The sequence below is a fragment of the Pseudomonas sp. GCEP-101 genome, from assembly GCF_025133575.1.
Taxonomy (GTDB): Bacteria; Pseudomonadota; Gammaproteobacteria; order Pseudomonadales; family Pseudomonadaceae; genus Pseudomonas; species Pseudomonas nitroreducens_B.
The window spans coordinates 1,585,640-1,697,242 of record NZ_CP104011.1 but is presented as its reverse complement, the minus strand read 5'-3'; the positions used below and the strand labels follow the sequence as shown (position 1 = coordinate 1,697,242).

Genomic DNA, 111,603 nt, shown 5'->3' with positions numbered 1-111,603 from the left:
TCATGGTTTCCACGCCACGGCCGATCTCCACCACCTCGCCGGTGATCTCGTGGCCCAGCACCAGGCCTTCCGGCGCGGTGGTGCGGCCGCGGACCATGTGCTGGTCGGAGCCGCAGATGTTGGTGGAGACCACGCGCAGGATCACCCCGTGGTCGATCTGCTTGCCCTGCGGGTCCTGCATTTTCGGATAGGGGATGTTCTGAACTTCGACCTTGCCCGGGCCGAGATAAACCACACCACGATTGCCAGACATACGCATTCCTCATTGTGTTTGTGGGTACAAAGGCGGGCCTTGCGGCTCGCGGTTTTGCACTGGGATGTCGTGTGTTGCGCGACAGGGCCGGAAGTACTGCTGGCAGCCGGCGGGTCTGTCGGTGTTGCTCGGTGGTTGGGAGCGGGGGCTTTCAAGAGCCCCTCTCCCTAACCCTCTCCCGCAAGCGGGAGAGGGGATATCCGTGTGTGGAGGGAATACCGTGACATCCGGCGACTCCGCACTGCTCTTGCTCCCTCTCCCTTCAGGGAGAGGGCTGGGGAGAGGGTGCCCTTCGGCGAGCGCCCCACTCCTACCGGAACGTAGGGCGGATGAGCTCCATCCATCCGCCGTTCGGTGTGTCACGGCGGATAACGCCTGTGGCGTTATGCGCCCTACGGGAGCGGCGCCGTTACAGCACCACCGTCCGGTTGGCATTCAGGAACACGCGCTTCTCGATGTGGTAGCCCACGGCCTTGGCCAGGGTCAGGCATTCCACGTCGCGGCCCTTGGCGATCAGGTCCTCGGGGTAGTGGGAGTGGTCCACCGGCTCGACGCCCTGGGCGATGATCGGCCCCTCGTCGAGGTCGTTGTTGATGTAGTGGGCGGTGGCGCCGACCAGCTTCACGCCCTTCTGGTAGGCCTGGTGATAGGGCTTGGCGCCCTTGAAGCCGGGCAGCAGCGAGTGGTGGATGTTGATCGCCCAGCCGTCCAGGCGGCGGCACAGCTCGGGGGACAGCACCTGCATGTAGCGGGCGAGGATCACCAGCTCGGCGCCGGTCTGCTCGATCACCTGCCAGACCTTCGCCTCCTGCGCGCCCTTGTCGTTGGGGTCCAGGGCGAAGTGGTGGTAGGGGATGCCGTGCCAGCGCGCCAGGGGTTCCAGGTCCGGGTGGTTGGAGACCACCGCCACCACGTCCATCGGCAACTGGCCGATGCGCTGGCGGTAGAGCAGGTCGTTCAGGCAGTGGTCGGCCTTGGAGACCATGATCACCACCTTGCTGCGGTAGCCCGGCGGAGTCAGCTCGACGTTCATCTGGAAGGGCGAGACGCGGTCGGCGAGGCCGGCGCGGAAGGCCGCCTCGTCGAAGCCGTCGCCGGCGCGGAATTCGATGCGGATGAAGAAACGCTGCGCCAGGCGGTCGTCGAAGGAGTGGTGCTCGGTGACGTAGCAGCGCTGCTCGAACAGGTAGCGCGTCACCACGTCCACCGTGCCCAGCAGGCTCGGGCTGTCGGCGGTGAGGATCCAGGTATCGGGGGTGCGGCTCATGGTCTGGCTCCGGAGGTTTCCTCTTGTCCAAGAGGTTGGGGTGGGGCTTGCCTCACCCCGGCCCTCTCCCAGCGGGAGAGGGGGAGGAAGCACCGCTTACGCGGCGACCTGCAGGCCGTACTCGGCGCAGGCGTCCTGCAGCCACAGCCAGAAGTAATCGGAGAAGCTGCGGCGCACCACCAGTTCCCAGGTGTGCTCGCCGGTATGGCGGATCACCAGCTGGGACTTGGCGAAGTGGGTGCCCACCGCCTTGCCCACCGGGAAGTTGCTCGGGTGCACGTCGTAGCCGGTGGACTTCATCAGGACTTCGCGGACCTTGGCGCCTTCGAGCTGCAGCAGGGTCTGGCCGCCGCTGACGTTGACCACGGCATAGTGCAGGTCCTCGCCCAGCGCTTCGCGCAGGCGCTGCTCGACGGCGAACTCCTCGCCGCCGGGGACGATCAGCAGCCATTCGTCCGGGCCGAGCCATTGCAGCGAGGTCTCGCCCTTGGCCACCAGGCCCAGGGCCACCGGCAGCTCCAGGCCCAGCGCCCTGTGCACGCCGTCGGCGAAGGCCGGGTCGTGGGCGTCGCCGCGCAGGGTCAGGTGGCCGAGGAATTTCTTCTCGCGCAGGGTCACGCCGGCGTTGGCCACCTTGCGCGCGGCGAGCTTGTCCAGCTCGGCGTGGTGCAGGGGCGATTCGGCCTGGATGCCGTCTGCGGGGCGTTGCTGGTAGAGATTGGCTTTGCTCATGTTCTGTTCACCTTGGGGGCGCTTATCGCCTGTTTCCCCTCACCCCAGCCCTCTCCCGAGGGAGAGGGGGCCGAGCTGAGTGTGCTGTGAGTGTCGTGCTCGCCGACGGCTCCGACCTGTCCCCTCTCCCCCTGGGAGAGGGTTAGGGTGAGGGCAGCCGGCAGCTCCGAATCAATCCACGTTCTGCCGCTCGCCTTTCGGGTCGTAGAACACCGAGCTGCAGATCTCCGCCTCGATCACGCGGCCGTCCGCCAGCGGGGCGTAGACCTTCTCGCCCAGGCGCTTGATGCCGCCCTTCACCACCGCCAGGGCAAAGCTGTAGCCCAGGGTGCTGCTCATGTAGCTGGAGGTGACGTGGCCGACCATGGTCGCCGGGACCGTGTGCTGCGGGGTGAACAGCAGCTGCGCGCCCTCGGGCAGCACATCCATCGGGTTGGTGGGTTTCAGGCCGACCAGCTGCTTGCGGTCCTCGCGCTGGCAGTCGGCGCGGTTCATGCCGCGCCAGCCGATCCAGGAGAAGGGCTTGGTGCGACCCACCGCCCACCCCATGTTCAGGTCGTCCGGGGTGACCGAGGCGTCGGTGTCCTGGCCGACGATGATGAAGCCCTTCTCGGCGCGCAGGACGTGCATGGTCTCGGTGCCGTATGGCGTCAGGTTGTACTTGGCGCCGGCGGCGACGATGGCCTCCAGCACACCCATGGCGTAGTTGGCCTGGATGTTCACCTCGTACGACAGCTCGCCGGTGAAGGAGATGCGGAACACCCGCGCCGGTACGCCGGCGACCTTGCCTTCCTTCCAGGTCATGAAGGGGAAGGCGTCCTTGTCCAGGTCGATGTCGGTGACCTCGGCCAGCAGCTTGCGGCTGTTGGGGCCGGACAGGGTGAGGGTGGCCCAGTGGTCGGTGACCGAGGTGAAGTACACCTTCAGCTCCGGCCACTCGGTCTGGTGGTACAGCTCCAGCCACTCCATGACGCGGGCGGCGCCGCCGGTGGTGGTGGTCATGACGAAGTGGTTGTCCGCCAGGCACGCGGTCACGCCGTCGTCGAAGACCATGCCGTCTTCCTTGCACATCAGGCCGTAGCGGGCCTTGCCCACGTCCAGCTTGGTCCAGGCGTTGGTGTAGACGCGGTTGAGGAACTCGCGGGCGTCCGGGCCCTGGATGTCGATCTTGCCCAGGGTCGAGGCGTCCAGCAGGCCGACCGACTCACGCACGGCGCGGCACTCGCGGGCCACCGCGGCGTGCATGTCTTCGCCGCGCTTGGGGAAGTACCACGGGCGCTTCCACTGGCCGACGTCCTCGAACTCGGCGCCGTTCTTCACGTGCCAGGCGTGCAGGGCGGTGAAGCGCACCGGCTCGAACAGGTGGCCGCAGTGACGGCCGGCGACGGCGCCGAAGGTCACCGGGGTGTAGTTCGGGCGGAACATGGTGGTGCCGGTGTCGGCGATGCTCTTGCCCTGGGCGCGGGCGGCGATGGCCAGGCCGTTGATGTTGCCCAGCTTGCCCTGGTCGGTACCGAAGCCCAGCGCGGTGTAGCGCTTGACGTGCTCGATGGACTCGAAGCCCTCGCGGCAGGCCAGTTCGATGGCGGCGGCGGTGACGTCGTTCTGGGTGTCGACGAACTGCTTGGGCGCACGGGCGGTGGACTTCTCGTGGGGCACCTGGAACAGCGCCAGGGTGGCGTCCTCGGCGCGCTCGGCAACCACCGGCAGCTCGCCCTCGACAGCCTTGAAGCCGCCGTCGATCGCCGCCTGGGTGCCGGCCTTGTAGCCGTCGGCCAGGGCATCGGCGAGACGGAACACGCCGTTCACCGCGCCGGCGCAGATGCGCTTCTGGAACGCCAGGCCCGGTACGAAGGCGAGGATGTCCTCGCGCCATTCCGGCTTGCCACCCAGGTGGGAGGCCAGGTGCACCACCGGGCTGTAGCCGCCGGAGCTGGCGATGAGGTCGCAGTCCAGCCACTCGCCGGGCGCGGTCACCTTCAGGCGGAAGGTGTCGATGGGGGCGATCTTCGCGCCGCTCACGCGCTTGCTGCCGCGTGCCTCGATCACCGCGCTGCCGGTGATGACGCGCATACCGCGCTTGCGCGCTTCCTCGACCCATTCGCCGCGCGGATTGGGGCGGGCGTCGGCGATGGCGACCACCTGCAGACCGGCTTCCTGCCAATCCAGGGCGACGCGGTAGGCGTAGTCGTTGTTGGTGGACAGCACCAGCTTCTTGCCCGGCGCCACGCCGTAGCGGCGTACATAGGTGGAGACGGCGCCGGCGAGCATGTTGCCCGGCACGTCGTTGTTCGCATACACCAGCGGGCGCTCGTGGGCGCCGGCGGCGAGCACCACGCGGTTGGCGCGCACGCGGTGCACGCGCATGCGCACCTGGCCCAGCGGAGCGGTTTCGCCCAGGTGGTCGGTACGGCGCTCGTGAATGGTGAGGAAGTTGTGGTCGTGGTAGCCGTTGACCGTGGAGCGCGGCAGCAGGATCACGTCCGGGTTGCCTTGCAGCTCGGCGATGGCCTTGGCCACCCACTCCTCGGCCGGCTTGCCGTCGAGGGTCTCGCGGGTGTCGAGCAGGCTGCCGCCGAACTCTTCCTGCTCGTCGGCGAGGATCACCCGCGCACCGCTGCGCGAGGCGGCCAGGGCGGCGGCGAGGCCCGCGGGGCCGGCGCCGACGATCAGCACGTCGGCGTGGTGGTTCATCCAGTCGTAGCTGTCCGGGTCGACTTCGGTGGGCGCGCGGCCCAGGCCCGCGGCCTTGCGGATGTACTTCTCGTAGGTCAGCCACATGGACTGCGGGTACATGAAGGTCTTGTAGTAGAAGCCGGGCGGCATCATCTTGCCGCCGACCTTGCCGAAGATCCCCATGAGGTCGTTCTGCACGTTCGGCCAGCCGTTGGTGGCGCTGGCCACCAGGCCGTTGTACAGGGCCTGCTGGGTGGCGCGCACGTTGGGCACCTGGGTGGATTCGCGCGAGCCGATCTGCAGGATGGCGTTGGGCTCTTCGGCGCCGGCGGCGACGATGCCGCGCGGGCGCGAGTACTTGAAGCTGCGGCCGAGGATGTCGACGCCGTTAGCCAGCAGGGCAGCGGCCAGGGTGTCACCGGCGAAGCCCTGGTAGCTCTGGCCGTTGAAACTGAAGGTGAGCGGCTTGGTGCGGTCGATGCGACCGCCACGGGACAGGCGATTGATCTGGCTCATTAGGCCTTCTCCACGGCGGGCTGGACGGCGGGTTTCTTCTCGGAATCGGCGCTGATGCTCGGTTTTTCGCCGATCTTGTAGGTTTCCAGGATTTCGTAGGTCACGGTGTGGCGGGTGACGTTGAAGTACTGGCGGCAACCGGCGGCGTGCACCCACAGCTCGTGGTGGATGCCGCGCGGGTTGTCGCGGAAGAACATGTACTCGCCCCACTCGGCGTCGGTGCAGGCGGACGGGTCGAGCGGGCGCGGGATGTGCGCCTGGCCCTTGGCGTGGAATTCCTCTTCGGAACGCAGCTCGCCGCAATGGGGGCAGAAGATATTCAGCATTTTGTAGCCTCCGGAAACTGATCTTGCCGGCTGACCGGCCCCCTCTCCCTTCAGGGAGAGGGTTGGGGAGAGGGTCGCTCTCCCGTTGTTTCGTTTCAGTCGAGGGTTGGCTCGCGCCTTCAACACCCTCTCCCGCCCTTCGGGCACCCTCTCCCTGAAGGGAGAGGGTCATCAGATTTCGCCCTTCGGGCGGCTTTTAGTGCGCGACGGCGGCAGCGCCGTGTTCGTCGATCAGCGCGCCAGTGTGGAAGCGTTCGATGGAGAAGGGCGCGGCCAGCGGATGCGGCTCGCCCTTGGCGAGGGTGGCGGCGAAGACATTGCCCGAGCCGGGCGTTGCCTTGAAGCCGCCGGTGCCCCAGCCGCAGTTGAAGAACAGGTTCTTCACCGGGGTCTTGCCGATGATCGGGCAGGCGTCCGGGGTGGTGTCGACGATGCCGCCCCACTGGCGGTTCATGCGCACCCGCGAGAGCACCGGGAACATCTCGACGATCGCCTGCAGGGTGTGCTCGATCACCGGGTAGGAGCCGCGCTGGCCGTAGCCGTTATAGCCGTCGATGCCGGCGCCGATGACCAGGTCGCCCTTGTCCGATTGGCTGATGTAGCCGTGCACGGCGTTGGACATGATCACGCTGTCGATGATGGGTTTGAGCGGTTCGGAAACCAGCGCCTGCAGCGGGTGCGATTCCAGCGGCAGGCGGAAGCCGGCGAGCTTGGCCATGTGCCCGGAGTTGCCGGCGGTGACCACGCCGACGCGCTTGGCGCCGATGAAGCCGCGGTTGGTCTCGACGCCGATCACCGCGCCGTCCTGCTTGCGGAAGCCGATCACTTCGGTCTGCTGGATCAGGTCCACGCCCAGGGCATCGGCCGCGCGGGCGAAGCCCCAGGCCACGGCATCGTGACGGGCCACGCCGCCACGGCGCTGCACGGTGGAACCCATGATCGGGTAGCGGGCGCTCTTGGTGCAGTTCAGGTACGGAATCTCTTCGGCCACCTGCTGCGCGTTGAGCAGTTCGCCGTCCACGCCGTTCAGGCGGTTGGCGCTCACGCGGCGCTCGCCGTCACGCATGTCCTGCAGGGTGTGGCAGAGGTTGTAGACCCCGCGCTGGGAGAACATGACGTTGTAGTTCAGGTCCTGGGACAGGCCTTCCCACAGCTTCATGGCGTGTTCGTAGAGCAGCGCCGACTCGTCCCACAGGTAGTTGGAACGCACGATGGTGGTGTTGCGCGCGGTGTTGCCGCCGCCCAGCCAGCCCTTCTCGATCACCGCGACGTTGGTGATGCCGTGCTCCTTGGCCAGGTAGTAGGCAGTGGCCAGGCCATGCCCGCCGCCGCCGACGATGACCACGTCATACACCGGCTTGGGCGTGGGCGTGCGCCACATGCGCTGCCAGTTCTCGTGGTGGCTCAGGGAGTGCTTGAACAGGCCGAAGCCGGAGTAGCGTTGCATGGGGTGCTCCTGAATATCTCTTGTCGCGGTGTCGCTCTTCGTAGGAGCGAGCTTGCTCGCGAATGGCCTCGCGGCGGGGCTGGTTCGCGAGCAAGCTCGCTCCTACAAAAGCGTGGCCGGAAGACTTAGCGGTAGACCGGGAAGTCCGCGCACAGGCCCGCCACCTGGGTGGCCACCTTGGCTTCCACGTCGGCATCGCCCAGGTGGTCCAGCACGTCGCTGATCCAGCCGGCCAGCTCGCGGCACTGGGCTTCCTTCAGCCCGCGGGTGGTCACCGCCGGGGTGCCGATGCGGATGCCGGAGGTGACGAACGGGCTCTGCGGGTCGTTCGGCACGGCGTTCTTGTTCACGGTGATGCCGACGCGGCCCAGGGCGGCGTCCGCTTCCTTGCCGGTCAGGCCCTGCTTCACCAGGCTGATCAGCATCAGGTGGTTGTCGGTGCCGCCGGAGACCACGTCATAGCCGCGCTCGATGAACACCTGCGCCATGGCCTGGGCGTTCTTGATCACCTGGGCCTGGTAGTCCTTGAAGCCGGGCTCCAGCGCTTCCTTGAAGCACACCGCCTTGGCGGCGATCACGTGCATCAGCGGGCCGCCCTGGGCGCCGGGGAAGACTGCGGAGTTGAGCTTCTTCTCGATCTCTTCGTTGGACTTGGCCAGGATCAGACCGCCGCGCGGGCCGCGCAGGGTCTTGTGGGTGGTGGTGGTGACCACGTCGGCGTAGGGCAGCGGGTTCGGGTACAGGCCGGCGGCAACCAGGCCGGCCACGTGGGCCATGTCGACGAACAGCAGCGCCCCGACCTTGTCGGCGATGGCGCGGAAGCGCGGGAAGTCGAGGGTCTTGGAGTAGGCGGAGAAGCCGGCGACGATCATCTTCGGCTTGTGCTCCACGGCCAGGCGCTCGACCTCGTCGTAGTCGATCAGCCCGGTGTCGGTGTTCAGGCCGTACTGCACGGCGTTGTACAGCTTGCCCGAGGACGACACCTTGGCGCCGTGGGTCAGGTGGCCGCCGTGGGCCAGGCTCATGCCCAGGAGGGTGTCGCCGGCGTTGAGCAGGGCCAGGTAGACAGCGGCGTTGGCCGAGGAGCCCGAGTGCGGCTGGACGTTGGCGTAGTCGGCGCCGAACAGCTGCTTGGCGCGATCGATGGCCAGTTGCTCGACCTTGTCCACATGCTCGCAGCCGCCGTAGTAACGCTTGCCCGGATAGCCTTCGGCGTACTTGTTGGTCAGCCCGCTGCCCTGGGCCTGCATGACGCGCTTGCTGGTGTAGTTCTCCGAAGCGATCAGCTCGAGGTGGTCCTCTTGGCGCGCTTCCTCGGCATCCATCGCCGCGAGCAGTTCGTCGTCATAGCCCTGGATCTGGTCTTGCTTGCTGAACATCGCTGGTCTCCCTGCGGCGCGGTGGAGCGCCATGGCTGGTGCGGGACGCGAACTCGCCCCCTTGGAAGCGATGGTATGACTGGCCCCGTCTGACCAGATGCCTGCGCACGCCGCGGGTAGGTGCGTTTGCGACATGCCGCGATGGGCGTAAAAGCGACCGGGTGCGTGGAATTGCGCGTAACGGCTGGTCAGAATGCGACATGCCCGCGCCAGCACGGCGCGGCCGGTGGAGCGGTGCGATGAAGCGTTTCTTTGCATGGGGTTGCCTGGGCCTGGCCCTGCTGACGGCGCAGACGTCGGCCTGGGGCATGTCGCGCCTGTTCGATGGCGACGCCCGCGTCTGGGTGCAGGGCCGGACGCTGTGCTTCGGCGGCGCGGCGTTCAAGTCGCCCGGCCTGTTCTTCAACCGCACCCTGCAGGTGGATGAACGGCAGGTGGTGGTGTATTCCATCGACGTGGCGCGCGAACCCTACGAGCCGTTCTGGTCGGCGGTCAGCAACGAGCCGAACCGGGGCGTGTCGCTGCGCAGCGACACCTGCCTGGCCTACGGCCAGGCGATCTCCGGCTTCAGCGAGAAGACGCCGGCGCGGCCCTTGCAGCCTGGCCTGTACAGCGTGACGGTCGGCGGCCGCGACAGCGCAGGCGACGGTGCGCGGGCGACCTTCATGAAAACCTTCTGCCTGGAGGCCCGCGCCGGCGGGGTGGCGGTGGTCGAGGCCGTCTACGACGACAGACAAGGGCGCTGGGCCTGCAAACTGTCGCCATGAAGCTGCCGATAGGAAGCGTCTGGCCAAGGGACTAAACTGCGCCTCTCACGAAACGCGAGGACGCCATGAACCGCTCCCTGACTCTGCTTTCCGCCCTGCTGCTCAGCGCCACCCTGCAGGGCTGTGGTGACGACAGCAAACCCGCCAAGGCCGATGCGCCGGCCGCCGCCGCGAGCAGCGCCGCCGCCACGCCGGCCGGCGACAGCTGCACCGGCCACGAACTGGAACGCGCGCTGCCGCCGACCAAGGCCGTGTACGGCTATCCCTATCTCTCCCGCGAGTGCGGCTACGACAGCGCGACCATCGTCTACGGCAAGGCCGACGGCAGCCAGCAACTGGTCGTGACCCTGACCGACACCGGCCTGCCGGCGCCGGGCGCCGACCAGCAGGGCGAGGCCGCCAAGCAGTACCTGGCCGCCCAGGCCAAGTTGCGCGAGACCACCGCCAAGAACGTCTCGCTGCTCAACCAGGCCCGCCAGGCCGCGCTGCAGAACGGCACCGCCGCGCAATTCGGCGGCGAGCAGTACCTGCCGGTGATCGACAGCACGCGCATGGGCGACCCGCTGGCCATCAGCGTGCCGGGCCCGGACGACAAGGCCGGCGAGTCCAGCCTGACCGGCCTGATCAAGGGCCGCTACGTGCTCAACATGACCTCCCCGGACAAGCCCAACGGCGGCACCGCGCAATCCCTGCGCGAGCTGTTCGTGCCCATCTCCGAACAGATGGCGCTGACCAAGCTGCCCTGATCCATCCCGCGGCCTCCCGTCCGCGGGAGGCCTGCGCCCTCCGGCGGCGAGCGACTATCCGTTGCTACGCTGCTGCCTGACGTACAACGTTTTTCGAGGCCGCACCATGACCGACAACACCCAGCAGTTCGCCAGCGACAACTATTCCGGCATCTGCCCCGAAGCCTGGGCAGCCATGGCCGAAGCCAACCGCGGCCACGAACGCGCCTATGGCGACGACCAGTGGACCGCCCGCGCGTCCGACTACTTCCGCGAGCTGTTCGAGACCGACTGCGAAGTCTTCTTCGCCTTCAACGGCACCGCGGCCAACTCCCTGGCCCTGGCCGCGCTGTGCCAGAGCTACCACAGCGTGATCTGCGCCGAGACCGCCCACGTCGAGACCGACGAATGCGGCGCGCCGGAGTTCTTCTCCAACGGCTCCAAGCTGCTGCTGGCGCGCACCGACGCCCAGGGCAAGCTGACGCCCGATGCGATCCGCGAGATCGCCCTCAAGCGCCAGGACATCCACTATCCCAAGCCCCGCGTGGTCACCATCACCCAGGCCACCGAGGTCGGCACCTGCTACCGCCCGGATGAACTGCAGGCGCTGAGCGCCACCTGCCGCGAGCTGGGCCTGCACCTGCACATGGACGGCGCGCGCTTCTCCAATGCCTGCGCCTTCCTGGGCGCCACCCCGGCCGAGCTGACCTGGAAGGCCGGCGTCGAGGTGCTCTGCTTCGGCGGCACCAAGAACGGCATGGCGGTGGGCGAGGCCATCCTGTTCTTCAACCGCGAGCTGGCCGAAGGCTTCGACTACCGCTGCAAGCAGGCCGGCCAACTGGCGTCGAAGATGCGCTTCCTCGCCGCGCCCTGGGTCGGCGTGCTACAGGACGACGCCTGGCTGCATTACGCCAGCCACGCCAACCGCTGTGCACAGCTGCTGGCCGAGCGGGTCGCGGACATCCCCGGCGTGCAGCTGATGTTCCCGGTGGAGGCCAACGGCGTGTTCCTGCAGATGTCCGAACCCGCGCTGGAGGCCCTGCGCCAACTGGGCTGGCGCTTCTACACCTTCATCGGTGCCGGCGGCGCACGCTTCATGTGTTCGTGGGACACCGAGATCGCCCGCGTCGAGGCGCTGGCCGCCGACATTCGCCGGGTCATGGGCGCCTGAGTTGTCCCCAGGCGCTGGGGACGGTTGCTCGCGCAACCTGTCGCCAACCTGTGGATGAATGTACGCAGGCCACGGCTGGCGTGGCCTGCACGGGGTTGTTCAAACCTTGACCAACCCCGGCGCCTCACCCTCGATCGCGCGCATGGCGGGCTCCTGCAAGATCAGGGGCCCCTCACCCTAACCCTCTCCCGCAAGCGGGAGAGGCGACCGTTCGGTGCAGGATGAAGCTATGGCATCAGCCGGCGCGCTATGCCCCCTCTCCCTCCGGGAGAGGGTTGGGGTGAGGGGAGGGGCGGCACAGATTCCCCAGCGGGAAATAGGCGCTCCTACGCGTCAGATGCGCACCGCCGTGCCGCTCACGCTGACCATCAGCATGCTGCCGTTCTGCCCCACCACCTCGTAGTCCAGGTCGATGCCGACCACGGCGTTGGCGCCCAGCTCCTGGGCGCGTTCCTGCAATTCCTCGAAGGCGATCTCCCGCGCCCGGCCCAGCTCCTTCTCGTACGCGCCGGAGCGGCCGCCGATGATGTCGCGCAGCCCGGCGAACAGGTCGCGGAACACATTGGCGCCGAGGATCGCCTCGCCCACGACGATGCCGCGGTATTCCTGGATGGTCTTGCCCTCGATGGTGGGCGTGGTGGTGAGAATCATGGCGTGGCTCCTCTGTCAGGGAAATCCAGCATAGCCCGCACGCCCTCGACGTCCGCGGCGGCTGTGTTTCAGCATTTGGCGAAATCCGGGGGCAACCTTGTGATAAAGCTGTGGACAACCTGGTGGAAAATGACGCCGCCCTGACGGCTGCGTGAACCGCCTCCGGCCACGGGGTGTTTTCGCGCAATGCCCGTATCCCGTGGCTTTCAGGCATTTCGGCGGGGGTGCGGAAGATCTCCACAGGCGCTGTGGAGGCGCACGTGTCCAACCTGTGGAAAAACTGTTGGGAGGCGCCTGTACGCCTCATGGCGCGCGGCTTCGCTGAAGCTGGTCGTTTTCTGATCAATTAGGATTTTCAACCACTTGCGTGGCTGTGTACGGAATCGGGCCGATTTTCTGTGCACGATCTTTCCACCGCTATCCCCGGTTTATGTTGACCCGCCTGTGCGTCGCCTGTGGAAAACACTGCCCGCGCCACGGCTGGCGGGGCGTCCAGGGGGCTGCTCAAGGAATGACCAGCCTGGTGTGCAAGCGACTGATCCACAGCGACTTTTCCCCAACGGCAGGGGCTGCGGGAAACTTTCCACAATGCCTGTGGGGCGAACCTCGCAGAAGGTGTGGACAACCTGTATCCAGAGCGCTGCGGGCCGCGCCGGGCGTGCTTCCGGTCCTTCAGTACATTTTTTGACCAAATGCCGGAAGTCCCGCTGCGACTGGCCTGTAGCGAATTTGGCGGTGGGTTTTCCACATCGGCTGTGCAGCGTTCTGCCCGCAAGGTGTGGGTGGGTTGTGGATGGATCGCTGCACGCCGCAGAGCGCCTGGCGTGCGCCGGGCTGGTCAATATTTGTCCAGGGGTGCAGGTCGCGCTGCCTATACTTCAAGCACCCTGGGGGCGGGAGATTCAGCATGTCCAGTTACTCGGTGGAACAGATCCGCACCGTGGCCCTGGTCGGCCACGGCGACAGCGGCAAGACCCTGCTTGCCGAAGCGCTGCTGCAGCACAGCGGCGCCATTGCCAGCATGGGCTCGCTGGAGCGCGGCGACACCCTGTGCGACTCCGACCCCATGGAGCGCGACTACCATCACTCCCTGGCCGCTGCCCTGGTGCACTTCGAGCACGAGGGCGCCCATGTCCGCCTGATCGACACCCCCGGTTATCCCGACTTCATCGGCCACGCGCTGCCGGCGCTGGCGGCGGTGGAGACCGCGCTGGTGGTGGTGAATGCGCAGAACGGCATCGAGCTGAGCACCCGTCGCATGATGCGCTGGGCCGGCGAGCGCGGGCTGTGCCGCCTGCTGGTGGTGAACAAGATCGACGCCGAGCGCATCGACCTGCCGGCACTGCTGGCGCAGTTGCGCGAGTCGTTCGGCAAGGAGGTGTTGCCCATCAACCTGCCTGCCGGCGGTGGCGCCCGGGTGGTGGACTGTTTCTTCAATCCCGAGGGCGAGGCGGATTTCTCTTCCGTGGCCGAGGCGCACCAGGCCCTGGTGGACCAGGTGGTGGAGGTGGACGAGGCGCTGATGGCGCAGTACCTGGAGGAGGGCGAGGTAACCCCCGAGGCGCTGCACGAACCCTTCGAGCGTGCGCTGCGCGAAGGCCACCTGATTCCGCTGTGCTTCGTTTCCGCGCGCACCGGCGCCGGCGTGGCGGAACTGGCGGATGTCCTGGCGCGCCTGGCGCCGAACCCCGCCGAGGGCAATCCGCCGCTGTTCCTGCGCACCGACGAGAAAGGTGTCGAACACCCGGTGATGGCCCGTCCCGACCCGGCCGCCCACGTGCTGGCCCATGTGTTCAAGGTGGTGATCGACCCCTTCGTCGGCCGTCTGGCAGTGTTCCGCGTGCACCAGGGCACGATCCGCCGGGAGATGCAGCTGTTCGCCGGCGATGGGCGCAAGCCGTTCAAGGTGGGCCATCTGTTGCGTTTGCAGGGCAAGAAGCACGAAGAGGCGCCGTGGCTGATTCCCGGTGACTTCGGCGCGCTGAGCAAGGTCGACGAACTGGAGTACGGCGTGGTGCTGCACGACTCCCATGACGAGGACCACATCCGCCTCAAGCCTCTGGACTTTCCCACGCCCATGCAGGGCCTGGCCATCGAGGCGAGCCGGCGCGGCGACGAGCAGCGCCTGGCGGAAATCCTCCAGCGCCTGCAGGCCGAGGACCCGTGCGTGCGCCTGGACTACAACGCGTCCACCCAGGAAACCGTGCTGCGCGGCATGGGCGAGCTGCACCTGCGTTACCTGCTGGAGCGCATGGCCGGGCAGTACAAGCTGGAGGTGCAGACCCGCGCGCCCAGCGTGCCCTACCGCGAGACGGCAACCCGCAGCGCCGAAGGCCATAGCCGGCACAAGAAGCAGACCGGCGGGGCGGGGCAGTTCGGCGAAGTGTTCCTGCGTGTCGAGCCGTTGCCCCGCGGCGAGGGTTTTGCCTTCGTCGATGCGATCAAGGGCGGGGTGATTCCCGGCAACTTCATCCCCTCCGTGGAGAAGGGCGTGCGCTCGGCCCTGGCGGCCGGGCCGCTGGCCGGGTTCCCGGTGGAGGACGTGAAGGTCACGCTGTACGACGGCAAGAGCCACTCCGTGGACTCCAAGGACATCGCTTTCCAGGCCGCGGGGCGCAAGGCGATGCTCGATGCGCTGCGCAATGCCGGCGGCATCGTGCTGGAGCCGGTGATGCAGATCGAGGTGACGACGCCGGAATCCCACCTGGGCGATATCACCGCCGATCTCACCGGGCGCCGCGGCCAGGTGCTGGGCACCGAATCGCTGTCGGCCAGCGTCGCCCTGGTGCGGGGCCAGGTACCGCTGGCGGAGCTGGATGGCTATGCCAACCGGTTGAAATCCATCACCGCCGGCCAGGGCCTCTACAGCCTTTCTGCCAGTCATTACAGCGCTGTCCCACAGGACGTGCAGCAACGCCTGTCCAGCGGCTACAAAGCGGCCCCGGAGGAAGACTGAACGAATGTGGATAGTTGTCGCAGCCGGGCGCCGCGAAGCCCCATGGCTGCGCGCTCACGCGCGACAGAACGCGAGGCCGGGCGAAAGGCCGGAAGCCAGGTGGCATGCGGGTTGCAGACGGGATCGAGGCGGCCAGGCGGTGAGGCCGCAGGTGTCTCCGACGTCGCGCCGGGACACCCTCAGCCTGTGGATAACTTGGTGGGTAACGTGTGGGGCAGGTGGGGGCAGGCTGTGATCAGTACTCGATCACCACGTCGCCCTTGGGCACGCTGCAGCAGGACAGGATGTAGCCTTCGGCGACATCTTCGTCGGTGATCCCGCCGTTGTGCTCCATGTCCACCTCGCCGGAGCGCTTCATCACCTTGCAGGTGCCGCAGATGCCCATGCCGCAGGCCTTGGGAATGTGCAGGCCGAGCTTGGCGGCGGCGGCGTGGACGGTCTCGCCCGGCGCGACGCGGATGCTCTTGCCGGTGTCGCAGAATTCCACCAGGTTCTGCTCCGCCAGGGGCACGGCCGGCGCCTCGGCGGCTTCGGCGGCCAGCTCCTTCACGTCGGCGCGCACTTCCGGCGGGGTCGGGCCGAAGGCCTCCTCGTGGTAGCGCGACATGTCGTAGCCCTCGGCCTCCAGCAGGCGGCGGACGGCGTGCATGTAGGGCGTCGGGCCGCAGCAGAACACTTCGCGTTCGAGGAAGTCCGGCGCCATCAGCTGCAGCATGGCCTTGTTCAGGAAGCCCCGGTAGCCGGCCCAGGTCTCGCCCATCTCGTACTTCTCGCAGATCAGGTGCAGCTTGAAGTTGGCGATGCGCGAGGCCATGTGGTCCAGCTCGCGGTGGTAGATGATGTCCTTGGGCGTGCGCGCGCTGTGCACGAACACCATGTCGACGTTGCCATTGGTGTCGAAGAACCAGCGCGACATGGACATCACCGGGGTGATGCCCACGCCCCCGGAGAGGAACAGCACCTTCTCGGCGGGGAAGTCGATGGCGTTGAAGTTGCCCACCGGCCCGTGCACCGGGATCTGGTCGCCTTCCTTGAGGTTGTCGTGCAGCCAGTTCGAGACCTTGCCGCCGGGCACGCGCTTGATGGTGATGGAGAAGCTGTAGGGCACCGAGGGCGAGCTGGAGATGGTGTAGGAGCGCATGATCGGCTGGCCGTCGATCTCCAGCTCCAGGGTGACGAACTGCCCCGGCTTGAAGAAGAACATGATCGGTGCGTCGGCCATGAAGCAGAAGGTGCGCACATCCCAGGTTTCCTGGATGGCCTTCACGCAGCGCACCAGGTGGCGCCCGTTGGCCCAGGTCTGGGTGTTCACCGGATTGAGGAAATTGTTCGACATGCTGTCTCTCCGCGCACGCGGGCCGTGCTGGGCCTGATGGGGCAGCGCCGGGACCCGTGCGAGACGGGGCCTTCCGGCATGCCTGATGGAACCGATTGTGTGCACGAGGATGGCCGCTGCATTTACCTGCCAGCGACATTTGCATGCTTATCGCGACCTGCCGCCTGGCGCGCGCCGTTGCGCGTCGGGAAATGATGTGGCCGTGTCGCCCATGGATAAGGGTATTGCCGTGCTGCGGCCCCACACTCAGCTCCATGCCGAGCAACCCCTTCCGGTTGAACGAGGACGGCGGGAAAGCGCACTCGGCGCGCTGCGCACCTGCCGCCACTGCCCTGCGTGGCACACCGTATCAGCCACTTATTTCCGCCGGCAGCCGAGCGCGCTGCGGCATGAGGACCGAGCAATGGACGTCACCACTACCCTGAGTCTGGGCGACCCGCTGGAACCGGCCCGCAAGGCCACCGCCGAGATGCTGCGCAGCCGCGACCACAGCTTCTCGCTGCCGCAGCCCTTCTACAACGACGAGCGCCTGTTCCAGCTGGACATGCAGGAGATCTTCCACAAGGAGTGGCTGATCGCCGGCATGACCTGCGAGATCCCCGCCAAGGGCAACTTCCTCACCCTGCAGATCGGCGACAACCCGGTGATCGTCCTGCGCGGCGCCGAAGGCAAGATCCACGCCTTCCACAACGTCTGCCGTCACCGCGGCTCGCGCCTGTGCGTCAGCGACAAGGGCAAGGTCGCCAAGCTGGTCTGCCCCTACCACCAGTGGACCTACGAACTGGACGGCCGCCTGCTGTTCGCCGGCACCGAGATGGGCGCCGACTTCGACATGAAGGACTACAGCCTCAAACCAGTGAACGTGAAGACCGCCGGCGGCTACATCTTCATCTCGCTGGCAGAGAACCCGCCGGCCATCGACGACTTCCTGCGTACGCTCGAGCACTACATGGAGCCGTACGACATGGAGAACACCAAGGTCGCGGTGCAGACCACGCTGATGGAGAAGGCCAACTGGAAGCTGGTGCTGGAGAACAACCGCGAGTGCTACCACTGCAACGGTTCGCACCCGGAACTGCTGAACACCCTGCTGGAGTGGGACGACGTCACCGACCCGCGCGCCAGCCAGGCCTTCAAGGACCAGGTCGCGGCCTGCACCACCGCCTGGGATGCCGAGAAGATCCCCTACGCCCATGCCAGCTTCGGCCTGCGCAACCGCATCGTGCGCATGCCGCTGCTGCAGGGCACCGTGTCCATGACCATGGACGGCAAGCAGGGCAGCAAGAAACTCATGGGCCGCATCCAGAACCCGGACCTGGGCTCGATGCGCATCCTGCACCTGCCGCACTCGTGGAACCACTGCATGGGCGACCACATGATCGTGTTCACCGTGTGGCCGATCAGCGCTCAGGAAACCATGGTCACCACCAAGTGGCTGGTGCACAAGGACGCGGTGGAAGGCGTCGACTACGACGTGGCGCGCCTGCGTGAAGTCTGGGACGCCACCAACGACCAGGACCGTCGCCTGGCCGAAGAGAACCAGCGCGGCATCAACTCCACCGCCTACCAGCCGGGGCCGTACTCCAAGACCTACGAGTTCGGCGTGATCAACTTCCTCGACTGGTACAGCGAGCGCATGCTGAACAACCTGGGCGAGGAGTCCGCTCACGCCCGCCTGGTCGGCGAGAAGTAAGCCCCACCCACCCAGCGCCCCCGTTTCCGGGGGCGTTGTCGTTACCTGCTGTCGTTAGTGAGGACGCCACGTGGACGCGATGCTCTTCTACAGCAGCTCCGCCTTCGTCACCGGCCTGGTGGCGTGGAACCTCTTTGCCTGCTGGCGCAAGCGCTGACGCTTGCCGCGTGGCTTGCTCCTTGTAGGAGCGAGCTTGCTCGCGAACCTCTTTCCGGCGGCCTCCGTGCCGCCGCCGTATCACCCTCTCCCCAGCCCTCTCCCTTCAGGGAGAGGGAGTTGCTCGGAGTCGCCGGTTCGTTCGGAGTTTCGCTTGACGCTTTACAGTTCCCTCTCCCTTCAGGGAGAGGGTTAGGGAGAGGGCGCTTTCCACCCGCGCCGTGCCCCGCAGCGAAGACCGTTCGCGAGCAAGCTCGCTCCTACAAGTCCGCGCCAATCCTCGCCTCCAGCCCCCACATTGCCCCATGCGACGCAAACGCTGTCGCCCATGTCGTCGGTTTGACGCTTTCGGTTCGACCCTGGTCGTTTTCGAACCGGGTCGCCGCGGGGTGCAGGGATATCCTGCCTGCAAAGCGTCGGCACAAGTCCCGCCGCACCAGCCTTGCCTGAATAGAGAGACGCCAAGATGAGCCCAGCCGAACTTCACGCCGACAGCATCGTCATCGATGGCCTGATCATCGCCAAGTGGAACCGCGAGCTGTTCGAGGACATGCGCAAGGGCGGCCTGACTGCCGCCAACTGCACCGTCTCCGTCTGGGAAGGTTTCCAGGCCACGGTGAACAACATCGTCGCCAGCCAGAAGCTGATCCGCGAGAACAGCGACCTGGTCATCCCGGTGCGCACCACCGCCGACATCCGCAAGGCCAAGGAGCAGGGCAAGACCGGCATCCTCTTCGGCTTCCAGAACGCCCATGCGTTCGAGGACCAGATCGGCTACGTGGAGATCTTCAAGCAACTGGGCGTGGGCATCGTGCAGATGTGCTACAACACCCAGAACCTGGTCGGCACCGGCTGCTACGAGCGCGACGGCGGCCTCTCCGGCTTCGGCCGCGAGATCGTCGCGGAGATGAACCGCGTCGGCATCATGTGCGACCTGTCCCACGTCGGCTCCAAGACCTCCGAGGAAGTCATTCTCGAGTCGAAGAAGCCCGTCACCTATTCCCACTGCCTGCCGTCGGGCCTGAAAGAGCACCCGCGCAACAAGTCCGACGCCGAGCTGAAGTTCATCGCCGACCACGGCGGCTTCGTCGGCGTGACCATGTTCGCGCCGTTCCTGGCCAAGGGCATCGACTCGACCATCGACGACTACGCCGAAGCCATCGAGTACGTGATGAACATCGTCGGCGAGGACGCCATCGGCATCGGCACCGACTTCACCCAGGGCCACGGCCAGGACTTCTTCGAGTGGCTGACCCACGACAAGGGGTACGCCCGCCGCCTCACCAACTTCGGCAAGATCGTCAACCCGCTGGGCATCCGCACCGTGGGCGAATTCCCCAACCTCACCGAGACCCTGCTCAAGCGCGGCATGCCCGAGCGCGTGGTGCGCAAGGTCATGGGCGAGAACTGGGTGCGCGTCCTGAAAGACGTCTGGGGCGAATAACACCGACTTTCCATCGAACAGCGCCCTGTCCCCCAGCCCCTCTCCCGCCAGCGGGAGAGGGGAGCAGAGCCACCGGCATGCACCTGACCTTCCGCATGCACGGCCAGCTCCCTCTCCCTTCAGGGAGAGGGTTGGGGAGAGGGCAACCGCACACACGAATTCCGGAGTCTGCACACATGGCCAAACACGCCCCCGAACTGCCCATCGAAGTCGACAGCGAAACCGGCGTCTGGACCACCGACGCCCTGCCGATGCTCTACGTACCGCGGCACTTCTTCGTCAACAACCACATGGGTATCGAGGAAGAGCTGGGCGCCGAGCGCTATGCGCAGATCCTCTACAAGGCCGGCTACAAGTCCGCCTGGCACTGGTGCGAGAAGGAAGCCGAGTGCCACGGCCTGGTCGGCGTGGAAGTCTTCGAGCACTACATGAAGCGCCTGTCGCAGCGTGGCTGGGGCCTGTTCCAGATCGAACAGATCGACCTCGACGCGGGCACCGCCCAGGTACGCCTGAAGCATTCGGCCTTCGTGTACGTCTACGGCAAGGTCAACCGCAAGGTCGACTACATGTTCACCGGCTGGTTCGCCGGCGCCATGGACCAGATCCTCCAGGCGCGCGGCAGCGACATACGCACCGTCGCCGAGCAGGTCTACAGCGGCGCCGAGGAAGGCCACGACGACGGTCTGTTCGTCGTCAAACCGCTCTGATCATCCCAATCAATCGAGATCGAAAACGTAGCGAGCGAAGGGTAGGCGAGGCGGAGGTTGAAGCGAAAAGCGGAGTTTACGAGCAGTAAATGAGCATTTTCGATTCAGCCTCCAACGCTGCATAACCGAGCGCAGTAGTTTTCAGAGGATGCCGCAATGGCTTTCGAGTCCATGTTCCAGCCGATCCAGATCGGCAAACTGACCATCCGCAACCGCGTACTCTCCACCGCTCACGCCGAGGTGTATGCCACCGACGGCGGCATGACCACCGAGCGCTACGTGAAGTACTACGAGGAGAAGGCCAAGGGCGGCATCGGCCTGGCCATCTGCGGCGGTTCCTCCGTGGTCGCCATCGACAGCCCGCAGGAATGGTGGAGCTCGGTGAACCTCTCCACCGACCGCATCATCCCGCACTTCCAGAACCTGGCCGACGCCATGCACAAGCATGGGGCCAAGATCATGATCCAGATTACCCACATGGGCCGCCGCTCACGCTGGGACGGCTTCAACTGGCCGACCCTGATGTCGCCGTCGGGCATCCGCGAACCCGTGCACCGCGCCACCTGCAAGACCATCGAGCCGGAAGAGATCTGGCGTGTGATCGGCAACTACGCCCAGGCGGCGCGCCGGGCGAAGGAAGGCGGCCTGGACGGCGTCGAGCTGTCCGCCGTGCACCAGCACATGATCGACCAGTTCTGGAGCCCGCGCGTCAACAAGCGTACCGACGAGTGGGGCGGCACCTTCGAAGGCCGCATGAAGTTCGGCCTGGAAGTGCTCAAGGCCGTGCGCAAGGAAGTCGGCGACGACTTCTGCGTCGGCATGCGCATCTGCGGTGACGAGTTCCACCCGGACGGCCTCACCCACGACGACATGAAGCAGATCGCCAAGTACTACAGCGACACCGGCATGATCGACTTCATCGGCGTGGTCGGTTCGGGCTGCGACACCCACAACACCCTGGCCAACGTCATCCCGAACATGACCTACCCGCCGGAGCCGTTCCTGCACCTGGCGGCCGGCATCAAGGAAGTGGTCAACGTACCGGTGCTGCACGCGCAGAACATCAAGGACCCGAACCAGGCCACGCGCATCCTCGAAGGCGGCTACGTGGACATGGTCGGCATGACCCGCGCGCACATCGCCGACCCGCACCTGATCGCCAAGATCAAGATGGGCCAGGTCGACCAGATCAAGCAGTGCGTCGGCGCCAACTACTGCATCGACCGCCAGTACCAGGGCCTGGACGTGCTGTGCATCCAGAACGCCGCCACCTCCCGTGAATACATGGGCGTGCCGCACATCATCGAGAAGACCACCGGCGTGAAGCGCAAGGTTGTCGTTGTCGGTGGCGGCCCGGCCGGCATGGAAGCGGCGCGCGTCGCCGCCGAGCGTGGCCACGACGTGACCCTGTTCGAGAAGAAGGACCAGCTCGGCGGGCAGATCACCACCGCCTCGAAAGCCCCGCAGCGCGACCAGATCGCCGGCATCACCCGCTGGTACCAGCTGGAGCTGGCGCGGCTGAACGTCGACCTGCGCCTGGGCACCGGCGCGGACGCCGACACCATCCTGGACCTGCGTCCCGACGTGGTGGTGCTGGCCAACGGCGGCCATCCGTTCCTGGAGCAGAACGAGCACTGGGGCGCCGCCGAAGGGCTGGTGGTCAGCAGCTGGGACATCCTCGACGGCAAGGTCGCGCCGGGCAAGAACGTGCTGGTCTACGACACCATCTGCGAATTCAGCGGCATGTCGGTGGCGGACTTCCTCGCCGACAAGGGCGCCCAGGTCGAGATCGTCACCGACGACATCAAGCCGGGCGTGGCCATCGGCGGCACCACCTTCCCGACCTACTACCGCAGCATGTACCCCAAGGAAGTGATCATGACCGGCGACCTGATGCTGGAGAAGGTCTACCGCGAGGGCGACAAGCTGGTGGCCGTGCTGGAGAACGAATACACCGGCGCGAAGGAAGAGCGGGTGGTCGACCAGATCGTCGTGGAGAACGGCGTGCGTCCGGACGAGAGCCTGTACTACGCGCTCAAGCAGGGCTCGCGCAACAAGGGCCAGATCGACGTCGAGGCGCTGTTCGCGATCAAGCCGCAGCCGTGCCTCAGCGAGCCAGGCGACGGGTATCTGCTGTTCCGCATCGGCGACTGCGTGGCCCAGCGCAACACCCACGCGGCGATCTATGACGCACTGCGTCTGTGCAAGGACTTCTAAGACACGCCTTGTGATGTCCGGCAGGCACGGACAGCCCCCTCTCCCTTCAGGGAGAGGGTTGGGGAGAGGGCGGTAGGCCGAGTGACCGAGCCGACCGGGAAGACCCTCTCCCTCCGCCCTCTCCCGCAAGCGGGAGAGGGAGCTTGCCCAGTGCCCCCTGAGGTCCCGTAGGGAGACCAGAAATGCTCAACATCATCCTCCCCATCCTGCTCTTCGCCGCCCTCGGCCTTGCCGTGCTGGGCGCCGTGAAGCGCTTCGCGATGTGGCGTCGTGGCCGGCCCGCCCAGGTCGACTGGGTCGGCGGCCTGCTGAAAATGCCGCGCCGCTATCTGGTGGACCTGCACCACGTGGTCGAGCGCGACAAGTACATGTCCAAGACCCACGTGGCCACCGCCGGCGGCTTCGTCGCCGCCGCGCTGCTGGCGATCCTGGTGCACGGTTTCGGCCTGCACAACCGCATCCTCGGCTTCGCCCTGCTGGCGGCCACCGCGCTGATGTTCTGCGGCGCGCTGTTCGTCGCCAAGCGCCGCCTCGACCCGCCGTCGCGCCTGTCCAAAGGCCCGTGGATGCGCCTGCCGAAAAGCCTGCTGATGTTCTCGGCGAGCTTCTTCATCGCCACCCTGCCGGTGGCGGGCATCCTGCCGGAAGGTTTCGGCGGTTGGTTCCTCGCTGCCATCCTCGCCGTCGGCGTGGCCTGGGGCGTGTCCGAGCTGTTCTTCGGCATGACCTGGGGCGGGCCGATGAAGCACGCCTTCGCCGGCGCCCTGCACCTGGCCTGGCACCGCCGTTCCGAACGCTTCGGCGGCGGCCGCTCCACCGGCCTCAAGCCGCTGGACCTGAACGACCCCATGGCGCCGCTGGGCGTGGAAAAGCCCACCGATTTCACCTGGAACCAGCTGCTCGGCTTCGACGCCTGCGTGCAGTGCGGCAAGTGCGAGGCCATGTGCCCGGCCTTCGCCGCCGGCCAGCCGCTGAACCCGAAGAAGCTCATCCAGGACATGGTCATCGGCCTGGCGGGCGGCAATGACGCCAACTTCGCCGGCAGCCCCTACCCCGGCAAGCCCCTGGGCGAGCACAGCGGCGGCCCGCACCAGCCCATAGTCGCGCTGGGCGGCAAGGCCCTGGTGGACGCCGAGACCCTCTGGTCCTGCACCACCTGCCGCGCCTGCGTCGAGGAATGCCCGATGATGATCGAGCACGTCGACGCCATCGTCGACATGCGCCGCCACCTCACCCTGGAAAAGGGCGCGACCCCGAACAAGGGCGCCGAGGTGCTGGAAAACCTCATCGCCACCGACAACCCTGGCGGCTTCGCCCCCGGCGGCCGGCTGAACTGGGCGGCGGACCTGAACCTGCCGCTGCTGGCCGACAAGCAGCAGGCCGACGTGCTGTTCTGGGTTGGCGACGGCGCCTTCGACATGCGCAACCAGCGCACCCTGCGGTCCTTCGTGAAAATCCTCAAGGCCGCCCACGTCGACTTCGCCGTGCTCGGCCTGGAGGAGCGCGACAGCGGCGACGTGGCCCGTCGCCTGGGTGACGAAGCCACCTTCCAGACCCTGGCCAAACGCAACATCGCCACCCTGGCCAAGTACCGCTTCAAGCGCATCGTCAGCTGCGACCCGCACAGCTTCCATGTGCTGAAGAACGAATACGGCGCCCTCGGCGGCCACTACGAGGTGCTGCATCACACCACCTTCATCGACGAGCTGGTGCGCAAGGGCGCGCTGAACCTCGGCCAGAGCAAGGCCGACAGCGTGACCTACCACGACCCGTGCTACCTCGGCCGCTACAACGGCGAGTACGAAGCGCCGCGCAACGTGCTCAAGGCCATCGGCATCGAAGTGAAGGAAATGGCCCGCTCCGGCTTCCGTTCGCGCTGCTGCGGCGGTGGCGGCGGTGCGCCGATCACCGACATCCCCGGCAAGCAGCGGATACCCGACATGCGCATGGCGGACATCAAGGAAACCGGCGCCGAGCTGGTGGCCGTGGGCTGCCCGCAGTGCACCGCGATGCTCGAAGGCGTGGTCGCGCCGCGCCCGGAGATCAAGGACATTGCCGAACTGGTCGCCGAGGTCCTCATCGAGGCCACCGAGGTGCCGGCAAAAAAGCCCTCGCTGGTACGCCGTGAAGAAGCGGCGGAGGTGCATTGATGAACAGCCGTGAACCTGTAGGAGCGAGCTTGCTCGCGAACCGTCCAAACTTCGGTGCTGATCCGTTCGCGAGCAATAACGAGGGCGTCCCCCTCGCTCCTACGAAAAGCACCTTCGCGCTGGAGGCACGAGCATGAGCGACATCATCCGCCGCGACCCGCGCGCCGAGTGGATCGCCCGCAACCGCCTGCACCCGCTGCACGCGGCCATGCAGTCCGCCCAGGGTGGCGAGAGCCGCTGGATGGGCCCCCACGGCGTGGTGCGCAAGAACCCCCACGCGGTCGGCTTCATCGGCCCCAACGGCATCAAGCGTATCGACCGCTCCGGTGGCCAGCAGGGCACCGGCGGCAAGCGCAGCAGTGCGCCGGAGGTGGTGCAGCTGCCGCTGGTGATGATCGAGCAGCCGGCCTTCCTGATTGCCGTGGTGCCGGACATGGTCGGCGGCCGTCTTTCCAGCCACGACCGCGACCTGCTGGGCCTGGCCCGCAAGCTCGCCGGCAGCGACGGCGCCGTGCTGGCCGTGGTGTTCGGCGAGCACAAGGAAAGCACCTTCGATACCGCCGGCGTCGACCGCCTGCTGCAGATCGAAGGCAACGAATACGACGGCTACGCCCCGGAACAACGGGTGCTGGCGCTGCGCTCGGTCAACAGCCAGTTCGCCCCGCGGCACTGGCTGCTGCCCGACAGCCGCAGCGGTGGCGGTGAACTGGGCCGCCGCCTGGCCGCCAGCCTGGGCGAACGCCCGGCGACCCGCGTCTGGCAGGCCGAAAGCGAGCGCTGCGTCGGTCGCGCCGGCGCCGGCCAGCAGGACCTGCACCGCGAACTGCCGCGGCTGATCCTGGCCGCCGCCGAGTGCGCCGAGCCGGTCAGCGAGACCCGCCACGAAGCCCGCGTCGTCGAGCTGGAAACCAGCGTCGCGCGCAACCTGCCGCGTATCGAGGACCTCGGCCCGGTGGCCGTGGACCCGGCGCAGATTCCCATGGCCGAGGCGGAGTTCATCCTCTCCGGCGGCAACGGCGTGAAGGACTGGGACCTGTTCCACCGCGCCGCCGTCGCCCTGGGCGCCACCGAAGGCGCCTCCCGCGTGGCGGTGGACGATGGCCACATGCCGCGCGCCCGCCAGGTCGGCGCCACCGGCACCTGGGTCACCGCGCGGGTCTATCTGGCGGTCGGCATTTCCGGGGCCATCCAGCACCTGCAAGGCATCGGTTCCTGCGACAAGGTGGTGGCGATCAACCTGGACCCGGGTTGCGACATGATCAAACGCGCCGATCTCTCGGTGATCGGCGACTCCACCGCGATCCTCGAGGCGCTGATGGCCCTGGCCGACGCCCACCGCAACGGAGCGGCGCGCGATGCGGCCTGAGTCCGGAATGCCCTTCGTAGGAGCGAGCTTGCTCGCGAACCTGCCAAGCCCAAAGCTTCGCGAGCAAGCTCGCTCCTACACCGATTCTGAGGTGTCTGATGAATGACCTGAACATCGTCGCCCTGGTTTCCATCGGTGCCCACCCGGCTTCTGGTCGTGCGCGCCGCGCCGACCAGGACGCCCGCGCGGTGGAGCTGGGCATGAGCCTGGCCGGCAAGCGCCTGCGCGTGGTGCATGCCGGCGACGCCGGGGAAGAAGCGCTGCGCGGCTACCTGGGCATGGGCCTGGACGAACTGGCCGTGCTGGAACAGCCCGCGGGCGCCGACGCCCTGCCGGCACTGGCGGCCTACCTGGGCGACAGCGACGCGCAACTGGTGCTCACCGGCACCCAGGCGGAGACCGGCGAAGGTTCCGGCATGCTGCCGTTCCTGCTGGCCGAGCGCCTGGGCTGGCCGCTGGTAGTCGGCCTGGCGGAAGTGGAGAAGGTCGAAGGCGGCAGCGCCCAGGTGCTGCAAGCCCTGCCTCGCGGCCAGCGCCGCCGGCTGAAGGTGCGTCTGCCCTTCGTTGCCAGCGTCGACAATGCCGCGCCTGTGGCGCGCCAGAGTGCCTTCGGCCCGGCCCGCCGTGGCTACCTGGAGGCCCACGAGGTGGAGGTGGTGGACGACCCGCTGCTCGCCGACGGCAACCTGCAACCGGCGCGCCCGCGGCCCAAGCGGCTGAAGGTGATCAAGGCGAAGACCGGCGCCGAGCGCATGAAGGCCGCCACGGCCAAGGCCTCTGGTGGTACCGGGCAGGTGCTCAAGGACGTCACTCCCGAGGCGGGTGCTGAAGCGATCTTCAAGCTGCTGCGGGAAGAGGGCGTGATTCGCGTCTGACAGCTCTTTGTAGGAGCGAGCTTGCTCGCGAATGGATTTCCCGGCCGCTCCGGCGTCAAGTGGTTCGCGAGCAAGCTCGCTCCTACCGATTTGCTTCACCATCGGTGTGCTAGCGAACCTTGCGGCCGATTTTCTACACTGGCAGCCGGAAATAATTGAAATAACACGAGAATTGTCTCGTAAGCTATTGAATTGACAGCATACGGCTTGTCAGAAGATTCCCGTTTCTGCTGGCCCCGCCGCGCCCCTTTCTTTATCCTCCGCACCCTTTGAAAGGCTTTGCGGAGGCTCCCATGCTCGATTCCACCCTCGAACAACTTGAACAGCTGGTCGCCGAACTGCTGCAACAGAACGACGTGCTGGTGCAGGACAACGCCGCCGTGCGTGAAGAGCTGCTCAAGGCCCGTGAGGAAAACGACAGCCTGCAGCTGGCCCTGATGGAACAGGAAGAGAAGCACAACGCCACGGCCACCCGCCTGCAGGCGCTGATCCGCCGCGTCAGCGACAGCCGCGCCCACGCATGAGTGGCGACGGCGTCCGCGTCCTGCGCATTCTCGGGCGCGAATACAGCGTCCGGGCGCCGGCCGGTGAAGAACGCCGGTTGCAGGACGCGGCCGCGCTGTTGCAGGCGGAAATCACCGCCAGCAAGAAGAAATTCCCCTACGTCACCAGCAACGAACTGATGGTGCTCTCCGCGCTCAACCTCTGCGCCCGCCAGCTCGGCGCGCAGGGCGAGGAGTGCGACGAGGCGGACGCCGTGGAGCGTATCGCCGCTCTCAACCGCCGGATTCTCGATCACCTGCAACGGCAGGATTGATCCCCGCGCGTCTCTGCTTTTCGTAGGAGCGAGGGGGACGCCCTCGTTATTGCTCGCGAACCTCCCCTGCACCGGTATTGCCGCAGGCGATAGAGTTCGCGAGCAAGCTCGCTCCTACAGCTGGTTGCTGGCCTGAGTCGCTGTCGTCTTGTCGCCGGGGAGTCCGTGCCTGCGCTTCCCCTCACCCAAGCCCTCTCCCGGAGGGAGAGGGAGCCGATTGTGCCGGCTGACGCCATGGTTTCATCTGCGCCGAACGGTCCCCTCTCCCTCTGGGAGAGGGTTAGGGTGAGGGCCGATCCGAGCTCAGAAATATTCAGGGAGGACGTCCACTATCTGGACGTACCCAAATCCCAGGCAAAAAAAAGGGGACACCGGGGTAAGCGGTGTCCCTTCTAAAGGAGAGTGGGCCCAAGGGCCCCTCAACCGGTGAGACGTGGCGCTTCGGACAGGTCCGCCGCGCCGGGCATAAAAGAAGGGATCGGGGGTAACCAATCCCTGAAAGGTGAGGGAGGAATACTCCCCCTCAACCGGTGAGACGTGCCCGGCTCGCGCCGGGCGGATGATCAGGCGCGCAGCGGAATCAGGCGCGGGGCGATCATGTTTTCCGGCAGCAGGATGTCGGCCAGGGTGGCTTCGTCCAGCAGTTGTTCCTCGCGAACCAGTTCCAGTACGCCGCGGCCGGTTTCCAGCGCGATCTTGGCGATGCGGGTGGAGTTCTCGTAGCCGATGTACGGGTTCAGCGCGGTGACCAGGCCGATGCTGTGCTCCACCAGCTGGTGGCAGCGCTCGACGTTGGCGGTGATGCCGGTGATGCAATGCTCGCGCAGCATGTCCATGGCGCGCTGGAGCAGGCGGATCGAGTCGAAGATCTTGTAGGCGATCAGCGGCTCCATCACGTTGAGCTGCAGCTGGCCGCCTTCGGCCGCGATGGTCAGCGCCAGGTCGTTGCCCATGATTTCGAAGGCGCACATGTTCACCGCCTCCGGGATCACCGGGTTGACCTTGCCCGGCATGATCGAGCTGCCCGGCTGACGCGGCGGCAGGTTGATCTCGTTGATGCCGGTGCGCGGGCCGCTGGACAGCAGGCGCAGGTCGTTGCAGATCTTCGACAGCTTGACCGCGGTGCGCTTGAGCATGCCGGAGAACAGCACGAAGGCGCCCATGTCGGAGGTGGCTTCGATCAGGTCGGCGGCCGGGACGACCGGCTGGCCGCTGATTTCAGCCAGGCGCTCGACGGCCAGCTTCTGGTAGCCGGGGTCGGCGTTGATGCCGGTGCCGATCGCGGTGCCGCCCAGGTTCACTTCGGTCAGCAGTTCCGGCGCCAGGCGACGCAGGCGGTCGAGGTCTTCGCCCAGGGTGGTGGCGAAGGCGTGGAATTCCTGGCCGAGGGTCATCGGCACCGCGTCCTGCAGCTGGGTACGGCCCATCTTCAGTACGCCGGCGAACTCGACGCCCTTGGCGGCGAAGGCCTGGATCAGGCTGTCGAGGCTGGCCAGCAGGGTGTCGTGACCCAGCAGCAGGCCCAGGCGGATGGCGGTCGGGTAGGCGTCGTTGGTCGACTGCGCCATGTTCACGTCGTTGTTCGGGTGCAGGTACTTGTACTCACCCTTGGCGTGGCCCATGGCTTCGAGCGCGATGTTCGCGATGACTTCGTTCGCGTTCATGTTGGTCGAGGTGCCAGCGCCACCCTGGATCATGTCCACCACGAACTGGTCGTGGAAGTCGCCACGGATCAGACGGGCACAGGCTTCGCTGATGGCGGCGTGCTTGTCCGCCGGCAGGTGGCCGAGCTTGTGGTTGGCATCGGCAGCCGCCTGCTTGACCATCGCCAGGGCTACGACCAGTTTCGGGTAGTGCGACAGCGGCACGCCCGAGAGGCGGAAGTTGTTCACAGCGCGCAGGGTCTGAATGCCGTAGTAGGCGTCAGAAGGTACTTCGAGGGTGCCGAGGAGGTCTTTCTCGATGCGGAACGATGCAACAGGGGACATGACAGAGATTGTCTCAAAGGAACACGGCCAGTGCCGCGATGCCCGGTAGACTAAGGATTTCGCCTTTCGTCGGCCAATGCTGTTAAAGGCTGTCTCATGCACGAACGGCATAATGTACCCTGTGACGAATAGATGACGGCGAGCGTGTGACTGTGTTACGCGCGCCCGGCTCCTGACCAATCGATCAGCGCCTCGAGCGTTGGAGTGGATGTGAACCTCGAAACCAAATGGCTGGAAGACTTCAGCACCCTGGCCACCACCCGCAGTTTTTCCCAGGCCGCTGAAAAGCGCTTCGTCACCCAGCCCGCCTTCAGCCGGCGCATCCGCAGCCTGGAAGACGCCCTGGGTCTGACCCTGGTGAATCGCCAGCGCACGCCCATCGAGTTGACCGAGGCCGGCCAGCTGTTCCTGGTCACCGCCCGCGCGGTGGTCGAACAGCTCGGCCAGGTGGTGCGCCACCTGCATCACCTGGAGGGCGGGCAGGGCGAGGTGCTGCAGTTCGCCGCCGCGCACTCCCTGGCGCTGGGCTTCTTCCCGGCGTGGATCGCGCGCCTGCGCTCCGAGGGCCTGAACATTGCCAGCCGCCTGGTGGCGACCAACGTCGGCGAGGCGGTGCACCTGCTGCGCGAAGGCGGTTGCGACCTGATGATGGCCTTCTATGACCCGGACGCGGCCCTGCAGATGGACCCGGACGTCTTCCCCTCGCTGCACCTGGGCCGCACCGAGATGCTGCCGGTATGCGCGGTGAACTCCGCCGGCGTGCCGCTCTACGACCTCGACAGCGGCCAGAGCGTGCCGCTGCTGGCCTACAGCGCCGGCGCCTTCCTCGGTCGCGGGGTGAACCTGCTGCTGCGCCAGCGCAACCTGCGCTACACCACCGTCTATGAAACGGCGATGGCCGACAGCCTCAAGAGCATGGCGCTGCAGGGCATGGGCGTGGCCTGGGTGCCGCGCCTGAGCATGGAGTCCGAGCTGGCCCGCGGCGAGCTGGCGCTGTGCGGCGGCCCGCACTGGATCGTCCCGCAGGAAATCCGCCTGTACCGCTGCGCCCTGGTGCGCAAGGCGCAGATTCGGCTGCTGTGGCGCAAGCTCGAAGGCGGCCTGGGGCTGGACGAGACGCCCTGATCCGCTGCGGGCGGCGGACGATCGGGGCTGTTCCGTTTATTTGATAAGCATTATCATTTGCGGCTTTCCAGGGTCTTCCCCTCGCGCCGGCGTCGGCGCGGACCGCTGGCGAGCCTGCACCCGACCATGTCCCATCCCGAGCACCCGGCCGACTCCCGCTCGGCAGACGCCCCCGCGTCCGCCGAGGCGCTGCCGCGCGAGGATTTCCTGCGGGTGTTCCTCTCCCAGCGCCCGCGCATGGAAGCCCTGGTGCAGCGCCGCGTCGGCTGCCGCGCCACGGCGGCGGACCTGGTGCAGGAGCTGTTCCTGCGCTTCTGGAAGCGCCCCCAGGCGCCGGTGGAAGAACTCGGCAGCTACCTGCTGCGCAGCGCGCGCAACCTGGCCATCGACCACCTGCGCGGCGAGGATTCGCGCGGCCGCACCCTGAGCGCGCTGCTGCCCGATGACGACGCCGCGCAGCCGTCGCCGGAACAGGCGGTGCAGGCTGGCGCCGAGCTGGACCTGATCGAAGACGCCCTGCGCCAGTTGCCCGAGCGCACCCGTCATATCTTCCTGCTCAGCCGCGTGCACGGCCGCACCTACGGCGAAATCGCCACGGCCATGGGACTTTCCCGGAGCGCGGTGGAAAAACATATGATGCGCGCCCTCGATGCCTGCAAGGCGAGCCTGACGGCCGCCGCGCCGGCCACTCGCCGTGGAGCCGCCGACCGATGAAGCCCGACATCGCCCCCTCGCCCGAGGACGCCCAGCGTCAGGCACGCCAGTGGCTGCTGCGTTTGCAGGACCGTAACGGCGAAGCGTGGCTGGCGGCGTTCCAGGCGTGGCTGGCGGCAGACCCGCAACATGCTCGCGCCTATGCCGAGGTCGATGCGCTGTGGCAGGCCAGCGCCGCGCCGGCGCAACGCCTGGCCGCGCAGGAGGGCGATGCCTTGAACGCCTACCTGGCGCAGATGGATCGCCCCGCGACCCGCCGCGCCCAAAGCAATCACCGACGCTGGAGCTATCCGCTGGCCAGCGCCGCCTGCCTGCTGGTGACGCTCTGGGCCGGCGGCTGGTGGTCGCCGGGCCACTGGCTCACCGACCTGTCCGCCGACTACGTCAGTGCGCCGGGCGAAGTGCGGGAGATCGCCCTGGCCGACGGCTCGCGCCTGACGCTGGATGCCGACAGCGCCGTGGCCGTGTCCCTGGAGGGCGAGCAGCGCCGCGTCGATCTGCTGCGCGGGGCCGCGTTCTTCGCCGTGAAGCATCTGCCCACCCCTTTCGTCGTACGTGCCGGCGAGGCCGAAGCACGGGTGCTGGGCACCGAATTCGAAGTCCGCCGCCTGGGCGAGCAGACCCGCGTCACCGTCGCCGAAGGGCGCGTCGCGGTGCGCGGCAACCGCGCGGCCGGCGCGCCGGAAGTGGTGCTGGGCGCGGGCGAACGCGTCGGTATCGACGGCGCCCGGCTGGGCGACGCCCAACCCGCGGATGCACAGGCCACGCTGGCTTGGCGCCAGGGCTGGCTGACCTTCTACCGCGCGCCGCTGGGTGAAGTGCTGGAACGCCTGGGTACCTACTACCCCGGCCGCCTCGTATTGCTCGACAACGCACTGGCGCAGCGCCGGGTGACTGGCAGCTTCCGTAGCGCCGACCCGCAGGCGGCACTGGATTCGCTGCAGGCCGTGGTCGGTTTCCGTCAGCAGGCGTTGCTCGGGCGTTTCGTGCTGATCCGCTGAGCATTGAAAATATTTTCGAAAAAACCGTGAGGTATCGAGGCGGCTGCTCCGTGTAGTGGTCATGAATGCGATTTATTCGCATATGGAATCGACCTGTCGAGCAAGTGAGCCCCCGATGACCCCGTTGCGCCGCGCTGCCCCCGAACTGTCCCTGAAACCGCTTGCCGCCTTTGTTCTTGGCGCCGCCCTGGCTGCCGCGCAGGCGCCGGCCGTATTGGCGCAGGAGGCGGCCGCCCATTCCGCGCCGCAGGCGCAATTCGGCTTCGCCATCGCGGCGCAGCCGCTGCCCCAGGCGCTCAGCGCGTTCAGCCGGGTGACCGGCCTGAGCGTGGCCTACACCGACGAGGCGCCCTACGACCTTGCTAGCCCCGCGCTTTCCGGGCAGTTCAGCGCCAGCGATGCGCTGAACCGTCTGCTGGCCGGTTCCGGCTACCGGTTCCGCGTCCTCGACGGCCGCACCCTCACGCTGGAACGCCTGCCCGACGACACCCTGAGCCTCACCGACACCACGGTCACCGGCCAGGCCGAGCCCACCGGCTACCAGCCGGCGCCGGTCGCCTCCGTCGGCCGCACCGACACGCCGGTGCTGGAAACCCCGCAAAGCATCGTCACCGTCCCGGCCCAGGCGCTGCGCGACCAGATGCCGCGCAACCTCGACGACGCGCTGGGCAACATCAGCGGCGTGACCCAGGCCAACACCCTCGGCGGCACCCAGGACGCGGTGATGAAGCGCGGCTTCGGCGACAACCGCGACGGCTCGATCATGCGCGACGGCCTACCCTCGGTGCTGGGCCGCAACCTGACCGCCACCGCCGACCATGTCGAAGTGCTCAAGGGCCCGGCCTCGCTGCTCTACGGCATCCAGGACCCGGGCGGGGTGGTCAACGTGGTCAGCAAGAAGCCGCAGTTGCAGCAGTACAACGCGCTCACCCTGCGCGGCTCGACCTTCGCCCATGGCAAGCAGGGCAGCGGCGCGCAGATCGACAGCACCGGCGCGCTGGGCGAGAGCAACCTGGCCTACCGGCTGATCGTCGATCACCAGGACGAGAACTACTGGCGCAACTTCGGCCAGCAGCGCGAAACCCTCGTCGCGCCGTCCCTGGCCTGGTTCGGCGAGGACACCACGGTCAAACTCAGCTACGAGCATCGCGAGTTCAAGACGCCGTTCGACCGCGGCACCGCCATCGACCCGCGCACCAACAAGCCACTGGACATCCCGCGCACGCGCCGCCTGGACGAGCCGTTCAACATCACCGAAGGCCGCTCCGACCTCAGCCGCCTGGACATCGAGCATCGCCTCGACGATGCCTGGAGGGCGCACTTCGCCTACGGCTGGACCCGCGAAACCTACGACGACAACCAGGCGCGCATCACCAAGGTCAACAGCAATGGCACCCTGACCCGCCGCGTCGACGGCACCCACGGCGCGGTGAGCAGCGACAGCTTCGCCACCGCCGGCCTGAACGGCGACCTGCAGCTGGGCGGCTTCCGCCATGAGCTGGTGGTCGGCATCGACAGCGAGAAGCGCAAGATCTACCGCGCCGACCTGATCCGTGACACCAAGAACACCACCTTCAACTACCTCGATCCGGTCTACGGGCAGATTTCCCCGGCCACCCGCGTCAGCGCCGCCGACAGTGACCAGACCGACAAGCTGCGCAGCGACTCGCTGTTCCTGCAGGACTCCTGGCACCTGGACGAGCACTGGATCCTGGTGGCCGGCGGGCGCTACCAGATGTACGACCAGTACGCCGGGCGCGGCCGGCCGTTCAAGGCCAACACCGACATCAGCGGGCAGAAGTGGGTGCCGCGCGCGGGCGTGGTCTACAAGGTCAACGACGAGTTCTCGCTCTACGGCAGCTACACCCAGTCGTTCAAGCCCAACTCCACCATCGCGCCGCTCTCCACCGGCGAGGTGATCGACTCGGCGATCCAGCCTGAGCAGGCCTCGTCCTGGGAGATCGGCGGCAAGCTCGACATTCCCGGCCGCGTGACCGCCAACCTGGCGCTGTTCGACATCCGCAAGCGCAACGTGATGGTCACCCAGCTCGACGCCAACGGCGACAGCCGCGTCAGCACTGCCGGCAAGGTGCGCTCCTACGGCGCCGAGCTGGATGTCACCGGCCAACTGACCGACCGCTGGAGCCTGCTGGGCAGCTACGCCTGGCTGGATGCGCAAGTGACCGAGGACCCGGAGCTGGAAGGCAACCGCCTGCAGAACGTGGCCAAGGAAACTGCCTCGCTGACGGCGGTGTACGACGCCGGCTCGCTGCTCGGCGGCGACGACCTGCGCCTGGGCGGCGGCGCCCGCTACGTGGGCAAGCGCGCGGGCGACCCGGCCAACTCCTTCGAGCTGCCGTCCTACACCGTGGCCGACGCCTTCGCCAGCTATGACACCCAGCTGGGCGGGCACAAGGTCGGCTTCCAGTTCAACGTGAAGAACCTGTTCGACCGCACCTACTACCCGTCGGCGGCGAACAACCTCTACGTGGCCGTGGGCGAGCCGCGGCAGCTCGAGTTGTCCACCACGGTGGAGTTCTGATTGGTAGGAGCGGATTCATCCGCGATCCGGCCGGCAGGCCGGCATTCAGGCGTATCGCGGACGGAGTCCGCTCCTACAGGGCGGCCTTTGAAAGATGGGTGGAGCGAAGCGATACCCATGCAGCAGATAGCGGTGCGGGAGCGCCCGATGGGCGCGTTCGCGGGCATGGCCCGCTCCTACAGGAGATACCGGCTGACGCCAAGGTTTCACCCCGCACCGTACGGTCCCCTCTCCCGCTTGCGGGAGAGGGTTAGGGAGAGGGGCTGTTGATCGTCAGCGTGCCTCGATGAGTCCGCTTCGCGAGCAAGCTCGCTCCTACAGAAGCACCGGGGCTTGGCTTACATCTCCACCACCACCCGCCCTTCGATCTGCCCGGCGCGCATGCGGTCGAGGATGGCGTTGATGTCATCCAGCTTGCCGGAGGACACGGTGGCCTTCACCAGGCCCTCGCCGGCGAAGTCCAGGGCTTCCTGCAGATCGGCGCGGGTGCCGACGATGGAGCCGGTGATGTGCAGGCCCTTGAGCACCACGTCGAAGATCGGCGTGGGGAAGTCGCCCGGCGGCAGGCCGACCAGCGACACGGTGCCGCCGCGACGGGCCATGCCGATGCCCTGGCCGAAGGCGCTGTTGGATACCGCCGTGACCAGCACGCCGTGGGCCCCGCCGATATCGCGCTGCACCACCTCGACCGGGTCTTGCGTCTTCGCGTTGATGGTCAGGCTGGCGCCCAGGCGCCGGGCCAGCTCCAGCTTGGCGTCATCCACGTCCACCGCCACCACGTGCAGGCCCATGGCTTTGGCGTACTGCACCGCGACGTGGCCCAGGCCGCCGATGCCGGAGATCGCCACCCACTGGCCAGGGCGCGCGCCGGTTTCCTTCAGGCCCTTGTAGACGGTGACGCCCGCGCAGAGGATCGGCGCGATTTCCAGGAAGCCGACGTCCTTGGGCAATATCCCCACGTAGTTCGGGTCCGCCAGCACGTATTCGGCGTAGCCGCCGTTCACCGAGTAGCCGGTGTTCTGCTGGCTTTCGCAGAGGGTTTCCCAGCCGGTCAGGCAGTGCTCGCAGCAGCCGCAGGCGGTATACAGCCAGGGCACGCCGACGCGGTCGCCTTCCTTCACGCGGGTGACGCCGGCGCCGACGGCGGCGACGAAACCGACGCCCTCATGGCCGGGAATGAACGGCAGGCTCGGCTTCACCGGCCAGTCGCCTTCGGCGGCGTGCAGGTCGGTGTGGCAGACGCCGGAGGCTTCGATCTTCACCAGGATCTGCCCGGGGCCGGGCAGGGGGACTTTGACTTCCTCGATCCGCAGTGGCGCGCCAAAGGCGTGGACGACGGCGGCTTTCATGGTCGTGGGCAGGGTCGTGGACATTGCGCTCGCTCCTTGAAGGGTGAGGGACCTGCCCGTCCGGGCAGGTTCGTGTCAGACGAGTCTGAGCCTCTGAGCCTAGGCCATCTTGAGCTGAGGCAAGCTTTTCCGAGGTCGATTCCGAAGCCGTCGTCGGGCGTGTCGGTGCCGGAATGACGAATTCGGGACCAACGGTCATGCCCAGTGCACTGCGCCACGGTCTTTGCGGTATACTGCGCCGCCTTCAAGCCGGCACTGCCCGCCGGTTTGGCCACGTACAAGCCACGCCCTCACGGAGTCGTGGCTTGTTGGTTTCTGACGCGCCCAAGAGCGCACTTGAGAGAGGCACGACGATGAGCGCACTGGTTGGCGTGATCATGGGGTCGAAATCCGACTGGAGCACCCTGAGCCACACCGCAGACATGCTGGACAAGCTCGGCATTCCGTACGAAGTGAAGGTGGTGTCCGCCCACCGCACGCCGGATCTGCTCTTCCAGTACGCCGAAGAGGCCGATGGCCGTGGCATCGAAGTGATCATCGCCGGCGCCGGCGGTGCCGCCCACCTGCCGGGCATGTGCGCCGCCAAGACCCACCTGCCGGTGCTCGGCGTGCCGGTGCAGTCTTCCATGCTCTCGGGCGTCGATTCGCTGCTCTCCATCGTGCAGATGCCCGCGGGCGTGCCGGTCGCCACCCTGGCCATCGGCAAGGCCGGCGCGACCAACGCCGCCCTGCTGTCCGCCAGCATCCTGGGCGCCAAGTATCCCCAGTACCACGAGGCGCTGAAGCAATTCCGCGCCACCCAGACCGAGACGGTGCTGGACAATCCCGATCCGCGCGAGGCCTGAGTACGACCATGAAGATCGGTGTCATCGGTGGCGGCCAGCTGGGCCGCATGCTGTCCCTGGCGGGCACTCCGCTGGGCATGAACTTCGCCTTCCTCGACCCGGCGCCGGACGCCTGCGCGCAAGCCCTGGGCGAGCACATCCGCGCTGACTACAGCGACCAGGACCATCTGCGCCAGCTGGCCGATGAAGTCGACCTGGTGACCTTCGAATTCGAGAGCGTGCCGGCCGAGACCGTGGCCTTCCTCTCGCAGTTCGTGCCGGTCTACCCGAACGCCGAGTCGCTGCGCATCGCCCGCGACCGCTGGTTCGAGAAGTCCATGTTCAAGGACCTGGGCATCCCGACCCCGGCCTTCGCCGACGTGCAGTCCCAGGCCGACCTCGACGCCGCGGTGGCCAGCATCGGCCTGCCGGCGGTGATGAAGACCCGCACCCTGGGCTACGACGGCAAGGGCCAGAAGGTCCTGCGCAAGGCCGAGGACGTCAGCGGCGCCTTCGCCGAACTGGGCAGCGTGCCCTGCATCCTCGAAGGCTTCGTGCCCTTCACCGGCGAAGTGTCGCTGGTGGCGGTGCGCGCCCGCGATGGCGAGACGCGCTTCTACCCGCTGGTGCACAACACCCACGAGAACGGCATCCTGCGCCTTTCCGTGGCGAGCACCGACCACCCGTTGCAGGCGCTGGCCGAGGACTACGTCGGCCGCGTGCTGGACAAGCTGGACTATGTCGGCGTGCTGGCCTTCGAATTCTTCGAGGTCGACGGCGGCCTGAAGGCCAACGAGATCGCCCCGCGGGTGCACAACTCCGGTCACTGGACCATCGAAGGCGCCGAGTGCAGCCAGTTCGAGAACCACGTACGGGCCATCGCCGGCCTGCCGCTGGGCTCGACCGCCAAAGTCGGCGAGAGCGCCATGCTCAACTTCATCGGCGAAGTACCGCCGGTGGCCGAGGTGCTGAACGTCGCCGACTGCCACCTGCACCACTACGGCAAGGCCTTCAAGGCCGGGCGCAAGGTCGGTCATGCCACCCTGCGCAGCGCCGACCTGCCGACCCTGAAGGCGCGCATCGCCGAGGTCGAGGCACTGATCGCCAAGGCCTGACGGCGGGACGATCGAGGCGACCGATGAAAGCCGCGTCATTCACTGACGCGGCTTTTTTCATGGGCGCAGCAACGGCCCTGTAAGGCCCGCGAAACACGCCCGGTCGCTCTGGATCGCGGCGATACACGGAACGCTGGCGTTTCCTACACTGTCCCATGACAGGCGCGCACTTACCGCGCTCAACCCACAAGGAGGGACTGTCATGGGCTTCATCGGAACCATCGTCATTGGCCTGATCGTCGGACTCATCGCGCGCTTCATCAAGCCGGGCGATGACAGCATGGGCTGGATCATGACCATCCTGATCGGCATCGGCGGCTCGCTGCTGGCCACCTACGGCGGCCAGGCGCTGGGCATCTACGCGGCCGGGCAGGCGGCAGGTTTCATCGGCGCGGTGATCGGCGCCATCGTGCTGCTGGTCATTTACGGGCTGATCAAGAAGAATTGACGGTGATTTCCGCCCCTCTCCCGCCACGGGGGAGGGCGCAGGAAGCCCTTACCGCCTGTGCCCGACCGGGCCCTTCGAGTCCACGATGCGCCGACCACTGCTCGCCTGCTGTCTGATACTGCTGACTTCCCTGGCCTCCGCCGCCGAACTCCCCGAAACCGACTGGCTGTCCCTGATGCCGCCCAGCGACCGCAAGGCGCTGGAGGATATGCCGGAGATCAGCCACAACGGCCCCGAGGCCAACGGCACCTTCACCAACAAGGGCGGCCTGAAACAGACCGACAAGAAGCTGCCGCAGGTGATGTATTCCACCAAGACCGTCGCTGCGCTGAACGGCAAGGCGTTGCGCCTGGGCGGTTACCCGGTGCCGCTGGAAAATGACGCCAAGGGCCGCGTCACCGAATTCTTCCTGGTGCCTTACCCGGGCGCCTGCATCCACGTGCCGCCGCCGCCGCCGAACCAGATCGTGCTGGTGCGCTACCCCAAGGGCATCCGGATCGACGACATCTACAGCCCGATCTGGGTCAGCGGCACCCTGAAGGTCGAGAAGGTCAGCAACGACCTGGCCGACGCGGCCTACGCCATCGACGACGCCAAGGTGCGGCCGGTGGAGGAGAGCGACCTGTAAGAGCGGGCTTTCGTAGGAGCGGACTCCGTCCGCGATCCGTCGGCAATACCGGCACGGCATCAGGTTCGCGAGCAAGCTCGCTCCTACGCAAAGCGCACCGGTACCTCTCTGTCGGAGCGAGCTTGCTCGCGAACCGCGCTGGCACCCTTTCAATCGCGGACGGAGTCCTACCCGTAGCAGGCCTCGGAACGTAGGGAAAATAACCTGGAACAGGTTATGCGCCGGATCGTCCGCGGCGGATAACGCTGGCGCGTTTTGCGCCCTACGGGGCTGGCCGACGTCATTGACGATGCCAAAGCGCGCTCGGTGAAAGAGAGCGACCTGTAAGAGCGGGCTTTCGTGGGAGCGAACTCCGTCCCCGATCCGTCGCAAGGCCGGCACGGCATCAGGTTCGCGAGCAAGCTCGCTCCTACGCAAAGCGCACCAGTGCCACTCTGTAGGAGCGAGCTTGCTCGCGAACCGCCCTGGCACCTTTTCAATCGCGGACGGAGTCCGCTCCTACATCACCTGGGGCCGTCGAGTGTTTACTGGCTCAGCGGCTCACTCCAGATTTCCACGCTCATCGTCTCGCTGCGCCCCGGCGCCACGCTCATGGCGTCGTCCATCACCCGTGCGGTCTCGATGCAGAGCATCCCGGTCCAGGCGTCGTCGGGCATCTGCGACAGGCGCGCGGCCTTGTCGATCCACGGGTTCCACACCACCGCCGAGCGCGAGCCATCACCCTTGACGTGGATGCCGCGCTCCCACAGCGGATCGTGGATCACCAGGGTCTTGTCCACGTCCAGGTAGACGCGGTCGGTCTCGCCGGTGAAGCGGACCACGCCGTGCTGCTGGCGCTCTTCCCAGTTCTCCATGGCGTCCAGGTAGCGATTGCCCTGCAGGCCTTCGATGCTGGCCTGGCGGCAGTCGCTGACGGCGAAATAGGTGTGCAGCGCCTGGGTCAGCGGCAACGGTTTGTCGCCCAGGTTGTGGGTGGTCATCTCCAGGCGCAGGCGCTCGCCGAAGCGCATCACCAGCTCCAGCCGCGCCGAATGCGGCCAGCCGGGCAGGCCGTTGCTGGCATCGAAGCTGAAGTGCACGGCCAGTTGCCCCTGCTCGTCGGCGATATCGTCCAGTTGCCAGTCCACCGCGCGCACCAGGCCGTGGGCCGGGGGCTTGTCGCCGGTGTAGGCGGTACGGATGTCCACCGGGTTGCGTTCGAACACGCCGAACCAGGGCCAGCACACCGGTGCGCCGCCGCGCACGGATTGTCCGTGGCGGTATTCGGCCGTCTCGCTCAGCCACACCAGCGGCGGCTGCTCGTGGGGTTGGTAGCTCAGCAGTTGCGCGCCCTGCTGGGCGATCAGGGCTTCACCATGGGCGGTGTGGATGCGCCAGCAGGACAGTTGATCGATCTGTACCTGCTCGACGCGGGGAGTCTGGATATCGCTGCTCATGGTGGTCTCCGGGACTGCGATGCGAAAGTTTCAGTATCACCGATCCTTTGCGTCGCAGGCAGTTCCCGGAGAATGAAAAGATCAGCGCAGGCGCAGGTCTGCCAGCTGCGTCCGCTGTCGTCCCTGGCCATCGAAGTTGGAGGCGCCCAGCCAGGCCTCGAAGGCTTGCTCGCAGCGTGGCCACTCGCTGTCGATGATGGAGAACCAGGCGGTGTCGCGGTTGCGGTCCTTGACCACGGTGGCCTGGCGGAAGGTGCCCTCGTAGACGAAGCCCAGGCGCTCGGCGGCGCGCATGGAGCGGGCGTTGAGCGCGTTGCACTTCCATTCCAGGCGGCGGTAGCGCATCTCGAAGGCCCACCGGGCCAGCAGGTACACCGCCTCGGTGGAGGCCGGCGAGCGCTGCATCACGCGGCCATAGGCGATGTGGCCGATCTCGATGCTGCCGTCCCTGGGGAAGATCCGCAGGTAGCTGAGCAGGCCCACCGCGCGGCCGCTCTCGCGGTCGATAACGGCGAAGAACAGCGGGTCGTTGCTGGCCGCATTGCCCGCCAGCCAGGCGTCGAAGGGCGCGCGTTCGGGGAAGGGGCCATAGGGCAGGTAGTCCCACAGCGCGGGGTCGCAGTCCCGCCCTTGTAGCGCCTGCCACAGGTCGTCGCCGTGGAGGGCGGCGTCCAGCGGCACCAGGTTGATGTAGCGGCCGGTGAGGGTGCGGCGTTCCGGGCTGGCGGCGGGGTGCCAGTTCAGCAGGGGTTGCTCGTTCATGGGCGCTCCGGCTCAGAAGATCTTGCGGTACTGGACGAACCCGGAACGGTCGGCGATCCGGTCGTAGAGGAACATGGCGTCGGTATTGCTCTCGTGGGTCAGCCAGTGCACCCGCGAGGCGCCGTTGGCGCGGGCGTCGGCGTACACGTGCTCGATCAGTGCCGCGCCGATGCCGCCGCCGCGCTGGCCTTCGGCGACGTACAGGTCCTGCAGGTAGACGTAGTCGCCCTGGGTCCAGCAGGAGCGGTGGTAGATGAAGTGCACCAGGCCGATGGCGACGCCGTCGCGCCAGGCGAGGGCGGCGTGCATCGGTTCGGCGGCATCGAGGAACCGCTGCCAGGTGACGGCCGTGGTGGCCTCCTCGATGGTGGTCTTGTAGAAGCGCTGGTAGCCCTGCCAGAGCGGTAGCCAGGCGGCATGATCGGCAGCGGTGATCGGGCGGATCTCGACGGCGGAAGACATGGTGACGACCTTGTGTGCGTTGGAATGCCTCCAGCCTAGGTCGGGAATTGGTTCTGCTAAAGAGCCATTCATGGTGAAATCAAAGGAACCATTGTCGCTGTCCTGGAAGTTGACGCCATGAGCGTGCCGTTGCCCTTCAACCCGTCCGGTATCTGCCTCGACCCAGCGCGCCCGCTCGGGCTGCAGCTGTTCCAGGCATTGCGCGAGCGCATTCTCGATGGCCGCCTGGCGGCCCGTTCGCGCCTGCCGGCCAGCCGCGACCTGGCGGCGTCGCTGAATGTGTCCCGCAATACGGTGGTGCGCGCCTATGAGCAGCTCTATGCGGAGGGCTACATCGAGGGCCGTACCGGTGACGGCACCTACGTCGCGGAACGTGTCCAGCCGGCCGTGGACACACTGCGCGGTGCAGCGCGCAGCCCGGACGCGCCGTCCCTGGAACGCCTCGCGCGGCATCATCTGCCGATGCCGCCCACCGGCGCGCCACGGGCTTTCCGTGTGGGGGTGCCGGCGTTCGACCTGTTCCCCTTCGATACCTGGGCACGGCTACAGGCGCGCTTCTGGCGCGACCCGCCACTGGATTGCCTGGGCTACGGCGACCCGGCCGGTGAGCAGCGCCTGCGCGAGCTGGTCGCCGCCTATCTGCGCAGCTCCCGCGGCCTGCACTGCGACGCGGGCCAGGTCATCATCACCAGCGGCGCCCAGCAGGGCATCGCGCTGTGCGCCCAGGTGCTGCTGGCCGAGGGCGACGGTGCGGCCATCGAGAACCCTGGCTACCGCGCCGCCGGCCATGCCTTCGCCACGGCGGGCGCGCGCCTGCACGGCGTGCCGGTGGATGCCGACGGGCTGTGCACGGCGCGGCTGGCGCAGTTGCCGGACTGCCGGCTGGTCTACGTCACCCCGTCGCACCAGTACCCCACCGGCGTCACCCTGTCGCTGGCGCGGCGCCTGGAGCTGCTGGAGTGGGCCGAGCGCAACGGTGGCTGGATCGTCGAGGACGACTACGACGGCGAGTACCGCTACAGCGGGACGCCCCTGATGCCGCTGGCGGCGCTGGACCGGCATGACCGCGTGCTCTATGTCGGCACTTTCTGCAAGATCGCCTTCCCGGCGCTGCGCCTGGGCTACCTGGTCGTCCCGCCGGCGCTGGCGCAGGCCTTCGCCCGCCGCCGCGCGCTGGACGTGCGCCATTCCGAGGTGGGCACCCAGCGGGTGATGGCGGACTTCATTGCCGAAGGGCATTTCCAGCGCCACGTCCGCCGCATGCGCCGCGCCGCCCGCAGCCGTCGCGATGCGCTGCTGCGCGGCTGGCCGGAGATTGCCGGCTGCGCACCGATGCCGGCGGTGGAAGCAGGCTTGCACCTCTGCGTTCGCGTCGACAGCCGCGAAAGGGAACTGGAGTTGGTGCAACGCGCCTTGGCGGTTGGCGTGGAAGTGAATGCCCTGAGCGATTACTGGCTGCCGGAATCCGCCGAGCCGGCGGATGAACGCGCCGGATTGGTGCTGGGCTTCGCCGCCGTGCCGGAGGCGCGGATTGCCGAGGCGTTGAGGGCGTTGCGCAAGGCCTGGAGATGAAGAGCCCCTCTGCCTAACCCTCTCCCTGAAGGGAGAGGGGACTGCCCTCTGCAAGCGGGTCATTCTGACAACGTCCGCAAGCGCCGTAGTCACAGCTAAACACCGAACGGCTCCCTCTCCCTTCGGAGCGGGGCGCGTAGCCAGGGCCGGGGAGAGGGTAAGGAACTCAACCTTGGTCGCGGAGTCGGGACAAACTCGCTGTCGCTTGTAACCCAAAGCTATTTCCTTAGCTGCCTTACGAAGTTGGCGTCAGACACTAGGCTCCCTAAAATGTTGCCCCTCTCGAAAACACCCGGAGCCGCCATGAGCCTAGCCCTGTCCACCGTCCCCGAGCGCAAGTCCACCGCGCCCTGGGTTGCCTTCCTCCTGCTGCTGGCGGGGGCGCTGTTCCTCGCGCAGGCAGTGAGCGGCCGACAGGCCCTGCTGTTCCTGGTCGGCGGCGCGCTGGGGCTGACGCTCTATCACGCGGCCTTCGGCTTCACCTCCGCGTGGCGCGTGTTCCTCCGCGAGCGCCGTGGTGCCGGCCTGCGCGCGCAGATGGTGATGCTGGCGCTGGCGGTGCTGCTGTTCTTCCCGGCGCTGGCCGCCGGCACCCTGTTCGGCGAACCGGTGAAGGGGCTGGTGTCGCCGGCCGGCACCTCGGTCATCGTCGGCGCCTTCATTTTCGGCATCGGCATGCAGCTGGGCGGTGGCTGTGCCTCCGGCACGCTGTTCACCGTGGGCGGTGGCAACGCGCGGATGCTGGTGACGCTGCTGTTCTTCATCGTCGGCTCGGTCGTCGCCACGCACCACATCGGTTGGTGGTTCGCCCTGCCGTCCCTGCCGCCGACCTCCGTCGTGCAGTCCCTGGGCCTGTTCCCGGCGCTGGCGCTGAGCCTGGCGCTGTTCGCTGCCATCGCCGCGGTCAGCGTGGTGCTGGAGCGCCGCCGCCATGGCGTGCTGGAGCTGATCGCCAGCAACGGCGAGAAGGGCGTCGGCCGGTTCTTCCGCGGGCCCTGGCCGCTGGTCTGGGGCGCGGTGGCGCTGGCGCTGCTGAACTTCGCCACCCTGGCGTTGGCCGGGCGCCCGTGGGGCGTCACCTCGGCCTTCGCCCTGTGGGGCGCGAAGGCGGCGGAAACCCTCGGCATCGCCGTGCACAACTGGGCCTTCTGGCAGGCCGAGGCCAACGCCAAGGCGCTGGCCGCGCCGGTGTGGCAGGACGTCACCAGCGTCATGGACGTCGGCATCATGATCGGCGCGCTGCTGGCCGCCGGCCTTGCCGGGCGCTTCGCGCCGAGCCTGAAGATTCCCGCGCGCTCGCTGATCGCGGCGGTGATCGGTGGCCTGCTGCTGGGCTACGGCGCGCGCCTGGCCTACGGCTGCAACATCGGCGCGTACTTCAGCGGCATCGCGTCCGGCAGTCTGCACGGCTGGCTGTGGCTGGTGGCGGCGTTCTTCGGCAATGCGGTGGGCGTGCGCCTGCGACCGTTCTTCTTCCCCGCCGAGCGCGTGGAAGCGCGCCTGACCGGCTGCTGAATCAGGTCGGGCGGGGCGCTGCCCGCTCTGCCCAATACGTCTGCTTGTGGCCGCGGGCCTGGTAGTCCCGCGCCAGGGCCTCGGCCTCGGCGCGGGTCAGCTGGCGGCGCATGACGAAGCGGTTACCGTTGTCGTCCAGGCGCAGCAGGCACCAGTCGCGCTCCTCAGGCATCGAAGGTCGAGGTCTTGCGCAGGCGCAGCGCGAGGAGGATCAGCAGGATGCCGAAGAACACCGCGTAGGCGCCGATCACCCAGGCCACGGCGAGCGCGCCGGCTCCCGGGTTGGCGATCATCAGCACGCCGAACAGCACCGACACCGCGCCGGAAAGCCCCAGCCACCATTCGTTCTGCAGCGCCTTGCGCAGGCGGATCGCGGTGATGATCTGCAGCACACCGATCACCAGCGCCCAGCCGGCGATCAGCATCAACAGGCCCAGCGCGGTCAGTTGCGGCCAGAAGAAGGCCACCAGCCCGGCGGCGATCCCCAGCAGGCCCACCAGCACCAGTGGCCACAACGGCCTCCCGGATTCGCGCATCTGCGCGGCGGCGATCAGGGTGAACAGGCCGTCGACGAACGCGTAGGCGCCGAAGAACAGCACCATCACGGTCAGCACGATTCCCGGCCAGACCATGGCCAGGATGCCGAACAGCACGGCGGCGACGCCCCGCAGGGCGATCCATTTCCAGTGGCGGCCCAGGGCTTGCCAGAGCGGGTGTTGCGACATGGCGGCGGTCCTCGCGAAGGGGTATGGCTGCAACCATAGCCCCGCCTGCTCGTGGGTGCTTGAGCGAGATCATGCGCGTCTGCATCAGGCCGAGGGGCCGGCCCTGGCGGGTGAGCGTCCCCGCACCGGCGCGGGGCAAAAGAAAGCCCGGCACGAGAGCCGGGCTGAAGGGCCTGCCGGGGCAGGCTGACGGCGTCGGGCGACGCCGCCGGGGAGATCAGGCAGCAGGTGCCAGGGCTGGCGCCGGCGCATGGCCGTGCAGCGCTTCGTAATCGGTCTTCATGGCCTTGTAGAGGCCGAACATGAACAGGATCAGCACCGCCGAGAACGGCAGGCCGGCCAGCACCACGACGGTCTGCATGGCGGTGAAGTTGCCGGCGAACAGCAAGCCGATGGTCACCAGGGTGATCACCACCGACCAGAGGATGCGCAGCCAGTGCGGGGCGTCTTCGTCGAGGTCGCCGCCCTGGCGCGACAGGTTGGCCAGCATCACCGAGCCGGAGTCCGCCGGGGTGAGGAACAGCACGAAGCCGACGAAGATCGACATGCCGATCACGATCTTGGCGAAGGGGTAGTGCTCCAGCAGCAGGTAGATCGACATCGACGGCTGCTCCAGCGCGGCCTTGCCCAGGTCGACGGCACCCTGGTTCATCACCAGGTCCACCGCGCTGTTGCCGAACACCGAGAGCCAGGCGAGGGTGAAGCCCAGCGGGATCAGCAGCACGCCCATGACCAGTTCGCGCACCGTGCGGCCGCGGGAGATACGGGCGATGAACATGCCGACGAAGGGCGCCCAGGAAATCCACCAGGCCCAGTAGAACAGGGTCCACAGGCCCAGCCATTCTTCGTTCTTGCCGGCGCCGCCGCCGGTGTAGACGTAGAGGTCGAAGGTCTTGAGCACCAGGCCGTTGAGGTAATCGCCCAGGTTCTGCACGAAGCCGTTGAGCAGCTCCAGGGTGGAACCGCAGACCAGCACGAACAGCAGCAGCGAGCTGAACAGCACGATGTTCAGGTTGGACAGCCGGCGGATGCCTTTCTCGATGCCGGAAACCGCGGCCAGCGTCGCCACCAGGCTCATCACCAGCAGCACGACCAGCAGAGTGGTCTTCGAATGCTCCATGCCGGTCAGGTACTCGATGCCCGAGGACACCTGCAGCGCGCCGATGCCCAGGTTGGTCACCAGGCCCAGCAGGGTGACGAAGATGCCGAAGCAGTCCACCGCATGGCCGGCGCCGCCCTTCACCCAGCGCTCACCGAGGATCGGCAGCAGGGCCGAGCGCAGGGCCAGCGGCTGGCGGTGGCGGTAGGCGAAGTAGCCCACGGCCAGGCCCACCAGTGCGTAGATCGCCCAGCCGTGCACGCCCCAGTGCAGGAAGGTCAGCTGCAGTGCCTGGCGAGCCGCCTGCGGCGTGCCGGCCACGCCTTCGGGCGGGTGGTAGAGGTGGTCGATGGGCTCGGAGGCAGCGAAGTACAGCAACGAAATGCCGATGCCGGAGGAGAACAGCATGCCGGCCCAGGCGCCGTAGCTGAAGTCGGGCTTCTCGTGGTCGGCGCCGAGCTTCAGCTGGCCGTAGCGCGAGAAGGCGATCCACAGGACGAAGAACAGATAGCTCCCGATGGCCAGCATGTAGTACCAGCCGAAGCTGTGCGACAGCCACGCCTGCGTACGGTTCAGGACAGCCCCGGCGCTATCGGGGAAGAGAATGAGGGCGGCGGTCAGAACCAGGATCAGTACGGTGGAACCGTAGAACACGATCGGATTCAGACGTACCTGCTCGTTTGTTTTTATTGGCGAAGCAGTACTCATTTGGAGGATGACCCCATGACAGTGAACGCATGGCGGCCGCCGGCGAGCGCGACTAAGGCACGGCGACGGGCCGCAAACCACAGACACAGCATTGCCACCCGACACTTCCCAGCTGGATTCTGCGATCCTTGAAGGTTGGAAAATGGCGCGGCGATGAACGGCTCGGGCCAGCTTGCACACAAGGCTCGGAGAGGTTCACGGAGCGCAGCTTATTCTTACTTGATTGAACGTTCAATAAAAACAAAATAGACTGGCCCACAACTCGCCGGACGGCACAGGTACGTCCAGGCGAAGAGGAGAAACGAAATGCCCAAGGTCGGTATGCAGCCGATTCGCCGTTCCCAGTTGATCCACGCCACGTTGGAGGCGGTGGACCAGGTGGGCATGGGTGACGCCAGCATCGCCCTGATCGCCCGCCTGGCGGGGGTCTCCAACGGCATCATCAGCCATTACTTCCAGGACAAGAACGGGCTGCTGGACGCCACGATGCGACATTTGATGTCGGCCTTGAGCAAGGCCGTCGCCGAGCGTCGCGCTACCTTGCGCAACGACGAACCGCGCTCGCATCTGCGGGCCATCATCGCCGGCAACTTCGACAGCTCCCAGGTCAACGGCCCGGCCATGAAGACCTGGCTGGCGTTCTGGGCCAGCAGCATGCACCAGCCGCAGTTGCGCCGCCTGCAGCGGATCAACGACCACCGGCTGTATTCGAACCTGTGCAGCCAGTTCCGCCGTGAACTGCCGCTGGACCAGGCCCGCAGCGCCGCGCGCGGTCTGGCCGCGCTGATCGACGGACTCTGGCTGCGGGGCGCGCTTTCGGGCGACGCCTTCGACACCGAGCAGGCGTTGGCGATTGCCTACGACTATCTCGACCAACAACTGGCCAAGCGCCCCGGATAGCGGGCGCAGCCTTGCGCTGACACCTATAAGAGAGGACACCTGCACCATGGCTCGATTCGAAGTACAGAAGCTCTACATTGGCGGTCGCTACGTGGAAGCCACCAGTGGCGCCACCTTCGAGACCATCAATCCGGCCAACGGTGAAGTCCTCGCCCAGGTGCAGCGTGCCTCCAAGGACGACGTCGAGCGCGCCGTGCAGGCGGCGGTGCAAGGGCAGAAAGTCTGGGCGGCGATGACCGCCATGCAGCGTTCGCGCATCCTGCGTCGCGCCGTGGAGATCCTCCGCGAGCGCAATGACGAACTCGCCGAACTGGAAACCCTCGACACCGGAAAGCCGCTGGCCGAGACCCGCTTCGTCGACATCGTCACCGGCGCCGACGTGCTCGAGTACTACGCCGGCCTGGTGCCCGCCATCGAGGGCGAACAGATCCCGCTGCGCGAAACCAGCTTCGTCTACACCCGTCGCGAGCCGCTGGGCGTGGTTGCCGGCATCGGCGCCTGGAACTACCCGATCCAGATCGCCCTGTGGAAATCCGCCCCGGCCCTGGCCGCCGGCAACGCGATGATCTTCAAGCCCAGCGAAGTCACCCCGCTGACCGCCCTGAAGCTCGCCGAGATCTACACCGAGGCCGGCCTGCCCGATGGCGTGTTCAACGTGCTCACCGGCAGCGGCCGCGAAGTCGGCCAGTGGCTGACCGAGCACCCGGTCATCGAGAAGATCTCCTTCACCGGCGGCACCTCCACCGGCAAGAAGGTCATGGCCAGTGCGTCGAGCTCCTCGCTCAAGGACGTCACCATGGAGCTGGGCGGCAAATCGCCGCTGATCATCTTCGAGGACGCCAACCTCGACCGCGCCGCCGACATCGCCGTCATGGCCAACTTCTTCAGCTCCGGCCAGGTGTGCACCAACGGCACCCGCGTGTTCATCCCGCGCAACCTGCAGGCGCGCTTCGAGGCCAAGGTGCTCGAGCGCGTGAAGCGCATCCGCCTGGGCAACCCGCAGGATGAAACCACCAACTTCGGCCCGCTGGTGAGCTTCCCGCACCTGGAGAGCGTTCTCTCCTACATCGAGTCCGGCAAGGAGCAGAAGGCCCGCCTGCTGTGCGGCGGCGAGCGCGTCACCCACGGCGAGTTCGGAAACGGCGCGTACGTGGCGCCGACCGTGTTCACCGACTGCACGGACGACATGACCATCGTCCGCGAGGAAATCTTCGGGCCGGTCATGAGCATCCTCGTCTACGACACCGAAGACGAGGCTATCCGCCGCGCCAACGACACCGAGTACGGCCTCGCCGCCGGCGTCGTGACCCAGGACCTGGCCCGCGCGCACCGGGCGATCCACCGCCTGGAAGCGGGCATCTGCTGGATCAACACCTGGGGCGAGTCGCCGGCCGAGATGCCGGTTGGCGGATACAAGCAATCGGGTGTCGGTCGTGAGAACGGCCTGACCACCCTGGCTCACTACACTCGCATCAAATCCGTACAGGTAGAGCTGGGCGACTACACCTCGGTGTTCTGATCGCCGCGATCGAGCCATGAAAGGCCGGTCGCAGGCATGACTCCCTGACCACCGGCCATCCCCAACACGCAGACACCGGCGCGCACGCGTCGCGGGCGGTGTCGTGCCTGAAAAAGAGGAAGGCCTGCATGTCCCAGGAATACGACTACATCATCATCGGTGCCGGTTCCGCCGGTAACGTACTGGCTACCCGCCTGACCGAGGACGCCGACGTCAGCGTGCTGCTGCTCGAGGCCGGCGGCCCGGACTACCGCGCCGACTTCCGCACGCAGATGCCGGCGGCGCTGGCGTACCCGCTGCAGGGTCGCCGCTACAACTGGGCCTATGTGACCGACCCCGAGCCGCACATGAACAACCGCCGCATGGAGTGCGGGCGCGGCAAGGGCCTGGGCGGCTCCTCGCTGATCAACGGCATGTGTTACATCCGCGGCAACGCCATGGACTTCGACGGCTGGGCGCAGGAAAAGGGCCTGGAAGACTGGACCTACCTCGACTGCCTGCCGTACTTCCGCAAGGCCGAGACCCGCGACATCGGCCCCAACGACTACCACGGCGGCAACGGCCCGGTGAGCGTCACCACGCCCAAGGCCGGCAACAACCCCCTGTTCCACGCCATGGTCGAGGCCGGCGTGCAGGCGGGCTTCCCGCGTACCGAGGACCTCAACGGCTACCAGCAGGAAGGCTTCGGTCCGATGGACCGCACCGTCACCCCGCAGGGTCGCCGCGCCAGCACCGCCCGTGGCTACCTGGACCAGGCCCGCGAGCGGCCGAACCTGACCATCGTCACCCACGCGCTGACCGACCGCATCCTGTTCAGCGGCAAGCGCGCCATCGGGGCGACCTACCTGCATGGCAACGACAACGCCCTGAAGGAAGTCCGCGCCCGACGCGAAGTCCTGGTGTGCTCCGGCGCCATCGCCTCGCCGCAACTGCTGCAACGCTCCGGCGTCGGCCCGGCATCGCTGCTGCGCGACCTGGGCATCGACGTGGTCCATGACCTGCCCGGCGTCGGCCAGAACCTCCAGGACCACCTGGAGATGTACCTGCAGTACGCCTGCAAACAGCCGGTGTCGCTGTACCCGGCACTGCAATGGTGGAACCAGCCGCAGATCGGTGCTGAGTGGATGTTCCTCGGTACCGGCCTGGGCGCGAGCAACCAGTTCGAGGCGGGCGGTTTCATTCGCAGCCGTCCGGAGTTCGAGTGGCCGAACATTCAGTACCACTTCCTGCCGGTCGCCATTAACTACAACGGCAGCAACGCAGTCAGCGAGCACGGCTTCCAGGCCCACGTCGGCTCCATGCGCTCGCCCAGCCGCGGGCGGATCAACCTGACCTCCCGCGATCCGCGCAAGCATCCGAGCATCCTGTTCAACTACATGTCCTGCGAGCAGGACTGGCAGGAGTTCCGCGACGCCATCCGGATCACCCGCGAAATCATGAACCAGCCGGCGCTGGACCCTTACCGCGGCCGCGAGATCAGCCCGGGGTTGGACAAGCAGAGCGACGCCGAGCTCGACGCGTTCGTGCGGGAACATGCGGAAACCGCGTTCCACCCGTCCTGCTCCTGCAAGATGGGCGAGGACGACATGGCCGTGGTCGATGGCGAAGGCCGCGTGCACGGCATGCAAGGGCTGCGGGTGATCGATGCGTCGATCATGCCGCTGATCATCACCGGCAACCTCAACGCCACCACCATCATGATGGCCGAGAAGCTTGCCGATAAGGTGCGCGGTCGCCCGGCACTCCCACGCAGCACCGCGGCCTACTACAAGGCCGAAGGTGCGCCGGTGCGCGGAAAACCGCTGCGCTGATTCGCAAACGCGAAGACGAAAACGCCGGCAGGAGAGCCGGCGTTTTCATTTATCAGCCACGACGCGGAGGAACCGGGCGGGTTCGGCCGCTGCCGTCGATGGCCACGAAGACGAACACTGCCTCGGTGACCTTGCGCCATTCGCTGGAGAGCGGGTCGTCGCTCCAGACCTCGACCAGCATGCGGATCGAGCTGCGGCCGACTTCCAGGGTCTGGGTATAGAAGGAGAGCTGTGCGCCGACTGCGACCGGGACCAGGAAGGCCATGCGGTCGATGGCCACCGTGGCCACGCGGCCACCGGCAATGCGGCTGGCCATGGCGGTTCCGGCGAGATCCATCTGCGCCACCAGCCAGCCACCGAAGATGTCGCCAAAGCCGTTGGTCTCGCGCGGCAGGGCGGTGATCTGCAAGGCCAGGTCGCCCTGCGGGATAGGATCTTCTTGTTCGAGCTCGATCATAGGTAAGGGCCTCTTGCCCCCGGCGTACTCATGGTGAGGTGATGGAAAAACTCTCCCAAGACACCTGCCGGCGCAAGGCCTTGGGACAGCTTTTGATCGGCCTGCCCGCATTATATAGAGGGAGAACCGGCGCGACGACCGCCGAACTTCGAGAAATCCCCGCGGGCGCAGCCGCTGTGTCGCTTCTGCGCAATTTGCTATGGTGCGGCACCTGCGGCTGCCGGCCGCAGCCTCCTTGCCTGCAGAGAAAACAAGCACCATGCCTTCTGTGAACGCTCCTGCCGCGCCCGCGTCACGTCCGTTGACCCGCAGCGACTACAAGACTCTTTCGCTGTCCGCCTTGGGCGGCGCCCTGGAGTTCTACGACTTCATCATCTTCGTGTTCTTTGCCACCGTCGTCGGCAAGCTGTTCTTCCCTGCCGACATGCCCGACTGGCTGCGCCAGCTGCAGACCTTCGGCCTGTTCGCCGCCGGTTACCTGGCCCGTCCGCTGGGGGGCGTGGTGATGGCGCACTTTGGCGACCTGCTCGGCCGCAAGAAGATGTTCACCCTGAGCATCTTCCTGATGGCGGTGCCCACGCTGATCATGGGCCTCTTGCCCACCTACGCGCAGATCGGCATCTGGGCGCCGCTGGCGCTTCTGCTGCTGCGCGTCATCCAGGGCGCCGCCATCGGCGGTGAAGTGCCGGGCGCCTGGGTGTTCGTCGCCGAGCACGTTCCGCACCGCCACGTGGGCTATGCCTGTGGCACGCTCACGTCGGGTCTGACCGCGGGCATCCTGATCGGTTCGCTGGTGGCGACCCTGATCAACAGTGTTTACAGCGCCGAGGAAGTGCAGGGCTACGCCTGGCGTATCCCGTTCCTGCTGGGCGGCATCTTCGGCCTGTTCTCCGTCTACCTGCGCCGCTGGCTGCACGAGACGCCGGTGTTCGCCGAGCTGCAACTGCGCAAGCAACTGGCCGAGGAAGTGCCGCTGGGCGTGGTGGTTCGTGAGCATCGCCCGGCCGTTGTACTGTCGATGCTGCTGACCTGGGTGCTGTCCGCCGGCATCGTGGTGGTGATCCTCATGACCCCGTCGGTGCTGCAGACTGTCTACGGCTTCGATGCGGCGACCTCGCTGAAGGCCAACAGCGTGGCCATCGTCTGCCTGAGCGTCGGTTGCATCCTGGCCGGCCGCCTCGCCGACCGTTTCGGCGCGGGTCGCACCTTTATAGTGGGCAGCATCCTGCTCGGCATCGTGTCCTGGACCTTCTACACCAGCCTGAAGGCCCATCCGGACTGGCTGTTCCCGCTGTATGCGGTCACCGGCCTGTGTGTCGGCGTGATCGGCGCGGTGCCCTACGTGATGGTCAACGCCTTCCCGGCGGTGGTGCGTTTCACCGGCCTGTCCTTCTCCTACAACCTGGCCTACGCCATCTTCGGCGGCCTGACGCCCATGGTGGTTGCCCTGCTGATGAAGGAAGACCCGCTCGGCCCGGCCTACTACGTCGTGGCGCTGTGCGCGGTGGGCCTGTTGGTCGGCACCTACCTGCTGCGCCAGGAACGCCGGCTCGCAGGGCAGGGGATGGCCATAAACTGATCGGCCGGACAGTTTTTTGCAGAAAGTTTAAATTAGCCGTTGACGGCCAATTTAAACTCCCTATAATGCGCACCACTCCCAGCGACGAATTGCTGAAAGAACTTGAAAATCAAGTACTTACAGAGATTCGAAGTTGAGAGTGGTGGTCAGGCGGGTGATTCACTTGCTGCTCTTCACTGGCTGCTCCGGCAGCGAGCTGAAAAGAAGGTCGCCGAGGTGGTTGACAGCGACATTGATCGCTGTAGAATGCGCCTCCCGCTGATGAGAAGGTTTCCTTCGCTGAAGCACAAGCGATTGAGTAGAAAAGAAATTTTCGAAAAATAAAGCTTGACGAAAGATGAGGTTAGCGTAGAATGCGCGCCTCGGTTGAGACGAAAGCCTCAGCCAAACGCTCTTTAACAAGTTGAATCAAGCAATTCGTGTGGGTGCTTGTGATGTAAGACTGATGATCGACTGATTATCAGCAACGCAAGTAACACTCGTGAATTCGAGAGTTTTAGCTCATTAAATTGAGCATGCGATTGCTGAGCCAAGTTTAGGGTTTTCTCAAAACCCAAGCAGTATTGAACTGAAGAGTTTGATCATGGCTCAGATTGAACGCTGGCGGCAGGCCTAACACATGCAAGTCGAGCGGATGATGGGAGCTTGCTCCTGGATTCAGCGGCGGACGGGTGAGTAATGCCTAGGAATCTGCCTGGTAGTGGGGGACAACGTTTCGAAAGGAACGCTAATACCGCATACGTCCTACGGGAGAAAGCAGGGGACCTTCGGGCCTTGCGCTATCAGATGAGCCTAGGTCGGATTAGCTAGTTGGTGGGGTAAAGGCCTACCAAGGCGACGATCCGTAACTGGTCTGAGAGGATGATCAGTCACACTGGAACTGAGACACGGTCCAGACTCCTACGGGAGGCAGCAGTGGGGAATATTGGACAATGGGCGAAAGCCTGATCCAGCCATGCCGCGTGTGTGAAGAAGGTCTTCGGATTGTAAAGCACTTTAAGTTGGGAGGAAGGGCAGTAAGTTAATACCTTGCTGTTTTGACGTTACCAACAGAATAAGCACCGGCTAACTTCGTGCCAGCAGCCGCGGTAATACGAAGGGTGCAAGCGTTAATCGGAATTACTGGGCGTAAAGCGCGCGTAGGTGGTTTGGTAAGATGGATGTGAAATCCCCGGGCTCAACCTGGGAACTGCATCCATAACTGCCTGACTAGAGTACGGTAGAGGGTGGTGGAATTTCCTGTGTAGCGGTGAAATGCGTAGATATAGGAAGGAACACCAGTGGCGAAGGCGACCACCTGGACTGATACTGACACTGAGGTGCGAAAGCGTGGGGAGCAAACAGGATTAGATACCCTGGTAGTCCACGCCGTAAACGATGTCGACTAGCCGTTGGGATCCTTGAGATCTTAGTGGCGCAGCTAACGCGATAAGTCGACCGCCTGGGGAGTACGGCCGCAAGGTTAAAACTCAAATGAATTGACGGGGGCCCGCACAAGCGGTGGAGCATGTGGTTTAATTCGAAGCAACGCGAAGAACCTTACCTGGCCTTGACATGTCCGGAACCTTGCAGAGATGCGAGGGTGCCTTCGGGAATCGGAACACAGGTGCTGCATGGCTGTCGTCAGCTCGTGTCGTGAGATGTTGGGTTAAGTCCCGTAACGAGCGCAACCCTTGTCCTTAGTTACCAGCACCTCGGGTGGGCACTCTAAGGAGACTGCCGGTGACAAACCGGAGGAAGGTGGGGATGACGTCAAGTCATCATGGCCCTTACGGCCAGGGCTACACACGTGCTACAATGGTCGGTACAGAGGGTTGCCAAGCCGCGAGGTGGAGCTAATCCCATAAAACCGATCGTAGTCCGGATCGCAGTCTGCAACTCGACTGCGTGAAGTCGGAATCGCTAGTAATCGTGAATCAGAATGTCACGGTGAATACGTTCCCGGGCCTTGTACACACCGCCCGTCACACCATGGGAGTGGGTTGCTCCAGAAGTAGCTAGTCTAACCGCAAGGGGGACGGTTACCACGGAGTGATTCATGACTGGGGTGAAGTCGTAACAAGGTAGCCGTAGGGGAACCTGCGGCTGGATCACCTCCTTAATCGAAGATCTCAGCTTCTTCATAAGCTCCCACACGAATTGCTTGATTCACTGGTTAGACGATAGGTTTGCTGCTCGGTTGGTTTGAGCGCGCCCCCGGCTCTTGGATAGAGAGCGGGTGAGGTCGACAAGCTGCCAAAGCCCGAACGATTGGGTCTGTAGCTCAGTTGGTTAGAGCGCACCCCTGATAAGGGTGAGGTCGGCAGTTCGAATCTGCCCAGACCCACCAATTGTTGTGGTGTGCTGCTGATCCGATAAGGGGCCATAGCTCAGCTGGGAGAGCGCCTGCTTTGCACGCAGGAGGTCAGGAGTTCGATCCTCCTTGGCTCCACCATTAATCGTCGAAAGCTCAGACATGAATGTTCAGGTTGAACGAACATTGATGTCTGGTCTTTGTGCCAGAACCGTTCTTTAAAAATTTGGGTATGTGATAGAAGTAGACTGAATAATCTCTTTCACTGGTGATTATTCAAGTCAAGGTAAAATTTGCGAGTTCAAGCGCGAATTTTCGGCGAATGTCGTCTTCACGTTCGAGACAATAACCAGATTGCTTGGGGTTATATGGTCAAGTGAAGAAGCGCATACGGTGGATGCCTTGGCAGTCAGAGGCGATGAAAGACGTGGTAGCCTGCGATAAGCTTCGGGGAGTCGGCAAACAGACTTTGATCCGGAGATCTCTGAATGGGGAAACCCACCCGAGATAACTCGGGTATCTTGCACTGAATACATAGGTGTAAGAGGCGAACCAGGGGAACTGAAACATCTAAGTACCCTGAGGAAAAGAAATCAACCGAGATTCCCTTAGTAGTGGCGAGCGAACGGGGACTAGCCCTTAAGCTTCTTTGAATCTAACAGAACGCTCTGGAAAGTGCGGCCATAGTGGGTGATAGCCCCGTATGTGAAAGGTTCTTTGAAGTGAAATCGAGTAGGACGGAGCACGAGAAACTTTGTCTGAATATGGGGGGACCATCCTCCAAGGCTAAATACTACTGACTGACCGATAGTGAACCAGTACCGTGAGGGAAAGGCGAAAAGAACCCCGGAGAGGGGAGTGAAATAGAACCTGAAACCGTATGCGTACAAGCAGTGGGAGCCTACTTTGTTAGGTGACTGCGTACCTTTTGTATAATGGGTCAGCGACTTATATTCAGTGGCGAGCTTAACCGTATAGGGAAGGCGTAGCGAAAGCGAGTCTTAATAGGGCGATTTAGTCGCTGGGTATAGACCCGAAACCGGGCGATCTATCCATGAGCAGGTTGAAGGTTAGGTAACACTGACTGGAGGACCGAACCCACTCCCGTTGAAAAGGTAGGGGATGACTTGTGGATCGGAGTGAAAGGCTAATCAAGCTCGGAGATAGCTGGTTCTCCTCGAAAGCTATTTAGGTAGCGCCTCACGTATCACTCCAGGGGGTAGAGCACTGTTTCGGCTAGGGGGTCATCCCGACTTACCAAACCGATGCAAACTCCGAATACCTGGAAGTGTCAGCGTGGGAGACACACGGCGGGTGCTAACGTCCGTCGTGAAAAGGGAAACAACCCAGACCGTCAGCTAAGGTCCCAAAGTTGTGGTTAAGTGGTAAACGATGTGGGAAGGCTTAGACAGCTAGGAGGTTGGCTTAGAAGCAGCCACCCTTTAAAGAAAGCGTAATAGCTCACTAGTCGAGTCGGCCTGCGCGGAAGATGTAACGGGGCTCAAACCACACACCGAAGCTACGGGTGCATCGCAAGATGCGCGGTAGAGGAGCGTTCTGTAAGCCTGTGAAGGTGAGTTGAGAAGCTTGCTGGAGGTATCAGAAGTGCGAATGCTGACATGAGTAACGACAATGGGAGTGAAAAACTCCCACGCCGAAAGACCAAGGGTTCCTGCGCAACGTTAATCGACGCAGGGTTAGTCGGTCCCTAAGGCGAGGCTGAAGAGCGTAGTCGATGGGAAACAGGTTAATATTCCTGTACTTCTAGTTACTGCGATGGAGGGACGGAGAAGGCTAGGCCAGCTTGGCGTTGGTTGTCCAAGTTTAAGGTGGTAGGCAGAGATCTTAGGTAAATCCGGGGTCTTAATGCCGAGAGCTGATGACGAGTCGTCTTTTAGATGATGAAGTGGTTGATGCCATGCTTCCAGGAAAAGCTTCTAAGCTTCAGGTAACTAGGAACCGTACCCCAAACCGACACAGGTGGTTGGGTAGAGAATACCAAGGCGCTTGAGAGAACTCGGGTGAAGGAACTAGGCAAAATGGCACCGTAACTTCGGGAGAAGGTGCGCCGGCGAGGGTGAAGTATTTACTACGTAAGCCCATGCCGGTCGAAGATACCAGGCCGCTGCGACTGTTTATTAAAAACACAGCACTCTGCAAACACGAAAGTGGACGTATAGGGTGTGACGCCTGCCCGGTGCCGGAAGGTTAATTGATGGGGTTAGCGAAAGCGAAGCTCTTGATCGAAGCCCCGGTAAACGGCGGCCGTAACTATAACGGTCCTAAGGTAGCGAAATTCCTTGTCGGGTAAGTTCCGACCTGCACGAATGGCGTAACGATGGCGGCGCTGTCTCCACCCGAGACTCAGTGAAATTGAAATCGCTGTGAAGATGCAGTGTATCCGCGGCTAGACGGAAAGACCCCGTGAACCTTTACTGTAGCTTTGCACTGGACTTTGAGCCTGCTTGTGTAGGATAGGTGGGAGGCTTTGAAGCGTGGACGCCAGTCTGCGTGGAGCCATCCTTGAAATACCACCCTGGCATGCTTGAGGTTCTAACTCTGGTCCGTTATCCGGATCGAGGACAGTGTATGGTGGGCAGTTTGACTGGGGCGGTCTCCTCCTAAAGAGTAACGGAGGAGTACGAAGGTGCGCTCAGACCGGTCGGAAATCGGTCGTAGAGTATAAAGGCAAAAGCGCGCTTGACTGCGAGACAGACACGTCGAGCAGGTACGAAAGTAGGTCTTAGTGATCCGGTGGTTCTGTATGGAAGGGCCATCGCTCAACGGATAAAAGGTACTCCGGGGATAACAGGCTGATACCGCCCAAGAGTTCATATCGACGGCGGTGTTTGGCACCTCGATGTCGGCTCATCACATCCTGGGGCTGAAGCCGGTCCCAAGGGTATGGCTGTTCGCCATTTAAAGTGGTACGCGAGCTGGGTTTAGAACGTCGTGAGACAGTTCGGTCCCTATCTGCCGTGGACGTTTGAGATTTGAGAGGGGCTGCTCCTAGTACGAGAGGACCGGAGTGGACGAACCTCTGGTGTTCCGGTTGTCACGCCAGTGGCATTGCCGGGTAGCTATGTTCGGAATAGATAACCGCTGAAAGCATCTAAGCGGGAAACTAGCCTCAAGATGAGATCTCACTGGGAACTTGATTCCCCTGAAGGGCCGTCGAAGACTACGACGTTGATAGGTCGGGTGTGTAAGCGCTGTGAGGCGTTGAGCTAACCGATACTAATTGCCCGTGAGGCTTGACCATATAACACCCAAACAATTTGTGTGTTGTACGGTGAAGACGTAACGAACCGAAAGTTCGTGTGAACCGCAAATTACCTGTCACATACCCGAATTCGGATGAGCGTGTGCAACTGCCACGAGCGTCCTAAAGAATTGCTTGACGACCATAGAGCGTTGGAACCACCTGATCCCATCCCGAACTCAGTAGTGAAACGACGCATCGCCGATGGTAGTGTGGAGTTTCTCCATGTGAGAGTAGGTCATCGTCAAGCTCCTATCCCAAGACCCCTGGTCAGCATCGCTGGCCGGGGGTTTTGCTTTTGCGCGCGAAAAAGCTGGGTGTGCTGCTCAGGCTGCCCTTTGTAAATCTCGCTTCTGAAGCCCGCCTGGGGTGATGTGTGTTCGCCTGATTCGCGAGCAAGCTCGCTCCTACGAAGAGCATCAGCGCCCTTGGGAAGGCTCTGGAACGCCCTTTCCCGCCCTGCAGGCTACTCCGCTGGGCGTTGTTGCAACCGCTTGCCAACAGACTGATGGCATTTCATCCAACTGTCACATTCGCGTCATAGAGTCTTCATGCGGCCTGACGATACTGGCCCCCGTTCCATCCAACCCCATTCTCCTCAAGGAGCAAGGCATGAAACTCAAGCGTTTGATGGCGGCCCTGACTTTTGTCGCTGCAGGCGTAGGCACCGCCAGTGCGGTAGCCGCGATTGATCCGGCCCTGCCGGAATACCAGAAAGCCAGCGGTGTGTCGGGCAACCTGTCGAGCGTCGGTTCCGACACTCTGGCCAACCTGATGACCATGTGGGCGGAAGAGTACAAGCGCCTGTACCCGAACGTGAACGTGCAGATCCAGGCCGCCGGTTCCTCCACTGCGCCGCCGGCTCTGACCGAAGGCACCGCCAACCTGGGCCCCATGAGCCGCAAGATGAAGGACGTCGAACTGCAGGCCTTCGAGCAGAAGTACGGCTACAAGCCGACCGCTGTTCCGGTTGCCGTGGACGCCCTGGCGATCTTCGTGCACAAGGACAACCCCATCAAGGGCCTGACCATGCAGCAGGTCGACGCCATCTTCTCCTCCACCCGCCTGTGCGGCGGCAAGTCGGAAGTGAAGACCTGGGGCGATCTGGGCCTGACCGGCGACTGGGCCAACAAGCCCGTGCAACTGTTCGGTCGCAACTCCGTATCCGGCACCTACGGCTACTTCAAGGAAGAAGCCCTGTGCAAAGGCGACTACAAGCCGAACGTGAACGAGCAGCCGGGTTCGGCGTCCGTGGTTCAGTCGGTCAGCCAGTCCCTGAACGGCGTGGGCTACTCCGGCATCGGTTACAAGACCGCTAGCGTGAAGACCGTTGCCCTGGCCAAGAAGGAAGGCGGCGAATTCATCGAAGACAACGAGACGAATGCCCTGAACGGCACCTACCCGCTGTCGCGCTTCCTCTACGTCTACGTCAACAAGGCGCCGAACAAGCCGCTGAACCCGCTGGAAGCCCAGTTCCTGAAGATGGTGCTGTCCAAGACTGGCCAGCAGGTTGTCGTGAAAGACGGCTACATCCCGCTGCCGTCCAAAGTCGCCGAGAAAGCGATCAAGGATCTGGGTCTGTAATCAGTCCTCCAACCGGGCGGAAACCACCGCCCGGCATGGGCTGACGCATACTCGACCGGGCCCGCCAGCAAGGCTCTGCTGGTGGGCTTTGTCGCGTCACTTCCATGTCATCTTTCTGTCATACAGAGCCGCTAGGGTGTCACCCCATGAACGACATGGCCAACTCCCCGATGACTTCTTCTCTCCCCGAGCGGATCGATTTCAATACGCCTGCCCTGCAGCGCAAGCGCCGTATCCGGGCGCTCAAGGATCGACTGACCCGTTGGTACGTGCTGGTCGGCGGTCTCGCCGTGCTGGCTGCCATCACCCTGATTTTCTTCTACCTCGCCTACGTCGTGCTGCCGCTGTTCCGCGGCGCCGAACTGGAGACGCGTGACCCCCTGGCTCCGGCCTGGCTGAAGACGGCCCAGGCGCCGCTGCTGCTGAGCATCGAAGAGCAGAACATGGTGGGCATGCGCGTCGCCGCCAACGGCGAGGTCGTGTTCTTCGACGCCAAGAAAGGCGACGAGATGGACCGCGTTGCGCTGAAGCTGCCGGCCGGTAGCAGCGTCACCTCCATCGCCGAGGACCAGCCGGGCCACCCGACCGTGGCGCTGGGCCTGTCCAACGGCCAGGTGCTGGTGTTCAAGCACAGCTACCAGGTCACCTACCCGGACAACAAGAAGACCATCGCACCGCACATCGAATACCCCTACGGCGAAGCGCCGATGAACCTGGACCCCCAGGGTCGTCCGCTGGAGCACGTCGCCATCGTCTCGGGTGACGACAGCCTGCTGCTCGCCGCGTCCACCGGCAGCGAACTGCTGCTGCTGAGCCTGACCCAGCAGGAAAACATGCTCACCGGCGAGAGCACCCTGCAGGAAGAGCGCATCAACCTGCCGCAGATCGCCGAGCCGGTGAAGGCCATCTACATGGACCCGCGTAAGCAGTGGCTCTATGTGCTCAATGGCCGCGCCCAGGCCGACGTGTTCGACCTCAACAGCCACCAGCTCAACGGCCGCTACAAGCTGCTGGATGATGCCTCCGCCGAAGTGACTGCCAGCAGCCAGCTGCTGGGCGGCATCTCGCTGATGGTCGGCAACTCCAAGGGTGGCATCAGCCAGTGGTTCATGGCCCGTGGCGAGGACGGCGAACCGCGCCTGTCCCACGTGCGCGACTTCAAGCTGGGTGACCAGCCGATCTCCAGCATCGCGCCGGAGCAACGCCGCAAGGGCTTCCTGGCCCTCGACAAGCAAGGCAACCTGGGCATCTTCCACAGTACCGCGCACCGCACGCTGCTGGTGGAGAACGTCGCCCCGTCCGCCGGCCCGCTGGCCCTGTCGCCGCGCGCCAACCGCCTGATCCTCGAGCAGGGCGGCGAGCTGCGTCGCTTCAGCCTGAGCAACCCGCACCCCGAAGTGTCCTTCAGCGCGCTGTGGGGCAAGGTCTGGTACGAGAGCTACGACAAGCCGTCCTACGTCTGGCAGTCCACCGCCGCGACCACCGACTTCGAGCCCAAGCTGAGCCTGTCGCCGCTGACCTTCGGCACCCTGAAGGCCGCCTTCTACGCGATGATTCTCGCCGCGCCGCTGGCCATCGCCGCCGCCGTCTACACCGCCTACTTCATGGCCCCGGGCATGCGCCGCAAGGTCAAGCCGGTGATCGAGCTGATGGAAGCGCTGCCGACGGTGATCCTCGGCTTCTTCGCCGGCCTGTTCCTGGCACCGTACGTGGAAGGCCACCTGCCGGGCATCTTCAGCCTGCTGCTGCTCACGCCGCTGGGCATCCTCGCCGCCGGCCTGATCTGGAGCCGCCTGCCCGAGCGCATCCGCCTGAGCCTGCCGGCCGGCTGGGAAGCGGCGATCCTGATCCCCGTGGTCCTCGCCACCGGCGCCTTCGCCCTGTGGATGAGCCCGCACCTGGAGACCCTGTTCTTCGGCGGCGACATGCGCCTGTGGATCAGCCACGACCTGGGCATCACCTACGACCAGCGCAATGCCCTGGTGGTCGGCCTGGCCATGGGCTTCGCGGTGATCCCGAACATCTTCTCCATCGCCGAAGACGCCATCTTCAGCGTGCCCAAGAGCCTGACCTACGGCTCCCTCGCCCTGGGTGCCACGCCCTGGCAGACGCTGACCCGCGTGGTGATCCTGACCGCCAGCCCGGGCATCTTCTCGGCCCTGATGATCGGCCTCGGCCGCGCGGTGGGCGAGACCATGATCGTGCTGATGGCCACCGGCAACACCCCGGTGATGGACGTGAACATCTTCCAGGGCATGCGCACCCTCGCGGCGAACGTCGCGGTGGAAATGCCCGAGTCGGAGGTGGGCGGGACTCACTACCGCGTGCTGTTCCTTTCGGCACTGGTACTGCTGTCCTTCACCTTCGTGATGAACACCCTGGCAGAGCTGATCCGTCAGCGCCTGCGCAAGAAATACGCGTCGCTCTAAGCGACGCCTGACGAGGCTAGTTCCGTGAAACAGAAACAGGAATCCGTCAAAGCGTGGTTCGCCAGCGGTACTCCCTGGGTGTGGATGAACGCAGGGGCGGTGTCCATCGCCGTGATCATGACCATCGGCCTGCTCGCCGTGATCGCCGTGCGCGGCCTCGGCCACTTCTGGCCGGCGGATGTGATCGAGGCGACCTACAGCGTCCCGGGTGAAGCCGCCAAGACCCTGATCGGCGAAGAAGTCCAGGTCGAGCAGGTGCCGCGTGCCCGCCTGCGTGGCGCCGGCCTGCCGGTGCCGGACGACGGCCCGGAGTTCATGACCCGCGAGCTGCTCAAGCTGGGTAACCGCGACCTCTATGGCAGCGACTTCTCCTGGGTGATCGGCGAATGGCTGGGCGACAAGCGCCATCCGGCCGAGCTGGTGACCCTGGAGCGCCGCGAGTGGGGCAACTTCTACGGCTACCTGCTGAGCGTGAAGGAAAATGGCAAGGTGGTCGCCGAAGGCGCAGGCGCCATGGCCGAGCTGCAGACCCGCCTCAAGCGCGTCGATGAGCTCTACGCCAAGCTCTACCAGCTGGAGAAGAAGGACATCGGCGGCATCAACCACGGCCTGGAGCGTCTGCGCCTGAAGGAACGTGGCCTGCAGCTGAACAACAAGCTGGACGCCACTGCCGAGGCCGATATCGCCGCCGGCCGTGCCGAGCTGAACGCCCAGTACAAGGTACTGGAGGAACAGCTCAACGCCCTGCACGCGGAGTTCAACCGCGACAGCATCGTCATGCGCGACGCCTCCGGCCAGCAGACCGAGATCAGCGTCGGCAAGCTGGTGCATGCCTACCAGCCCAACCAGATGGGCGTGGGCGCCAAGCTGAGCTTCTACTTCAAGAAGCTGTGGGAATTCCTCAGCGACGATCCGCGTGAAGCCAACACCGAGGGCGGTATCTTCCCGGCCATCTTCGGCACCGTGATGATGACCCTGGTAATGGCGGTGATCGTCACCCCGTTCGGCGTGATCGCCGCGGTCTACCTGCGCGAATACGCTCGCCAGGGCCTGCTGACCCGGATCATCCGCATCGCGGTGAACAACCTCGCGGGCGTCCCGGCGATCGTCTACGGCGTGTTCGGCCTGGGCTTCTTCGTCTACGTGCTGGGCGGCTCGCTCGACCGCATGTTCTTCCCCGAAGCCCTGCCGGCGCCGACCTTCGGCACGCCGGGGCTGTTCTGGGCCTCGCTGACCCTGGCCATCCTCGCGGTGCCGGTGGTGATCGTCGCCACCGAGGAAGGCCTGGCGCGTATCCCGCGGGCCACCCGCGAAGGCTCCCTCGCCCTGGGCGCGACCAAGGCCGAGACCTTGTGGAAAGTGGTCCTGCCGATGGCCAGCCCGGCGATGATGACCGGCCTGATCCTCGCCGTGGCTCGCGCCGCCGGTGAAGTGGCGCCGCTGATGCTGGTGGGCGTGGTGAAGCTGGCCCCGGCGCTGCCGGTGGACGGCAACTATCCCTATGTGCACCTGGACCAGAAGATCATGCACCTGGGCTTCCACATCTATGACGTCGGCTTCCAGAGCCCGAATGTCGAGGCCGCGCGCCCGCTGGTGTACGCCACCGCGCTGCTGCTGGTGATGGTGATCGCCCTGCTGAACTTCTCGGCCATCGCCATCCGTAACCGCCTGCGCGAAAAGTACAAGGCGCTGGAAAACTGATTCTGCAGGCGGCGGGCCCGGCTCGCCGCCAAGCCTCCCAAGGAGACTGAACATGCAACACGAAACCGCAACCCACGGCATCGACATCGGCGCGCTCGGCCGCGGCGACCGCCAGGGCATGAACCTGGAAAGCGAAACCGTCGCCCTCGAAGTGCCCGGCCTGAGCCTGTTCTACGGCGAGAAGCAGGCGTTGTTCGACGTCAGCATGAACATTCCGAAGCAGCGCGTGACCGCCTTCATCGGCCCGTCCGGCTGCGGCAAGTCCACCCTGCTGCGCTGCTTCAACCGCATGAACGACCTGGTCGATGGCTGCCATGTGAAGGGCGAGATCCGCCTCGACGGGCACAACATCTTCGCCAAGAACGTCGACGTCGCCGAACTGCGCCGCCGCGTCGGCATGGTGTTCCAGAAGCCCAACCCGTTCCCCAAGAGCATCTACGAGAACGTGGTGTACGGCCTGCGCATCCAGGGCATCAACAAGAAGCGCGTGCTCGACGAAGCCGTCGAGTGGGCCCTCAAGGGCGCCGCGCTGTGGGACGAAGTGAAGGACCGCCTGCATGAGTCCGCCCTCGGCCTGTCCGGTGGCCAGCAGCAGCGCCTGGTCATCGCCCGCACCATCGCCGTGGAGCCGGAAGTCCTGCTGCTCGACGAACCCTGCTCGGCGCTGGACCCGATCTCCACCCTGAAGATCGAAGAGCTGATCTACGAGCTGAAATCCAAGTTCACCATCGTCATCGTCACCCACAACATGCAGCAGGCCGCGCGCGTTTCCGACTACACGGCGTTCATGTACATGGGCAAGCTGATCGAGTTCGGCGATACCGATACCCTGTTCACCAACCCGGCCAAGAAGCAGACGGAAGACTACATCACCGGTCGCTACGGTTGAGGCCATGAGAAATCTCCTCTGGCTTTGTCGGCGGAGCTTGCCGTACGGGATGTACTGTCGGCGCTCCGCCTTCGCGCCAGCGAAGATTTCTCAAGGGCCTCAATGCTCCGGATGAGACCGGAAAAAGACTGAGTTCTGAACTTCGCACCTTTCAAGGGTTTGCACATGATCAACAAAGAAAGCCTCACCCACCACATCTCCCAGCAGTTCAACGCTGAGCTGGAAGACGTGCGCAGCCATCTGCTGGCCATGGGCGGGCTGGTGGAGAAGCAGGTCAACGACGCCGTCAACGCGCTGATCGACGCCGACTCGGGCCTGGCGCAACAGGTGCGCGAGATCGACGACCAGATCAACCAGATGGAGCGCAACATCGACGAGGAGTGCCTGCGCATCCTCGCCCGCCGTCAGCCGGCCGCCTCCGACCTGCGCCTGATCATCAGCATCTCCAAGTCGGTGATCGACCTCGAGCGCATCGGCGACGAAGCCTCGAAGATCGCCCGCCGCGCCATCCAGCTGTGCGAGGAAGGCGAGTCGCCGCGCGGCTACGTCGAGGTCCGTCATATCGGCAACCAGGTGCGCAAGATGGTGCAGGAGGCGCTGGACGCCTTCGCCCGCTTCGACGCCGACCTGGCGCTGTCGGTGGCGCAGTACGACAAGACCGTCGACCGCGAGTACAAGACCGCCCTGCGCGAGCTGGTCACCTACATGATGGAAGACCCGCGCGCCATTTCCCGCGTGCTCAACGTCATCTGGGCCCTGCGCTCGCTGGAACGCATCGGCGACCACGCGCGCAACATCGCCGAACTGGTGATCTACCTGGTGCGCGGGACCGACGTCCGGCACATCGGCCTGACCCGCATGAAGGAAGAGGTTCAGGGCACCGCCGGCAAGGCCGACAAGTCCGAATAAGCCTGACGCCCGTACCAAAAAGGACCCGGCCGCGCGCCGGGTTCGTCATTTTATGGCCGAGCGGTCCTGCGCCAATGGCATGTAGCCACCCGGCAAGGCTATCCTTCGCCCTATCGTTTAGGGAGATGCCGATGGGCAAGGTCAGTGTGCTGGTCGTGGATGATGCTCCGTTCATCCGTGACCTGGTGAAGAAGGGGCTGCGGGACCATTTCCCCGGCCTGCAGATCGAAGAAGCGGTCAACGGCCGCAAGGCGCAGCAGTTCCTCGCCCGCCAGGCCGTGGACCTGATCCTCTGCGACTGGGAAATGCCCGAGATGTCGGGCATCGAGCTGCTTACCTGGTGCCGCGAGCAGGACAGCCTGAAGACCACGCCGTTCATCATGGTGACCAGTCGCGGTGACAAGGAAAACGTGGTGCAGGCCATCCAGGCCGGCGTTTCCGACTTCATCGGCAAACCGTTCTCCAACGACCAGCTGGTGAGCAAGGTGAAGAAGGCGCTGTCCCGCGCCGGCAAGCTGGAGGCGCTCGCCGCCCAGGCGCCGCAGCGCAGCCTGGTCGGCTCCATGCCCAACGACTCGCTGGCCGCGCTGACCGGCGGCAAGGCCGAGGTGGTGCGTCCGGCGGCCGCGCCTGCTGCGCCGCGCCCGGCTGCTCCGGCACCGGCCGCTGCCGCGCCGGCCGCCCGCAGCGGCGCCAAGGGCCAGCAGGGCCAGTTGCGCCTGCCGTCGGCGAGCCTGCCCTGCGTGATCAAGGCGCTCAGCCTCAAGGAGGCGCTGCTGGTGGTGAAGCGCGGCACGCCGCTGCCGCAGGTGCTGGAAAGCGCCGTGCTGGACCTGGAGGAAGACAGCGACGTCGCTCGCCTCAACGGCTACCTGCATGCCGTCGCCGCGCTGGAGCCCAAGCCCGACAGCGAGTGGCTGCAGCTGACCTTCCGCTTCGTCGATCGCGATCCGCAGAAGCTCGACTACCTGTCGCGCCTGATCGCCCGCGGCAGTTCGCAGAAGCACTACGTGCCCGGCGCCTGAGCCGCCGGGGCACGCGCCGACCGGTGGGCAGTACTGCTTCACACCCCGACCGGCGGCAGGTCGCGACGTACGGGCTACGCTGCTAGTCTTCGTTGCGTCGCAGTGACCTATAACCAGAGTCGACATGCTAGGGCGCAGTATCCTCCTGTGCGGTCTCTTGGCCGCATCCGGAACGGCTTCGGCCGTCACCATCTACAAGTACACCGACGCCAACGGCGTGGTCACCTACACGGACAAGGCCGTGCCGGGCGCGGCTGTGTTCGTTTTCCGTGATCGCATGGTCGAGCACCTGGAAGAGCAGGTGAAGCTGGAGACGAAGAAGCACGCCGGCGGCGAAACGCTGCAGGTGCGCAACGACCTCTACGCACCGGTGGAGGTGGAGCTGAGCGTGACGGGCGCGCAGAACGCCGTCGGCGCGCCGGCGAAACCGATTCGCTGGGTGCTGCCGCCGCGCAGTTCGATCCGCCTCGCTACCCTCGCCCCGCGGGACCCGAGCAAGCCGATGCGCTACAAGCCCAAGCTCACCTATGCCCTGGGTGACCCACGGCCCACACCGCAGTCCTACCAGTACGCCTTGCCCTGGGTGGGCGGCCCGTTCCGCCTGACCCAGGGCGCCAACGGCCGTTACAGCCATTTCACGCCCAAGGGGCGCTATGCCATGGACATCGCCATGCCGGTGGGCACGCCGATCATCGCCGCGCGCGGCGGTACCGTGGTGAAAGTCGAAAACAGCCAGAACGGGCGTGGCAAGAACCCCTCCGGCAACTTCGTGCGCATCCTCCACGACGACGGCACCATGGGGGTGTACCTGCACCTGATGCGCGGCTCGGTGCTGGTGCGTGAGGGCCAGCGCGTCGCCACCGGCTCGCCGCTGGCGAAGTCGGGCAACACCGGCAACAGCAGCGGCCCGCACCTGCACTTCGTGGTGCAGCGCAACGTCGGCCTGGACCTCGTCTCGATTCCCTACGACTTCGCCCAGCCGGTGGATACGCTGCCGAATTTCGCGGTGGTCCGGGAGCACTGACCTCAGCGGACTGCCTGTAGAAGCGAGCTTGCTCGCGAACAGTGCTAGCCGGCGACGTTGGAGCTGGGCGGGTTCGCGAGCAAGCTCGCTCCTGCAGAATGCAAAAAGGCTGCCCGAAGGCAGCCTTTTTCATTCAGGGGCGAGGCGCTCAGTCGAGCTTCACCACCTTGGCGAGGACGATCTTCGGGCCCTTCATCTTCTTCACGATGATGCGCAGGCCCTCGGTATCCAGCACTTCCTCTTCCTCCGGTACGCGCTTGAGCGTGTCGTAAACCAGGCCGGCGAGGGTATCCGCCTCGACGTGGTCCAGGTCGACGCTCAGCAGGCGCTCCAGCTTGAACAGTGGGGTGTCGCCGCGCACCAGCAGCTTGCCGGGCTGGTAGGCGACGATGCCGCGCTCGGCCTTGCGGTGTTCGTCCTGGATGTCGCCGACCAGCACCTCCAGCACGTCTTCCATGGTCAGGTAGCCGACGATCTTGTGGTCGGCTTCCTCCACCAGCGCGAAGTGCGAGCCGCCCTGGCGGAACTGCTCCAGCAGGCGCGCCAGCGGCAGGTGCTTGGTGACCTTCTCCAGCGGGTGGGTCAGCTCGTCGAGGTCGAAGGACTCCGGCAGGCTGTCCAGGGTGGCCAGCGCCAGCAGCAGGTCCTTGATGTGCAGCAGGCCGATGAACTCGCCTTTCTCGCTGTCGTACACCGGGTAGCGGCTGTACTTGTGACGGCGGATGGTGGCGAGGATGTCGTCCAGCGGCGCGTTGCGCTCCAGGTAGACCAGGTCCTCGCGGGAATTGGCCCAGTCCACCACTTCCAGCTCACCCAGCTCCACCGCCGAGGCCAGCACGCGCATGCCCTGGTCGCTGGGGTCGTGGGCGCGGCTGGAGTGCAGGATGAGCTTGAGCTCGTCACGGCTGTAGTGATGCTCGTGGTGCGGCCCCGGCTCGCCCTGGCCGGCGATCTTCAGGATGGCGTTGGCGCTGGCATTGAGCAGCCAGATGGCCGGGTACATCAGCCAGTAGAACAGGTACAGCGGCACCGCCGTCCACAGCGATAGCAGCTCCGGCTTGCGGATCGCCCAGGACTTGGGCGCCAGCTCGCCGACCACGATGTGCAGGTAGGAAATGATGAAGAAGGCGGTGAAGAACGACACGCCGCGGATGACTTCCTCGGAGTGCACGCCGACCGCGGCCAGCAGCGGTTCGAGCAGCTCGGCGAAGGCCGGCTCGCCGACCCAGCCCAGGCCCAGGGAGGCCAGGGTGATGCCCAGCTGGCAGGCGGAGAGGTAGGCGTCGAGCTGGTTGTGCACCTTGCGCAGGATGGTGCCGCGCCAGCCGTGCTGGTTGGCGATGGTCTCCACGCGGGTCGAGCGCAGCTTGACCATGGCGAACTCGGCGGCGACGAAGAAGCCGTTGAGCACGACGAGGAACAGGGCGAACAGGATCAGGCCGAAATCGGCGAAATAGGTGAGGAAGTTGCTACTAGGGGAAGGGTCCATGGTTCTGTTGGTTCAAGAATGGACGGACAAGAATGCGGTTCGCGGGGCCCGCCTGGCAAGCCCGTCTATACCAGAGTCGACCTCGGGCACGCTTATGCGCGGCTTTCCACCTGTTGCGGCGGAAAGTGGCAGGTGAAGCTGCTGCCCTTGCCCGGCACGCTGCTGATGTCCAGGGTGCCGCGGTGGCGCAGCAGCACGTGCTTGACGATGGCCAGGCCCAGCCCGGTGCCGCCGGTGCTGGCGTTGCGGCTGGAATCCACGCGGTAGAAGCGCTCGGTCAGGCGCGGCAGGTGCTTGGGGTCGATGCCGATGCCGCTGTCCTGCACGGCCAGGTGCGCGCCTTGCTCGTCCGCCCACCAGCGAATGCGGATCTCGCCCTCGTCGGGGGTGTACTTCACGGCGTTGAACACCAGGTTGGAGAAGGCGCTGCGCAGCTCGGCCTCGCTGCCCTTGAGTTTCACCTTCGCATCCGCCTCCAGGCTGATGCGGTGGTTGCGCGCCCCGGACAGCGCCTGGGCGTCGTTGCGGATCGACAACAGCATCAGGTCCACCGCCACCGGCTTGTTGTCCGCGGGGTAATCGGTGGCTTCCAGCTTGGCCAGCAGGAGCAGGTCGTTGAGCAGGTTCTGCATGCGCCCGGCCTGCTGCTGCATCTGCTGCAGCGCGCGGGTCCAGCGCGGGTTCACGTCCTCGACGTTGTCCAGCAGCGTCTCCAGGTAGCCGGCGATCACCGTCAGAGGCGTGCGCAGCTCGTGGGAGACGTTGGCGACGAAGTCCTTGCGCATCTGTTCCAGCTGGTGGACGCGGGTCACGTCTCGCACCAGCATCAGGTGCTCGCCGGCGCCATAGAGGGTGATGTGGAACTGCAAGCGCAGGTTGTCGTTGATCGGCGACGTGAGTTCCAGCGGCTCGCGGTAGTCCTCGGCCTCGAAATATTCCTTGAAGCGCGGATGGCGCACCAGGTTGGTCACCGGCTGGCCGCCGTCCTGCGGGCTCTTGAGCCCCAGCAGGCGCTCGGCGGACTGGTTCCACCACTCCAGGTTGCCGTCGCGGTCGAGCAGGATCATGCCGTCGCGCAGCGCCGCGGTGGATTCCTGCATGCGGTCGATCACCGCTTGCAGGCGCCCGCGGGCGCGCTGGTTGCGCCGCTGCAGGTGGTAGATGCTGTCGAACACCTCGCCCCACAGGCCGTAGCCATCGGGCGGGGCCTCGTCGGGCTGGTGGTTCTTCAGCCACTTGTGCAGGCGCAGCAGTTGCCAGGTCGACCAGCCGAGGTAGGCGCCCAGCGCCACGGCGATGGCCCAGCCGTACTGGCCGGTCACCAGCCCGAGCAATGCGCCGCCGGCGACGACGAGCAGCAGGTGGCGTATCAGCACGCCACTCCAGTTCTGGGTCACGACATTCCGTTCCTTGTGCCCGTCGAGTCGAGGACTCGGTCAGCTTTTGGTCGAGAAACGATACCCGGTGCCGCGCACGGTCTGAACCAGATTTTCGTAGACCTCGCCCAGGGCCTTGCGCAGCCGGCGGATGTGCACGTCGACGGTGCGCTCCTCGACGTAGACGTTGCCGCCCCAGACCTGGTCCAGCAGCTGGCCGCGGGTGTAGGCGCGCTCCTGGTGGGTCATGAAGAACTGCAGCAGGCGGTACTCGGTGGGGCCCATCTCGGCGGGCTTGCCGTCGATGGTCACGCGGTGGCTGATCGGGTCGAGCATCAGGCCGCCGACCTCGATGGGCGTCTCGCTGTCGCCGGCACCGGTGCGGCGCAGCACGGCCTTCAGGCGTGCGACCAGTTCGCGCGGGGAGAACGGCTTGGTGATGTAGTCGTCCGCGCCGACTTCCAGGCCCTGGATCTTGTTGTCCTCCTCACCCTTGGCGGTGAGCATGATGATCGGGATGGCCGAGGTCAGCTCGTCGCGCTTGAGGCGGCGGGCCAACTCGATGCCGGAGGTGCCCGGCAGCATCCAGTCGAGCAGGATCAGGTCCGGCTTGCGATCGACGATCACCGCGTGGGCCGTCTGCGCGCTGTCGGCCTCCAGGCACTCGTAGCCGGCCATCTCCAGGGCCACGGCGATCATTTCCCGGATCGGAGCTTCGTCATCGACGATGAGGATTGTCTTGCCAACCATGCTGAGGCCTCAGAATTTCTGTATTGCGCCGCATTAGATAACGGAAATATTTCATGAATGTGACACCCCGATGGTAGCCGAGCCTCGTTCCAGAGCGCTCGTCTATGCTCAGAGGGTCGCCGTGCATTCACCGTGCGGCGCAAACGGAACGCACCGGCCCGGTCGGCGGTGTGCCCGGCGCCCCGACGCCGGAGTGTTGCGATGACGGTAGTGAGTGCGTTGTCGACGTAGCCCGGCCGGCCCTGCCTGCAATCCCGCCCGCCCTTGCGCCGATGCTCGCGCCGTTTCCACCTCACCAGAGGAGAAGCGCTATGAAACTGCTATTCCCGGCCCTGGCACTGGGCCTGATGCTGCCGGCCGTGTCCGCCCTGGCCGGCGAGCCCGGCATGGAGAAGAACGGCATGCTGGTCGATGCCAAGGGCATGACGCTCTACACCTTCGACAAGGACAGCGGCGGCAAGTCGATGTGCAACGGCGGCTGCGCGCAGAACTGGCCGCCGCTGATGGCCTCGGCGGATGCCAAGGCCATGGGCGAGTGGACCCTGATCAAGCGCGATGACGGCACGGTGCAGTGGGCCTACAAGGGCAAGCCGCTGTACACCTTCGTGCAGGACAAGAAGGCCGGCGACATGGCCGGCGAAGGCAAGATGGGCGTCTGGCACATGGCCAAGCCGTAACGGCTTCATGTAGGAGCGAGGGGGACGCCCAGTTCTTGCTCGCGAACTTTGCCTGGCACTTCAGTATCAAGCGGGTTCGCGAGCAAGCTCGCTCCTACAAGGTCGCCGCGCTCAGCGCAGGGCGAAGTCCAGCACCGTGCCGAGGAAGATCGCCAGCCCCGCCCAGTGGTTGTGCAGGAACGCCTTGAAGCACTTCATCGGCTCGCGGTCGCGCGTGGAGTGGAACTGCCAGGCGAAGCAGCCGGCCGCCACGGCCAGGCCGAGGTAGTACGTCAGGTGCATCGCCAGTTTGTTGCCGGCGAGGATCAGCAGCAGGAGCATCAGGCCCTGCAGCGTCAGGTTGATCACCCGGTCGGCGTCGCCGAAGAGGATCGCCGTGGACTTCATGCCCATCTTCAGGTCGTCCTCGCGGTCGGTCATCGCGTAGTAGGTGTCGTAGGCCACCGTCCACAGCACGTTGGCGAAGAACAGCAGCCAGGCCACCGCCGGCAACGTGCCGCCGGCCGCGGTGAAGGCCATCGGAATGCCCCAGGAAAACGCCGCGCCGAGCACCACCTGCGGGTAGTAGGTGTAGCGCTTCATGAAGGGGTAGAGCGCCGCCACCGCCGCGCCGCCGAAGGACAGCCAGATGGTCTGCGCGTTGGTGCACAGCACCAGCAGGAAGCTGGCGCCCAGCAGCACGAAGAAGGCAATCCAGGCCTCGCGCACGGTGATCTTGCCGGTCGCCAGCGGGCGAGCCTTGGTGCGCTCGACGTGGCCGTCCAGCTTGCGGTCGGCGAAGTCGTTGATCACGCAGCCGGCCATGCGCATCAGCACGGTGCCGAGGACGAAGATCACCAGGTTCTTCGCGCTCGGCACGCCGCCGCTGGCCATCCACAGCGCCCACAGCGTCGGCCAGAGCAGCAGGTAGATGCCGATCGGCTTGTCCATGCGCGTCAGCTGGATGAAGTCCCAGGCGCGGGGGTGCAGGCGGGCGAGGGGTTTGATCAGGGCGACGAACATGGCAGCCTCCGGAAAACGATCCGGGAATTATACGGGCTGTTGTTCCACCCGGTGCCACAGCGACGGCAGGAAAACCTCGGCGACCAGCACACCCAGGCCATCGCGGCTGAAGCACGAGCGGCGTCCCCACAGGCGCTCCGCGCGCACGTCGGCGGGCAGGCTGGCGGCGGGGTAGCGGCACACCTCGATGGGGCCGCGCTGGAAGGCGCGGTCGCTGAACAGCAACTCGCCCAGCGAACGCGTGCCGAGCAGGCGCAGGTCGAAGCCCGAGCCTTCCAGCGCCGCGCGCGCGGCCACGCTGCGGGCGAATACCCAGGGCGTGCCGTGGCCCTTCAGGTACACCTCGCGCACCCAGCCCTGGCTGCCGTCCGGCACGCCCAGCGCGGCGCACTCGTCGGTGCGCAGGCGGTGCCAGCCCTCGGCCAGCGGCTGCACGGCGAAGTGGTCGGCAGAGAGGGCGGTCAGCCGGCGCGTCAGCGATCCTTCATCGAACAACCAGTCCTGGATCAGGGCGGTCGGCGCAGGATGCAACTGGGCGGCGGTGAGCCAGCGGGGCGGGTGGATCAGGGCGGCTTCGGGCACGATGGGTACTGCGGTTGGCCAGGGACGCGGCAGCTTAACATGGCGGCTTTGCGGCTCCGATTGCGTTGTCCGCAAGAGTGCCTTACGCAAAACCCCACCAAAGGTTTGGCCGGTCATCCGGTGATTTTCAAGGGACTTGCGCGCAGGCGGTATCGCCAGTACAAAGCCGGACATTGGATGCACTGACGTCCAAGCGACAAGAACCTGAGGGTGAGAGCTGATGAAGAAGTGGCAGTGCGTGGTATGTGGCCTGATCTATGACGAGAGCAAGGGTTGGCCGGAAGAGGGCATCGCCGCCGGTACCCGCTGGGAAGACGTGCCGGAAGACTGGCTGTGCCCCGATTGCGGCGTCGGCAAGCTGGATTTCGAGATGATCGAAATCGGCTGATCCCGCCAGGATGGATTCCCGCGACGGCGGCCTTCGGGCCGCCGTCGGCGTTTGTGGCCCCGGCACGTGCCCGCCTGACGCGGTAGACTGCAGGAGCGCCGGGTTGGCCCTGCTGACGGAGCCCGGCGTCGCGCCCGCCGTTGGCCGGTGCGCGCCGATGCGTTAGCGTCAGCGGGCAATCGCAGGAGGGCTGGTCGATGCGCAAATGGCAATGCGTGGTCTGTGGCTTCATCTACGACGAGGCACTGGGCCTGCCGGACGAGGGCATCGCCCCCGGCACGCGCTGGGAGGACATCCCCGCGGACTGGGTGTGCCCGGATTGCGGCGTGGGCAAGATCGATTTCGAGATGATCGAAATCTCGTAAGCCCCCGTCAGAACGAATTCATGCGGCGGCCCCACGGCCGCCGTGCCGTCTTTACGAAGTGCCGTCTTTACCGGGTGGCGATTCTTGAGGTGAGAGAGCAATGAGCGACAACGCACCGCTGGTGATCATCGGAACTGGCCTGGCCGGCTACAACCTGGCCCGCGAGTGGCGCAAGCTGGACAGCGAGACGCCGCTGCTGCTGATCACCGCCGACGACGGCCGCTCCTACTCCAAGCCGATGCTCTCCACCGGCTTCTCCAAGGACAAGGACGCCGACGGCCTGGCCATGGCCGAAGCCGGCGCCATGGCCGACCAGCTCAAGGCGCGCATCCTCACCCATACCCGCGTCACCGGCATCGACCCGGGCCACCGGCGCATCTGGATCGGCGAGGAAGAGATCCACTACCGCGACCTGGTGCTGGCCTGGGGCGCCGAAACCATCCGCGTGCCGGTCGACGGCGACGCCCAGGACCTGGTCTTCCCGATCAACGACCTGGAAGACTACGCGCGCTTCCGCCGCGCTGCCGCCGGCAAGCGCCGCGTGCTGCTGCTGGGCGCCGGCCTGATCGGTTGCGAGTTCGCCAACGACCTCTCCAGCGGCGGCTACCAGATCGACGTGGTGGCGCCCTGCGAACAGGTCATGCCCGGCCTGCTCCACCCGGCCGCCGCCCAGGCGGTACAGCAGGGGCTGGAAGGCCTCGGCGTACGCTTCCACCTCGGCCCGGTGCTGAACCGCCTGGTGCGCGCGGGCGATGCGCTGGAAGCACACCTCTCCGATGGCCAGGTGATCGCCTGCGACCTGGTCGTTTCCGCCGTCGGTCTGCGCCCGCGCGTCGATCTGGCCGCCGCTGCCGGCCTGGACGTCAACCGCGGCGTGATGGTGAACCGCGAGCTGCGCACCTCCCATGCCAATATCTATGCCCTGGGCGATTGCGCCGAAGTCGACGGCCTCAACCTGCTCTACGTGATGCCGCTGATGTCCTGCGCCCGCGCGCTGGCGCAGACGCTGGCCGGCAAGCCGACCCCGGTGGCCTACGGCGCCATGCCGGTGACGGTGAAAACGCCGGTGTGCCCGCTGGTGGTGTCGCCGCCACCGCGCGGCAGCGAGGGCGAATGGCAGGTGGAAGGCTCTGGCCCGGACCTCAAGGTGCTATGCCGGGATACCGCCGGTCGATTGCTCGGCTATGCCCTGACCGGGGCCGCCGTGAGCGAAAAACTCTCGCTGAACAAGGAGTTGCCGGCACTACTGGCGTGACAGGCGTCGCCAATGGCGTATTTGCCTTGGGAAAGTGCTCGCAAATTGTCAGACGATACTGGCGTACCAGCCTGCGGCGTGCCATTCTCCCCCCGTCTGCCGCAGCCTAGAGCCTGTACGGCGAGCCTGCGGTGCCTTGGGCGCTGTTGGGAAGACAGCACGGACACAACAACAACAAACCGTCAAAGAGGCATTTATGCGTAAACCAGAACTCGCCGCCGCGATCGCCGAGAAGGCCGACCTCACCAAAGAACAAGCCAACAAGGTGCTGAACGCGCTGCTGGATGAAATCACTGGCGCGCTCAACCGCAAGGACAGCGTTACCCTTGTCGGCTTCGGTACCTTCGTTCAGCGCCACCGTGGCGCCCGTACTGGCAAGAACCCGCAAACCGGTCAACCGGTCAAGATCAAAGCCAGCAACACCGTTGCCTTCAAACCGGGCAAGGCGCTGAAAGACGCCGTCAACTGATCGTGTCTGGCCCGGGGCCTGCGCGGCTCCGGGTTGCCTCCTGCGGTTACATAATCCCTCCAAAAGACCGGATGTAGTCCGTTTTCAAACTGGCTACAATGCGCAGACTATTGTCTCGAACGTCGAGGTTTGTGCATGAAATTCCGTCTTCTCCTGTGGATGCTCGGTCGCCTGATGGCCAAGGCCAGCCGCGAAAACCCGGCGTTCCAGAAGCAGCTCGAAGGCAAGGACCTGGTGTTCCAGCTCCACACGCTCGACGGCAAGGTCGCCCGCCACTACATCGTCAAGGACCTCAAGGTCAGCGCCCGTCGCGGCACCCATCCACAGCCGGCCTTCGCGCTGGGCTTCAAGGATGGCGCCTACGGCTTCGCCACCATGACCTCGAAGAACCCTCAGCTGGCGTTCATGCAGGGCATCCAGAACAAGGACATCCAGATCCAGGGCAACCCTGGCCTGGTGATCTGGTTCCAGGGCCTGGTGAAGTACCTCAAGCCGAAGAAGAAAGCCGCCCCGGCCAGCGACAAGAAGGCCGCCTGAGGCACTTTCGACGGATGGAAAAAAGGCCCCTGACGGGGCCTTTTTCGTGTGATGGGAAAGCTCGCTCCTACGAAAGGCGTATCAGTGTCCCGGATTGAACTGGCTGGCCAGCTCGCGCAGCACCGCTTCGGCGTCGAGCACCTTGCGCACGGCGTCCTCGGCTTTCTCCCGCGGGATATCCAGGCGATCCAGCAGGTCCTGCGGAATGTCGGTCTCCGGGCCGCTGCCGATGCCGTGGTTGCGCAGCAGGCGGGTCGCCAGGCACACCAGGTTGGCGTAGGCCGAGCAGTCGCCGGCGTAGGACGGATCGTGCTGGAAGCGCAGCGCGGTGTAGATTTCTTCCGGCATGTCCCAGGTGCGCATCAGCCAGGCGCCGATCTGCTCGCGGGTGATGCCCAGCAGGTGCTGCTCGACCAGGTTGTGCTCGACGTGCGGGTTCACTTCCAGGTGCCGGCAGATCAGCGAGAAGTGCGGCGGGAAGATGTGCGCCAGGACCAGGTAGCCGATGCTGTGCAGCAGCCCGCCCAGATAGGTCAGGCCGGCCTCCGGGCGTTCGGCGCGCGGCACGGCGCGGGTCAGGCCCTCGATCACCGCGGCGGTGTAGATCGCCTGGTGCCAGTAGGGCGTGGCGTGCTGCGGCTGGTCCTTGGGCAGGCTCAGGGTCTTGCCCAGGGCCAGGCCCAGGGCGAGGTTGATCACCAGGTCGAAACCCAGCACGCGGACGATGGCGTCCTCCACCGAACGGATCTTGCCGGGCGCAGCGTAGTAAGGCGATGCCGCCCAGCTGACCACCTGCGCGGCGAGCGCCGGGTCGGTCTCCACCACGCCGGTGATGTCGTCCACCGTGGCATTGGGATCGACCCGCAGCTTGATGATCTTCTGCGCGGTTTCCGGCAGCGGCGGAATCTCGATGGTTTCCTCGAGGCGCTGCTGGATGCGGCGGGCGGTGAACGCCTGCACGGCCTGGGTGATTTCCTTGCGGTCATCGTCCGGGCGGTCGAGGTTCGGTCGGATCGATTCCAGCGGCACGCCAAAACGCGCTGCACTGGCTTTTTCCAGCAGGCCGCGGAAGGCCGCCGTGGGAATTTCCAGGAGCGTGCCCGGCGCGCCGGATTCGATCAGCAGTTGCGGCTCCTGCAGCAGGCGCTCGTCGTACAGGCACGGCGAGCTGGTCAGCGGCGGCAGCGCCGGCAGGCGGCCGAGCTGGTGCTTGCCGAGCATGCGCTCCAGGCGATCGGGCTTGACCGCCACCAGCTTGCGCCCGGTGAGTTCGGCGAGGCGGTTCAGGTCCAGCAACTGGCTCTGCGGGAACAGCACCAGCAGGGTACCGACGGCGTCTTCCAGCAGGCTGGCCTGGACCCGGCGCGCGGCCGGCAGCGTCGTGGCGTCGCAGACTTCGCGAGACGCGATGCCCAGCTTGGCGAGCAGCTGCAGGATGACCTCGGGGGCCTGCGAGGAGTCGGATGGGGCGCGTGCGGCGTCGCTCATGAATGTGATCCGGTTATCAACGGCTGGGTCGGAGTATAACCACGCAGTCAGCGTGACCGAGCAGTCAACTGACCGATGAAGGTGAAATAGATCACACTTGTCCGTATTGCTGGCCGTGACGCAGCCAGCGGGCCAGCAATGGGCTCACCGATTGCGGCCAGTGGGCCAGCAGGGCCTGGGCGGCGTCGCGTACCGCCGGCAGCAGGTCGGCGTCGCGCATCAGGTCGGCCACCTTGAACTGCAGCAGGCCGGTCTGGCGGGTGCCGAGCATCTCGCCGGGGCCGCGCAGCTCCAGGTCCTTCTCGGCGATGACGAAGCCGTCGCAGGTCTCGCGCATGATGCCCAGGCGTTCGCGGCCGATCTGCGACAGCGGCGGATGGTAGAGCAGCACGCAGTGGCTCGCCGCACTGCCCCGTCCGACGCGCCCGCGCAGCTGGTGCAGCTGGGCCAGGCCCAGGCGCTCGGGGTTCTCGATGATCATCAGGCTGGCGTTGGGCACGTCCACGCCGACCTCGATGACGGTGGTGGCGACCAGCAGTTGCAGCAGGCCTTCCTTGAAGGCTTCCATGACCACGGCCTTGTCCGCCGGCTTCATGCGCCCGTGGATCAGCCCGACGCGCAGCTCGCCCAGCGCCGAGGACAGTTCCTCGTAGGTGGTCTCCGCCGCCTGGCAGGTGAGTTCTTCGGATTCCTCGATCAGCGTGCACACCCAATAGGCCTGGCGACCTTCGGCACAGGCGGCGCGCACCCGCTCGATCACTTCGATGCGGCGGCTGTCGGCCACCAGCACGGTGTTCACCGGGGTGCGGCCGGGCGGCAGCTCGTCGAGGATCGAGGTGTCCAGGTCGGCGTAGGCGCTCATCGCCAGGGTCCGCGGGATGGGCGTGGCGGTCATGATCAGCTGGTGCGGGCAGAGCCGGCCGTCGACGCCCTTCTGGCGCAGGGCGAGGCGCTGCTGCACACCGAAGCGGTGCTGTTCGTCGATGATCACCAGGGCCAGACGCTTGAACTTCACTTCGTCCTGGAACAGCGCGTGGGTGCCGACGATCATCGGTGCGCCGTCGGCGATTCGCTCCAGGGCGCTGGCGCGGGCCTTGCCCTTGAGCTTGCCGGCCAGCCAGGCGACTTCGATACCCAGCGGCTGCAGCCACTTGGTGAAGTTGAGGAAGTGCTGTTCGGCGAGGATTTCGGTGGGCGCCATCAGTGCCACCTGGTAGCCGGCCTCCAGCGCTTGCAGGGCGGCGAGGGCGGCGACCACGGTCTTGCCGGCGCCAACGTCGCCCTGCACCAGGCGCAGCATGGGTTCGGGCTGGGCGAGGTCGTAGGCGATCTCCGCGCCGACGCGTTGCTGCGCCCCGGTGGGCTTGAAGCCGAGGTTCTTCAGGTACAGCGCCGGCAGTTTCCTGGCCGGCGGCAGCTGCGGTGCGGCCTGGGAGCGCACGCTCTCGCGCAGGCGTTGCAGCGACAGCTGGTGGGTCAGCAGTTCCTCGAAGGCGAGGCGGTGCTGGGCCCAGTGGCGGCCTTCGGCGAGTTCTTCCAGGTCGGCGTCCGGCGGTGGCCGGTGCAGGTAGCGGATGGCTTCGTCCAGCGGGCCCAGGCGGTAGTCGCGGGCCAGTTCCGCCGGCAGCCAGTCGGGCAGGCTCGACGGCCCCAGGCGCGCCAGGGTCTGCTCGCTGAGCTGGCGCAGGCGCTGCTGGGTGAGGCCTTCGGTGGTGGGGTAGATCGGCGTCAGTGTCTGCTCCACCGGCGCTGCGGCGGCATCGGTCAGGGAGCGGTATTCGGGGTGGTAGATTTCCAGGCCGGAGGCGCCGGGGCGCGCTTCGCCGTAGCAGCGCAGGTGCGTGCCGCGCTTGAGGTTTTCCTTCTGCGCCTGGCTGAAGTGGTAGAAGCGCAGGCTCAGGGTGCCGGTGCCGTCCAGCAGGCGCACCAGCAGGCTGCGGCGCTTGCCCATCACCACGTCGGCGCCGGAGACCACGCCTTCGACCACCGCATCCTGCCCCGGGCGCAGCGCGCCGATGGGGGTGATGCGGGTGCGGTCCTGGTAGCGCAGCGGCAGGTGGAAGAGGATGTCCTGGAGGTTTTCCAGGCCGACCTTCGCCAGCTTTTCTTCCAGCGCGGCGCCCACGCCTTTGAGCGCGGTGACCGGGACGTTCGACAGATCGGTCATGCCGGCTCGGCTTCACCCTTGACGGTCGGCTTGGCGACCGAGCACAGGCGGATCGAGTCGGCCAGCACTTCGATGGCGCGCGGCCGCGGGAAGCTGGCGCGCCAGGCGATGGCGACGGTGCGGAAGGGTACGGGCGCGCTGAACGGGCGCACTTCCAGCACGCCCGGCGCGTAGTGGTGGCTGTCCACGGCGGAGAACGGCAGCACCGATACGCCCAGGCCGGAGGCGACCATGTGGCGGATGGTTTCCAGCGAGCTGGATTCCACGGTGGTGTGCTTGTTCTCGCCGCCCTTGTGGGTGGTGGGGCAGGCTTCCAGGACCTGGTCACGGAAGCAGTGGCCCTCGCCGAGCAGCAGCAGGCTCTTGTCGTTGAGCAGCTCCGGGTCGATGGTCTTCTTCGCGGTCCAGGGATGGTCCGCGGGCATCAGCACGTAGAAGGGCTCGTCGAACAGCTGCAGAGTCAGCACGTCGGCTTCCTGGAACGGCAGGGCGATGATGATCGCGTCCAGCTCGCCGGTACGCAGCTTGTCGCGCAGGATGTGGGTGAAGTTTTCCTCGATGTACAGCGGCATCTGTGGAGCGACCCGGTGCAGCTGCGGGATCAGGTGCGGGAACAGGTACGGGCCGATGGTGTAGATGGCGCCGACCTTGAGCGGCGAGGTCAGCTGGTTCTTGCCAGCCTGGGCCAGTTCGCGGATGCCCTGGGCCTGCTCCAGCACCTTCTGCGCCTGCGCCACGATGCCTTCGCCGACCGGGGTCAGGCGTACCGCGCTCTTGCTGCGCTCGAAGATCAGCACGCCGAGCTCGTCTTCGAGCTTCTTCACGCCCACCGACAGCGTCGGCTGGCTGACGTGGCAGCGCTCCGCGGCGCGGCCGAAGTGTTGCTCCTGGGCAAGCGTGACGATGTAGCGCAGTTCGGTAAGGGTCATGGCGACTAAGTCCGTTGAGGTGGCCCAAGCATAGCGGCTGCACCGCCGCGAACCAACCGCGCTAAACTGCCGAGCTTTGATTCGCGGAGCCAAGCATGAGCAAGAGCACCTTCCCCAGCCTGATGATCGTCGGCTGCGGCGACGTTGGCAGCCGCCTGGGCCGCCAGCTGGCCGCGCGCGACTGGCGCGTCCACGGCCTGCGTCGCACGGTCGCCGCACTGCCGCTGGAAGTGCTGCCGGTGGCCGGTGACCTGGGCCAGCTCGAATGCCCGGACACCTGGCCGGTGGGTCGGCTGGACTACCTGGTGTTCTGCGCCGCCGCGAGCCAGCACGACGAAGCCGGTTACCGCGCCGCCTACGTCGAAGGGCTGCGCAACACCCTCGGTTGGCTGCAGCAGCGCGGGCAGACGCCCAGGCGCCTGCTGTTCGTCTCCAGCAGCGGCGTGTACGCCCAGCGCGACGGCGAGTGGGTCGACGAGAGCTCGCCGGCCCAGGCGCAGAGCTACTCCGGCAGCGTGATGCTCGAAGCCGAGCAACTGGCGCTGCACAGCGGCATTCCCGCCAGCGTCGTGCGCCTCACCGGCATTTACGGTCCCGGCCGCGAGTGGCTGCTCAGGCAGGTGCGCGAGGGCTACCGGGTCGCCAGCGAGCCGCCGCTGTACGCCAATCGCATCCATGCCGAAGACGCCGCCGGCCTGCTCGCCGCGCTGCTGGAAGCCGACCGCAGCGGCGCTGTGCTTGAGGACTGCTACCTCGGCGTGGACAACGAGCCGGCGGCGCTGCACGAGGTGGTCGGCTGGTTGCGCGAGCAGCTGGGCGTCACCCACTGGGCCGACGAGCAGACCGTGCGCCGCGCCGGCAGCAAGCGCTGCAGCAATGCCCGCGCCCGCGCCCTGGGCTGGGCGCCGCGCTACCCGAGCTTCCGCGAAGGCTATGCGGCCATCCTCGCCGGCAAGCAGGACTGAAAGGTCTGATGGACGCCAACCGGCTGCTGGCGCGCCCCTGGTTGCCTGGGGTGGAGTTGTTCCATGCGGACTTCTCCGGCCAGCCATTCGGGCGTCACAGCCACGATGCCTTCGCCATCGGCGCCATCCTCCAGGGTGCCGGTGGCTACCAGTGCCGCGGCGCGCACCACGTGCTGCCGGCCGGCACCCTGTCGTTGATGAACCCGGAGGAGCCGCACACCGGCAATGCCGAGAGCGAGCGGCTGGTCTATCGCATGCTCTACATCGAGGAATCGCGCCTGCTCCCGCTGCTGGGGCGCAAGCAGTTGCCGCGGGGCTTCCAGGCGCTCAATCCGCACGATGACGGGCAGGTGGCGGAGGCGCTGCGGCGCGTCGCCAGCGAGTTCGAGCGCAACGATGCGCTGGCGCTGGAGAGCGAACTGCTGGCGCTGCTGGAGTTGGTGTTCGTTCGCCACGGCGGCATGCGCCCGGCTGCCTCGGCCTCGCGCGATGGCAGCGTGACCGCAAGACTGCGCGACTACCTGGAGGCGCACTACCGCGAGGCGGTCAGTCTCGAAGCGCTGGCTGCGCTGCTGCAGCGCCATCCGCGCCACCTGATCGACGCCTTCCGCAACGCCTATGGCGTGCCGCCGCACACCTACCTGCTGCAGCGCCGTATCCGCGAAGCCAAGCGCCTGCTGGTGGCCGGCGAGAAGCCACTGGACGTCGCGCTGGCCCTGGGCTTCTACGACCAGGCGCACTTCTCCGGCACCTTCCGCCGCTTCACCGGCGTCACGCCGGGGCGCTTCCTGCGCGCCACGCGCACCTGACTTTCTTCCAAGACCGGCGAGCCCCGACGCTTCCAGACTGCGCGACGCCGCTTTCCGGGAGATCGCCATGTTCGCCGCTTTCGCGCTGGTCGCCAGCACCCACTTCGCCGCCCTGCTGTCGCCGGGGCCGGACTTCTTCCTGTTGATCCGCGCCGCGCTGCTGCGGGGGCGGCGCCATGCCGACGGCTGCGCGGCGGGCATCGCCCTGGCCAATCTGGCGAGCATGCTGCTGGTGCTGTTCGTCCTCGGCCTGCTGCCGGACGTGGCGAGCCAGGGCCTGCGGGTGGTGCAGCTGCTGGGTGGCGCCTACTTCGTCTGGCTCGGTGCGCAGGCGGTGCTGGCGCGGCGGGAGCTGGAAATTCCCATGGAGCGGGGAGCGCTGCGCAGTGGTGGATTCCTGCGCGGTATGCGCGAGGGCCTGCTGGCCAGCAGCCTGAACCCCAAGCTGCCGATCTTTTACACTGGGCTGTTCGGCGTGCTCGGGCAGTTCCACCTGCCGGGCTGGGCGCTGGGCGTCTGCGTGCTGTGGATGGGCACGGTGGTGCTGCTGTGGGACATGGCGCTGGTGCGCCTGCTGGATCGCCCGCGCTGGCGAGGCTGGCTCAAGCGCCGGGTCACGGCGCTGGACCGCCTCTGCGGCGGCCTGCTGCTGGCGCTCGGGGGCTGGCTGCTGTGGAGCGGGCTGCGCTGACGTTGCGTCAATCGCCCCCGCTCGCGCAGGTCAATCGCGCTCCAGGGTCCAGACCTTGTTGCCGGGTTCGTAGCTGGGCATCTCGTCGGCCTGGGCGCGGTTCACCGCTTCGAACAGCTCCAGCTTGTCGCCGTCGCGCTCGAACAGGTATTCGCGGCCCTGCTGGCCCTGTTGCAGCCAGATGCTGTCGTTGTCGCCGCTCATCGCCGCGCAGTCGCCGGCCAGGCACAGCGCGTAGCGATCGAAGCCGGGCATGCCCTCGAGGCTGCCGTTGGGGGCGAACTTGACCTTGCTGCCCTTGCCGTCGCCTTCCTCGATGATCCAGGTGCCCTTGAGGTACGCGGCGTAGAGCGCGTTCTCGAAGGTGCTGCCGGCCGGGCCTTGCGCGGCGGGCTGCTCCTTGGGGCGCTGGAAGCGCTGCTCAGGCCAGTTGTCGCTGCCCACCTGCACCAGCTCCTTGCCGTCCAGCTCCAGGGATTCCTGGTTGCTGCCGTAGAAGTCGACGCGGTAGTGCTTGGGATCTTCGGCGGTCAGTTGGCCTTCGCCCAGCTCGAAGCCGTTGCTGAAGGTGGCCTGACGGGCCTTGGTGTCCAGCTTCCATTCCAGGTTCGGGCCGTAGGCCAGCAGCGCCTCGCGCAGCTTGCCGCCCTTGCCGGCAGCATCGATGGCGGCCTGGTTGACCCAGACGCCGGAAGGGTCGGACGGGGTGCCGGCGCAGCCGGTGAGCAGGCTGACCAGGGCGCTCAGGATCAGGGCGCGACGCATGTGTGCTCCTTGCAGACAAGAAAACGGGGCCCTGAAGGCCCCGTTTGGGAGTTACGGCTTATTCCAGGACGACGATGGCGTCCATCTCGACCTGGGCGCCCTTGGGCAGGGCGGCAACGCCGATGGCGGCGCGGGCCGGGTAGGGCTGGGTGAAGTACTTGCCCATGATCTCGTTGACCTTGGCGAAGTGCGACAGGTCGGTGAGGAAGATGTTCAGCTTGGCCACGTCGTGCAGGTAGCCGCCGGAGGCTTCGATGACGGCCTTGAGGTTCTCGAAGACCTGGACGGTCTGCTCTTCGAAGCCCTCGACCAGTTCCATGGTTTTCGGGTCCAGCGGGATCTGACCGGAGACATAGACGGTGTTGCCAGCCTTGATCGCCTGGGAGTAGGTGCCAATGGCGGCCGGTGCCTTGTCGGTGTGGATAACGGTCTTGGTCATGTCGACTCCTTGGGGTGGGGATCAGCTGCGCATGCGGGTGATGCGGATCACGCCCTTGAGCGCGCGCAGCTTCTTGATGACGCGGGCCAGGTGCACACGGTCATGCACGCTGACGACGAGCTGGACCACGCTGATGCGACCGTCGCGCTCGTCCATGCTGATCTTCTCGATGTTGCCGTCGGCCGCGTTGACGCTGGTCGCCAGCAGGGCGATCAGGCCGCGCTGGTGCTCCAGCTCGACGCGCAGTTCGACGTTGAATTCGCCGGTGACATCCTTGGCCCAGCTGAGCTGGATGCACTTTTCCGGATTGTGGCGGATTTCGCTGATGTTCCGGCAGTTCTCCAGGTGCACGACCATACCCTTGCCGGCTGACAGGTGGCCGACGATGGGGTCGCCCGGAATCGGCGTGCAGCACTTGGCGTAGCTGAGCACCAGGCCCTCGGTACCGCGGATCGCCAGCGGCCCTTCGGCGCTGGGCGCTTCCTCGCCTTCGCTGGACAGCAGGCGGCGCGCGACCACGTAGGCCATGCGGTTGCCCAGGCCGATTTCCTCGAGCAGGTCCTCGAAGACTTCCATGCGGTATTCGTTGAGCACGCCCTGGATGCGTTCCTGCGGGATCTTCTCCAGGTGGCTGTCGAAGCCGGCCAGGGTCTTGTTCAGCAGGCGCTCGCCGAGGTTGATCGACTCGGAGCGGCGTTGCAGCTTGAGCGCATGGCGGATATGCGTGCGCGCCTTGCCGGTGACCACGAAGTTGAGCCAGGCGGGGTTCGGCCGGGTGCCCGGCGCGGTGACGATTTCCACCGTCGCGCCGCTCTGCAGCGGTTCGGACAGCGGCGCCAGGCGGCGGTTGATACGGCAGGCGATGCAACTGTTGCCGACGTCGGTGTGCACGGCGTAGGCGAAGTCCACGGCGGTCGAACCCTTGGGCAGCTCCATGATGCGGCCCTTGGGCGTGAAGACGTAGACCTCGTCCGGGAACAGGTCGATCTTCACGTTCTCGATGAATTCCAGCGAGTTGCCGGCGCGCTGCTGCAGCTCGAGGATGCCCTTCACCCACTGGCGGGCGCGGGCATGGGTGCCTTTCTGCGCTTCTTCTTCACTGGACTTGTACAGCCAGTGGGCGGCGATGCCGTGGTTGGCCATCTCTTCCATCTCGCGGGTGCGGATCTGGATCTCGATGGGCACGCCATGCATGCCGAACAGCGTGGTGTGCAACGACTGGTAGCCGTTGGCCTTGGGAATCGCGATATAGTCCTTGAATCGACCGGGGAACGGCTTGTACAGGTTGTGCACGGCGCCGAGCACGCGGTAGCAGGTGTCGACCTTGTCGACGATGATGCGGAAGGCGTAGACGTCCATGATCTCGTTGAACGCCTTGCGCTTGCCGCGCATCTTCTTGTAGATGCTGAACAGGTGCTTCTCGCGGCCCAGGACCTGGCCTTCCATGCCTTCGCGGGCGAGGCAGTTGACCAGCGATTCCTGAATCTTGCCGACGATCTCGCGGCGGTTGCCGCGCGCTTTCTTGACTGCCTGGCGGATGCGTTCGGAACGCATCGGGTGCATGGCCTTGAAGCCCAGGTCCTCGAATTCCACGCGCATGCTGTGCATGCCCAGCCGGTTGGCGATGGGAGCGTAGATTTCCAGGGTTTCCTTGGCGATGCGCCGGCGCTTTTCGCCCGACAGCACTTCCAGGGTGCGCATGTTGTGCAGGCGGTCGGCCAGCTTCACCAGGATCACGCGGATGTCGCGCGCCATGGCCATGGCCATCTTCTGGAAGTTCTCGGCCTGCGCCTCGGCCTTGGACTCGAAGTTCATCTGGGTCAGCTTGCTGACCCCGTCCACGAGTTCCGAGACGGTCTCGCCGAACTGCCCGGTGAGGGCTTCCTTGGCGATGCCGGTGTCCTCGATCACGTCGTGCAGCATGGCCGCCATCAGGCTCTGATGGTCCATGTGCATGTCGGCGAGGATGTTGGCGACGGCGAGCGGATGCGTGACGTAGGCTTCGCCGCTGCGGCGGCGCTGCCCGTCGTGGGCCTGCTCGGCGTAGTAGTAGGCGCGGCGGACCAGGTTGACCTGATCCGGGCCCAGATAGCTCGACAGCCGGTCGGCGAAGGCGTCTATGCTCGGCATGGGTCAACCCCCTGCCGAGCGGAACATCGCGGCGCGCCGATTCGTCGGCCTGACATCGACTTACAGGGCCTCGTTGTTGGCCTCGTCTTCAAAAGCAGCGAACAGCGGCTCTTCTTCAACCACGTCCTCCTGCTGAACGATCTCAGCATCCACCAGGCCCGAGGCGATCTCGCGCAGAGCGACGACGGTGGGCTTGTCGTTTTCCCAGGCTACCTTCGGCTCCTTGCCGCCGGTGGCCAGCTGGCGCGCGCGCTTGGTGGCGAGCATGACCAGCTCGAAACGGTTATCGACGTTGTCCAGGCAGTCTTCAACGGTGACGCGGGCCATGGTGTTCCTCGTTACTAAAATGGAAGCCCGGAGAATGCCGGGCGGACTGGATAGTCTAAAAAATCGCCAATCTGAATGGAAGTGCCTTCTCTCGCCCGTTTCAGGCCAGCAGGCTCTGCAGCAGCTCGGCATGGCGTTGCTGCTGGGCGTCCTGGCGCAGCTGGCGGGCGCGGAAGATCGCCTTGAGGTCTTCCAGCGCGTGGGCGAAATCGTCGTTGATCACTAGGTGATCGTATTCCACATAGTGGCTCATCTCGCTCACCGCTTCCTGCATGCGCCGCTCGATCACCTCGTCGCTGTCCTGGCCGCGGTTGGTCAGGCGCTGGCGCAGGGCCTGCTGGCTGGGCGGCAGGATGAAGATCGACTGCGCCTGGGGCATCAGCCGGCGCACCTGCTGCGCGCCCTGCCAGTCGATCTCCAGGATCAGGTCGTTGCCGTCGGCGAGGGTCTTTTCCACCCAGCGCTGGGACGTGCCGTAGAGGTTGTCGAAGACCTGCGCATGTTCGAGAAACTCATTGCGCTCGAGCATGGCGGTGAAGGTGTCGCGGCCGACGAAGTGATAGTTCACCCCGTCCACTTCGCCCGGGCGCATGGCGCGGGTGGTGTGGGAGACGGAGACGCGCACGCTGGGCATGACGTCGAGCAGGGCCTTGACCAGGCTGGTCTTGCCGGCGCCCGACGGCGCGGAAACGATGTACAGGGTGCCTGACATGGCGCTTTCCTGGAGTTGCGGTGGATGGGGCCGGAGGCGTCCGGCTTATTCGATATTCTGGACCTGTTCGCGCATCTGCTCGATCAGGACCTTGAGGTTGACCGCGGCCTGGGTGGAGCGCGGGTCGAAAGCCTTCGAACCCAGCGTGTTGGCCTCGCGGTTGAGTTCCTGCATCAGGAAGTCCAGGCGCCGCCCGGCGGCACCGCCGGCCTTGAGTACGCGGCGCACTTCGGTGACGTGGGTGCTAAGCCGGTCCAGTTCCTCGGCGACGTCGCTCTTCTGCGCCAGCAGGACCATTTCCTGCTCCAGGCGCTGCGGGTCGAGCTCGGCCTTCATCTCGGTGAAGCGGTCGAGGATCTTCTGGCGCTGGTTGGCGAGCATTTCCGGCACCAGCTGGCGCAGGTTGGCCACCTCGTCCAGCATCGCCGCCAGGCGTTCGTCGATGATCTTCGACAGCTCGGCGCCTTCGCGGGCGCGGCCCGCCTTGAGCTCGTCCAGTGCCTGGGTGAAGGCGGCCAGCGCGCTGGCATTGAGCGCCTGCGGATCGGCGGCGTCGCCCACCAGCACGCCCGGCCAGGCGAGCACCGCCAGCGGGTCGAGCGCGGCGGGGTTGTTGATCAGGCCGGCGACGGTCTCGGCGGCGGCAACCAGCTGCGCGGCGCGCTCGCGGTCGACCTGCAGCGTCTTGCCGGCGTTTTCCTCGTTGAAGCGCAGGGTGCATTCCACCTTGCCGCGCGAGAGCCCCTGGCGCAGCGCTTCGCGCACCGCGCCTTCGAGGTCGCGGAAGGCTTCGGGCAGGCGCAGGTTGGGTTCGAGGTAGCGGTGGTTGACCGAGCGCAGCTCCCAGCTCAGGGTTCCATGGCTGCTGGCGCGCTCGACGCGGGCGAAGGCGGTCATGCTGTGGACCATGGAGTCACCTCTCTCAAAGACTGGGAAAACCGCCGACATGTCGTCGGAAACCGGTAATTGTACCCCAGCGTAGCGCGCAGCCGCACGCCGGCGGTGGTTGCGCCCGTCCGCTGGCCTCTATAATGGCGGACATTCCCCCGCCAGTAATCTGTACAGGATGCCTCCATGAACCGTCCCAGTGGCCGCGCCGCCGACCAACTGCGCCCGATCCGTATCACCCGCCATTACACCAAGCACGCCGAGGGCTCCGTGCTGGTCGAGTTCGGCGACACCAAGGTGATCTGCACCGTCAGCGCCGAATCCGGTGTGCCGCGCTTCCTCAAGGGCCAGGGCCAGGGCTGGCTGACCGCCGAATACGGCATGCTGCCGCGCTCCACCGGCGAACGTAACCAGCGCGAAGCCGCGCGCGGCAAGCAGGGTGGCCGCACCCTGGAGATCCAGCGCCTGATCGGTCGTTCCCTGCGCGCCGCGCTGGATCTTTCCAAGCTGGGCGAGAACACCCTGTACATCGACTGCGATGTGATCCAGGCCGACGGCGGTACCCGCACCGCGTCGATTACCGGTGCCACCGTGGCGCTGATCGACGCCCTGGCCGTGCTGAAGAAGCGCGGCGCGCTCAAGGGCAACCCGCTCAAGCAGATGGTCGCTGCCGTCTCCGTGGGCATGTACCAGGGCGAGCCGGTGCTGGACCTGGACTACCTGGAAGACTCCGCCGCCGAGACCGACCTGAACGTGGTCATGACCGATTCCGGCGGCTTCATCGAAGTCCAGGGCACCGCCGAGGGCGTGCCCTTCCAGCCGGCCGAGCTCAATGCCATGCTGGAGCTGGCGCAGCAGGGCCTGCGCGAACTGTTCGAACTGCAGCGCGCCGCGCTGGCGGAATGATCCGACGGGCGGCGCGTCCGCCCGATCTTCACCTGCAAGGAGCCAAAGGATGAGCGACGACGTACTGGTACAACAGGTTCAGCCGAGCCAGGAGGCCCGGCAGTGGGCGATGTTCTGCCACTTCGCCGCCTTCCTCGGCTTCATCTTCCCCTTCGGCAACCTGCTCGGGCCGCTGATCGTCTGGCAGATCAAGCGTGAATCGGACCCCTTCGTGGACCGGCAGGGCAAGGAAGCGCTGAACTTCCAGATCACCGTGAGCCTCGCGGTGGTGGTCAGTTTCCTGCTGATGCTGGTGGTGATCGGCTTCTTCCTGCTCGGGCTGGTGAGCATCGGCGCGCTGGTGCTGACCATCATCGCCGGGATCAAGGCCAACGAAGGGCTGGATTACCGCTATCCCTTCACCTGGCGGCCGATCAAGTAGGCCCGCAGCAGACACGAAAAAGCCGGCGCGAAGCCGGCTTTTTTCTGTGCGCCCGATGGCGGCAGGTGCGACTCAGATGCTCAGGGTCCAGTCGTAGTCCACGATCAGCGGCGCATGCTGGGAGAAGCGCGGCTGGCGCGGCAGCTTGGCGCTGCGCACGAAGCGGCGCAGACCCGGCGTGAGGATCTGGTAGTCGAAACGCCAGCCCAGGTTGAGCAGCTCGGCCTGTTCGCTTTCCGGCCACCAGCTGTACTGGTCGCCTTCGCGGTTGACCTCGCGCAGGGCGTCGACATAGCCCATGGTGCCGAAGATCTCATCCATCCAGCCACGCTCCGGCGCCATGAAGCCGGGCGACTGCTGGCATTCGCGCCAGTTCTTCACGTCCAGCTTCTGGTGCGCGACGTACAGCGAGCCGCAATAGATGTATTCGCGGCGCTTGCGGCGCTGCTTGTTCATGTATTGGGCGAAATCGTCCATGAACTTGAACTTGTGGTTCAGGTTCTCGTCCCCTTCCTGCCCGGTAGGCAGCAGGAGAGTGGCGATACTCACCTTGTCGAAATCGGCTTGCAGGTAGCGCCCGTAACGATCGGCCATCTCGAAACCCAGGCCGCTTATGACAGCCTTGGGTTGCAGACGACTATAGATTGCGACGCCACCCTGGCTGGGCACTTCGGCATCGCAGGCGTACAGGAAGTAGCCATCCAGTTGGTAGGATGGGTCATCCAGATCGAAAGCGGAGGCGCGGGTATCCTGCAAGCAGATCACGTCGGCATTCTGGGCTTGCAGCCAACTGAGCAAACCACGCTCGGCTGCAGCCTGAATACCATTCACGTTCACACTGATGATCCGCATAAATGGCCCCCAAAATCACGTGTGTGTATGATACCCGAGCTCAAACGGTTTAGCTAAATTCATACCGGCCGGTTCTCTCCCATGCAGCCATATCAACGCGATTTCATCCGCTTCGCCATCGAGCGCGGCGTTCTTCGTTTCGGCGAATTCACCCTCAAGTCCGGGCGCACCAGCCCGTACTTCTTCAACGCCGGCCTGTTCAACACCGGCGTTGCGCTGTCCCAGCTGGGTCGTTTCTACGCCAGTGCGGTGGTCGACAGCGGCATACCTTTCGACGTGTTGTTCGGCCCGGCCTATAAAGGAATTCCGCTGGCGGCCGCTACAGCCATTGCGCTGGCGGAACAGCATGGCCGCGACCTGCCTTGGTGCTTCAACCGCAAGGAAGCCAAGGACCACGGCGAAGGCGGCACGCTGGTCGGCGCCCCGCTGACCGGCCGCGCGCTGATCATCGACGACGTGATCACCGCCGGCACCGCGATCCGCGAAGTCATGCAGATCATCGACGCCCAGGGCGCACAGGCCGCCGGCGTGCTGATCGCGCTGAACCGCCAGGAACGCGGCAAGGGCGAGCTGTCGGCGATCCAGGAGGTCGAGCGCGACTTTTCGATCCCGGTGGTCAGTATTGTCTCGCTGGAGCAAGTGCTGGAGTATCTGGCTGGCGACAGCCAGCTCAAGCAGCATCTCGCGGCAGTCGAGGCCTATCGAGCGCAGTACGGTATCTAAGCGGAACAAGGGTGTCGGGCATGGCCAAGCAGGGTGCTTACCGTTACAGGGTGTTGATGGGGCTGCTTGGCGTCATGCTCGCCGGCCAGGTGGCGGCTGCCGGCCAGCCGGCCAGCCAGGTGGAGCTGTACCGCTATGTCGATGACCGCGGCATCACCGTCATCGACCGCCTGGGTGTGCCGCCGCAGTACATCGGCAAGGGTTACCAGGTGCTCAACGAGCAGGGCCGGGTGATCCGCGAGGTACCGCCGGCGCCGACCGCCGCCGAGATCGAGCAGCGCAAGGCAGATGCCGCCCGCGCCAGTTCCGACCAGCAGCTGATGCGCCTGTACACCAGCGTCGAGGACGTCGACCGTGCCCGTGACCGCAAGCTGGCCGAGCTCGATGGGCTGACCAGCGTGGCCAAGGGCAACCTGCAGTCGCTGAAGAACCAGCAGGCCAACCTCCAGGCCCGCGCTGCCGATCAGGAGCGCGCCGGGCGCCCGGTGCCGGAGGATCTCGTCGCGCAACTGAACAACCTGCGCAGCGACGAACAACGCCTGCTGCAGGACATCGCCCGTTACCAGCAGCTGCGCACCCAGGCGCAGAGCAGCTTCGCCGCCGATCGGGCGCGTTTCGTCCAGATCTCCGGCGGCAATTGAGGCAGGCGCTCGCCGCGCTTATTGCTGCGGCGAGACACGCTCGAATTCGTTGATCTTCCCGCGCAGCCAGTCCGGCAGCGGCTGGCTCGTACGGTCAACGCCTGCATAGGCGTAGATCAGCTCCCCCAGCGTCAGCAGGGTTTCCTCGCACCAGATCGACACCTGGAAGGTCAGGCTGCTGCGGCCCAGCCGGCTGACGCGCACGCCCATTTCCAGCCAGTCGTCGAAGCGCGCGGGCGCCAGGTATTCCAGGGTGGTCTTCACCGCGAACAGATCGCCGCCGCCGCGCAGCAGGTCTGCCGGGTAGCTCACGCCCAGGTGGCGGTAGTACTCGGTGGTGGCGACGTCGGCGTAGGTCAGGTAGTTGCCGTTGAAGACGATGCCCTGCGGGTCGACCTCCGACCAGCGCACGCGCAGGCCGTGGAAGAAGCTGAAGTCATTGCGGGAGACGGGAGAGGCGGCCATGGCGGACAAACTCCTGAAGGCGTGTTCGACGCGGCCTGCGCATGAGCTGGCGGCGGCGGCGTCGAACAGGCAAAAAAACACCCGCGTGGATCGCTCCAGGCGGGTGTCGTTTTCGATCAGCGATGCTTGCGGTTGGTGATCAGCGTGCCGACACCGCTGTCGGTGAAGATCTCCAGCAGCACGGCATTGGGCACGCGGCCATCGATGATGTGCGCGCTGGTCACGCCGCCCTGCACCGCTTCCAGGGCGCAGCGGATCTTCGGCAGCATGCCGCCGTAGATGGTGCCGTCGGCGATCAGCTCGTTGACCTGCTCGGTGGTCAGGCCGGTGAGGACCTGGCCCTGCTTGTCCATCAGGCCGGCGATGTTGGTGAGCAGCATCAGCTTCTCGGCCTTCAGCGCCTCGGCCACCTTGCCGGCCACCAGGTCGGCGTTGATGTTGTAGGACTCGCCGTTGGCGCCCACGCCGATCGGTGCGATGACCGGGATGAAGTCGCCCTGCACCAGCATGTTCAGCAGCTCGACGTTGACCCCGGTGACTTCGCCCACATGGCCGATGTCGATGATTTCCGGCTTGGTCATCTCCGGGGTCTGGCGGGTGACGGTGAGCTTCTTCGCGCGGATCAGCTCGGCGTCCTTGCCGGTCAGGCCGATGGCGCTGCCGCCATGACGGTTGATCAGGTTGACGATGTCCTTGTTCACCTGGCCGCCGAGGACCATTTCCACCACGTCCATGGTCTGCGCGTCGGTGACGCGCATGCCATCGATGAAGTGGCTCTCGATCGACAGGCGGTTGAGCAGGTCGCCGATCTGCGGACCGCCACCATGGACCACCACCGGATTGATGCCGACGGCCTTCATCAGCACCACGTCGCGGGCGAAGCTGTTCTTCAGCTCGTCCGTTTCCATGGCGTTGCCGCCGTACTTGATCACCAGCGTCTTGCCGACGAAGCGGCGGATGTAGGGCAGGGCTTCGGCAAGGACGCGGGCAACCTGGGCGGCGTCATCGCGGCTCTGGGTCATGGTGGGCTCCGGCATAGTGCTACGTAAGGGTCAGAAGGGCAGGCTGAGCGCGGGGTCGACCGCTTTCAGCTGGGTACGGAACACGTCCTTGATGCGTTCCAGTTCGTCCTGGGAATCCGCCTCGAAACGCAGCACCAGCACCGGCGTGGTGTTGGAGGCACGAACCAGGCCCCAGCCTTTGGGGTAATCCACGCGCACGCCGTCCAGGGTGGTGAGGTTGGCTTCACCCCACTGGCCGCGGGCCTGCAGCGCCTCGATCAGGGCGAACTTGCCCTCGTCGGTGACGGTGATGTTGATTTCCGGGGTGGAAATGTCCAGCGGGAAGGCGGAGAACACGCGCTCGGCGTCGCGCTTGTCCAGGCTGATGATTTCCAGCAGGCGCGCGGCGCTGTAGATGCCGTCGTCGAAGCCGTACCAGCGCTCCTTGAAGAAGATGTGGCCGCTCATCTCGCCGGCGAGCAGGGCGCCGGTTTCCTTCATCTTCTTCTTGATCAGCGAGTGGCCGGTCTTCCACATCACCGGACGACCGCCGTAGCCGCTGATCAGCGAGATCAGGCGACGGGTGCATTTGACGTCGAAGATGATGTCCGCGCCCGGGTTGCGCGATACCACATCCTTGGCGAACAGCATCAGCAGGCGGTCGGGGTAGATGATGGTGCCTTCGTTGGTCACCACGCCCACGCGGTCGCCGTCGCCGTCGAAGGCCAGGCCCAGGTCGGCGCCGGTTTCCTTGACCTTGGCGATCAGGTCTTCCAGGTTCTCGGGCTTGCCCGGGTCCGGGTGGTGGTTGGGGAAGGTGCCGTCGACGTCGCAGTACAGCGGGATCACGGTGCAGCCCAGGGCTTCGATCAGCTGCGGGGCGATCACGCCGGCCACGCCGTTGCCGCAGTCCACCACCACTTTCAGCGGCTTGGCCAGGGCGATGTCGTCGCGGATCTGCTGGAAGTAGCGCGGCAGGATGTCGATCTGCTGCACGCTGCCCACGCCGGAGGCGAGGTCATCGTTCTGGATGCGCTCGCGCAGGGCCTGGATCTGTTCGTTGGCCAGGGTCTCGCCAGCGACGACGATCTTGAAGCCGTTGTAGTCCGGCGGGTTGTGGCTGCCGGTGAGCATCACGCCCGACTTGCCTTCCAGGACATTGGCCGCGTAGTACAGGACCGGCGTCGGCACCATGCCGATGTCGGTGACCTGGCAGCCGCAATCGACCAGGCCCTGGATCAGTTGCTGGACCAGCTCGGGGCCGGACAGGCGGCCGTCGCGGCCCACGGAGACGCACGACTCGCCGCGCGCCAGGCTTTCGGAACCGATCGCGCGGCCGACCCAGTAGGCGGTCTCGGCGGTCAGGGTGTCGCCGACCACGCCACGGATGTCGTAGGCGCGGAAGATGCTGGCGGGCAGCTGCGGGGCTTTTGGCGTGCTCATAGCGTGTGTGTGCTCCAATCCCAGGAGGTCCTGGTCTTCATCAAGAATGTCGATGTCCAGAATGTCGGTGCTCTGGAACAGCGGATCGACCAATGGCGTGTCGGCTCCGGCGGTCGGGGCGCTGGCAGCGGCGACAGCCGGCGTCGGCTGTACGGGGGCTGCTGGCGCGGCGGGGGCGCTGGCACCGGGTGTTTCGGTCTTGCGGCGCGGCTGGCGGGCCAGCGCCTGAGCCAGCGCCTGCAGACTCGGCAGGCTCAGCTCAGGAGCTTTGGCAGTGCGTTGGCCGGCGAGTTCCTGAATGAACTGCCCCAGGGCCTGGGCATCTTTGCTGACCCGGCGCTGCATCGCACTTTGCGCAAGATAGAGGCCCAGCAGGCCGCCGGCCAGTGCCAGGAGCGCGGCGATGCCCAGCAGGGCTGGCGAATACAGCGGCGCGGTGACGGTCGGGCCGGGGCTGAAACGCAGCTTCCAGTTCGGGTTGCCGCTGGGCAGTTCGATGGCGCTGGCGCCCCCGGCCTGGCCACGTTGCAGCAGGACCTGGGCGGGCGAGTTGCCGAACTGCTGGGACAGCTGCAGCTGGCCGATGTCGGCGGACATCGGCGGCAGGCTGGCCAGCACGCGCTGCAGGTCGACGACCAGCAGCAGCGAGCCCTGGATCGAATTGTCCGCGCCGCGCAGGGCGGTGGGGCTGTAGACCAGCCAGCGGGTGCCGACCTTGTAGGCCTCCGGCGCCACGGCCTGGCCGCTCTCGACGCGGTGCAGCATGTCCAGCGCCGCGTAGTTCAGCGGGCCGGGGCGGGACGTGTCCTGCACGGCCTGGCCGCTGGCGTTCAGGTGCACATCCACCAGGCCGTCCAGATGGCCCTGGGTCAGGGTCTTTTCCAGCGCGGCGATGCGGGTCGGATCATTGCTTTGCAGGGTCGGCAGCAACTGCGGGTCGCTTGCCATGGCGCGGCTGTCGGCGGCCAGCAGGCTGAGGGACTGGCGCAGGGCGCCCGCCTGGTTCTCCGACCAGGCGCTGCTGACCTGGCGGACATGCGCCTGGTCGGCCTGGCCAAACAGGCTGAACCACAGCAACGCCCCCGCTGCCGCCACGCCGCCCACGGTCAGCGCCAGGGCAGGCAGCAGCGGCTTGAGGTCGAGCTTGGCGGCCGGGCCCTTGGCGGGCTTCTCCGCCGGCACGAGTTCCGGCAGCTCGGCGCTGTCCTTGGCAGTGCGTTGGAAAAGTTTCATGCAACGTCTCCTCGGCGATTCATCCTGAAAGGGGTAAGGGTCAATGGCTGCCGGAATGCCCGAAGCCGCCGGCGCCGCGCTGGCTCTCGTCGAAACTCTCGACCAGCTCGAAATGCGCCTGCACCACCGGTACCAGCACCAGCTGGGCAATGCGTTCGCCGATGGCGATGGTGAATGCGCTGTTGCCGCGGTTCCAGCAGGAGACCATCAGCTCGCCCTGGTAGTCCGAGTCGATCAGGCCGACCAGGTTGCCCAGTACGATGCCGTGCTTGTGGCCCAGGCCCGAGCGCGGAAGGATCAGCGCCGCCAGGCCCGGATCGGCGATGTAGATGGACAGGCCGGTGGGGATCAGCACGGTCTGGCCCGGCTCGAGGACACAGTCCTCCTTGAGCATGGCGCGCAGGTCGAGGCCGGCGGAACCCGGGGTGGCGTACTGCGGCAGCGGGAAGTCGCTGCCCAGGCGGGGATCGAGGATCTTGGCTTGCAGGGAGTGCATTGAGTTCTCAGTGTCGAGTGATGCGTTCGGCGATGAAGGCGATCAGCTGGCGGGCGATCTTGCCCTTGCTGGTCTGGGCGAACGCAGTCTTGTGCAATTCGCGGTCGATGACCGTGATGGCGTTCTCTTCGCTATTGAAGCCGATGGACGGATTGGCCACGTCGTTGGCGACGATCAGGTCGAGATTCTTGTCCTTGAGCTTGCGCGAGGCGTATTCGAGCAGGTTCTCGGTCTCCGCCGCGAAGCCGACGCTGAAGGGCCGGTCCTCGCGCAGCGAGAGGGTGGCGAGAATGTCGGGATTGCGCACCAGCTGCAAGAGCAATCCGTCACCGGTGGTGGGGTCTTTCTTGAGTTTCTGCGTGGCGACCAGCTCGGGCCGGTAGTCGGCCACGGCGGCGGAGGCGATCAGGATGTCCGCCGGCATCGCCGCTTCGCAGGCGGCGAGCATGTCGCGGGCGCTGACCACGTCGACGCGGCTGACCCGGTCCGGGGTCGGCAGGTGTACCGGGCCGGTCACCAGGGTCACGCGGGCGCCGGCTTCGGCGGCGGCCTCGGCCAGGGCGAAGCCCATCTTCCCGGAGCTGTGGTTGGTGATGTAGCGCACCGGGTCGATGTTTTCCTGGGTCGGCCCTGCGGTAATCAGGATGTGCTGGCCGGTCAGGGCCTTGAACTCGAAGCAGTCGGCGGCCAGTTGCGCCAGCTCGTGCGCTTCGAGCATGCGGCCGGGGCCGACATCGCCGCAGGCCTGGCTGCCGGCGGCGGGGCCGAAGAAGCGCAGGCCGCGCGAACGCAGCAGTTCGGCATTCACCTGGGTGGCCGGGTCGCGCCACATGGCCTGGTTCATTGCCGGCGCCAGGGCGACCTGCGCGTCGGTGGCCAGCACCAGGGTGGTCAGCAGGTCGTTGGCCACGCCCTGGGCCAGGCGCGCCATGAGGTCGGCGGTGGCGGGGGCGATCAGCACCAGGTCGGCCCAGCGGGCCAGTTCGATGTGCCCCATGGCCGCTTCGGCGGCGGGGTCGAGCAGGTCCAGGTGCACCGGGTGGCCGGACAGCGCCTGGAGCGTGAGCGGGGTGATGAACTCGCGGCCGCCCTGGGTCATCACGACACGCACCTCGGCGCCCTGGTCGCGCAGGCGGCGGACCAGTTCGGCGCTCTTGTAGGCGGCGATGCCGCCGCCGACGCCCAGAACGATGCGTTTACGATAGAGCCGCTGCATAGGCCAGCCTTAAATACGGAAATGGATGACGCGCGCTGAAGCCGATGACGCCTCCCCAGGCCTCCGGCTGCGCGAAGCGAGGGGGCTAAGATAGCACAGCGCCTGCGCCGGAACAGCGGGCGCGCCTGACCTGGGAGGTGGCGTGAGAATTCTCGATTGGCCTGCGGCGGAGCGCCCACGGGAGAAGCTGCTCGAGCGCGGCGCGGCGAGCCTGAGCGACGCCGAATTGCTCGCCATCTTTCTGCGCACCGGCGTCGCCGGTTGCAGCGCCGTCGACCTGGCGCGCCGGCTGCTGGTGGAGTTCGGCAGCCTGCGTGCACTGCTGGAGGCGGACCTGGATGCCTTCTGTCTGCACCACGGCCTGGGCCCGGCGAAGTTCGCCCAGCTGCAGGCGGTGCTGGAAATGGGGCGCCGGCACCTGGCCCAGGACATGGACCGCGGCCCGGCGCTGGAAAGCCCGCAGGCGGTGCGCGACTTCCTCAAGGCCCGCCTGCGCCACGAACCCCATGAAGTGTTCGCCTGCCTGTTCATGGACAACCGCCACCGCATGCTGGCGTTCGAGGTGCTGTTCCACGGTTCCATCGACAGTGCCAGCGTCTATCCGCGGCAGATCGTCAAACGCGCCCTGGCGCACAACGCCGCCGCGCTGATCCTGGCGCACAACCATCCCTCGGGCATCTGCGAACCGAGCCACTCCGACCGCCTGCTGACCCGGCGCATCGTCGAGGCGCTGGCGCTGATCGACGTGCGCGTGCTGGATCACTTCATCGTTGGCGACGGTGCGCCGCAGTCAATGGCTGAGCTGGGCCTGCTCTGAGACGCGGCGCTGAATGTCCCGCAGCAGGCGCCGGCGGATCAGCCCGCTGACCGGGCGGATCGCCAGCCAGTAGGGCGTGAACAGCAGGCGACTGCGGCGGTCCGGGCAGTGCACGCGGGTTTCCGTGCGGACGAGGGTGAAGCCCTCCTGCTCGGCCTGCTCGCAGGAGAAGTGCAGCACCAGTCGGGCGGTGCCGGGCTCGGCGAAGCGTCGGAAGGCGTCGCCATCGGCGCATGGGCGCAGGCCGAAGTCGCCACGCCAGAATCGCCCGATCAGGCCGTAGGCGATCTCCCGATCGCCCTGGCGACCCAGCAAGGTGAATTCATGCAGGCCGAAGCGCGGCCGCTCCGCCAGGGCATTGCGCAGGCCCAGGCGCAACGCCAGCCGCGCCGGTGCCTCGCGGATCTGCAGCAGGCGCTGCACCAGCGGATCGTGCTCGGCGGTCAGTCGGGTGACCGCATCCAGCACCTGGCCGGGCGTCGCCCGCATGCTCAGCGTGTGCCGCTCGGCGAACTGGAAGGCCGGCAGCAGGTAGTCGAGCAGCCCCTCGTTCAGAGTTGTACCTTCGAGTAGTCCTGGCGGCCGAAGGGGCTCACCGCATAGCCCTTGACGTTCTTCTGGGTCAGCGCCGAGGCGGTCGGGTGGGCCAGCGGCAGCCACAGCGCCTGGTCGTGGATGATCTGCTGGGCCTGGTGGTACAGCTCGCTGCGCTTGGCCTGGTCGGCCACGGCCTTGCCCTGGCTGATCAGGCCGTCGAGCTTCTCGTCGCAGTAGCGCGCGAAGTTCAGCCCGGACTTGACGCTGGCGCAGGCGAATTGCGGGGTGAGGAAGTTGTCCGGGTCGCCGTTGTCGCCGGCCCAGCCCATGAACAGCAGGTCATGCTCGCCGGCCTTGGCGCGGCGGATCAGCTCGCCCCATTCGATCACGCGGATCTCGGCCTGGATGCCGACCTGCGCCAGGTCCGCCTGCAGCAGCTGGGCGCCGACGCTGGGGTTGGGGTTGAGCAGGCTGCCGGTCGGGCGGGTCCAGATGGTGGTCTTGAAACCGTCCTTGTGCCCGGCTTCGGCGAGCAGCGCGCGGGCCTTGTCCAGGTCACGCGGGTAGCCGGGGATGTCCTTGGCATAGCTCCAGGTGTTGGGCGGGTAGACGCCGTCGGCGGCGGTGGCGCTGCCGGCGAACACGCTCTTGAGGTAGCTGCCCTTGTCGAAGGCGAGGTTGATTGCCTGGCGCACCTTGGGGTTGTCCAGCGGCGGGTGCTGGCTGTTGATGCCGACGAAGGCGGTCATGAAGGCGGGCGTCTGCTCGACCTTGAGGCTGGCGTCCTTGGTGGCGGCTTCCACGTCCAGCGGCTTGGGCGACAGGGCGATCTGGCACTCGCCGCGCTTGAGCTTCTGCAGGCGCACGGCGGCGTCGGGGGTGATGGCGAAGACCAGGTTATCCACCGCCGGCTTGCCGCCGAAGTACGCGGCGTTGGCGGCGTAGCGCACCACGGCGTCCTTCTGGAAGCGCTTGAAGACGAAGGGCCCGGTGCCGATCGGCTGGGCGTTGAGCTTCTCCGGGGTGCCGGCCTTCATCAGCTGGTCGGCGTACTCGGCGGAATAGATGGAGGCGAAGCCCATGCTGAGCATCGCCAGGAAGGTAGCGTCCGGGTGGTTGAGGCTGAAGCGCACGTGGTGCTCATCCACCTTCTCCACCGCCTTGACCAGGCTGGGCAGCTGCATCGACTGGGCATGGGGGAAGCCGCTCTGGGCGACCTTGTGCCAGGGCTGCGCCGGGTCGAGCATGCGCTGGAAGCTGAACACCACGTCGTCGGCGGTCAGCTTCCGGCTCGGCTTGAAGTAGTCGGTGTGGTGGAAGGCCACGCCGTCGCGCAGCTGGAAGTCGTAGGTCAGGCCGTCATCGGACACCTTCCAGCTCTCGGCCAGGCTCGGCACCACTTCGCCACGGGCGGCGTCGAAGTCCACCAGGCGGTTCATCAGCACGTCGGCCGAGGCGTTGGTGGTGGTCAGCGAGTTGTACTGGACCACGTCGAAGCCTTCGGGGCTGGCTTCGGTGCACACGCTCAGCGAGGCGGCGCTGGCCAGGGCGGGGGAAAGCAGGAGGGCGAGAAGGGCAAGACGCATGACGAACTCCGTGTGAGCTGGCAAGATGCCCATCCGTGATGGCTGGGCGGGGTCATGCAAGGCTGTTGGCAGCCTCGAAGGAGCTACCCTAGACCAAGCCGCCGCCCGTCACAACGATGACAGGCGACGAACGGCACCGGTGCCGCGCCCCACGGGGGCTGGCGTCTGGTTTTCCGAGTCATGCTTTCCCTTGCAGCGCAAAGTGACTTTCTGATATAAAGCTGCGCTCTTTTCTGGGGCCCTGCTCTGATCCTGCGAGTCGATCGCGGCGAAGCGGCAGTTAAGACCCCGGTGAAACTGAGAATCCAATTGAGTTAAGCAGCCAACCCATGCCGGGTTTGGCATGTGGTTTACAGAGGGCTGAGCCATGTCGAGAGTTTGCCAAGTGACCGGTAAGGGTCCGGTTACCGGGAACAACATTTCCCACGCACACAACAAAACCCGCCGCCGTTTCCTGCCGAACCTGCAGCACCACCGTTTCTGGGTTGAGTCCGAGAAGCGCTTCGTGCGTCTGCGCGTTTCCGCCAAAGGCATGCGTATCATCGACAAGCGTGGCATCGAGGCCGTTCTGAACGACCTGCGCGCCCGCGGCGAAAAATTCTAAGGAGCTGCAGTCATGCGCGAACTGATCCGTTTGGTGTCCAGCGCCGGTACCGGCCACTTCTACACCACCGACAAGAACAAGCGTACCAAGCCTGAGAAAATCGAGATCAAGAAATACGATCCGGTTGTTCGCAAGCACGTGATCTACAAGGAAGCCAAGATCAAGTAATTGATCGACGCCCTTGTGAAGAAACCCGCCCCTCGTGGCGGGTTTTTTTATCCCCGGCTTTTGTGTCGATTTACTTGAAAATTGACGCTGGAGGTGCGGCAATTTATGCCAAAAGGTGCTGGTCTTGAACCTCCAATCCTGCAGATTGAAATCTGGGATGGTTACGAGCTTGTTGGCTCGACAATTCTTGCTTAAAGGTGCTGGAGCTTTGGGGGGGCAGGCTGGGGAATGGCTGATTTATCGGTAAATTGCGAGATACAAACGCTGTCGGTCAGTGGTCTTGGCTCTCAGCCGGCAAACAAAAAAGCCCGCTTTCTACAGCGGGCTTTTTCATGTCGGGGGAGGGTTCAGGCCTTCTGCTCGAAGATCACGTAGACCTTGCGGCAGGGCTCCAGCACTTCCCAGGTGCCGCTGAAGCCGGCGGGGATGACGAAGCGGTCGCCCACGCGCACGGTCTTGGCGCCGCCGTTGGCGTCGCGGATCACCGACACGCCCTGGAGGATCTCGCAGTACTCGTGCTCGGTGTAGCTGACGTTCCACTGGCCCGGCTCGCCTTCCCAGATGCCCACGTTGAACTGGCCGCACTCGCTGGCGTAGTGGTTGCGCACATTCTGCGCCGGGTCGCCCTTGATGATGCGGTCCGGGGCGGGGCGGTAGTGTTCGGGGGCGGTGGTGGCCTGGGCGAAATCGACGATCTGCTCGACGTTCATGGCGGTCTCGGTTCTTTGAGTTGTTGGCGAGAGTGCGTGCGGGCACGCGCAGCGCTGTTGGATATTTACTCCGACGCGGCTGTCGGAAAACCATCAGCCGACGAATCAGGGCAGTCTATGTTTAATAAAACGAACGTGACAAGGCCATTTGGCCCTATAGTGTAAAAAATATTGAAAATTGACTGCCGCAGGTTTAGGGTGGCGAACAGCATGCGTTTGCTCCGCCTTGCGGAATTTTTGACAGTGCGCCCGCTGGGCGCCTGCACCTGATAAGTACATTAATAAGAGGACACGTTGTCATGGGTACCCTCACTCGCGCCGATTGGGAAGCTCGCGCCAAAGACCTGAAGATCGAAGGCCGCGCCTTCGTCAACGGTGAATACGTCGACGCCGCATCCGGCGCCACCTTCGATTGCATCAGCCCTGTGGATGGCCGCTTCCTGGCCAAGGTCGCCAGTTGCGACCTGGCCGATGCCGAGAGTGCCGTGCAGGTCGCCCGTGCCGCGTTCGAATCCGGCGTGTGGTCGCGCCTGGCCCCGGCCAAGCGCAAGAAGGTCATGATCCGCTTCTCCGAGCTGCTGCTGGAGAACGCCGAGGAACTGGCCCTGCTGGAAACCCTCGACATGGGCAAGCCGATCAGCGACTCGCTGAGCATCGACGTCAACAGCGCCGCCAACAGCCTGCGCTGGAGCGGTGAAGCGATCGACAAGATCTACGACGAAGTCGCCGCCACCGCGCACAACGAACTGGGCCTGGTCACCCGCGAGCCGGTCGGCGTCGTCGCTGCCATCGTGCCGTGGAACTTCCCGCTGCTGATGACCTGCTGGAAGCTCGGCCCGGCGCTGTCCACCGGTAACTCGGTGATCTTGAAGCCCTCCGAGAAGTCCCCGCTGACCGGCATCCGCATCGCCCAGCTGGCCATCGAGGCCGGCATCCCGAAAGGCGTGTTCAACGTCCTGCCGGGCTTCGGTCACACCGTGGGCAAGGCCCTGGCCCTGCACATGGACGTCGACACCCTGGTGTTCACCGGTTCGACCAAGATCGCCAAGCAACTGATGGTGTACGCGGGTGAATCGAACATGAAGCGCGTCTGGCTGGAAGCCGGTGGCAAGAGCCCGAACATCGTCTTCGCCGACGCCCCGGACCTGAAGGCCGCCGCCGAAGCCGCTGCCAGCGCCATTGCCTTCAACCAGGGCGAAGTCTGCACCGCCGGCTCGCGCCTGCTGGTGGAGAAGTCGATCAAGGCCGAGTTCGTGCCGATGGTCGTCGAAGCCATCAAGGCCTGGAAGCCGGGCAACCCGCTGGACCCGGAAACCAACGTCGGTGCGCTGGTCGACACCACCCAGATGAACAACGTGCTGAGCTACATCCAGGCCGGCCACGACGACGGCGCCAAGCTGGTGGCCGGCGGCAAGCGCACCCTGGAAGAGACCGGCGGCACCTACGTCGAGCCGACCATCTTCGACGGCGTGACCAACGCCATGCGCATCGCCCGTGAAGAGATCTTCGGCCCGGTGCTGTCGGTCATCGAGTTCACCGATGCCGAGGAAGCCGTGCGCATCGCCAACGACACCCCGTACGGCCTGGCCGCGGCGGTGTGGACCAGCGACCTGTCCAAGGCCCACCTGACCGCCAAGGCGCTGCGCGCCGGCAGCGTGTGGGTGAACCAGTACGACGGCGGCGACATGACCGCTCCGTTCGGTGGCTTCAAGCAGTCCGGCAACGGCCGTGACAAGTCGCTGCACGCGTTCGACAAGTACACCGAGCTGAAGGCTACCTGGATCAAGTTGTAATCCAGAGCTGAAGCAGGTCGGCCCCGCTTCAGGGGCCGGCTCTGAAGAAGAGCCACACCCGCGGCCGGGTTTCCCTCAGGGAAGCCCGGCCGCTGTGCATTGCGCATCGGGCACCCTCGCGCCTGGCGTGCGCTCCGGATGGAACGGGAGAAAGACAATGCGTTGGGGACCGTATTTTGCTGTGTGTGCTGCCGTCATCAGCATCGGCCTGGCCCTGGGCCTGACCATGCCGCTGGTGTCGCTGCGTCTGGAAGGCTGGGGCTATGGCAGCTTCGCCATCGGCGTCATGGCGTCCACCCCGGCGGTGGGCGTCCTGCTGGGGGCGATGATTTCCGGGCGCCTCGCCGCACGCTTCGGCACGCCCCGGCTGATGCGCCTGTGCCTGATCTCCGGGGCCTTCTCGGTCGGCCTGCTGGCGCTGCTGCAGAGCTATCCGATCTGGCTGGTCCTGCGCCTGCTGATCGGCGTGCAGCTCACCGTGGTGTTCATCCTCGGGGAAAGCTGGATCAACCAGCTCGCCATCGAAAAGTGGCGCGGCCGCCTGGTCGCCCTGTATGGCACCGGTTACGCGCTGAGCCAGTTGTCCGGCCCGGTGCTGCTGACCTTCATCGGCACCGCCGACAACCGTGGCTTCTGGTTCAGCGTCTGCCTGCTGGTGGGCGGCTCGCTGTTGCTGCTGGGCCGTACCGGCGCACCCAAAGTGGACCCGCACAGTGCCAACGGCCGCGGCCTGTTCGCCTTCTGCGCCCAGCTGCCGGCGATCGCCTGGGCTGTGGTGCTGTTCGCCGGCTTCGAGGCGATGATCCTGACCCTGCTGCCGGTGTATGGCGTGCAGCAGGGCTTCACCCAGGCCGTGGCGCTGGCGATGGTCAGCACCGTGGTGGTGGGCGACGCGCTGCTGCAACTGCCCATCGGCTGGCTGGCCGACCGCATCTCCCGGCAGACGCTGTTCAAGGGCTGCGGCATCGTGCTGTTCGCCAGCAGCCTCGCCATGCCGCTGTTGCTGCAGCACATCGCCATCTGGCCGGTGCTGGTGCTGTTCGGCGCCAGCGCGGGCGGGCTGTTCACCCTGTCGCTGATCCTCATCGGCGAGCGCTACCGCGATGATGCGCTGGTCCGCGCCAATGCGCACATCGCCCAGCTCTGGGGCATCGGTTGCCTGATCGGGCCGTTGACCACCGGCGCGGTCAGCCAATGGATCAGCGGCCACGCGCTGCCCCTGGTGATGGCGCTGGGCGCGGCGGGGTTCGTGGTGCTGGTGTCCTACCGCGGCTTGCCGCCGGTGACGCAGGTGGCTGACGGCGGGCTGCAGCAGGATCGCTCCTAGAGCATCTTCTCCAGCCCGATGGCGCCGGCGATCCACGCGTTGAGCCGACGCCAGACGTTGCCCGGCTCACGGTCAAGCTCGATCAGGTGGCCGTTGCGTTCCTCGATCCAGACCAGCCTGGGCGGGTCGCTGTCGGGCGCGATCTTCACCTGGTAGCTGACGCTGGGCGACATACTGGCCAGCGCCAGGCGGCGCACCTGGTCGGCCAGTTCCGCGCTGTCGACGATGATGCCGACCTCGGTGTTCCACAGCACCGAGCGCGGGTCGAAGTTCAGCGAGCCGACGAACACCTTCTGCTGGTCGAACACCGCCGCCTTGCTGTGCAGGCTGGCGCTGCTCGAGCCGCGCACCATCCACGGCGCGCCGGAGAGGCGCTGGTCCGGGTCGGCGCGCAGCTCGTAGAGTTTCACCCCGTGCCCCAGCAGCTCCAGCCGGTAGGGCGCATAGCCGGCGTGCACGGCGGGCACGTCGGTGGCTTCCAGCGAGTTGGTCAGCAGGCGCACGCTGACGCCGCGGTCGGCGCGCTGGGTCAGGTACTGGGCGCCGGCGTTGGTCGGCACGAAATAGGCCGAGACCAGGATCAGCTCCTTCGACACGTTGTCGAACAGCGGCTGCAGCTGGGTGCTGAGCAACTGCTCGCCCTTCGGGTCGCCCTGGTCGAGCACCTTCAGCGGCGTGTCCCACACCGCCTTGCCCGGCGCCCACACCAGGTCGTCCAGCCAGTTCTGCAGGTGCGGGCGATCGCTGTTGCGGTTCAGCCGGGCGATGTAGCTGGAGCTCTTCACCCGTTCCTTGGCCAGGTAGCGATCCAGTTTGCGGCGCATGTGGTCGAGTTCGTCGAGGTCCGGGTCGCTCCACAGATAGTCCTCGATGGGCCGGCTGATGCGGCTGTTCCAGTACTGGTCGAAGCTCTGCCCCAGCGATTGCGCCACGGGGCCGACGCCCATCAGGTCGAGGTCGCTGAAGTTCATCTCGGCCTTGGCGTCGAAGTACTCGTCGCCCAGGTTGCGGCCGCCGACGATGGCCACGCTGTTGTCCGCCAGCAGCAGCTTGTTGTGCATGCGCCGGTGCTGCTCGGAGAGGTTGAACAGCCGCCCCAGGTTGCGCGTGACGCCGGTGCTGCGGCCCAGGTGCAGGGGGTTGAACAGGCGCACCTGGATGTTCGGGTGGGCGGCCAGGTTGCCCAGCTCGTAGTCCCAGCCGTCACTGCTGGTGTCGTCGATCAGGATGCGCACGCGCACGCCGCGATCCGCCGCGTGCAGCAGCTCGCGGATCAGCGCGCGGGTGGTGAGGCCGTCATGGACGATGTAGTACTGGATGTCGAGGCTGCGCTGGGCCTTGCGGATCAGCTCCGCGCGGGCGAGGAAGGCGTCCACGCTGGCGGCCAGCAGGTGGAAGCCGGACTGGCCGGGATGGGCCGCGGCGCGCTCGCTGATCTCGTTGTCCAGCCGGGTGCCCTGCACCGGCAGCACGTGCGAGGGCTCAGGGGGCGGCGCACTGGCGCAGCCGCCCAGGGCCAGCAGGATCAGCAGAAGCAGGCGTGGAAGCAAAGAGGCGTCTCCGACAAGCCCGCCGGTGGCGGGCTGCGGAAGATTCTAGCCGCTGGTGGGCGTTGGCGGTCAGCTGCCAAGGGTTTCCTTGAAGCGGTACCAGGCCATGCCCAGCGCCAGCAGCGGCGAGCGCAGCAGCTTGCCGCCGGGGAAGGTGATGTGCGGCACCTTGGCGAACAGCTCGAAGCCGCTGCCCTGCTGGCCGGTGATGGCCTCGGCGAGCAGCTTGCCGGCCAGGTGCGTGGCGTTCACCCCATGGCCGGCGTAGGCCTGGGCGAAGTACACGTTGGGCTGGTCGGGCAGGCGGCCGATCTGCGGCAGGCGATTGGCGCCGATGCCGATCATGCCGCCCCACTGGTAGTCGATGCGCACGTTCGCCAGGTGCGGGAACACCTTGAGCATCTTCGGCCGCATGTAGGCGGCGATGTCCGCCGGGTCGCGCCCGGAATAGTGGCAGGCGCCGCCGAACAGCAGGCGGTTGTCGGCGGAGAGGCGGTAATAGTCCAGCGCCACGCGCTGGTCGCACACCGCCATGTTCTGCGGCAACAGGGCGTGGGCCTGTTCGGCGGACAGCGGCTCGGTGGCGATCACGTAGCTGCCGGCGGGCAGCACCTTGCCGTCGAGGTAGGGATTGAGACCGTTCTGGTAGGCGTTGCAGGCGATCACCAGGGTCCTGGCGTGCACGCTGCCGCGGGCGGTGCGTACGCGCACTTCGCTGCCGTAGTCGATGCCGGTGACGGCGGAGTTCTCGAACAGCTTCACGCCCAGGCCCTGCGCCGCCGCGGCTTCGCCCAGGGCGAGGTTGAGCGGGTGCAGGTGGCCGGAGCCCATATCCACCAGGCCGCCGACGTACTGGTCGGAGCCGACGATGGAGCGCATGTCCTGTTTCGGGATCATGCGCAGTTCGTGGCGGTAGCCGAGGCTCTTCAGCTCATCGAGATCTTCCTGGAAGCCTTCGACGTCCGAGGGCTTGTTGGCCAGGTCGCAGTAGCCCCAGGTCAGGTCGCAGTCGATGGAGTACTGGGCGACGCGGCGGCGGACGATCTCCACGGCCTCCAGGCCCATCAGCTTCAGGGCGCGCACGCCATCGGCGCCGATGACCGGCTCGAACTGTTCCAGGCCATGGCCGACGCCGCGGATCAGTTGCCCGCCGTTGCGCCCGCTGGCGCCCCAGCCGATCTGGTGGGCTTCCAGGAGGATCACCGACAACCCGCGCTCGGCCAGCTCGATCGCCGTGTTCAGGCCGGAAAAGCCGCCGCCGATGATGCAGACGTCGGCCTTCTCCTCGCCGGCCAGGGACGCTGCGTCGAGCTGGCGATTGACGCTGGCGGCGTAGTAGGACGGGGCGTGGCGGTCGGTGTGCACTGGCTGGTGAACGCGGGCGTTCATGTGCGATATCCTGATTTTTGTGTTGTTAAAATTTTACGCAGGATAAGCGCCGACTTCCCGCCCAGCCAATAGGCGTGGCCGCAAAAAACACGGGAAGTCGCAAATAAAGCACAGGCGCATGCTGGAAACGCCGGGGAACCGGCGCGCCGGATCAGTCCGGGATGGGCAGCGTGAGGCTTTCCTTCACCTCTTCCATCACGATGTAGCTCTTGGATTCGCGCACGTGGGGCAGCTTGAGCAGGATGTCGCCCAGCAGCTTGCGGTAGGAGGCCATTTCCGAGATACGCGCCTTCACCAGGTAGTCGAAATGGCCCGAGACCAGGTGGCATTCCAGCACGTGGGGCAGCTTGAGCACCGAGCGGCGGAAGTCCTCGAAGGTATCGCCGGACTTGTAGTCCAGGCTGATCTCGACGAACACCAGCAGGCTGGCCTTGAGGTACTGCGGGTTCAGCCGGGCGTTGTAGCCCATGATGATCCCCTCGCGCTCCAGCCGGCGCACGCGCTCGGTGCACGGCGTGGTGGACAGGCCGACGCGCTCGCCCAGTTCGGTGAAGGAGATGCGACCTTCCTCCTGCAGGATGCGCAGGATGTTGCGGTCGATCTTGTCCAGTTCGCGGCGGCTTTGATGCTGGGTTCTCATGGGATGGACTCTGAAGTCGAGCAAAGAGCTTTGGGGGAATGTCGGCAATATAGTCGGTTGTGCAGGGAATATCACTGGCAACCCTTGAACTTCCCGCGCCGGACGGCCAGCCTGTAGGCCAACGTAACGCCGTTTTCGGCCGATGCCGGTCGTTCTTCGCAGAGGCTTTCGCATGTCGCTTCCCCGCCTGCGCACCGTTCTCCTGCTGCTGTTGCTGCTCCTGGCACTGGCGGTCGGCGCGGTGTGGCTGGCGGTTCCGCGCCTGCTGGCGAATGCCGGGGTGAGTATCGAGCACTGGCAGGGCCTGGGCATTTCCCGCCAGGGCCTGACGCTGCAGCGCCTGGCCCTGCAACGGCAGACGCCGGACGGCGCGCGCCTGGCGATACAGCTGCAGGACCTGCGCGTCGGCTGGCCCGAGCATGAAGACGGACGCTGGCGCCTGAAAGAGCTGGCGGCCGGCATGATCGACGTGCGCCAGTGGCCGGGGCAGGGCGCGCCGGAGGATGACGCCGCGTTACCGGATATCGCCCAGCTCAACCGGTGGCTGGCGCTGCTGCCCGGCCGGCTGGCGCTGGAGCATCTTGCCGTGGAGCTGCCCTGCGCCCGCGAGCAGCGCTGCAGCCTCAACGGCAGCGCCCACTGGCAGCAGATCCAGGGCGGCGCCGCCGCGCTGGGCGGTGAGCTGCGCCAGGGCGGCCAGCAATTGGCATTCAACGGCCTGCTGCAACCGGGTGACGGCCAGTGGCGCCTGCGACTGGACAGCTACCTGGACAACGAACAACTGCTGTCCCTCGACTCCAGCTGGACGCCCGCCAGCCGCCAGCTCAGCGGCAGTCTCTACAGCCCCGCGGTGCCGCCGGTGC

98 protein-coding genes, 2 tRNA genes and 3 rRNA genes (2 of these 103 only partly in view) are annotated in these 111,603 nt (G+C 66.0%); 59 read left to right on the top strand and 44 right to left on the bottom strand.

What is annotated here, in order from left to right; genetic code table 11:
- From fdhA to glyA, 7 genes are all read right to left on the bottom strand, one after another.
- Window positions 1-253 carry the 5' portion of a formaldehyde dehydrogenase, glutathione-independent gene (gene fdhA, locus N0B71_RS07685; protein WP_259758163.1) on the bottom strand. It extends 947 nt beyond the left edge of the window, so 253 of the gene's 1,200 nt are visible here — the first part of the coding sequence; it begins with the start codon at window positions 251-253; its stop codon lies beyond the left edge, outside the window.
- A gap of 409 nt (window positions 254-662) precedes the next feature.
- Window positions 663-1,520: a formyltetrahydrofolate deformylase gene (locus tag N0B71_RS07680; RefSeq protein ID WP_259758162.1), complete on the bottom strand. Its 858-nt coding sequence runs from the start codon at window positions 1,518-1,520 to the stop codon at window positions 663-665.
- A 96-nt stretch (window positions 1,521-1,616) separates the two neighbouring features.
- Window positions 1,617-2,252, bottom strand: coding sequence for a sarcosine oxidase subunit gamma (locus N0B71_RS07675; RefSeq protein WP_259758161.1), 636 nt, complete (start codon window positions 2,250-2,252; stop codon window positions 1,617-1,619).
- 171 nt (window positions 2,253-2,423) lie between these two features.
- Window positions 2,424-5,444: a sarcosine oxidase subunit alpha gene (locus tag N0B71_RS07670; RefSeq protein WP_259758160.1), complete on the bottom strand. Its 3,021-nt coding sequence runs from the start codon at window positions 5,442-5,444 to the stop codon at window positions 2,424-2,426.
- On the bottom strand, window positions 5,444-5,770 hold the full coding sequence (locus N0B71_RS07665) for a sarcosine oxidase subunit delta (protein WP_259758159.1): 327 nt from the start codon (window positions 5,768-5,770) through the stop codon (window positions 5,444-5,446). The genes N0B71_RS07670 and N0B71_RS07665 overlap by 1 nt, the downstream gene beginning before the upstream one ends.
- A gap of 196 nt (window positions 5,771-5,966) precedes the next feature.
- Complete coding sequence (locus N0B71_RS07660) at window positions 5,967-7,217, bottom strand: sarcosine oxidase subunit beta (RefSeq protein WP_259758158.1); 1,251 nt, start codon at window positions 7,215-7,217, stop codon at window positions 5,967-5,969.
- Between the two features lie 125 nt (window positions 7,218-7,342).
- Window positions 7,343-8,596, bottom strand: a complete 1,254-nt coding sequence (gene glyA / locus N0B71_RS07655; RefSeq protein ID WP_259758157.1) for a serine hydroxymethyltransferase — start codon at window positions 8,594-8,596, stop codon at window positions 7,343-7,345.
- A gap of 239 nt (window positions 8,597-8,835) precedes the next feature.
- On the opposite strand from glyA, the gene N0B71_RS07650 reads away from it, so the two are divergent.
- The 3 genes from N0B71_RS07650 (at window position 8,836) to N0B71_RS07640 (ending at window position 11,259) form a co-directional block, all read left to right on the top strand.
- Entirely contained in the window at window positions 8,836-9,363 is a 528-nt protein-coding gene (locus N0B71_RS07650) for a hypothetical protein (RefSeq protein ID WP_259758156.1), read from the top strand.
- A 65-nt stretch (window positions 9,364-9,428) separates the two neighbouring features.
- Window positions 9,429-10,109: a hypothetical protein gene (locus tag N0B71_RS07645; protein WP_259758155.1), complete on the top strand. Its 681-nt coding sequence runs from the start codon at window positions 9,429-9,431 to the stop codon at window positions 10,107-10,109.
- 106 nt (window positions 10,110-10,215) lie between these two features.
- A complete protein-coding gene (locus N0B71_RS07640) occupies window positions 10,216-11,259 on the top strand; it encodes a threonine aldolase family protein (RefSeq protein ID WP_259758154.1) in 1,044 nt (347 codons plus the stop codon).
- A 333-nt stretch (window positions 11,260-11,592) separates the two neighbouring features.
- On the opposite strand, the gene N0B71_RS07635 is transcribed toward N0B71_RS07640, so the two are convergent.
- Window positions 11,593-11,910 carry a heavy metal-binding domain-containing protein gene (locus N0B71_RS07635; protein WP_017521552.1) on the bottom strand — a complete coding sequence of 106 codons (318 nt, stop codon included), beginning with the start codon at window positions 11,908-11,910 and terminating at the stop codon, window positions 11,593-11,595.
- Window positions 11,911-12,817: 907 nt separating this feature from the next.
- Between N0B71_RS07635 and fusA the strand changes: the two genes are divergently transcribed.
- Window positions 12,818-14,866, top strand: coding sequence for an elongation factor G (gene fusA, locus N0B71_RS07630; protein WP_259758153.1), 2,049 nt, complete (start codon window positions 12,818-12,820; stop codon window positions 14,864-14,866).
- A 235-nt stretch (window positions 14,867-15,101) separates the two neighbouring features.
- Here the strand turns inward: fusA and gbcB are convergent, their stop codons facing one another.
- On the bottom strand, window positions 15,102-16,202 hold the full coding sequence (gene gbcB / locus N0B71_RS07625; RefSeq protein WP_259758152.1) for a glycine-betaine demethylase subunit GbcB: 1,101 nt from the start codon (window positions 16,200-16,202) through the stop codon (window positions 15,102-15,104).
- A 403-nt stretch (window positions 16,203-16,605) separates the two neighbouring features.
- Here gbcB and gbcA point away from each other — a divergent pair, with 403 nt between their 5' ends.
- The 9 genes from gbcA (at window position 16,606) to N0B71_RS07580 (ending at window position 27,627) form a co-directional block, all read left to right on the top strand.
- Window positions 16,606-17,895, top strand: coding sequence for a glycine-betaine demethylase subunit GbcA (gbcA, locus tag N0B71_RS07620; protein WP_259758151.1), 1,290 nt, complete (start codon window positions 16,606-16,608; stop codon window positions 17,893-17,895).
- Between the two features lie 622 nt (window positions 17,896-18,517).
- Window positions 18,518-19,495, top strand: a complete 978-nt coding sequence (locus N0B71_RS07615; protein ID WP_259758150.1) for a dipeptidase — start codon at window positions 18,518-18,520, stop codon at window positions 19,493-19,495.
- Between the two features lie 176 nt (window positions 19,496-19,671).
- Window positions 19,672-20,202, top strand: a complete 531-nt coding sequence (locus N0B71_RS07610) for a 4-vinyl reductase (RefSeq protein ID WP_259758148.1) — start codon at window positions 19,672-19,674, stop codon at window positions 20,200-20,202.
- Between the two features lie 156 nt (window positions 20,203-20,358).
- Window positions 20,359-22,419 (top strand): dimethylglycine demethylation protein DgcA, encoded by a 2,061-nt coding sequence (dgcA, locus tag N0B71_RS07605; protein ID WP_017521558.1) that lies wholly within the window; start codon window positions 20,359-20,361, stop codon window positions 22,417-22,419.
- A 182-nt stretch (window positions 22,420-22,601) separates the two neighbouring features.
- Window positions 22,602-24,569: a dimethylglycine demethylation protein DgcB gene (gene dgcB, locus N0B71_RS07600; RefSeq protein WP_259758147.1), complete on the top strand. Its 1,968-nt coding sequence runs from the start codon at window positions 22,602-22,604 to the stop codon at window positions 24,567-24,569.
- Window positions 24,570-24,702: 133 nt separating this feature from the next.
- Window positions 24,703-25,935, top strand: coding sequence for an electron transfer flavoprotein subunit alpha (gene etfA / locus N0B71_RS07595; RefSeq protein WP_259758146.1), 1,233 nt, complete (start codon window positions 24,703-24,705; stop codon window positions 25,933-25,935).
- A 98-nt stretch (window positions 25,936-26,033) separates the two neighbouring features.
- Window positions 26,034-26,810 carry an electron transfer flavoprotein subunit beta gene (gene etfB / locus N0B71_RS07590; RefSeq protein ID WP_259758145.1) on the top strand — a complete coding sequence of 259 codons (777 nt, stop codon included), beginning with the start codon at window positions 26,034-26,036 and terminating at the stop codon, window positions 26,808-26,810.
- Window positions 26,811-27,103: 293 nt separating this feature from the next.
- Complete coding sequence (locus N0B71_RS07585) at window positions 27,104-27,334, top strand: hypothetical protein (RefSeq protein WP_259758144.1); 231 nt, start codon at window positions 27,104-27,106, stop codon at window positions 27,332-27,334.
- Window positions 27,331-27,627: a cell division protein ZapA gene (locus N0B71_RS07580; RefSeq protein WP_259758143.1), complete on the top strand. Its 297-nt coding sequence runs from the start codon at window positions 27,331-27,333 to the stop codon at window positions 27,625-27,627. Before N0B71_RS07585 ends, N0B71_RS07580 begins: the two co-directional genes overlap by 4 nt.
- Window positions 27,628-28,190: 563 nt before the next feature.
- On the opposite strand, the gene N0B71_RS07575 is transcribed toward N0B71_RS07580, so the two are convergent.
- A complete protein-coding gene (locus N0B71_RS07575; RefSeq protein WP_259758142.1) occupies window positions 28,191-29,615 on the bottom strand; it encodes an aspartate ammonia-lyase in 1,425 nt (474 codons plus the stop codon).
- Window positions 29,616-29,825: 210 nt separating this feature from the next.
- Here N0B71_RS07575 and N0B71_RS07570 point away from each other — a divergent pair, with 210 nt between their 5' ends.
- The 4 genes from N0B71_RS07570 to N0B71_RS07555 all read left to right on the top strand — a co-directional run bounded on the left by N0B71_RS07570 (window position 29,826) and on the right by N0B71_RS07555 (window position 34,997).
- Window positions 29,826-30,740, top strand: coding sequence for a LysR substrate-binding domain-containing protein (locus N0B71_RS07570; protein WP_259758141.1), 915 nt, complete (start codon window positions 29,826-29,828; stop codon window positions 30,738-30,740).
- A 126-nt stretch (window positions 30,741-30,866) separates the two neighbouring features.
- Window positions 30,867-31,454, top strand: a complete 588-nt coding sequence (locus tag N0B71_RS07565; RefSeq protein WP_259758140.1) for an RNA polymerase sigma factor — start codon at window positions 30,867-30,869, stop codon at window positions 31,452-31,454.
- On the top strand, window positions 31,451-32,455 hold the full coding sequence (locus N0B71_RS07560) for a FecR family protein (protein WP_259758139.1): 1,005 nt from the start codon (window positions 31,451-31,453) through the stop codon (window positions 32,453-32,455). Before N0B71_RS07565 ends, N0B71_RS07560 begins: the two co-directional genes overlap by 4 nt.
- Window positions 32,456-32,570: 115 nt before the next feature.
- Window positions 32,571-34,997: a TonB-dependent siderophore receptor gene (locus N0B71_RS07555; protein ID WP_259758137.1), complete on the top strand. Its 2,427-nt coding sequence runs from the start codon at window positions 32,571-32,573 to the stop codon at window positions 34,995-34,997.
- 338 nt (window positions 34,998-35,335) lie between these two features.
- On the opposite strand, the gene adhP is transcribed toward N0B71_RS07555, so the two are convergent.
- Window positions 35,336-36,370 (bottom strand): alcohol dehydrogenase AdhP, encoded by a 1,035-nt coding sequence (adhP, locus tag N0B71_RS07550; RefSeq protein WP_259758136.1) that lies wholly within the window; start codon window positions 36,368-36,370, stop codon window positions 35,336-35,338.
- A gap of 329 nt (window positions 36,371-36,699) precedes the next feature.
- Between adhP and purE the strand changes: the two genes are divergently transcribed.
- The 4 genes from purE to N0B71_RS07530 all read left to right on the top strand — a co-directional run bounded on the left by purE (window position 36,700) and on the right by N0B71_RS07530 (window position 39,361).
- Entirely contained in the window at window positions 36,700-37,191 is a 492-nt protein-coding gene (gene purE, locus N0B71_RS07545; RefSeq protein WP_017521570.1) for a 5-(carboxyamino)imidazole ribonucleotide mutase, read from the top strand.
- Window positions 37,192-37,199: 8 nt separating this feature from the next.
- Window positions 37,200-38,285, top strand: a complete 1,086-nt coding sequence (locus tag N0B71_RS07540) for a 5-(carboxyamino)imidazole ribonucleotide synthase (protein WP_259758134.1) — start codon at window positions 37,200-37,202, stop codon at window positions 38,283-38,285.
- A 202-nt stretch (window positions 38,286-38,487) separates the two neighbouring features.
- The gene (locus N0B71_RS07535; protein ID WP_259758133.1) at window positions 38,488-38,733 is read left to right on the top strand and encodes a GlsB/YeaQ/YmgE family stress response membrane protein; all 246 of its coding nucleotides are present in this window, start codon (window positions 38,488-38,490) and stop codon (window positions 38,731-38,733) included.
- Between the two features lie 85 nt (window positions 38,734-38,818).
- On the top strand, window positions 38,819-39,361 hold the full coding sequence (locus tag N0B71_RS07530; RefSeq protein WP_259758131.1) for a DUF3299 domain-containing protein: 543 nt from the start codon (window positions 38,819-38,821) through the stop codon (window positions 39,359-39,361).
- A gap of 524 nt (window positions 39,362-39,885) precedes the next feature.
- On the opposite strand, the gene N0B71_RS07525 is transcribed toward N0B71_RS07530, so the two are convergent.
- The 3 genes from N0B71_RS07525 to N0B71_RS07515 all read right to left on the bottom strand — a co-directional run bounded on the left by N0B71_RS07525 (window position 39,886) and on the right by N0B71_RS07515 (window position 42,021).
- Complete coding sequence (locus N0B71_RS07525; protein ID WP_259758130.1) at window positions 39,886-40,797, bottom strand: D-hexose-6-phosphate mutarotase; 912 nt, start codon at window positions 40,795-40,797, stop codon at window positions 39,886-39,888.
- 81 nt (window positions 40,798-40,878) lie between these two features.
- Window positions 40,879-41,559 (bottom strand): GNAT family N-acetyltransferase, encoded by a 681-nt coding sequence (locus N0B71_RS07520; RefSeq protein WP_259758129.1) that lies wholly within the window; start codon window positions 41,557-41,559, stop codon window positions 40,879-40,881.
- A gap of 12 nt (window positions 41,560-41,571) precedes the next feature.
- A complete protein-coding gene (locus N0B71_RS07515; RefSeq protein WP_259758128.1) occupies window positions 41,572-42,021 on the bottom strand; it encodes a GNAT family N-acetyltransferase in 450 nt (149 codons plus the stop codon).
- Window positions 42,022-42,138: 117 nt separating this feature from the next.
- On the opposite strand from N0B71_RS07515, the gene pdxR reads away from it, so the two are divergent.
- Window positions 42,139-43,593 (top strand): MocR-like pyridoxine biosynthesis transcription factor PdxR, encoded by a 1,455-nt coding sequence (pdxR, locus tag N0B71_RS07510; protein WP_259758127.1) that lies wholly within the window; start codon window positions 42,139-42,141, stop codon window positions 43,591-43,593.
- 303 nt (window positions 43,594-43,896) lie between these two features.
- Window positions 43,897-45,108 (top strand): YeeE/YedE family protein, encoded by a 1,212-nt coding sequence (locus N0B71_RS07505; RefSeq protein WP_259758125.1) that lies wholly within the window; start codon window positions 43,897-43,899, stop codon window positions 45,106-45,108.
- Between the two features lies 1 nt (window position 45,109).
- On the opposite strand, the gene N0B71_RS07500 is transcribed toward N0B71_RS07505, so the two are convergent.
- The 3 genes from N0B71_RS07500 to N0B71_RS07490 form a co-directional block, all read right to left on the bottom strand.
- Complete coding sequence (locus N0B71_RS07500; protein WP_259758124.1) at window positions 45,110-45,280, bottom strand: hypothetical protein; 171 nt, start codon at window positions 45,278-45,280, stop codon at window positions 45,110-45,112.
- Window positions 45,273-45,833: an HdeD family acid-resistance protein gene (locus N0B71_RS07495; protein WP_259758123.1), complete on the bottom strand. Its 561-nt coding sequence runs from the start codon at window positions 45,831-45,833 to the stop codon at window positions 45,273-45,275. Before N0B71_RS07495 ends, N0B71_RS07500 begins: the two co-directional genes overlap by 8 nt.
- 217 nt (window positions 45,834-46,050) lie before the next feature.
- Window positions 46,051-47,586 carry a BCCT family transporter gene (locus tag N0B71_RS07490; RefSeq protein ID WP_259758121.1) on the bottom strand — a complete coding sequence of 512 codons (1,536 nt, stop codon included), beginning with the start codon at window positions 47,584-47,586 and terminating at the stop codon, window positions 46,051-46,053.
- A 360-nt stretch (window positions 47,587-47,946) separates the two neighbouring features.
- Between N0B71_RS07490 and betI the strand changes: the two genes are divergently transcribed.
- From betI to betA, 3 genes are all read left to right on the top strand, one after another.
- On the top strand, window positions 47,947-48,540 hold the full coding sequence (gene betI / locus N0B71_RS07485; RefSeq protein WP_259758120.1) for a transcriptional regulator BetI: 594 nt from the start codon (window positions 47,947-47,949) through the stop codon (window positions 48,538-48,540).
- Between the two features lie 46 nt (window positions 48,541-48,586).
- Window positions 48,587-50,059: a betaine-aldehyde dehydrogenase gene (betB, locus tag N0B71_RS07480; RefSeq protein WP_259758119.1), complete on the top strand. Its 1,473-nt coding sequence runs from the start codon at window positions 48,587-48,589 to the stop codon at window positions 50,057-50,059.
- Window positions 50,060-50,187: 128 nt separating this feature from the next.
- A complete protein-coding gene (betA, locus tag N0B71_RS07475) occupies window positions 50,188-51,870 on the top strand; it encodes a choline dehydrogenase (RefSeq protein WP_259758118.1) in 1,683 nt (560 codons plus the stop codon).
- Between the two features lie 52 nt (window positions 51,871-51,922).
- Here the strand turns inward: betA and N0B71_RS07470 are convergent, their stop codons facing one another.
- Entirely contained in the window at window positions 51,923-52,327 is a 405-nt protein-coding gene (locus N0B71_RS07470; protein WP_090268397.1) for an acyl-CoA thioesterase, read from the bottom strand.
- A 259-nt stretch (window positions 52,328-52,586) separates the two neighbouring features.
- On the opposite strand from N0B71_RS07470, the gene N0B71_RS07465 reads away from it, so the two are divergent.
- The 14 genes from N0B71_RS07465 to N0B71_RS07400 all read left to right on the top strand — a co-directional run bounded on the left by N0B71_RS07465 (window position 52,587) and on the right by N0B71_RS07400 (window position 69,022).
- Window positions 52,587-53,906 carry an MFS transporter gene (locus N0B71_RS07465; RefSeq protein ID WP_259758116.1) on the top strand — a complete coding sequence of 440 codons (1,320 nt, stop codon included), beginning with the start codon at window positions 52,587-52,589 and terminating at the stop codon, window positions 53,904-53,906.
- 102 nt (window positions 53,907-54,008) lie between these two features.
- Window positions 54,009-54,230 (top strand): hypothetical protein, encoded by a 222-nt coding sequence (locus N0B71_RS07460; protein WP_259758115.1) that lies wholly within the window; start codon window positions 54,009-54,011, stop codon window positions 54,228-54,230.
- 241 nt (window positions 54,231-54,471) lie between these two features.
- Window positions 54,472-56,007, top strand: a 16S ribosomal RNA gene (locus tag N0B71_RS07455).
- 151 nt (window positions 56,008-56,158) lie between these two features.
- Window positions 56,159-56,235: transfer RNA gene (locus N0B71_RS07450), tRNA-Ile, on the top strand.
- Window positions 56,236-56,264: 29 nt separating this feature from the next.
- Window positions 56,265-56,340: transfer RNA gene (locus N0B71_RS07445), tRNA-Ala, on the top strand.
- 229 nt (window positions 56,341-56,569) lie between these two features.
- Window positions 56,570-59,461 (top strand): 23S ribosomal RNA (locus N0B71_RS07440).
- A 134-nt stretch (window positions 59,462-59,595) separates the two neighbouring features.
- Window positions 59,596-59,711: ribosomal RNA gene (gene rrf, locus N0B71_RS07435) — 5S ribosomal RNA — on the top strand.
- Together the 16S, 23S and 5S rRNA genes with 2 tRNA genes alongside form the textbook arrangement of a ribosomal RNA operon.
- A gap of 362 nt (window positions 59,712-60,073) precedes the next feature.
- On the top strand, window positions 60,074-61,045 hold the full coding sequence (gene pstS / locus N0B71_RS07430) for a phosphate ABC transporter substrate-binding protein PstS (RefSeq protein ID WP_259758114.1): 972 nt from the start codon (window positions 60,074-60,076) through the stop codon (window positions 61,043-61,045).
- Between the two features lie 395 nt (window positions 61,046-61,440).
- Complete coding sequence (locus N0B71_RS07425) at window positions 61,441-63,474, top strand: ABC transporter permease subunit (RefSeq protein WP_259759504.1); 2,034 nt, start codon at window positions 61,441-61,443, stop codon at window positions 63,472-63,474.
- 24 nt (window positions 63,475-63,498) lie between these two features.
- Complete coding sequence (gene pstA / locus N0B71_RS07420; protein WP_259758113.1) at window positions 63,499-65,175, top strand: phosphate ABC transporter permease PstA; 1,677 nt, start codon at window positions 63,499-63,501, stop codon at window positions 65,173-65,175.
- Between the two features lie 52 nt (window positions 65,176-65,227).
- The gene (gene pstB / locus N0B71_RS07415) at window positions 65,228-66,064 is read left to right on the top strand and encodes a phosphate ABC transporter ATP-binding protein PstB (RefSeq protein ID WP_259758112.1); all 837 of its coding nucleotides are present in this window, start codon (window positions 65,228-65,230) and stop codon (window positions 66,062-66,064) included.
- A 165-nt stretch (window positions 66,065-66,229) separates the two neighbouring features.
- Window positions 66,230-66,973 carry a phosphate signaling complex protein PhoU gene (phoU, locus tag N0B71_RS07410; RefSeq protein ID WP_259758111.1) on the top strand — a complete coding sequence of 248 codons (744 nt, stop codon included), beginning with the start codon at window positions 66,230-66,232 and terminating at the stop codon, window positions 66,971-66,973.
- A gap of 131 nt (window positions 66,974-67,104) precedes the next feature.
- Window positions 67,105-67,998 (top strand): response regulator, encoded by an 894-nt coding sequence (locus N0B71_RS07405; protein WP_259758110.1) that lies wholly within the window; start codon window positions 67,105-67,107, stop codon window positions 67,996-67,998.
- A 124-nt stretch (window positions 67,999-68,122) separates the two neighbouring features.
- Window positions 68,123-69,022, top strand: a complete 900-nt coding sequence (locus N0B71_RS07400; RefSeq protein ID WP_259758109.1) for a M23 family metallopeptidase — start codon at window positions 68,123-68,125, stop codon at window positions 69,020-69,022.
- 148 nt (window positions 69,023-69,170) lie between these two features.
- Here the strand turns inward: N0B71_RS07400 and N0B71_RS07395 are convergent, their stop codons facing one another.
- The 3 genes from N0B71_RS07395 to phoB all read right to left on the bottom strand — a co-directional run bounded on the left by N0B71_RS07395 (window position 69,171) and on the right by phoB (window position 72,637).
- The gene (locus N0B71_RS07395) at window positions 69,171-70,511 is read right to left on the bottom strand and encodes a hemolysin family protein (protein WP_259758108.1); all 1,341 of its coding nucleotides are present in this window, start codon (window positions 70,509-70,511) and stop codon (window positions 69,171-69,173) included.
- Between the two features lie 92 nt (window positions 70,512-70,603).
- Window positions 70,604-71,908, bottom strand: a complete 1,305-nt coding sequence (gene phoR / locus N0B71_RS07390) for a phosphate regulon sensor histidine kinase PhoR (protein WP_259758107.1) — start codon at window positions 71,906-71,908, stop codon at window positions 70,604-70,606.
- Window positions 71,909-71,947: 39 nt separating this feature from the next.
- On the bottom strand, window positions 71,948-72,637 hold the full coding sequence (phoB, locus tag N0B71_RS07385) for a phosphate regulon transcriptional regulator PhoB (protein ID WP_054910046.1): 690 nt from the start codon (window positions 72,635-72,637) through the stop codon (window positions 71,948-71,950).
- Window positions 72,638-72,948: 311 nt separating this feature from the next.
- Here phoB and N0B71_RS07380 point away from each other — a divergent pair, with 311 nt between their 5' ends.
- Window positions 72,949-73,314 (top strand): COG4315 family predicted lipoprotein, encoded by a 366-nt coding sequence (locus N0B71_RS07380; RefSeq protein WP_259758106.1) that lies wholly within the window; start codon window positions 72,949-72,951, stop codon window positions 73,312-73,314.
- 111 nt (window positions 73,315-73,425) lie between these two features.
- Here the strand turns inward: N0B71_RS07380 and ubiA are convergent, their stop codons facing one another.
- Window positions 73,426-74,316 (bottom strand): 4-hydroxybenzoate octaprenyltransferase, encoded by an 891-nt coding sequence (ubiA, locus tag N0B71_RS07375; protein ID WP_259758105.1) that lies wholly within the window; start codon window positions 74,314-74,316, stop codon window positions 73,426-73,428.
- Between the two features lie 27 nt (window positions 74,317-74,343).
- Complete coding sequence (locus N0B71_RS07370) at window positions 74,344-74,883, bottom strand: chorismate lyase (protein ID WP_259759503.1); 540 nt, start codon at window positions 74,881-74,883, stop codon at window positions 74,344-74,346.
- Window positions 74,884-75,118: 235 nt separating this feature from the next.
- Here N0B71_RS07370 and N0B71_RS07365 point away from each other — a divergent pair, with 235 nt between their 5' ends.
- The 5 genes from N0B71_RS07365 (at window position 75,119) to N0B71_RS07345 (ending at window position 77,912) form a co-directional block, all read left to right on the top strand.
- Complete coding sequence (locus N0B71_RS07365) at window positions 75,119-75,286, top strand: rubredoxin (RefSeq protein WP_259758104.1); 168 nt, start codon at window positions 75,119-75,121, stop codon at window positions 75,284-75,286.
- A 197-nt stretch (window positions 75,287-75,483) separates the two neighbouring features.
- Window positions 75,484-75,651 (top strand): rubredoxin, encoded by a 168-nt coding sequence (locus tag N0B71_RS07360; RefSeq protein WP_017520693.1) that lies wholly within the window; start codon window positions 75,484-75,486, stop codon window positions 75,649-75,651.
- A 100-nt stretch (window positions 75,652-75,751) separates the two neighbouring features.
- On the top strand, window positions 75,752-76,906 hold the full coding sequence (locus N0B71_RS07355) for an NAD(P)/FAD-dependent oxidoreductase (RefSeq protein WP_259758103.1): 1,155 nt from the start codon (window positions 75,752-75,754) through the stop codon (window positions 76,904-76,906).
- Window positions 76,907-77,102: 196 nt separating this feature from the next.
- Window positions 77,103-77,375 carry an HU family DNA-binding protein gene (locus tag N0B71_RS07350; protein ID WP_017520695.1) on the top strand — a complete coding sequence of 91 codons (273 nt, stop codon included), beginning with the start codon at window positions 77,103-77,105 and terminating at the stop codon, window positions 77,373-77,375.
- A gap of 135 nt (window positions 77,376-77,510) precedes the next feature.
- Window positions 77,511-77,912: a hypothetical protein gene (locus N0B71_RS07345; protein WP_045217727.1), complete on the top strand. Its 402-nt coding sequence runs from the start codon at window positions 77,511-77,513 to the stop codon at window positions 77,910-77,912.
- 81 nt (window positions 77,913-77,993) lie between these two features.
- On the opposite strand, the gene N0B71_RS07340 is transcribed toward N0B71_RS07345, so the two are convergent.
- The 3 genes from N0B71_RS07340 to N0B71_RS07330 form a co-directional block, all read right to left on the bottom strand.
- Window positions 77,994-79,400, bottom strand: a complete 1,407-nt coding sequence (locus tag N0B71_RS07340; protein WP_259758102.1) for an aminoacyl-tRNA deacylase and HDOD domain-containing protein — start codon at window positions 79,398-79,400, stop codon at window positions 77,994-77,996.
- A 91-nt stretch (window positions 79,401-79,491) separates the two neighbouring features.
- Window positions 79,492-81,567, bottom strand: a complete 2,076-nt coding sequence (gene recG, locus N0B71_RS07335; RefSeq protein WP_259758101.1) for an ATP-dependent DNA helicase RecG — start codon at window positions 81,565-81,567, stop codon at window positions 79,492-79,494.
- Window positions 81,564-82,496: a hydrogen peroxide-inducible genes activator gene (locus N0B71_RS07330; RefSeq protein ID WP_017520699.1), complete on the bottom strand. Its 933-nt coding sequence runs from the start codon at window positions 82,494-82,496 to the stop codon at window positions 81,564-81,566. The genes recG and N0B71_RS07330 overlap by 4 nt, the downstream gene beginning before the upstream one ends.
- A 95-nt stretch (window positions 82,497-82,591) precedes the next feature.
- Between N0B71_RS07330 and N0B71_RS07325 the strand changes: the two genes are divergently transcribed.
- From N0B71_RS07325 to N0B71_RS07315, 3 genes are all read left to right on the top strand, one after another.
- Window positions 82,592-83,461 (top strand): NAD-dependent epimerase/dehydratase family protein, encoded by an 870-nt coding sequence (locus tag N0B71_RS07325; RefSeq protein ID WP_259758099.1) that lies wholly within the window; start codon window positions 82,592-82,594, stop codon window positions 83,459-83,461.
- Between the two features lie 8 nt (window positions 83,462-83,469).
- Complete coding sequence (locus N0B71_RS07320; RefSeq protein ID WP_259758098.1) at window positions 83,470-84,270, top strand: helix-turn-helix transcriptional regulator; 801 nt, start codon at window positions 83,470-83,472, stop codon at window positions 84,268-84,270.
- 67 nt (window positions 84,271-84,337) lie between these two features.
- Entirely contained in the window at window positions 84,338-84,961 is a 624-nt protein-coding gene (locus N0B71_RS07315; RefSeq protein ID WP_259758097.1) for a LysE family translocator, read from the top strand.
- A gap of 30 nt (window positions 84,962-84,991) precedes the next feature.
- Here N0B71_RS07315 and N0B71_RS07310 read toward each other — a convergent pair whose 3' ends face one another.
- The 6 genes from N0B71_RS07310 to N0B71_RS07285 all read right to left on the bottom strand — a co-directional run bounded on the left by N0B71_RS07310 (window position 84,992) and on the right by N0B71_RS07285 (window position 90,243).
- Window positions 84,992-85,726: a hypothetical protein gene (locus N0B71_RS07310; protein WP_259758096.1), complete on the bottom strand. Its 735-nt coding sequence runs from the start codon at window positions 85,724-85,726 to the stop codon at window positions 84,992-84,994.
- A 58-nt stretch (window positions 85,727-85,784) separates the two neighbouring features.
- A complete protein-coding gene (locus N0B71_RS07305; RefSeq protein ID WP_024762056.1) occupies window positions 85,785-86,165 on the bottom strand; it encodes a RidA family protein in 381 nt (126 codons plus the stop codon).
- 21 nt (window positions 86,166-86,186) lie between these two features.
- The gene (gene spoT / locus N0B71_RS07300) at window positions 86,187-88,295 is read right to left on the bottom strand and encodes a bifunctional GTP diphosphokinase/guanosine-3',5'-bis pyrophosphate 3'-pyrophosphohydrolase (protein ID WP_259758095.1); all 2,109 of its coding nucleotides are present in this window, start codon (window positions 88,293-88,295) and stop codon (window positions 86,187-86,189) included.
- A 60-nt stretch (window positions 88,296-88,355) separates the two neighbouring features.
- The gene (rpoZ, locus tag N0B71_RS07295) at window positions 88,356-88,622 is read right to left on the bottom strand and encodes a DNA-directed RNA polymerase subunit omega (RefSeq protein WP_043256481.1); all 267 of its coding nucleotides are present in this window, start codon (window positions 88,620-88,622) and stop codon (window positions 88,356-88,358) included.
- A gap of 100 nt (window positions 88,623-88,722) precedes the next feature.
- Window positions 88,723-89,334 carry a guanylate kinase gene (gmk, locus tag N0B71_RS07290; protein ID WP_259758094.1) on the bottom strand — a complete coding sequence of 204 codons (612 nt, stop codon included), beginning with the start codon at window positions 89,332-89,334 and terminating at the stop codon, window positions 88,723-88,725.
- Between the two features lie 45 nt (window positions 89,335-89,379).
- On the bottom strand, window positions 89,380-90,243 hold the full coding sequence (locus N0B71_RS07285) for a YicC/YloC family endoribonuclease (protein ID WP_259758093.1): 864 nt from the start codon (window positions 90,241-90,243) through the stop codon (window positions 89,380-89,382).
- A gap of 165 nt (window positions 90,244-90,408) precedes the next feature.
- Here N0B71_RS07285 and rph point away from each other — a divergent pair, with 165 nt between their 5' ends.
- Together rph and N0B71_RS07275 are read left to right on the top strand one after the other, a co-directional pair.
- Window positions 90,409-91,128 carry a ribonuclease PH gene (gene rph, locus N0B71_RS07280; RefSeq protein ID WP_259758092.1) on the top strand — a complete coding sequence of 240 codons (720 nt, stop codon included), beginning with the start codon at window positions 90,409-90,411 and terminating at the stop codon, window positions 91,126-91,128.
- A 49-nt stretch (window positions 91,129-91,177) separates the two neighbouring features.
- Window positions 91,178-91,549, top strand: coding sequence for a DUF4870 domain-containing protein (locus N0B71_RS07275; protein WP_259758091.1), 372 nt, complete (start codon window positions 91,178-91,180; stop codon window positions 91,547-91,549).
- A gap of 72 nt (window positions 91,550-91,621) precedes the next feature.
- Here N0B71_RS07275 and N0B71_RS07270 read toward each other — a convergent pair whose 3' ends face one another.
- Entirely contained in the window at window positions 91,622-92,401 is a 780-nt protein-coding gene (locus N0B71_RS07270; RefSeq protein WP_015479555.1) for an exodeoxyribonuclease III, read from the bottom strand.
- 81 nt (window positions 92,402-92,482) lie between these two features.
- Here N0B71_RS07270 and pyrE point away from each other — a divergent pair, with 81 nt between their 5' ends.
- Together pyrE and N0B71_RS07260 are read left to right on the top strand one after the other, a co-directional pair.
- A complete protein-coding gene (pyrE, locus tag N0B71_RS07265) occupies window positions 92,483-93,124 on the top strand; it encodes an orotate phosphoribosyltransferase (protein WP_259758090.1) in 642 nt (213 codons plus the stop codon).
- Between the two features lie 20 nt (window positions 93,125-93,144).
- Window positions 93,145-93,765 (top strand): DUF4124 domain-containing protein, encoded by a 621-nt coding sequence (locus N0B71_RS07260; RefSeq protein ID WP_416790816.1) that lies wholly within the window; start codon window positions 93,145-93,147, stop codon window positions 93,763-93,765.
- Between the two features lie 18 nt (window positions 93,766-93,783).
- Here N0B71_RS07260 and N0B71_RS07255 read toward each other — a convergent pair whose 3' ends face one another.
- The 5 genes from N0B71_RS07255 to coaBC all read right to left on the bottom strand — a co-directional run bounded on the left by N0B71_RS07255 (window position 93,784) and on the right by coaBC (window position 99,619).
- Window positions 93,784-94,230 (bottom strand): acyl-CoA thioesterase, encoded by a 447-nt coding sequence (locus N0B71_RS07255; protein WP_088419879.1) that lies wholly within the window; start codon window positions 94,228-94,230, stop codon window positions 93,784-93,786.
- Window positions 94,231-94,346: 116 nt separating this feature from the next.
- The gene (argB, locus tag N0B71_RS07250; protein WP_259758089.1) at window positions 94,347-95,252 is read right to left on the bottom strand and encodes an acetylglutamate kinase; all 906 of its coding nucleotides are present in this window, start codon (window positions 95,250-95,252) and stop codon (window positions 94,347-94,349) included.
- A gap of 30 nt (window positions 95,253-95,282) precedes the next feature.
- Window positions 95,283-97,907, bottom strand: a complete 2,625-nt coding sequence (locus tag N0B71_RS07245; protein ID WP_259758088.1) for a phosphomannomutase/phosphoglucomutase — start codon at window positions 97,905-97,907, stop codon at window positions 95,283-95,285.
- 40 nt (window positions 97,908-97,947) lie between these two features.
- Entirely contained in the window at window positions 97,948-98,403 is a 456-nt protein-coding gene (gene dut / locus N0B71_RS07240) for a dUTP diphosphatase (RefSeq protein ID WP_259758087.1), read from the bottom strand.
- Window positions 98,404-98,410: 7 nt separating this feature from the next.
- The gene (gene coaBC, locus N0B71_RS07235) at window positions 98,411-99,619 is read right to left on the bottom strand and encodes a bifunctional phosphopantothenoylcysteine decarboxylase/phosphopantothenate--cysteine ligase CoaBC (RefSeq protein ID WP_259758086.1); all 1,209 of its coding nucleotides are present in this window, start codon (window positions 99,617-99,619) and stop codon (window positions 98,411-98,413) included.
- A gap of 142 nt (window positions 99,620-99,761) precedes the next feature.
- On the opposite strand from coaBC, the gene radC reads away from it, so the two are divergent.
- Entirely contained in the window at window positions 99,762-100,436 is a 675-nt protein-coding gene (gene radC, locus N0B71_RS07230; RefSeq protein WP_259758085.1) for a RadC family protein, read from the top strand.
- Here radC and N0B71_RS07225 read toward each other — a convergent pair.
- Window positions 100,410-100,925 carry a hypothetical protein gene (locus tag N0B71_RS07225; RefSeq protein WP_259758084.1) on the bottom strand — a complete coding sequence of 172 codons (516 nt, stop codon included), beginning with the start codon at window positions 100,923-100,925 and terminating at the stop codon, window positions 100,410-100,412. The genes radC and N0B71_RS07225 overlap by 27 nt on opposite strands.
- A 62-nt stretch (window positions 100,926-100,987) precedes the next feature.
- Entirely contained in the window at window positions 100,988-102,559 is a 1,572-nt protein-coding gene (locus N0B71_RS07220; RefSeq protein WP_259758083.1) for an ABC transporter substrate-binding protein, read from the bottom strand.
- A 367-nt stretch (window positions 102,560-102,926) separates the two neighbouring features.
- Between N0B71_RS07220 and rpmB the strand changes: the two genes are divergently transcribed.
- Together rpmB and rpmG are read left to right on the top strand one after the other, a co-directional pair.
- Window positions 102,927-103,163 (top strand): 50S ribosomal protein L28, encoded by a 237-nt coding sequence (gene rpmB / locus N0B71_RS07215; protein ID WP_009614118.1) that lies wholly within the window; start codon window positions 102,927-102,929, stop codon window positions 103,161-103,163.
- A 12-nt stretch (window positions 103,164-103,175) separates the two neighbouring features.
- Window positions 103,176-103,331 carry a 50S ribosomal protein L33 gene (gene rpmG / locus N0B71_RS07210; RefSeq protein ID WP_017520721.1) on the top strand — a complete coding sequence of 52 codons (156 nt, stop codon included), beginning with the start codon at window positions 103,176-103,178 and terminating at the stop codon, window positions 103,329-103,331.
- A 347-nt stretch (window positions 103,332-103,678) separates the two neighbouring features.
- On the opposite strand, the gene N0B71_RS07205 is transcribed toward rpmG, so the two are convergent.
- Entirely contained in the window at window positions 103,679-104,041 is a 363-nt protein-coding gene (locus N0B71_RS07205; protein WP_259758082.1) for a cupin domain-containing protein, read from the bottom strand.
- 299 nt (window positions 104,042-104,340) lie between these two features.
- Between N0B71_RS07205 and N0B71_RS07200 the strand changes: the two genes are divergently transcribed.
- Both N0B71_RS07200 and N0B71_RS07195 read left to right on the top strand, forming a co-directional pair.
- The gene (locus N0B71_RS07200) at window positions 104,341-105,834 is read left to right on the top strand and encodes an aldehyde dehydrogenase (protein WP_259758081.1); all 1,494 of its coding nucleotides are present in this window, start codon (window positions 104,341-104,343) and stop codon (window positions 105,832-105,834) included.
- 157 nt (window positions 105,835-105,991) lie between these two features.
- Entirely contained in the window at window positions 105,992-107,161 is a 1,170-nt protein-coding gene (locus N0B71_RS07195; protein ID WP_259758080.1) for an MFS transporter, read from the top strand.
- Here N0B71_RS07195 and N0B71_RS07190 read toward each other — a convergent pair.
- The 3 genes from N0B71_RS07190 to dadR form a co-directional block, all read right to left on the bottom strand.
- Window positions 107,158-108,711 carry a phospholipase D family protein gene (locus N0B71_RS07190; protein ID WP_259758079.1) on the bottom strand — a complete coding sequence of 518 codons (1,554 nt, stop codon included), beginning with the start codon at window positions 108,709-108,711 and terminating at the stop codon, window positions 107,158-107,160. The genes N0B71_RS07195 and N0B71_RS07190 overlap by 4 nt on opposite strands.
- A gap of 69 nt (window positions 108,712-108,780) precedes the next feature.
- Window positions 108,781-110,100, bottom strand: a complete 1,320-nt coding sequence (locus N0B71_RS07185; RefSeq protein ID WP_259758078.1) for an NAD(P)/FAD-dependent oxidoreductase — start codon at window positions 110,098-110,100, stop codon at window positions 108,781-108,783.
- A gap of 151 nt (window positions 110,101-110,251) precedes the next feature.
- Window positions 110,252-110,740, bottom strand: a complete 489-nt coding sequence (dadR, locus tag N0B71_RS07180; RefSeq protein WP_015479539.1) for a transcriptional regulator DadR — start codon at window positions 110,738-110,740, stop codon at window positions 110,252-110,254.
- 172 nt (window positions 110,741-110,912) lie between these two features.
- On the opposite strand from dadR, the gene N0B71_RS07175 reads away from it, so the two are divergent.
- A protein-coding gene (locus tag N0B71_RS07175; RefSeq protein WP_259758077.1) for a YdbH domain-containing protein crosses the window boundary here: on the top strand, window positions 110,913-111,603 show its start. 1,883 nt of this gene lie beyond the right edge of the window; only the first 691 of its 2,574 coding nucleotides appear in the window; its start codon is at window positions 110,913-110,915; the stop codon falls past the right edge of the window.

What these genes read in the sequence shown, in the direction of transcription:
- N0B71_RS07680 (WP_259758162.1), bottom strand. Translation starts at nt 1,520, where the DNA reads ATGAGCCGCACCCCCGATACCTGGATCCTCACCGCCGACAGCCCGAGC.
- N0B71_RS07675 (WP_259758161.1), bottom strand. Translation starts at nt 2,252, where the DNA reads ATGAGCAAAGCCAATCTCTACCAGCAACGCCCCGCAGACGGCATCCAG.
- N0B71_RS07670 (WP_259758160.1), bottom strand. Translation starts at nt 5,444, where the DNA reads ATGAGCCAGATCAATCGCCTGTCCCGTGGCGGTCGCATCGACCGCACC.
- N0B71_RS07665 (WP_259758159.1), bottom strand. Translation starts at nt 5,770, where the DNA reads ATGCTGAATATCTTCTGCCCCCATTGCGGCGAGCTGCGTTCCGAAGAG.
- N0B71_RS07660 (WP_259758158.1), bottom strand. Translation starts at nt 7,217, where the DNA reads ATGCAACGCTACTCCGGCTTCGGCCTGTTCAAGCACTCCCTGAGCCAC.
- glyA (WP_259758157.1), bottom strand. Translation starts at nt 8,596, where the DNA reads ATGTTCAGCAAGCAAGACCAGATCCAGGGCTATGACGACGAACTGCTC.
- N0B71_RS07650 (WP_259758156.1), top strand. Translation starts at nt 8,836, where the DNA reads ATGAAGCGTTTCTTTGCATGGGGTTGCCTGGGCCTGGCCCTGCTGACG.
- N0B71_RS07645 (WP_259758155.1), top strand. Translation starts at nt 9,429, where the DNA reads ATGAACCGCTCCCTGACTCTGCTTTCCGCCCTGCTGCTCAGCGCCACC.
- N0B71_RS07640 (WP_259758154.1), top strand. Translation starts at nt 10,216, where the DNA reads ATGACCGACAACACCCAGCAGTTCGCCAGCGACAACTATTCCGGCATC.
- N0B71_RS07635 (WP_017521552.1), bottom strand. Translation starts at nt 11,910, where the DNA reads ATGATTCTCACCACCACGCCCACCATCGAGGGCAAGACCATCCAGGAA.
- fusA (WP_259758153.1), top strand. Translation starts at nt 12,818, where the DNA reads ATGTCCAGTTACTCGGTGGAACAGATCCGCACCGTGGCCCTGGTCGGC.
- gbcB (WP_259758152.1), bottom strand. Translation starts at nt 16,202, where the DNA reads ATGTCGAACAATTTCCTCAATCCGGTGAACACCCAGACCTGGGCCAAC.
- gbcA (WP_259758151.1), top strand. Translation starts at nt 16,606, where the DNA reads ATGGACGTCACCACTACCCTGAGTCTGGGCGACCCGCTGGAACCGGCC.
- N0B71_RS07615 (WP_259758150.1), top strand. Translation starts at nt 18,518, where the DNA reads ATGAGCCCAGCCGAACTTCACGCCGACAGCATCGTCATCGATGGCCTG.
- N0B71_RS07610 (WP_259758148.1), top strand. Translation starts at nt 19,672, where the DNA reads ATGGCCAAACACGCCCCCGAACTGCCCATCGAAGTCGACAGCGAAACC.
- dgcA (WP_017521558.1), top strand. Translation starts at nt 20,359, where the DNA reads ATGGCTTTCGAGTCCATGTTCCAGCCGATCCAGATCGGCAAACTGACC.
- dgcB (WP_259758147.1), top strand. Translation starts at nt 22,602, where the DNA reads ATGCTCAACATCATCCTCCCCATCCTGCTCTTCGCCGCCCTCGGCCTT.
- etfA (WP_259758146.1), top strand. Translation starts at nt 24,703, where the DNA reads ATGAGCGACATCATCCGCCGCGACCCGCGCGCCGAGTGGATCGCCCGC.
- etfB (WP_259758145.1), top strand. Translation starts at nt 26,034, where the DNA reads ATGAATGACCTGAACATCGTCGCCCTGGTTTCCATCGGTGCCCACCCG.
- N0B71_RS07585 (WP_259758144.1), top strand. Translation starts at nt 27,104, where the DNA reads ATGCTCGATTCCACCCTCGAACAACTTGAACAGCTGGTCGCCGAACTG.
- N0B71_RS07580 (WP_259758143.1), top strand. Translation starts at nt 27,331, where the DNA reads ATGAGTGGCGACGGCGTCCGCGTCCTGCGCATTCTCGGGCGCGAATAC.
- N0B71_RS07575 (WP_259758142.1), bottom strand. Translation starts at nt 29,615, where the DNA reads ATGTCCCCTGTTGCATCGTTCCGCATCGAGAAAGACCTCCTCGGCACC.
- N0B71_RS07565 (WP_259758140.1), top strand. Translation starts at nt 30,867, where the DNA reads ATGTCCCATCCCGAGCACCCGGCCGACTCCCGCTCGGCAGACGCCCCC.
- N0B71_RS07560 (WP_259758139.1), top strand. Translation starts at nt 31,451, where the DNA reads ATGAAGCCCGACATCGCCCCCTCGCCCGAGGACGCCCAGCGTCAGGCA.
- N0B71_RS07555 (WP_259758137.1), top strand. Translation starts at nt 32,571, where the DNA reads ATGACCCCGTTGCGCCGCGCTGCCCCCGAACTGTCCCTGAAACCGCTT.
- adhP (WP_259758136.1), bottom strand. Translation starts at nt 36,370, where the DNA reads ATGTCCACGACCCTGCCCACGACCATGAAAGCCGCCGTCGTCCACGCC.
- purE (WP_017521570.1), top strand. Translation starts at nt 36,700, where the DNA reads ATGAGCGCACTGGTTGGCGTGATCATGGGGTCGAAATCCGACTGGAGC.
- N0B71_RS07540 (WP_259758134.1), top strand. Translation starts at nt 37,200, where the DNA reads ATGAAGATCGGTGTCATCGGTGGCGGCCAGCTGGGCCGCATGCTGTCC.
- N0B71_RS07535 (WP_259758133.1), top strand. Translation starts at nt 38,488, where the DNA reads ATGGGCTTCATCGGAACCATCGTCATTGGCCTGATCGTCGGACTCATC.
- N0B71_RS07530 (WP_259758131.1), top strand. Translation starts at nt 38,819, where the DNA reads ATGCGCCGACCACTGCTCGCCTGCTGTCTGATACTGCTGACTTCCCTG.
- N0B71_RS07525 (WP_259758130.1), bottom strand. Translation starts at nt 40,797, where the DNA reads ATGAGCAGCGATATCCAGACTCCCCGCGTCGAGCAGGTACAGATCGAT.
- N0B71_RS07520 (WP_259758129.1), bottom strand. Translation starts at nt 41,559, where the DNA reads ATGAACGAGCAACCCCTGCTGAACTGGCACCCCGCCGCCAGCCCGGAA.
- N0B71_RS07515 (WP_259758128.1), bottom strand. Translation starts at nt 42,021, where the DNA reads ATGTCTTCCGCCGTCGAGATCCGCCCGATCACCGCTGCCGATCATGCC.
- pdxR (WP_259758127.1), top strand. Translation starts at nt 42,139, where the DNA reads ATGAGCGTGCCGTTGCCCTTCAACCCGTCCGGTATCTGCCTCGACCCA.
- N0B71_RS07505 (WP_259758125.1), top strand. Translation starts at nt 43,897, where the DNA reads ATGAGCCTAGCCCTGTCCACCGTCCCCGAGCGCAAGTCCACCGCGCCC.
- N0B71_RS07500 (WP_259758124.1), bottom strand. Translation starts at nt 45,280, where the DNA reads ATGCCTGAGGAGCGCGACTGGTGCCTGCTGCGCCTGGACGACAACGGT.
- N0B71_RS07495 (WP_259758123.1), bottom strand. Translation starts at nt 45,833, where the DNA reads ATGTCGCAACACCCGCTCTGGCAAGCCCTGGGCCGCCACTGGAAATGG.
- betI (WP_259758120.1), top strand. Translation starts at nt 47,947, where the DNA reads ATGCCCAAGGTCGGTATGCAGCCGATTCGCCGTTCCCAGTTGATCCAC.
- betB (WP_259758119.1), top strand. Translation starts at nt 48,587, where the DNA reads ATGGCTCGATTCGAAGTACAGAAGCTCTACATTGGCGGTCGCTACGTG.
- betA (WP_259758118.1), top strand. Translation starts at nt 50,188, where the DNA reads ATGTCCCAGGAATACGACTACATCATCATCGGTGCCGGTTCCGCCGGT.
- N0B71_RS07470 (WP_090268397.1), bottom strand. Translation starts at nt 52,327, where the DNA reads ATGATCGAGCTCGAACAAGAAGATCCTATCCCGCAGGGCGACCTGGCC.
- N0B71_RS07465 (WP_259758116.1), top strand. Translation starts at nt 52,587, where the DNA reads ATGCCTTCTGTGAACGCTCCTGCCGCGCCCGCGTCACGTCCGTTGACC.
- pstS (WP_259758114.1), top strand. Translation starts at nt 60,074, where the DNA reads ATGAAACTCAAGCGTTTGATGGCGGCCCTGACTTTTGTCGCTGCAGGC.
- pstB (WP_259758112.1), top strand. Translation starts at nt 65,228, where the DNA reads ATGCAACACGAAACCGCAACCCACGGCATCGACATCGGCGCGCTCGGC.
- phoU (WP_259758111.1), top strand. Translation starts at nt 66,230, where the DNA reads ATGATCAACAAAGAAAGCCTCACCCACCACATCTCCCAGCAGTTCAAC.
- N0B71_RS07405 (WP_259758110.1), top strand. Translation starts at nt 67,105, where the DNA reads ATGGGCAAGGTCAGTGTGCTGGTCGTGGATGATGCTCCGTTCATCCGT.
- N0B71_RS07400 (WP_259758109.1), top strand. Translation starts at nt 68,123, where the DNA reads ATGCTAGGGCGCAGTATCCTCCTGTGCGGTCTCTTGGCCGCATCCGGA.
- N0B71_RS07395 (WP_259758108.1), bottom strand. Translation starts at nt 70,511, where the DNA reads ATGGACCCTTCCCCTAGTAGCAACTTCCTCACCTATTTCGCCGATTTC.
- phoB (WP_054910046.1), bottom strand. Translation starts at nt 72,637, where the DNA reads ATGGTTGGCAAGACAATCCTCATCGTCGATGACGAAGCTCCGATCCGG.
- N0B71_RS07380 (WP_259758106.1), top strand. Translation starts at nt 72,949, where the DNA reads ATGAAACTGCTATTCCCGGCCCTGGCACTGGGCCTGATGCTGCCGGCC.
- ubiA (WP_259758105.1), bottom strand. Translation starts at nt 74,316, where the DNA reads ATGTTCGTCGCCCTGATCAAACCCCTCGCCCGCCTGCACCCCCGCGCC.
- N0B71_RS07365 (WP_259758104.1), top strand. Translation starts at nt 75,119, where the DNA reads ATGAAGAAGTGGCAGTGCGTGGTATGTGGCCTGATCTATGACGAGAGC.
- N0B71_RS07360 (WP_017520693.1), top strand. Translation starts at nt 75,484, where the DNA reads ATGCGCAAATGGCAATGCGTGGTCTGTGGCTTCATCTACGACGAGGCA.
- N0B71_RS07355 (WP_259758103.1), top strand. Translation starts at nt 75,752, where the DNA reads ATGAGCGACAACGCACCGCTGGTGATCATCGGAACTGGCCTGGCCGGC.
- N0B71_RS07350 (WP_017520695.1), top strand. Translation starts at nt 77,103, where the DNA reads ATGCGTAAACCAGAACTCGCCGCCGCGATCGCCGAGAAGGCCGACCTC.
- N0B71_RS07345 (WP_045217727.1), top strand. Translation starts at nt 77,511, where the DNA reads ATGAAATTCCGTCTTCTCCTGTGGATGCTCGGTCGCCTGATGGCCAAG.
- N0B71_RS07340 (WP_259758102.1), bottom strand. Translation starts at nt 79,400, where the DNA reads ATGAGCGACGCCGCACGCGCCCCATCCGACTCCTCGCAGGCCCCCGAG.
- recG (WP_259758101.1), bottom strand. Translation starts at nt 81,567, where the DNA reads ATGACCGATCTGTCGAACGTCCCGGTCACCGCGCTCAAAGGCGTGGGC.
- N0B71_RS07330 (WP_017520699.1), bottom strand. Translation starts at nt 82,496, where the DNA reads ATGACCCTTACCGAACTGCGCTACATCGTCACGCTTGCCCAGGAGCAA.
- N0B71_RS07325 (WP_259758099.1), top strand. Translation starts at nt 82,592, where the DNA reads ATGAGCAAGAGCACCTTCCCCAGCCTGATGATCGTCGGCTGCGGCGAC.
- N0B71_RS07320 (WP_259758098.1), top strand. Translation starts at nt 83,470, where the DNA reads ATGGACGCCAACCGGCTGCTGGCGCGCCCCTGGTTGCCTGGGGTGGAG.
- N0B71_RS07315 (WP_259758097.1), top strand. Translation starts at nt 84,338, where the DNA reads ATGTTCGCCGCTTTCGCGCTGGTCGCCAGCACCCACTTCGCCGCCCTG.
- N0B71_RS07310 (WP_259758096.1), bottom strand. Translation starts at nt 85,726, where the DNA reads ATGCGTCGCGCCCTGATCCTGAGCGCCCTGGTCAGCCTGCTCACCGGC.
- N0B71_RS07305 (WP_024762056.1), bottom strand. Translation starts at nt 86,165, where the DNA reads ATGACCAAGACCGTTATCCACACCGACAAGGCACCGGCCGCCATTGGC.
- spoT (WP_259758095.1), bottom strand. Translation starts at nt 88,295, where the DNA reads ATGCCGAGCATAGACGCCTTCGCCGACCGGCTGTCGAGCTATCTGGGC.
- rpoZ (WP_043256481.1), bottom strand. Translation starts at nt 88,622, where the DNA reads ATGGCCCGCGTCACCGTTGAAGACTGCCTGGACAACGTCGATAACCGT.
- gmk (WP_259758094.1), bottom strand. Translation starts at nt 89,334, where the DNA reads ATGTCAGGCACCCTGTACATCGTTTCCGCGCCGTCGGGCGCCGGCAAG.
- N0B71_RS07285 (WP_259758093.1), bottom strand. Translation starts at nt 90,243, where the DNA reads ATGGTCCACAGCATGACCGCCTTCGCCCGCGTCGAGCGCGCCAGCAGC.
- rph (WP_259758092.1), top strand. Translation starts at nt 90,409, where the DNA reads ATGAACCGTCCCAGTGGCCGCGCCGCCGACCAACTGCGCCCGATCCGT.
- N0B71_RS07275 (WP_259758091.1), top strand. Translation starts at nt 91,178, where the DNA reads ATGAGCGACGACGTACTGGTACAACAGGTTCAGCCGAGCCAGGAGGCC.
- N0B71_RS07270 (WP_015479555.1), bottom strand. Translation starts at nt 92,401, where the DNA reads ATGCGGATCATCAGTGTGAACGTGAATGGTATTCAGGCTGCAGCCGAG.
- pyrE (WP_259758090.1), top strand. Translation starts at nt 92,483, where the DNA reads ATGCAGCCATATCAACGCGATTTCATCCGCTTCGCCATCGAGCGCGGC.
- N0B71_RS07260 (WP_416790816.1), top strand. Translation starts at nt 93,145, where the DNA reads ATGGCCAAGCAGGGTGCTTACCGTTACAGGGTGTTGATGGGGCTGCTT.
- N0B71_RS07255 (WP_088419879.1), bottom strand. Translation starts at nt 94,230, where the DNA reads ATGGCCGCCTCTCCCGTCTCCCGCAATGACTTCAGCTTCTTCCACGGC.
- argB (WP_259758089.1), bottom strand. Translation starts at nt 95,252, where the DNA reads ATGACCCAGAGCCGCGATGACGCCGCCCAGGTTGCCCGCGTCCTTGCC.
- N0B71_RS07245 (WP_259758088.1), bottom strand. Translation starts at nt 97,907, where the DNA reads ATGAAACTTTTCCAACGCACTGCCAAGGACAGCGCCGAGCTGCCGGAA.
- dut (WP_259758087.1), bottom strand. Translation starts at nt 98,403, where the DNA reads ATGCACTCCCTGCAAGCCAAGATCCTCGATCCCCGCCTGGGCAGCGAC.
- coaBC (WP_259758086.1), bottom strand. Translation starts at nt 99,619, where the DNA reads ATGCAGCGGCTCTATCGTAAACGCATCGTTCTGGGCGTCGGCGGCGGC.
- N0B71_RS07225 (WP_259758084.1), bottom strand. Translation starts at nt 100,925, where the DNA reads ATGCGGGCGACGCCCGGCCAGGTGCTGGATGCGGTCACCCGACTGACC.
- N0B71_RS07220 (WP_259758083.1), bottom strand. Translation starts at nt 102,559, where the DNA reads ATGCGTCTTGCCCTTCTCGCCCTCCTGCTTTCCCCCGCCCTGGCCAGC.
- rpmB (WP_009614118.1), top strand. Translation starts at nt 102,927, where the DNA reads ATGTCGAGAGTTTGCCAAGTGACCGGTAAGGGTCCGGTTACCGGGAAC.
- rpmG (WP_017520721.1), top strand. Translation starts at nt 103,176, where the DNA reads ATGCGCGAACTGATCCGTTTGGTGTCCAGCGCCGGTACCGGCCACTTC.
- N0B71_RS07205 (WP_259758082.1), bottom strand. Translation starts at nt 104,041, where the DNA reads ATGAACGTCGAGCAGATCGTCGATTTCGCCCAGGCCACCACCGCCCCC.
- N0B71_RS07200 (WP_259758081.1), top strand. Translation starts at nt 104,341, where the DNA reads ATGGGTACCCTCACTCGCGCCGATTGGGAAGCTCGCGCCAAAGACCTG.
- N0B71_RS07195 (WP_259758080.1), top strand. Translation starts at nt 105,992, where the DNA reads ATGCGTTGGGGACCGTATTTTGCTGTGTGTGCTGCCGTCATCAGCATC.
- N0B71_RS07185 (WP_259758078.1), bottom strand. Translation starts at nt 110,100, where the DNA reads ATGAACGCCCGCGTTCACCAGCCAGTGCACACCGACCGCCACGCCCCG.
- dadR (WP_015479539.1), bottom strand. Translation starts at nt 110,740, where the DNA reads ATGAGAACCCAGCATCAAAGCCGCCGCGAACTGGACAAGATCGACCGC.